This is a genomic window from Duganella sp. Root198D2 (genome assembly GCF_001428585.1).
Lineage (GTDB): Bacteria > Pseudomonadota > Gammaproteobacteria > Burkholderiales > Burkholderiaceae_D > Rugamonas.
On the sequence record NZ_LMIC01000034.1, the window covers coordinates 168,938 to 282,702 of the forward strand.

General features: G+C 63.2%; 104 protein-coding genes and 1 pseudogene (2 of these 105 running past the window's edge). 52 read left to right on the plus strand and 53 right to left on the minus strand.

Translation table 11 applies throughout. The features are described 5' to 3' along the window. The 3 genes from ASE26_RS20895 to ASE26_RS20905 all read left to right on the plus strand — a co-directional run. Window positions 1-16 carry the 3' end of a hypothetical protein gene (locus ASE26_RS20895; protein WP_055925772.1) on the plus strand. It extends 344 nt beyond the left edge of the window, so only the last 16 of its 360 coding nucleotides appear in the window; its start codon lies off the left edge, out of view; the stop codon is at window positions 14-16. Window positions 17-64: 48 nt separating this feature from the next. Then, the gene (locus ASE26_RS20900) at window positions 65-805 is read left to right on the plus strand and encodes an ABC transporter substrate-binding protein (protein ID WP_055925775.1); all 741 of its coding nucleotides are present in this window, start codon (window positions 65-67) and stop codon (window positions 803-805) included. Window positions 806-879: 74 nt separating this feature from the next. Continuing rightward, window positions 880-1,377, plus strand: coding sequence for a hypothetical protein (locus ASE26_RS20905; RefSeq protein ID WP_055925779.1), 498 nt, complete (start codon window positions 880-882; stop codon window positions 1,375-1,377). Between the two features lie 10 nt (window positions 1,378-1,387). Here the strand turns inward: ASE26_RS20905 and ASE26_RS20910 are convergent, their stop codons facing one another. Beyond that, a complete protein-coding gene (locus ASE26_RS20910; protein ID WP_055925782.1) occupies window positions 1,388-1,648 on the minus strand; it encodes a hypothetical protein in 261 nt (86 codons plus the stop codon). Window positions 1,649-1,906: 258 nt separating this feature from the next. Here ASE26_RS20910 and ASE26_RS20915 point away from each other — a divergent pair, with 258 nt between their 5' ends. Both ASE26_RS20915 and ASE26_RS20920 read left to right on the plus strand, forming a co-directional pair. Further along, window positions 1,907-2,986 carry a hypothetical protein gene (locus ASE26_RS20915; protein WP_055925785.1) on the plus strand — a complete coding sequence of 360 codons (1,080 nt, stop codon included), beginning with the start codon at window positions 1,907-1,909 and terminating at the stop codon, window positions 2,984-2,986. Between the two features lie 18 nt (window positions 2,987-3,004). Then, complete coding sequence (locus ASE26_RS20920) at window positions 3,005-3,484, plus strand: hypothetical protein (RefSeq protein WP_055925788.1); 480 nt, start codon at window positions 3,005-3,007, stop codon at window positions 3,482-3,484. A gap of 14 nt (window positions 3,485-3,498) precedes the next feature. On the opposite strand, the gene ASE26_RS20925 is transcribed toward ASE26_RS20920, so the two are convergent. From ASE26_RS20925 to ASE26_RS20980, 12 genes are all read right to left on the minus strand, one after another. Further along, window positions 3,499-5,622, minus strand: a complete 2,124-nt coding sequence (locus tag ASE26_RS20925; RefSeq protein WP_057246867.1) for a TonB-dependent receptor — start codon at window positions 5,620-5,622, stop codon at window positions 3,499-3,501. A 103-nt stretch (window positions 5,623-5,725) separates the two neighbouring features. After that, window positions 5,726-6,328 carry an RraA family protein gene (locus ASE26_RS20930; protein WP_057246868.1) on the minus strand — a complete coding sequence of 201 codons (603 nt, stop codon included), beginning with the start codon at window positions 6,326-6,328 and terminating at the stop codon, window positions 5,726-5,728. Between the two features lie 3 nt (window positions 6,329-6,331). Next, window positions 6,332-8,230: an IucA/IucC family protein gene (locus ASE26_RS20935; RefSeq protein WP_057246869.1), complete on the minus strand. Its 1,899-nt coding sequence runs from the start codon at window positions 8,228-8,230 to the stop codon at window positions 6,332-6,334. Window positions 8,231-8,234: 4 nt separating this feature from the next. Continuing rightward, window positions 8,235-9,026 (minus strand): HpcH/HpaI aldolase/citrate lyase family protein, encoded by a 792-nt coding sequence (locus tag ASE26_RS20940; protein WP_055925799.1) that lies wholly within the window; start codon window positions 9,024-9,026, stop codon window positions 8,235-8,237. After that, complete coding sequence (locus ASE26_RS20945; protein ID WP_055925802.1) at window positions 9,023-10,864, minus strand: IucA/IucC family siderophore biosynthesis protein; 1,842 nt, start codon at window positions 10,862-10,864, stop codon at window positions 9,023-9,025. The genes ASE26_RS20940 and ASE26_RS20945 overlap by 4 nt, the downstream gene beginning before the upstream one ends. A 28-nt stretch (window positions 10,865-10,892) precedes the next feature. Next, window positions 10,893-12,302, minus strand: a complete 1,410-nt coding sequence (locus ASE26_RS20950) for a DHA2 family efflux MFS transporter permease subunit (protein ID WP_057246870.1) — start codon at window positions 12,300-12,302, stop codon at window positions 10,893-10,895. Then, window positions 12,299-13,681 carry a diaminobutyrate--2-oxoglutarate transaminase gene (locus ASE26_RS20955; protein WP_057246871.1) on the minus strand — a complete coding sequence of 461 codons (1,383 nt, stop codon included), beginning with the start codon at window positions 13,679-13,681 and terminating at the stop codon, window positions 12,299-12,301. The genes ASE26_RS20950 and ASE26_RS20955 overlap by 4 nt, the downstream gene beginning before the upstream one ends. Further along, window positions 13,659-14,921 (minus strand): type III PLP-dependent enzyme, encoded by a 1,263-nt coding sequence (locus ASE26_RS20960; protein ID WP_057246872.1) that lies wholly within the window; start codon window positions 14,919-14,921, stop codon window positions 13,659-13,661. Before ASE26_RS20960 ends, ASE26_RS20955 begins: the two co-directional genes overlap by 23 nt. After that, window positions 14,918-16,687 carry an IucA/IucC family siderophore biosynthesis protein gene (locus tag ASE26_RS20965; protein ID WP_057246873.1) on the minus strand — a complete coding sequence of 590 codons (1,770 nt, stop codon included), beginning with the start codon at window positions 16,685-16,687 and terminating at the stop codon, window positions 14,918-14,920. Before ASE26_RS20965 ends, ASE26_RS20960 begins: the two co-directional genes overlap by 4 nt. Beyond that, complete coding sequence (locus tag ASE26_RS20970; protein WP_057246874.1) at window positions 16,684-17,637, minus strand: hypothetical protein; 954 nt, start codon at window positions 17,635-17,637, stop codon at window positions 16,684-16,686. The genes ASE26_RS20965 and ASE26_RS20970 overlap by 4 nt, the downstream gene beginning before the upstream one ends. A gap of 110 nt (window positions 17,638-17,747) precedes the next feature. Next, window positions 17,748-17,957: a DUF4880 domain-containing protein gene (locus ASE26_RS20975; protein ID WP_055925820.1), complete on the minus strand. Its 210-nt coding sequence runs from the start codon at window positions 17,955-17,957 to the stop codon at window positions 17,748-17,750. A gap of 67 nt (window positions 17,958-18,024) precedes the next feature. Then, window positions 18,025-18,540 carry an RNA polymerase factor sigma-70 gene (locus ASE26_RS20980; protein WP_055925823.1) on the minus strand — a complete coding sequence of 172 codons (516 nt, stop codon included), beginning with the start codon at window positions 18,538-18,540 and terminating at the stop codon, window positions 18,025-18,027. Window positions 18,541-18,781: 241 nt separating this feature from the next. Between ASE26_RS20980 and ASE26_RS20985 the strand changes: the two genes are divergently transcribed. Genes ASE26_RS20985 through ASE26_RS21000 form a run of 4 tightly spaced genes read left to right on the plus strand, consistent with a single transcriptional unit; the run spans window position 18,782 to window position 26,479 of the window. Next, window positions 18,782-20,449, plus strand: coding sequence for a sodium/solute symporter (locus ASE26_RS20985; protein WP_055925825.1), 1,668 nt, complete (start codon window positions 18,782-18,784; stop codon window positions 20,447-20,449). Window positions 20,450-20,493: 44 nt separating this feature from the next. After that, window positions 20,494-23,079, plus strand: a complete 2,586-nt coding sequence (locus ASE26_RS20990) for a TonB-dependent receptor (RefSeq protein ID WP_057246875.1) — start codon at window positions 20,494-20,496, stop codon at window positions 23,077-23,079. Between the two features lie 13 nt (window positions 23,080-23,092). Next, a complete protein-coding gene (locus ASE26_RS20995; protein WP_156409978.1) occupies window positions 23,093-25,540 on the plus strand; it encodes a beta-galactosidase in 2,448 nt (815 codons plus the stop codon). A gap of 12 nt (window positions 25,541-25,552) precedes the next feature. Next, on the plus strand, window positions 25,553-26,479 hold the full coding sequence (locus ASE26_RS21000) for a Gfo/Idh/MocA family protein (protein ID WP_055925834.1): 927 nt from the start codon (window positions 25,553-25,555) through the stop codon (window positions 26,477-26,479). 5 nt (window positions 26,480-26,484) lie between these two features. Here ASE26_RS21000 and ASE26_RS21005 read toward each other — a convergent pair whose 3' ends face one another. Further along, on the minus strand, window positions 26,485-27,102 hold the full coding sequence (locus tag ASE26_RS21005; protein ID WP_057246877.1) for a cysteine hydrolase family protein: 618 nt from the start codon (window positions 27,100-27,102) through the stop codon (window positions 26,485-26,487). Window positions 27,103-27,200: 98 nt separating this feature from the next. On the opposite strand from ASE26_RS21005, the gene ASE26_RS21010 reads away from it, so the two are divergent. Then, entirely contained in the window at window positions 27,201-28,142 is a 942-nt protein-coding gene (locus tag ASE26_RS21010) for a GlxA family transcriptional regulator (RefSeq protein ID WP_055925840.1), read from the plus strand. Here the strand turns inward: ASE26_RS21010 and ASE26_RS21015 are convergent. From ASE26_RS21015 to ccmA, 14 genes are all read right to left on the minus strand, one after another. After that, complete coding sequence (locus ASE26_RS21015; protein WP_057246878.1) at window positions 28,128-28,709, minus strand: cytochrome c3 family protein; 582 nt, start codon at window positions 28,707-28,709, stop codon at window positions 28,128-28,130. The two genes, ASE26_RS21010 and ASE26_RS21015, sit on opposite strands and share 15 nt — an antisense overlap. Window positions 28,710-28,718: 9 nt before the next feature. Further along, a complete protein-coding gene (locus tag ASE26_RS21020; RefSeq protein WP_055925846.1) occupies window positions 28,719-29,201 on the minus strand; it encodes a nitrate reductase cytochrome c-type subunit in 483 nt (160 codons plus the stop codon). A 5-nt stretch (window positions 29,202-29,206) separates the two neighbouring features. Beyond that, window positions 29,207-31,702: a periplasmic nitrate reductase subunit alpha gene (gene napA, locus ASE26_RS21025; protein ID WP_055925849.1), complete on the minus strand. Its 2,496-nt coding sequence runs from the start codon at window positions 31,700-31,702 to the stop codon at window positions 29,207-29,209. Then, window positions 31,699-31,968: a chaperone NapD gene (locus ASE26_RS21030; RefSeq protein WP_162246531.1), complete on the minus strand. Its 270-nt coding sequence runs from the start codon at window positions 31,966-31,968 to the stop codon at window positions 31,699-31,701. The genes napA and ASE26_RS21030 overlap by 4 nt, the downstream gene beginning before the upstream one ends. 2 nt (window positions 31,969-31,970) lie before the next feature. Further along, window positions 31,971-32,132 (minus strand): periplasmic nitrate reductase, NapE protein, encoded by a 162-nt coding sequence (locus ASE26_RS30170; RefSeq protein ID WP_082507122.1) that lies wholly within the window; start codon window positions 32,130-32,132, stop codon window positions 31,971-31,973. A 71-nt stretch (window positions 32,133-32,203) separates the two neighbouring features. Beyond that, complete coding sequence (locus ASE26_RS21035) at window positions 32,204-33,313, minus strand: hypothetical protein (RefSeq protein ID WP_055925856.1); 1,110 nt, start codon at window positions 33,311-33,313, stop codon at window positions 32,204-32,206. After that, window positions 33,310-33,633, minus strand: a complete 324-nt coding sequence (locus tag ASE26_RS21040) for a cytochrome c-type biogenesis protein (RefSeq protein WP_057246879.1) — start codon at window positions 33,631-33,633, stop codon at window positions 33,310-33,312. The genes ASE26_RS21035 and ASE26_RS21040 overlap by 4 nt, the downstream gene beginning before the upstream one ends. Then, window positions 33,626-34,153 (minus strand): DsbE family thiol:disulfide interchange protein, encoded by a 528-nt coding sequence (locus ASE26_RS21045; protein WP_057246880.1) that lies wholly within the window; start codon window positions 34,151-34,153, stop codon window positions 33,626-33,628. Before ASE26_RS21045 ends, ASE26_RS21040 begins: the two co-directional genes overlap by 8 nt. Beyond that, a complete protein-coding gene (locus ASE26_RS21050; RefSeq protein ID WP_057246881.1) occupies window positions 34,150-36,129 on the minus strand; it encodes a heme lyase CcmF/NrfE family subunit in 1,980 nt (659 codons plus the stop codon). The genes ASE26_RS21045 and ASE26_RS21050 overlap by 4 nt, the downstream gene beginning before the upstream one ends. After that, window positions 36,126-36,575, minus strand: coding sequence for a cytochrome c maturation protein CcmE (ccmE, locus tag ASE26_RS21055; protein ID WP_057246882.1), 450 nt, complete (start codon window positions 36,573-36,575; stop codon window positions 36,126-36,128). Before ccmE ends, ASE26_RS21050 begins: the two co-directional genes overlap by 4 nt. Next, on the minus strand, window positions 36,572-36,745 hold the full coding sequence (gene ccmD, locus ASE26_RS30175) for a heme exporter protein CcmD (RefSeq protein ID WP_082591436.1): 174 nt from the start codon (window positions 36,743-36,745) through the stop codon (window positions 36,572-36,574). The genes ccmE and ccmD overlap by 4 nt, the downstream gene beginning before the upstream one ends. Continuing rightward, window positions 36,742-37,512, minus strand: coding sequence for a heme ABC transporter permease CcmC (gene ccmC / locus ASE26_RS21060; protein ID WP_055925871.1), 771 nt, complete (start codon window positions 37,510-37,512; stop codon window positions 36,742-36,744). Before ccmC ends, ccmD begins: the two co-directional genes overlap by 4 nt. A gap of 15 nt (window positions 37,513-37,527) precedes the next feature. After that, window positions 37,528-38,196 (minus strand): heme exporter protein CcmB, encoded by a 669-nt coding sequence (ccmB, locus tag ASE26_RS21065; RefSeq protein ID WP_057246883.1) that lies wholly within the window; start codon window positions 38,194-38,196, stop codon window positions 37,528-37,530. Next, window positions 38,190-38,810, minus strand: coding sequence for a cytochrome c biogenesis heme-transporting ATPase CcmA (ccmA, locus tag ASE26_RS21070; RefSeq protein ID WP_055925877.1), 621 nt, complete (start codon window positions 38,808-38,810; stop codon window positions 38,190-38,192). The genes ccmB and ccmA overlap by 7 nt, the downstream gene beginning before the upstream one ends. A gap of 83 nt (window positions 38,811-38,893) precedes the next feature. Here ccmA and ASE26_RS21075 point away from each other — a divergent pair, with 83 nt between their 5' ends. Beyond that, window positions 38,894-41,152, plus strand: a complete 2,259-nt coding sequence (locus tag ASE26_RS21075) for a DUF5916 domain-containing protein (protein WP_057246884.1) — start codon at window positions 38,894-38,896, stop codon at window positions 41,150-41,152. Between the two features lie 193 nt (window positions 41,153-41,345). On the opposite strand, the gene ASE26_RS21080 is transcribed toward ASE26_RS21075, so the two are convergent. Then, window positions 41,346-43,508 carry a TonB-dependent receptor gene (locus tag ASE26_RS21080; RefSeq protein ID WP_229207054.1) on the minus strand — a complete coding sequence of 721 codons (2,163 nt, stop codon included), beginning with the start codon at window positions 43,506-43,508 and terminating at the stop codon, window positions 41,346-41,348. Window positions 43,509-43,600: 92 nt separating this feature from the next. Between ASE26_RS21080 and ASE26_RS21085 the strand changes: the two genes are divergently transcribed. The 5 genes from ASE26_RS21085 (at window position 43,601) to ASE26_RS21105 (ending at window position 49,086) form a co-directional block, all read left to right on the plus strand. Next, on the plus strand, window positions 43,601-44,857 hold the full coding sequence (locus ASE26_RS21085) for a PepSY domain-containing protein (RefSeq protein WP_082591437.1): 1,257 nt from the start codon (window positions 43,601-43,603) through the stop codon (window positions 44,855-44,857). 17 nt (window positions 44,858-44,874) lie between these two features. Further along, a complete protein-coding gene (locus ASE26_RS21090) occupies window positions 44,875-45,882 on the plus strand; it encodes a sensor domain-containing diguanylate cyclase (RefSeq protein ID WP_200960829.1) in 1,008 nt (335 codons plus the stop codon). A gap of 75 nt (window positions 45,883-45,957) precedes the next feature. Then, window positions 45,958-46,716 (plus strand): TorF family putative porin, encoded by a 759-nt coding sequence (locus ASE26_RS21095; RefSeq protein ID WP_055925886.1) that lies wholly within the window; start codon window positions 45,958-45,960, stop codon window positions 46,714-46,716. Between the two features lie 10 nt (window positions 46,717-46,726). Next, window positions 46,727-48,715: a methyl-accepting chemotaxis protein gene (locus tag ASE26_RS21100; protein ID WP_082591438.1), complete on the plus strand. Its 1,989-nt coding sequence runs from the start codon at window positions 46,727-46,729 to the stop codon at window positions 48,713-48,715. After that, window positions 48,712-49,086 (plus strand): four-helix bundle copper-binding protein, encoded by a 375-nt coding sequence (locus tag ASE26_RS21105; RefSeq protein WP_055925889.1) that lies wholly within the window; start codon window positions 48,712-48,714, stop codon window positions 49,084-49,086. The genes ASE26_RS21100 and ASE26_RS21105 overlap by 4 nt, the downstream gene beginning before the upstream one ends. Here the strand turns inward: ASE26_RS21105 and ASE26_RS21110 are convergent, their stop codons facing one another. Beyond that, window positions 49,087-50,766 carry a sensor domain-containing diguanylate cyclase gene (locus tag ASE26_RS21110; protein WP_229207055.1) on the minus strand — a complete coding sequence of 560 codons (1,680 nt, stop codon included), beginning with the start codon at window positions 50,764-50,766 and terminating at the stop codon, window positions 49,087-49,089. It lies immediately after the preceding gene. 277 nt (window positions 50,767-51,043) lie between these two features. Between ASE26_RS21110 and ASE26_RS21115 the strand changes: the two genes are divergently transcribed. Further along, window positions 51,044-53,350: an FdhF/YdeP family oxidoreductase gene (locus tag ASE26_RS21115; protein WP_057246885.1), complete on the plus strand. Its 2,307-nt coding sequence runs from the start codon at window positions 51,044-51,046 to the stop codon at window positions 53,348-53,350. Here the strand turns inward: ASE26_RS21115 and ASE26_RS21120 are convergent. The 3 genes and pseudogenes from ASE26_RS21120 to ASE26_RS32140 all read right to left on the minus strand — a co-directional run. Beyond that, window positions 53,334-54,950, minus strand: a complete 1,617-nt coding sequence (locus tag ASE26_RS21120) for a sensor histidine kinase (protein WP_055925896.1) — start codon at window positions 54,948-54,950, stop codon at window positions 53,334-53,336. The two genes, ASE26_RS21115 and ASE26_RS21120, sit on opposite strands and share 17 nt — an antisense overlap. Continuing rightward, window positions 54,947-55,438, minus strand: a complete 492-nt coding sequence (locus ASE26_RS30180) for an ABC transporter substrate-binding protein (protein WP_229208193.1) — start codon at window positions 55,436-55,438, stop codon at window positions 54,947-54,949. The genes ASE26_RS21120 and ASE26_RS30180 overlap by 4 nt, the downstream gene beginning before the upstream one ends. 32 nt (window positions 55,439-55,470) lie before the next feature. Then, a pseudogene (locus ASE26_RS32140) lies at window positions 55,471-55,695 on the minus strand (hypothetical protein); the annotation flags it as partial. A gap of 192 nt (window positions 55,696-55,887) precedes the next feature. Here ASE26_RS32140 and ASE26_RS21130 point away from each other — a divergent pair. The 10 genes from ASE26_RS21130 to ASE26_RS21175 all read left to right on the plus strand — a co-directional run bounded on the left by ASE26_RS21130 (window position 55,888) and on the right by ASE26_RS21175 (window position 71,190). Continuing rightward, a complete protein-coding gene (locus tag ASE26_RS21130) occupies window positions 55,888-56,154 on the plus strand; it encodes a hypothetical protein (protein WP_057246887.1) in 267 nt (88 codons plus the stop codon). A gap of 14 nt (window positions 56,155-56,168) precedes the next feature. Continuing rightward, window positions 56,169-56,675: a phage tail protein gene (locus ASE26_RS21135; RefSeq protein ID WP_055925905.1), complete on the plus strand. Its 507-nt coding sequence runs from the start codon at window positions 56,169-56,171 to the stop codon at window positions 56,673-56,675. A 13-nt stretch (window positions 56,676-56,688) separates the two neighbouring features. Further along, window positions 56,689-57,216 carry a phage tail protein gene (locus tag ASE26_RS21140; RefSeq protein ID WP_055925909.1) on the plus strand — a complete coding sequence of 176 codons (528 nt, stop codon included), beginning with the start codon at window positions 56,689-56,691 and terminating at the stop codon, window positions 57,214-57,216. Window positions 57,217-57,226: 10 nt separating this feature from the next. Further along, window positions 57,227-57,754 (plus strand): phage tail protein, encoded by a 528-nt coding sequence (locus ASE26_RS21145; RefSeq protein WP_057246888.1) that lies wholly within the window; start codon window positions 57,227-57,229, stop codon window positions 57,752-57,754. Continuing rightward, window positions 57,754-58,221 (plus strand): GNAT family N-acetyltransferase, encoded by a 468-nt coding sequence (locus ASE26_RS21150; protein ID WP_057246889.1) that lies wholly within the window; start codon window positions 57,754-57,756, stop codon window positions 58,219-58,221. Before ASE26_RS21145 ends, ASE26_RS21150 begins: the two co-directional genes overlap by 1 nt. Continuing rightward, window positions 58,214-58,624, plus strand: a complete 411-nt coding sequence (locus ASE26_RS21155) for a hypothetical protein (RefSeq protein WP_057246890.1) — start codon at window positions 58,214-58,216, stop codon at window positions 58,622-58,624. Before ASE26_RS21150 ends, ASE26_RS21155 begins: the two co-directional genes overlap by 8 nt. A gap of 9 nt (window positions 58,625-58,633) precedes the next feature. Further along, window positions 58,634-66,391: a YDG domain-containing protein gene (locus ASE26_RS21160; RefSeq protein ID WP_057246891.1), complete on the plus strand. Its 7,758-nt coding sequence runs from the start codon at window positions 58,634-58,636 to the stop codon at window positions 66,389-66,391. A gap of 20 nt (window positions 66,392-66,411) precedes the next feature. Then, the gene (locus tag ASE26_RS21165; protein ID WP_055925927.1) at window positions 66,412-68,118 is read left to right on the plus strand and encodes a ShlB/FhaC/HecB family hemolysin secretion/activation protein; all 1,707 of its coding nucleotides are present in this window, start codon (window positions 66,412-66,414) and stop codon (window positions 68,116-68,118) included. Window positions 68,119-68,238: 120 nt separating this feature from the next. Continuing rightward, entirely contained in the window at window positions 68,239-70,428 is a 2,190-nt protein-coding gene (locus tag ASE26_RS21170; protein ID WP_156397866.1) for an NHL repeat-containing protein, read from the plus strand. Between the two features lie 27 nt (window positions 70,429-70,455). Further along, the gene (locus tag ASE26_RS21175) at window positions 70,456-71,190 is read left to right on the plus strand and encodes an ABC transporter substrate-binding protein (RefSeq protein WP_055925933.1); all 735 of its coding nucleotides are present in this window, start codon (window positions 70,456-70,458) and stop codon (window positions 71,188-71,190) included. Here the strand turns inward: ASE26_RS21175 and ASE26_RS21180 are convergent, their stop codons facing one another. Next, a complete protein-coding gene (locus ASE26_RS21180) occupies window positions 71,191-71,490 on the minus strand; it encodes a putative quinol monooxygenase (protein WP_057246892.1) in 300 nt (99 codons plus the stop codon). A gap of 107 nt (window positions 71,491-71,597) precedes the next feature. Between ASE26_RS21180 and ASE26_RS21185 the strand changes: the two genes are divergently transcribed. Next, window positions 71,598-72,554: a GlxA family transcriptional regulator gene (locus ASE26_RS21185; protein WP_057246893.1), complete on the plus strand. Its 957-nt coding sequence runs from the start codon at window positions 71,598-71,600 to the stop codon at window positions 72,552-72,554. Between the two features lie 6 nt (window positions 72,555-72,560). Here ASE26_RS21185 and ASE26_RS21190 read toward each other — a convergent pair whose 3' ends face one another. Beyond that, window positions 72,561-74,972, minus strand: a complete 2,412-nt coding sequence (locus ASE26_RS21190) for a CehA/McbA family metallohydrolase (RefSeq protein WP_057246894.1) — start codon at window positions 74,970-74,972, stop codon at window positions 72,561-72,563. Between the two features lie 211 nt (window positions 74,973-75,183). After that, window positions 75,184-75,627, minus strand: a complete 444-nt coding sequence (locus ASE26_RS21195) for a universal stress protein (protein ID WP_055925944.1) — start codon at window positions 75,625-75,627, stop codon at window positions 75,184-75,186. Between the two features lie 98 nt (window positions 75,628-75,725). On the opposite strand from ASE26_RS21195, the gene ASE26_RS21200 reads away from it, so the two are divergent. The 3 genes from ASE26_RS21200 (at window position 75,726) to ASE26_RS21215 (ending at window position 79,390) form a co-directional block, all read left to right on the plus strand. Next, window positions 75,726-76,349 (plus strand): glutathione S-transferase family protein, encoded by a 624-nt coding sequence (locus tag ASE26_RS21200; RefSeq protein WP_055925947.1) that lies wholly within the window; start codon window positions 75,726-75,728, stop codon window positions 76,347-76,349. A 301-nt stretch (window positions 76,350-76,650) separates the two neighbouring features. Continuing rightward, window positions 76,651-77,634, plus strand: coding sequence for a PHB depolymerase family esterase (locus ASE26_RS21210; RefSeq protein WP_055925954.1), 984 nt, complete (start codon window positions 76,651-76,653; stop codon window positions 77,632-77,634). A 160-nt stretch (window positions 77,635-77,794) separates the two neighbouring features. Then, entirely contained in the window at window positions 77,795-79,390 is a 1,596-nt protein-coding gene (locus ASE26_RS21215; protein WP_057246895.1) for a hypothetical protein, read from the plus strand. Between the two features lie 108 nt (window positions 79,391-79,498). On the opposite strand, the gene ASE26_RS21220 is transcribed toward ASE26_RS21215, so the two are convergent. Beyond that, window positions 79,499-80,254, minus strand: a complete 756-nt coding sequence (locus ASE26_RS21220; protein ID WP_156397867.1) for an AraC family transcriptional regulator — start codon at window positions 80,252-80,254, stop codon at window positions 79,499-79,501. 101 nt (window positions 80,255-80,355) lie between these two features. Here ASE26_RS21220 and ASE26_RS21225 point away from each other — a divergent pair, with 101 nt between their 5' ends. Genes ASE26_RS21225 through ASE26_RS21250 form a run of 6 tightly spaced genes read left to right on the plus strand, consistent with a single transcriptional unit; the run spans window position 80,356 to window position 85,606 of the window. Next, window positions 80,356-81,300, plus strand: coding sequence for a 4-hydroxyproline epimerase (locus ASE26_RS21225; protein ID WP_304438651.1), 945 nt, complete (start codon window positions 80,356-80,358; stop codon window positions 81,298-81,300). A gap of 2 nt (window positions 81,301-81,302) precedes the next feature. After that, window positions 81,303-82,424, plus strand: a complete 1,122-nt coding sequence (locus ASE26_RS21230) for an FAD-binding oxidoreductase (RefSeq protein ID WP_057246896.1) — start codon at window positions 81,303-81,305, stop codon at window positions 82,422-82,424. Beyond that, window positions 82,417-82,659 carry a 2Fe-2S iron-sulfur cluster-binding protein gene (locus ASE26_RS21235; RefSeq protein ID WP_055925966.1) on the plus strand — a complete coding sequence of 81 codons (243 nt, stop codon included), beginning with the start codon at window positions 82,417-82,419 and terminating at the stop codon, window positions 82,657-82,659. Before ASE26_RS21230 ends, ASE26_RS21235 begins: the two co-directional genes overlap by 8 nt. Then, the gene (locus ASE26_RS21240) at window positions 82,656-83,927 is read left to right on the plus strand and encodes an FAD/NAD(P)-binding oxidoreductase (RefSeq protein WP_055925969.1); all 1,272 of its coding nucleotides are present in this window, start codon (window positions 82,656-82,658) and stop codon (window positions 83,925-83,927) included. The genes ASE26_RS21235 and ASE26_RS21240 overlap by 4 nt, the downstream gene beginning before the upstream one ends. A 1-nt stretch (window position 83,928) precedes the next feature. Then, window positions 83,929-84,840, plus strand: a complete 912-nt coding sequence (locus tag ASE26_RS21245; protein WP_055925972.1) for a dihydrodipicolinate synthase family protein — start codon at window positions 83,929-83,931, stop codon at window positions 84,838-84,840. A 22-nt stretch (window positions 84,841-84,862) separates the two neighbouring features. Next, complete coding sequence (locus ASE26_RS21250) at window positions 84,863-85,606, plus strand: YoaK family protein (protein ID WP_055925975.1); 744 nt, start codon at window positions 84,863-84,865, stop codon at window positions 85,604-85,606. On the opposite strand, the gene ASE26_RS21255 is transcribed toward ASE26_RS21250, so the two are convergent. The 4 genes from ASE26_RS21255 to ASE26_RS21270 form a co-directional block, all read right to left on the minus strand. Continuing rightward, entirely contained in the window at window positions 85,603-86,007 is a 405-nt protein-coding gene (locus ASE26_RS21255) for a universal stress protein (protein ID WP_055925977.1), read from the minus strand. The two genes, ASE26_RS21250 and ASE26_RS21255, sit on opposite strands and share 4 nt — an antisense overlap. 60 nt (window positions 86,008-86,067) lie before the next feature. Further along, the gene (locus ASE26_RS21260) at window positions 86,068-86,484 is read right to left on the minus strand and encodes a DoxX family protein (protein ID WP_055925980.1); all 417 of its coding nucleotides are present in this window, start codon (window positions 86,482-86,484) and stop codon (window positions 86,068-86,070) included. 99 nt (window positions 86,485-86,583) lie between these two features. Next, window positions 86,584-87,039, minus strand: a complete 456-nt coding sequence (locus ASE26_RS21265) for a hemerythrin domain-containing protein (protein WP_162246532.1) — start codon at window positions 87,037-87,039, stop codon at window positions 86,584-86,586. Window positions 87,040-87,435: 396 nt separating this feature from the next. Next, window positions 87,436-88,005 (minus strand): hypothetical protein, encoded by a 570-nt coding sequence (locus tag ASE26_RS21270; protein WP_162246533.1) that lies wholly within the window; start codon window positions 88,003-88,005, stop codon window positions 87,436-87,438. Between the two features lie 54 nt (window positions 88,006-88,059). On the opposite strand from ASE26_RS21270, the gene ASE26_RS21275 reads away from it, so the two are divergent. Beyond that, window positions 88,060-88,800: an SDR family oxidoreductase gene (locus ASE26_RS21275; protein WP_055925989.1), complete on the plus strand. Its 741-nt coding sequence runs from the start codon at window positions 88,060-88,062 to the stop codon at window positions 88,798-88,800. Window positions 88,801-88,806: 6 nt separating this feature from the next. On the opposite strand, the gene ASE26_RS21280 is transcribed toward ASE26_RS21275, so the two are convergent. Then, window positions 88,807-90,576 (minus strand): Type 1 glutamine amidotransferase-like domain-containing protein, encoded by a 1,770-nt coding sequence (locus tag ASE26_RS21280; protein WP_057246897.1) that lies wholly within the window; start codon window positions 90,574-90,576, stop codon window positions 88,807-88,809. 111 nt (window positions 90,577-90,687) lie between these two features. Then, window positions 90,688-91,107 (minus strand): NUDIX hydrolase, encoded by a 420-nt coding sequence (locus ASE26_RS21285; RefSeq protein WP_055925995.1) that lies wholly within the window; start codon window positions 91,105-91,107, stop codon window positions 90,688-90,690. A 231-nt stretch (window positions 91,108-91,338) separates the two neighbouring features. On the opposite strand from ASE26_RS21285, the gene ASE26_RS21290 reads away from it, so the two are divergent. From ASE26_RS21290 to ASE26_RS21305, 4 genes are read left to right on the plus strand one after another with little or no spacing between them, the layout of a single operon-like run. Beyond that, complete coding sequence (locus tag ASE26_RS21290; RefSeq protein ID WP_229207056.1) at window positions 91,339-92,586, plus strand: hypothetical protein; 1,248 nt, start codon at window positions 91,339-91,341, stop codon at window positions 92,584-92,586. Between the two features lie 13 nt (window positions 92,587-92,599). Next, the gene (locus ASE26_RS21295) at window positions 92,600-93,022 is read left to right on the plus strand and encodes a hypothetical protein (RefSeq protein ID WP_055925998.1); all 423 of its coding nucleotides are present in this window, start codon (window positions 92,600-92,602) and stop codon (window positions 93,020-93,022) included. 2 nt (window positions 93,023-93,024) lie between these two features. Next, window positions 93,025-95,670, plus strand: coding sequence for an EAL domain-containing protein (locus ASE26_RS21300; RefSeq protein WP_057246898.1), 2,646 nt, complete (start codon window positions 93,025-93,027; stop codon window positions 95,668-95,670). An 18-nt stretch (window positions 95,671-95,688) separates the two neighbouring features. Continuing rightward, window positions 95,689-96,324, plus strand: coding sequence for an FABP family protein (locus ASE26_RS21305; protein ID WP_055926003.1), 636 nt, complete (start codon window positions 95,689-95,691; stop codon window positions 96,322-96,324). Here ASE26_RS21305 and ASE26_RS21310 read toward each other — a convergent pair whose 3' ends face one another. Genes ASE26_RS21310 through ASE26_RS21335 form a run of 6 tightly spaced genes read right to left on the minus strand, consistent with a single transcriptional unit; the run spans window position 96,325 to window position 101,616 of the window. Further along, the gene (locus ASE26_RS21310; RefSeq protein ID WP_055926006.1) at window positions 96,325-96,918 is read right to left on the minus strand and encodes a hypothetical protein; all 594 of its coding nucleotides are present in this window, start codon (window positions 96,916-96,918) and stop codon (window positions 96,325-96,327) included. Next, window positions 96,915-97,580 carry an SCO family protein gene (locus ASE26_RS21315; protein ID WP_156409979.1) on the minus strand — a complete coding sequence of 222 codons (666 nt, stop codon included), beginning with the start codon at window positions 97,578-97,580 and terminating at the stop codon, window positions 96,915-96,917. The genes ASE26_RS21310 and ASE26_RS21315 overlap by 4 nt, the downstream gene beginning before the upstream one ends. Continuing rightward, window positions 97,537-98,145, minus strand: a complete 609-nt coding sequence (locus ASE26_RS21320) for a cytochrome c (RefSeq protein WP_055926012.1) — start codon at window positions 98,143-98,145, stop codon at window positions 97,537-97,539. Before ASE26_RS21320 ends, ASE26_RS21315 begins: the two co-directional genes overlap by 44 nt. After that, window positions 98,132-98,749: a cbb3-type cytochrome c oxidase subunit II gene (locus ASE26_RS21325; RefSeq protein WP_057246900.1), complete on the minus strand. Its 618-nt coding sequence runs from the start codon at window positions 98,747-98,749 to the stop codon at window positions 98,132-98,134. Before ASE26_RS21325 ends, ASE26_RS21320 begins: the two co-directional genes overlap by 14 nt. Window position 98,750: 1 nt before the next feature. Then, window positions 98,751-100,427 carry a cbb3-type cytochrome c oxidase subunit I gene (locus ASE26_RS21330; RefSeq protein ID WP_057246901.1) on the minus strand — a complete coding sequence of 559 codons (1,677 nt, stop codon included), beginning with the start codon at window positions 100,425-100,427 and terminating at the stop codon, window positions 98,751-98,753. A 1-nt stretch (window position 100,428) separates the two neighbouring features. After that, window positions 100,429-101,616 (minus strand): NnrS family protein, encoded by a 1,188-nt coding sequence (locus ASE26_RS21335; protein ID WP_057246902.1) that lies wholly within the window; start codon window positions 101,614-101,616, stop codon window positions 100,429-100,431. A 93-nt stretch (window positions 101,617-101,709) separates the two neighbouring features. Between ASE26_RS21335 and ASE26_RS21340 the strand changes: the two genes are divergently transcribed. Both ASE26_RS21340 and hmpA read left to right on the plus strand, forming a co-directional pair. Beyond that, window positions 101,710-102,174, plus strand: a complete 465-nt coding sequence (locus ASE26_RS21340; protein ID WP_055926024.1) for an Rrf2 family transcriptional regulator — start codon at window positions 101,710-101,712, stop codon at window positions 102,172-102,174. Window positions 102,175-102,249: 75 nt separating this feature from the next. Then, entirely contained in the window at window positions 102,250-103,431 is a 1,182-nt protein-coding gene (gene hmpA, locus ASE26_RS21345) for an NO-inducible flavohemoprotein (RefSeq protein WP_057246903.1), read from the plus strand. Here hmpA and ASE26_RS21350 read toward each other — a convergent pair. Both ASE26_RS21350 and ASE26_RS21355 read right to left on the minus strand, forming a co-directional pair. Further along, entirely contained in the window at window positions 103,428-104,264 is an 837-nt protein-coding gene (locus ASE26_RS21350) for an HDOD domain-containing protein (RefSeq protein WP_057246904.1), read from the minus strand. The genes hmpA and ASE26_RS21350 overlap by 4 nt on opposite strands. Before the next feature lie 132 nt (window positions 104,265-104,396). Beyond that, window positions 104,397-105,686: a D-amino acid dehydrogenase gene (locus ASE26_RS21355; protein ID WP_055926032.1), complete on the minus strand. Its 1,290-nt coding sequence runs from the start codon at window positions 105,684-105,686 to the stop codon at window positions 104,397-104,399. A 99-nt stretch (window positions 105,687-105,785) separates the two neighbouring features. On the opposite strand from ASE26_RS21355, the gene ASE26_RS21360 reads away from it, so the two are divergent. From ASE26_RS21360 to ASE26_RS21385, 6 genes are all read left to right on the plus strand, one after another. Further along, complete coding sequence (locus ASE26_RS21360) at window positions 105,786-106,280, plus strand: Lrp/AsnC ligand binding domain-containing protein (protein ID WP_055926035.1); 495 nt, start codon at window positions 105,786-105,788, stop codon at window positions 106,278-106,280. Between the two features lie 70 nt (window positions 106,281-106,350). Next, on the plus strand, window positions 106,351-106,485 hold the full coding sequence (locus tag ASE26_RS31880; RefSeq protein ID WP_255357558.1) for a hypothetical protein: 135 nt from the start codon (window positions 106,351-106,353) through the stop codon (window positions 106,483-106,485). A gap of 54 nt (window positions 106,486-106,539) precedes the next feature. Then, on the plus strand, window positions 106,540-108,114 hold the full coding sequence (locus ASE26_RS21370) for a hypothetical protein (protein ID WP_229207057.1): 1,575 nt from the start codon (window positions 106,540-106,542) through the stop codon (window positions 108,112-108,114). Between the two features lie 110 nt (window positions 108,115-108,224). After that, window positions 108,225-108,671 carry a hypothetical protein gene (locus ASE26_RS21375; RefSeq protein ID WP_055926041.1) on the plus strand — a complete coding sequence of 149 codons (447 nt, stop codon included), beginning with the start codon at window positions 108,225-108,227 and terminating at the stop codon, window positions 108,669-108,671. Between the two features lie 54 nt (window positions 108,672-108,725). Beyond that, a complete protein-coding gene (locus tag ASE26_RS21380; protein ID WP_055926044.1) occupies window positions 108,726-110,024 on the plus strand; it encodes an NAD(P)/FAD-dependent oxidoreductase in 1,299 nt (432 codons plus the stop codon). Further along, window positions 110,021-110,428 (plus strand): DUF3592 domain-containing protein, encoded by a 408-nt coding sequence (locus ASE26_RS21385; protein WP_055926047.1) that lies wholly within the window; start codon window positions 110,021-110,023, stop codon window positions 110,426-110,428. The genes ASE26_RS21380 and ASE26_RS21385 overlap by 4 nt, the downstream gene beginning before the upstream one ends. 4 nt (window positions 110,429-110,432) lie before the next feature. On the opposite strand, the gene ASE26_RS21390 is transcribed toward ASE26_RS21385, so the two are convergent. Next, complete coding sequence (locus tag ASE26_RS21390; protein ID WP_055926050.1) at window positions 110,433-111,116, minus strand: sensor histidine kinase; 684 nt, start codon at window positions 111,114-111,116, stop codon at window positions 110,433-110,435. Between the two features lie 115 nt (window positions 111,117-111,231). Between ASE26_RS21390 and ASE26_RS21395 the strand changes: the two genes are divergently transcribed. Continuing rightward, entirely contained in the window at window positions 111,232-111,726 is a 495-nt protein-coding gene (locus tag ASE26_RS21395; protein WP_055926053.1) for a hemerythrin domain-containing protein, read from the plus strand. On the opposite strand, the gene ASE26_RS21400 is transcribed toward ASE26_RS21395, so the two are convergent. Next, complete coding sequence (locus tag ASE26_RS21400) at window positions 111,727-113,358, minus strand: response regulator (RefSeq protein ID WP_055926056.1); 1,632 nt, start codon at window positions 113,356-113,358, stop codon at window positions 111,727-111,729. It abuts the gene before it with no gap. Window positions 113,359-113,480: 122 nt separating this feature from the next. On the opposite strand from ASE26_RS21400, the gene ASE26_RS21405 reads away from it, so the two are divergent. Further along, window positions 113,481-113,765: the 5' portion of a hypothetical protein gene (locus ASE26_RS21405; RefSeq protein WP_055926059.1), read on the plus strand. Its footprint extends 132 nt past the window's final position; only the first 285 of its 417 coding nucleotides appear in the window; its start codon is at window positions 113,481-113,483; the stop codon falls past the right edge of the window.

Sequence of the window (113,765 nt, forward strand, 5' to 3'; positions counted from 1 at the left end):
GCTGGGCAAAGACTAGGGACGAGAATCCCCGGGGGCCTTCCCTTTTCTGCGCTATGCTGGAGCGATGAACTGGAAGGCACTCCTGTTTTGCATCCTGGCCGTACCGTGGGCGCGGGCGGAGACCATTACGCTCAGTAATGGCGAGTGGCTGCCTTACCTGTCCAAGACGTTGCCGCATTACGGCGCCGTATCGCGCATCGTGACGGAAGCCTTTGCGCTGGAAGGCATCACCGTTAATTATGTGTTCCGTCCCTGGCCACGCGCTTACGCCGAGGCGCAGCGGGGGTTGGTCAATGGCTCGCTGGTCTGGAGTGTGGGGCCGCCTTCGACTGAACGTGCACGGGAATTCCTGTCCAGCGATACCGTGCTCGAAGCCCAATCGGTGTTTTTCCACCGCAAAGGCTACAACTTCACCTGGACCAAGGATGCCGACCTGGCCGGCCTGCGTATCGGCGGCGTGGCCGGCTACGAATACCGCTTCGAAGAGGTTCCGGGCGTGCATCTCGATCGCGCACCGAACGAAGAGCTCAACCTGCGCAAGCTCGTGGCAGGGCGGGTCGACGTGGTTCCGGCCAGTCTCGATGTGGGCCGCTACATCCTGCGCACCAGGTTCAAACCGGAAGAAGCCGCCGGCATCGCAGTCGCCACAGGGCGCTACAACACCACCCAATACCGGCTGATCATGCGGCGTGCCGACGCCGCGAACGCTGGCTACATCGAACGTTTCAACCGCGGCCTGCGCAAGTTGAAGGAAAGCGGCAAGTACGACCAGTACATGGCCGACCTGGCCGCCGGGCGTTACTGATCCAGTGGTACTTGCCGGAAACAAATAACTGTATATAATTACAGTATTTTCAGCAAGCTAACATTGGAGCCGCGATGATCGATGATTTGATGGAAGAGGAAGTGCTGGTGCAGGAAGACCGCGTCTGGCAGGACAACGGCTGGACTGCACGCGTCATCAAGAACGAGGATGACGATGGCTGGGCGGTGGCGATGATCAAGGATGGCGAAGCGGAACCTGCCCTGGTCGGTCCCTGGACCATGGGCCGCGACAAGAAAAATCCCAAGCCGCTGGACGTGAATGCTTTCAATACGCTGGTCAAGACGGCCAGCGAAGTCATCCGCCGCCATGAGCAGCAATTGCATGCGCAACTGCACCGCAGCGTGCGCGTTCACACGGAAGGGGCGGCCTACATCACCGTCAACCTCGACATCACCCCGGACGAGGACGATCCCTACGCGACCCTGACCGCCTTTGATCCCTTCGGCGAAGAACAGGCGCAAGTGCGCGTGGCACCGAATTTCAAGTTGAGCGTCGCCAGCGCGACTGCGTGGATGGAAGCGGGATATCGCAAGCCGTCCAGTTCGCAATAAGGCCAAGCCGTCAGTACAGGCCAAACAATTTGCCACCGAGGCCAAGAACCATTGTTGTGTTGACGAGTGTAAGGCCGATCATCCAACGCTGGTTAATGCTGGCCTCGCGGCGTATCTCCTTGAATCCGTCGTCGAGCTCAGCCTGGAGCCGGTCTGCTCGTTCGAGGATCAATTTCCGCAGTTCAGATATGGCTGTGTATAAGCGATCAATTTCTTGTCGGTTGGTTTCCATCATTGCCTCAGTCCTTGCGATGCGTGTTTCCACTTCCATGTGTCCCTCCCGTCAGCGAGCTTCAACTTTGGCCCACGCTTGAGCGAAGGGATTTGAGGCTAGACAGCAGACCCTGAAAAAAGTTCATGTGCCGGGCGGCCCAGTTGTGACAATGGGGGAGCTTTTCGGGCTCGCTGGCTGCTAATCTAGTTTGCGCAAGCTCAATTGCTGACGATGCTGGCGACGATATAGTCGCTAGGCGCCATCGCGGCGTTTCCCCCCCGTTCCGTCAACTAGTTGCTTACCAGGAGGCTCAGCATGATCGCAAGCTCCAGCAGCAAGGTCGTCCCACTCGGTTCGTTCAAGGCGTCAAAGCGCAACAACTCGATCTCCGGCCTGTCGTCGGGGGCCTTCATGACTGTGCAGCTGCACCTGGCCCATTCGGCAAGTTTTGCCGGCGCCGGCATCATTGCGGGCGGGCCGTTCCGCTGTGCGGAAATTTTCCGGCCGGACGAGATGATGACGGCGGAAGATGCTTGCATCGAGAACTCGCTGTATATCTGCATGAATCCATTGATCCCGCAGGTGGCGCCGGACGCGCACAAGCTGGCCGGCATGGCCCAGGAAACCGCCAGGGCAGGGCAGATCGACGCGGTCGCCAACCTGGCCGATGACCGCCTCTACATCTTTACCGGCAGCGCGGACGACGTCGTGGATTCGGACGTGGTGGCGCGCACGCGCAAGTTCTATGAGCTGTTGGGCGTAAATCCGGCGAACATCCGCTATGTCGACGGTGTGCCTGCAGGGCATAGCATCATCACCGACAATCCTGAAGACTCGGAGCTGCGCACCAACCAGCCGCCGTACATCAACAACGGCGGCTTCATGCAATCGCACGATATCCTGCGCCACATCTACAACGACCTGCAGCCGGCGGCGGAAAGCCTGGCCGGGCAGCTGCTGCGCTTCGACCAGAGCGAGTTCTTTGCCGATGCGAAGGACCGGGCCAGCATGAGCCAGTTCGGCTACATCTACATCCCTTCGAACGTCGCGGCGGGACGAGTGAAGGAGCCGCGCGTGCACATCGCGCTGCACGGCTGCAAGCAGGGCTACAACTACACCGACTACGTCAATGGCCGCGCCGACATCGCCAACCAGCCGCCTTACGGCAACCGCTACTTCACCACCACCGGCTACAACCATATCGCCGAGAGCAACGACATCATCGTGCTCTATCCCCAGGCCGAGGGAACGGATAACGACACCGTCCAGAACCCGGATGGATGCTGGGACTGGTGGGGCTACACCAGCCTGGATCCGCAAGCCCCCGACTATTACTCGCGCGAAGCGGTGCAGATCAAGGCGATCCACGCCATGCTCGACCGGCTCTGCGCCTAAGCGCCATTGGAGGACGATATGAGCAAACTTCCCGTTTCCGTCGGATTGAAAACCATCGACAAGCCAGGCCTGCCAGCCTTGCGCGAATCGAAGGCGTTGGCGCCGCTGGCTGTCTCCATGAAGGCCAATTCGCTGGTGCAGCGGCAGGCCGCGCGCCTGCTGCAAAACAGTATGTTGTCGGCCGGACTCGCGAGCCGGTTTGGCGACCCGCAGGTCTGGAGCGAATGGCTGCAGTTGCAGGCGGCCATCATGCAGCGCCTGCACCAGCAAAACCTCGACTGGCGCCAGGGCTGCGCCATCCTGGCCGAGGACTATGCCCTGATCCGCCACGCCAACACCATGTCCAAGATGGCGGAAAAGCAGGGGAACTTCTTTTCGCAATGGACTTTGCTGTTGACCAACCAGGCAAGCAGCCTGCTTGAGCTCATGGAAAACATCCACGTCGATTACGGCTACTGGGCAAGCCAGAAGACGGCAATGCCGCGAACGATTGCGTAGGAAGGCGCTTGCGCTTAGAAGCCCAGCGAATAGCCTAGCGTTACGCTGCGTCCACGGCCTGCGAAGTAGCGGGCCGGTTCCACCAGGGCGCTTTGCGAGTAGTAGGTGATGTAGTCCTTGTCGAACAGGTTGGCGATGCCGACGCGCAGCGTACCTTTGCTTATCTTGTAGCTGAGGGAGGCGTCGGTCAGCGTGTAGCCGCTGAATTCCTTGGCCGGATCGTCGAAGCCCTGGTTGAAGGCGTGCTGCAGCTGTACGTAGGAAGACAGCTTGTCGCTCCAGTTCGCGCTCCAGCTTGCGATCAGGCGGTTCGGGGCGACATTCAGACCGTCGAGTTTCGCATCCAGGCTGCCGTCGCTGTTGCTGTCGTAGCGCCCCTTGGTGTAGGCATAGGCGATGCTGGCGCGGTGCGCCTTGCTGAAACGGTAGGTGGCGCTGGCGTCATAGCCTTCCAGGCGGGTCTTTTCACGCGCCATGTTGAACACGCCATTGACCGAGATCACGCGCGCGCCGAAATCGGAGTCGGAGCGGTAGTAAGCGGCGTCCAGCTCCCAGTCGCCCTTGCGCACGCGGGTGCCGAGCTCAATGCCTTCCGTGAGGATCGGTTCCAGGTTGCGCATATTGCCGATCTTCTGTCCCGGCGTATTGATCGAGCGCAGGGTGCGGCCGATGTCCGGCAGGCCGAAGCCTTCGGAATAGCTGGCGTACACGGTGACATCCTTGACTGGCGTGAGAACCAGGCCGGCATTGGCCAGCGTTTCGTTGAACTTGATCTTGCCGCCTTCGACGAAGGTATTTTTGTACGCGGCCAGCGTGCGATAGCTGTCCACTTTCAGGTCGGCGTTCTCGCGGCGCACGCCGGCGTGCAGCGTCAGAGTGTCGAAGATCCTGAATTCGCCCTGGGTGAACAGCGAGAAGTTGGTGTACTTCGACTCGGGCACAAAGGTGCGGCCGGTCAGGTACATATCCTGTTTGCCTTTGTCGGACAGCGTATCGATGCCCGCCGTCAGCTTCAGGCGGCCATCCAGCAGGCCGGCCTTGGTCAGCCCGACTTTGCTGCCGAACTTGGAAGCAACGGCGCGCGACTGGTCGTACAGGGTGCCGGACGGCGCGATCTTCACGTCCTGGAAGGTGGCCGATTTGTCGGCGCCGAACAAACCCACGAATTCCTGGTTGAAGACCATGGCGGACAGTTCCATCCCGGCCAGGTCGTAATGGTTGTAGCTGGCGCTGCTGGTCCACACGTCGTTCCAGGCCGGTGCGCCGGGTGGCGTGCCCTCGACTGAAGTGGATGGGATGCCGAGCTTGCGGTCTCCTGCCACCCCAAGGTAGTTGGCCTTGGACTTGACGCGGTAGCGGTTGACGGAGAATTGCAGCTTTTGCTGGTCGTCCGGACGGTAGCCGATCTTGACCAGCACGTCGTAGCTGCGCGAATCCATCAGGTCGCCCTGCGTCACGTCGACGCCGATGCTGCGTCCTTTGCCATCCAGGTACAGGCCCTGGTCTTCATAGGAAACCGCGAACAGGTAGTCCAGCTTGTCCAGGCGGCCGTCGATGCGGTAGCTGGACTTGTAGCTCAAGGTGTCGCCTTCGACGTGGGTAGTCGGCGCCGTGACCTGGACGTCGACAGTCTGGTTCATCGATCCTTTTTCCGGTCGGCGCGTGATGATGTTGATGGTGCCGCCGGTCGCGCCAAGGCCGTTGATGGCGTTCGGGCCCTGCACGATTTCAATGCGCTCCACCATGGAATAGTCGATGGTGTGGGCCTCGCGGCCGGTCGGGCGTACCGGGTTCGATTGCGGCACGCCGTCGATCAGGATCAGGGGCGTGCGGCCGCGCAGCGTTTCACCGGAGCCGTTCATCTTGCCGCGGCTGGGCGTATAGGAAGGGAGGATGCTGCTCAATACATCGGAGGAGTTGCCGGAAATGGCCAGTTGCCGTTCGATTTCCTTCCTGTCGATGACAACCACGGTCTGTGGTGCCTTGTCCGCTTCGATATTCGACCGCGAAGCGAGGATGACGACAGGTTCCAGGACAAGTCCCACTTCTTGCTGGGCGTGCGACTGTGCTGATACGCCAAGCAGGATGGCTGCCACCAGCGGGCGGTATTTAAACGGCAAAAGCTGATTCGACTGCACGGAAAGCTCCTCAGATGACAAGGGCTGGCTTGGCATGCAGCGAGTGCACGTGTGGCTGGCTAATTGAAAATAGTTCTCATTATCATCTGCAAGTCAGTCGAAGTCAACGCAATTGCTGACGCCTGGCCGCTTCGTCCCGCTGCTTGGCATGCGCTTGCTTGCCGATTTCCAGGGCCGACGCCGGGTCGAGGATGAACAGGCCATCGTCGTCGCCCACCACCAGGTCGCCGGGACGCACCTGGACGCCGGCGATGGTGACGGGGACATTGACCGCGCCCCCGCTGTCGAGCGCGCGCGTGGTCAGTGCGCTGACAGCGCGGGAAAATACCGGGAATCCCAGCGCCGACAAAGCCCGCACGTCGGTCACGCAGCCCGCGATCACCACGCCGGCCAGTTGCTTCTTCATGGCGGCCAGGGTGCGCAGTTCGCCCCAGCAGGCGCGGTGCTGGTCGCCAGCTGCCATCTCGATCACCAGAACGTCGCCGGGCTGGCTCGCGATCAGGGCAGGGCGGATGGCACTGCCGTCGACGGCGGGCAGCTTCACCGTGACGGCATTGCCGAGCAGCCGGATGGGGCGCGCCAGCGGTTGCAGGCCGTGCACATAGCCGGCCTCGTACAGATGGCCGATGGTGGATGCCTCGATCCCTTCATAGAGTTCGCGCAGCCCTGGCCACACGCCCTGTATCCTGGGCTGGATGTCGTGCATCGCCTAGACTGCCTGCAAGGAACGGAAGGGATTGCTGGTCATGCCCTTCCCGAACGGCATGCTGCCCGGGCCGGCCGCGCGTTCCATCATCGGGCGCACCAGCAGCTTCAGGGGCCAGGCCTGCGCCTCGAACAGGCGCTGGCGCAGCACGGCGCGCGCTTCGGCCGGGAAGTCGATGCGCCCGATGGCCTGCTGCAGCGCTTCGCCGAGGACGGTCCAGAGTTGCGCGGCCGGCACCTTGTAACGCAGCGCTGCGACCTCGATGATGGCGCGCAGGTTGACCTGGATCGCCAGCGTTTGCAGGTAGAACAGCAAGTCTTCCGGCGTGTCGTGGTACAGGGTATTGGCGTGGCCCGGCTTGAGGCTGTACACCGGATCGGCCAGCCCCTGGCGCTCAAGCCACGGCACGTGGATGCGCAGCGAATCATGGTCGCGCAGCAGCAGGCCTTGCATGCGGCCTGAGCGCCATACCAGCACGGCGTTCTGTCCATGCACTTCGGCCAGCATGCCGAGGCGGAACATGCGCAGGTTGATGTCGAAGAAGCTGTCGCACAGCTCGCGGAACAGTGCCAACACAGGACCGGCTTGCGGTGCGAGGCCGCGGTAGCGCAGCCATTCATCGAAGAAGTGCGTGGCCTCGGGCGGCAGCGGTACACCGAGGGCGGCCATCGGCACCAGGCGGCATTCTGGATCGTCCATCAGGGCAGGCGGATAGCTGCGCACCATGGCGGACAGGTGGCGCGGGCCTTCGTCGAACAGGGTGGCGTGCTGCGGCAGGTAAGACCACCACTTGGTTTCGTCGCAGATGAAGACACGCTGCGCCAGTTCGCTGTCCAGGGACATGGCCTGGCGCAGCAGGCTTTCACTGCGCTGGCCGTTGATCATCTTGATCGCCGGCAGGTAGCGCGAAGCGCCGAGGGAATATATCCCCAGCGGCAGCTTCAGGTAGTGATGGCTTGCCGATACCGGCGCCAGCGAGCGTACCGATGAAGTGGGCAGGAAGCCGCCGTTGCGGAATTCGAGCGGGATGCAGACGCCGTCGCGCAGTTCAGGCCCCAGCATCTGCGGCAGCATATGGCGCAATTGCCAGGGATGGACCGGCAGCGCTACATGGCTGGCGGCGATACCGCGCCGGCGCAGTTCCTCCTGCAGCGCCTCTTGCTGGCTTGCGCTGAGCAGGAAGTGTTCGGGCCTGGTGGCAAAGGCGTCTTCAATGCCGGTGCCGCAAGCGATGGCGGCGCGCTCGACAGCTACCCAGTTCAGCGGTACTTCTTTGCCGAATTCCGCCATATAGGCGTGGTAGTCCTCCTTCGTAAAACCCTTTTTGGGCTTGGCCACCGGATGGAAGGGGCGGTCGCGCAGGGAGGCGCACTGCTCCAGCACCTGGAAGGCCGCTGCGGGGCTCCTCTGGAGCAGATTGGAGGTATCCACCTTGTGTGCCAGCGACCATGCGGTCTGCTGCACCGATTCGCGTACCCATTCGAGGAACAGGGCGGCGCCTTCGGCATTTTGCGGAATGAAGTCGTCCGGGGCGTGGGCCAGCAGCAGCTCCATGAATCGTACCGGTCCCAGGCGGGCCACCTGGAAGCCCTCGCCGCCTGCGCCTGGGCTCAGCTCCTGCGCTTGCGCGCCGGGCAGGCATTGCAAGGGCTGCACGATGCCGCGCTCCACCGGCACCAGTACGCTGTGCGGCGGTTGTTCGGTGATGGTCCATTGCCAAAGCAGGCTGCCGGGCGGCATGTCCGGTAATGGCAAATGGCGGCCATAGCGCGTGCGCGCCTGTTCCTGCGACAGCAGGGACGGTTCGCTCACATCGAAAAATTGTTCTGCCAGCAGGCAGTCGACCAAGTCTTGCAGCACAATCTGCGCGGCCTGCGCCTGGAAAAGATCTTCGTTCTTCACGTGTTCATCCTTCGCTTTGAGTTTCGCTATGGGTCATTGAATTGAGTTTTGCCTGCAAGGCGCGGAATGCGATGCCGCGCTCGTCGCCCAGCACGAATGCCGTTACGCCGCGCTGGCGCCAGGCGGCGTATTCGCCATCGGCGCGCGGAATGGCGCAGTAGGGGATGCCGGCCCTGGCGCAGGCGTGCTGCACCTGGCGCAGCGCTTCCTGTACCGGCGGCGCCGAGACCTGCCATGGCAGTCCGCAGGACTGCGACAGGTCCGCTGCGCCTTCGAGCACGAGGTCGACGCCAGGAACGTCCAGGATGGCCTCGATGTTCCCGACGCCGGCCAGGCTTTCAATCATCGGTACCACCATGATTTCCTCATTGGCGCGCACCACGTACTCGGCCAGGCTATGCTTGCCGAACGCGCCGGGACGGCCTCCGTTCAGGCTACGCATGCCTTGCGGGTGGTATTTGCTGGCGGCGACGATGCGGCGCATCGCCTGCGCACTCTCCACGCAAGGCGCGACGATGCCCTGGGCGCCGCCGTCCAGCGCGCGCAGGATCTCCTTGGCATCGCTGCCGTCGCCGCGGGCGACGCGCACCAGCGGCGTAATGCCGACGGCCTCCGCGGTGCGCAGCATGTGCTCCAGCGTCTCCGGGTTCAGCAGCACATGTTCGGTGTCGATGATCACGAAGTCGAAGCCGGCCGCCGCGGCCAGCTCCACCGATGCCGGCGCCGGGATGGAGCAGAACAGGCCGAACACCTGTTCGCCGCCCCGAAGCTTGCGTTTGAGCCGGTTCGGCTTCATGCGGTGTTCCGGAACTGGTGCAGCGGGTTTGGTACTTGGCGGAAGCGCGGCTCGCTGTCGCCCAGCAGGCGGCGCTTGGTCAGTTCTTCCACCTGGAAGGTCGGCGCGAAAACGTCGAATGCCTTGAAGCGCTGCGCATGCTGCGGGTGGCGCTGCTGGTAGTCGTGCACCAGGCTTGCGGTCATGCTCCAGAACTCCTGCTCCGGCAGGCCATAGTGGCGCGCCAGGAAGATCGCGGTTTCGGCCATGCAGATGAAGAAGAACGCATCGCAGGTGAAGTCGCGTACTGCGTCCAGGTCGTCTGTCAGGATGAAGGAGTTGCGGTTGATGCGGGCATGGCTTGCCGGCACCGGCACCAGCTCGGGCGCCAGTGCCGGCTGGGCCAGGTGCCGCGGCGAATAGCGCACGCCGTCGTGGAAGTCTTTCAGTGCGATGCGTGCCGGCATGCCGGCGCGATGGATCAGCATGATGTTCTGGGCATGCGATTCCATGCCGATGCCGTGGGCGAACAGCATGTGGATGATGGGCGTGACCGAGGCTTGCAGCAGCTGCCCGGTCCATTCACGCACGCCGTGGCGCTGGATCCATGGATCGACCAGCGGGCGGCCGCTTTCGTCCACGTGGCACAGGCCGTTGAACGGCACTGCGGCTTCGCCCTCGCGCAGGTAGCCGTGCAGGCTTTCGCGCCAGATTGCGCCCATGGTGCCGTAGGCCTTGCCCTTGCGGTGTTCCGGCAGCTGGTCGTAATTGAAGCTGACGCCGAGTATTTCACCGAGGATCACGAAGTCCAGCTCCCTGGCATAGGTGTCAGCTGCAATCAGGCGGTGCAGCCAGTCGGCGATGATCGGACCGTTCATCAGCGTGTGCGCGGCCAGGATGCGGCTGGTCGAGGTGTTGGTGATGCTGAGAGAAAGTTTGACGTAGGCCTTGCCCGGGGCGCTGTAGTTGGCCAGGGTGCGGATCGATTGCTGCGCACGATAGCTGTCCTGGCCTTGGCCCAGGACGACGATGTCGCCCTCTGCCAGTTCGGGGTGGAACAGCATGGCTACGCGCTGTTGCCACTGCCATGGATGGACCGGCAGCAGCAGGTAGTCCTCGATGGATTTTCCCTGTTGCGCCAGCATGCCGGCGAAGCGCTCGTAGTCGCCGGCGCCCAGTTCCTGCTTGAGCAGGGTCTCGTAGCCAGTGTGCGCCGAATGGTTGACGCGGCCCAGGCGGCGGTGCACTGCCAGCCACTGCAACTGGATCAGCTGCTTGAACTCAGGGCCGTAGCGGCGGTTTTCGTCCAGCGAAAAGCCGATGCGCGATTTGTAGCTGGGGTGGTAAAGGTGGGCGTCCATGATGTCGCCTTCCAGTTCGTCGTAGTCGCGCAGGGCCGCGGGTGGGCGGGCGGGATGCGCCTGGTCCTGTGCCTGCAAGTCCTTCAGCAAGGTTTGCTCCAGCTCGTCCATGAAGGCCGTCATGCGCTCCGATGGCGGCAACTGGCCAAGGATCTCGCTGCAAACGTCGGCCAGGGTTGCCGTGCGCTCTCCTTCGTTGCGTGCGGCACGGATGACGGGACCGCCATCCAGCTTGACCAGGCCGAAGCTGGTTTTCATCTCGCCTGGGCAGCGATATTGCACTGCCTTGCCGTCGGCATTGCGGCCTTCCAGCAGGAACTCGGCGCGCGCATAGGCGCATTCCAGCACGCCTTCATAGATCAGGGCTTGCAGCAGCTGGCGTACCACGCGCTGCTCGACCTGGCGATAGCGCGGTGATTGCAGGGCTGAGATCCATTCCGGGCCAATGCCGTTGGCGTCAGCCATTGCGCCGATCTGGCGGGCTTCCAGGATATTCATAAGCTTCCTTGTTCGTTGGTTCGATTGATTAAATGGAGCCTGCCGCCGCAGGCACCGTACGCGCCGCGCTGCCCGGCTTGGGGAAGAGCAGGGCTAGCGGTGCGGTCGCCAGCAGCAGCAGGCCGATTGCGATAAAGATTTCCTTAAGCGCGGTGCCGTCGCCCAAATGGGCGCGCCGCAGTTCGAAGTACAGCGATACCGCCACCACGGCCAGCGAGGCGATGATGCGCCGCAGGATGTTGTTCATGGCCGCGCCTTCGGTGACCAGGTGTTCCGGGATCGCGTTCAGGCCGGCGGTGGAAACGGGCATGTAGGACAAACCCAGGCCGACGCCGCGTGCAGCCATCAAGGCTACGACCAGCCAGAGCGAGGCTTGCGCTCCCGCCAGGCCGAGCCCCATGGTCGCCAGCGCACTGCACACCAGGCCAGCCGCCACGCCAACGCGCGGGCCGTGCTTGTCCAGCAGGCGCCCGCCAAGCGTGGAACACAGGCCGGCCGTCACTGCGGTGGCAAACAAGGCGAGACCGCTCCAGCCGGGGCCGTGGCCCAGCACCGTCTGCACCAGCAGCGGCAGCAGCACTACGCTGCCGAACATGCCGACCGATTGCACCGCGACCACCACCACGCTCAGGCTGTAGCTTGGTTCAGCAAAGATGCGCAGGTTCAGCAAAGGGGCAGGCTGGCGCAGTTCTATCCTGACGAAGCACGCCAGGCAAAGCAGGGCCGCCGCGACCAGGGCGATGTTGAAGGGATCGCTGATGCCTGCGATGCCTTTCACCCGGCTCAGGGCGGCCAGCAGGATGCCCACGCCCAGCGTCGCCAGCAGGAAGCCCTGCCAGTCGAACTTCTGCGGCGTACGCGCTGCCGGCGAAGGCAGCCAATGCCAGCCTATGATCCAGCCTGCCAGGCCGACCGGGATGTTGAAGGCAAACAGCATATGCCAGCTGCTGAATTGCACCAGCAGCCCGCCTAGCAGCGGGCCCACGGCCGGAGCCAGCATGACAGCCATGCCCCACCAGCCGCTGATGCGGCCGCGTTCTTCCTTCGGGTAGACCTCGAACACGAGCGCCAGCGACAAGGGGATCATCAGGCCGCCGGCTACGCCCTGGATGCAGCGCGCCGCGACCACCCATGCCATTGAAGGCGCGATGGCGCCGAGACTGGAGCCGGCCAGGAACAGCGCCAGGCCGGTGAGGTAGACGCGCTTCTTGCCGAAACGGTTGCCCAGCCATGCCGTCGCCGGCATGGTCATGCCCATGCAGATCATGAACGCGGTGATGACCCAGCTTGCCGCTACGGCGTCGATGCCGAACACCGTGATGAACTGCGGGATGGCCGGGTTCAGCGCAGTATTGTTCAGGCTGACCGCTACAGTGCCCAGGAGCGCGGTGGCGGCCACCAGCCGGCGCGTGGCAGTTTCCGACGACCAGATGCTCATGCCGCGGCGTTGATTGTTACCGGTGCGAAGGCAGCCTCGCGTACAGCCTCTGCAAAGATGCCGGCGACGATGTCGACCTGCGCTTCGGTGATGATCAGCGGCGGCAGGAAACGCACCACGGCGCCATGGCGGCCGCCCAGTTCCAGGATCAGGCCTTGCTGGAAGCACTTGCGCTGGATTGCGCTGGCCAGTGCCGGGTCGGCCAACGGCTGCCCCAGTGCATCGGTGCGGCCTTGGCCGTCAACGATCTCGACGCCGATCATCAGGCCGCGTCCGCGTACCTCGCCGATCTGCGGCACGCCGCGCTGCAACTCCTGCAGCCTGGCCGTCAGCTGGAGGCCGCGCTGGGCTGCGTGCTCCACCAGGTTTTCGCGGCGGATGTGCTGCAGGCTGGCCAGGCCGGTGGCCATGGCAAGCTGGTTGCCGCGGAAGGTTCCGATGTGGGCGCCGGGTTTCCAGCAGTCGAACTGCTTGCGGTAGACCAGTACCGACAAAGGCAGGCTGCCGCCGATGGCCTTGGACAGCACCAGGATGTCGGGCACGATGCCGGCATGTTCGAAGGCGAACAGCTTGCCGGTGCGCCCGAAGCCGGTCTGCACCTCGTCGATGATCAGCAGGATGCCGTGTTCTTCGGTGATGCGGCGCATTTCGCGCAGCCATTCGAGCGGTGCGGGAATAGCGCCGCCTTCGCCTTGCACCACCTCCAGGATCATCGCCGCCGGCGGGCGTACGCCGCTTTCCGGATCGCCCAGCAGGTTGCGGATGTAGCGTGCGCTGAGCTTCTGTCCCTGCTCGCCGCCGACGCCGAAGGGGCAGCGGTAAGAGTAAGGATACGGCAGGAACTGCACCTCGGGCATCAGGCCCGGGATATCGCCTTTCTGGTGCAGCGTGCCGCTCAGGCTCATGGTGGCATGCGTCGAGCCATGGTAGCCGCCGTGGAAGGACAGTACGCCGCTGCGGCCGGTGGCAATCTTGGCCAGCTTGAGCGCAGCTTCGATGGCATCGGCGCCGGTCGGTGCGCAAAAGTGCACGCGTGCTTCCTGAGCGAATTCCTGCGGCAGGCTGGAGAACAGTTCGTCGACGAAGGCTTCCTTCAGCGGCGTGGTGATGTCCAGCGTATGCAGCGGCAGTTTCTGCTCGAGGGTGGCCTTGATGGCGTCCACCACGGCCGGATGGTTGTGGCCCAGGGCCAGGGTGCCGGCACCTGCCAGGCAGTCGTAATAGGTCTTGCCGTCCATGTCAGTCACGTGGATGCCTTCGGCGCGCTGGATGGCCAGGGGCAGGCGGCGCGGGTAGGAGCGGGCGTTCGATTCGCGTGCGGCCTGGCTATCGAGCAAAGACCGGTTTCCTGCGCGTTCAGGAACAAGCGTGTGCAGCATCTGTTTCACTCCATTGTGGTGTTGTTTCGATTTCGGCCTGGTCCAGGAAAACCTGGGCCGGGCGCGGATGGCAAAGAAAATCGGCGTGCGAAATATTGAAGCCGTAGGCGCCCGCCAGCGGCAGCACCAGCAGGTCGCCAATGGCCAGGCCTGGCAGGCGGGCGTCGCGCGCCAGGACGTCTTTCGGCGTGCAAAGCTGGCCCACGATGGTCCATGCATCGCCGGCTGCCGGCGTTGCTGTTGCTGCAGCCGCTGCCGCTGCCGCGGGCAGGCGCAGGACCGGGTGGTCATGCGCTTGCGCCGCGGGCAGCCGGAACTGGTGCGTGCCGCCACGGCAAACGGCAAAGCCTTTGCCGTGGCTATGTTTCAGGTCCAGCACCTGCATCAGGTAATAGCCGCAGAAGGCGCTGACGAAGCGGCCCGGTTCGAAGCGCAGGCGCGGCGCCTGAGGATCGGCTGCCAGGCGCTGGGCCAGGCGGTGGCACAGGTGCGGCCAGTCGAACTGCGCCGGCTGCAGGTAGTTCACACCCATGCCGCCGCCGGCATTCAGGCAGCGCACCGTGTCGCCATTGCTGGCCAATGCCTTCCATTGGGGCCACTTGTCGAGGTACCAGTCAAGCAGCTGGATATGGCGCGCCACATCCAGCTGGTGCGACATGGCGTGCACGTGGAAGCCGTTCAGTTCCAGGTGGGCGCATTGCTCCACCAGCGCCACGGCTGCCGGCAACTCGCTTTCATCGATGCCGAACGGTGTCGGCGCGCCGGCCATGGACAGCTTGGTGGCCAGTTGCGGCGGCAGCGAAGGGTTGATGCGCACCAGGACCGGCTGGCGGCGGCCCATGCGGGCGGCCACCGCGTTGAGGCGGCGGATTTCATCCAGGCTCTCGACGTGGATCATTTCCACGCCGTTCAGCATCGCTTGCTCGAGGTCCGAGTCCAGCTTGCCGGGGCCGGAGAAGATGAAGTTATGCGTGCCGCTGCATTGGCGCACGCGTGCAATCTCGCCGCCGGATGAAATTTCGAAACCGTCCACAAACGGCTCCAGGGCTTGCAGGATCGGCCCCTCGCTGTTTGCCTTGATGGCGTAATACAGTTCCACGCCAGCCGGCAGGCAGGACTTCATCCACTGCACATGGCGGCGCAGGGCGGGCAGGTCGTAAATGAATGCACTGACCGGATCGGCCGCGGCCGCGGCCATGGCGCGCGCCTTCGCCACCACTGATTGAGGCAAAGCGGTCATTGCTGCACCTCCCACGGCGCCTGCAAAGGCACATAGCCGGCGAACTTGTCGGCGGCTGCGGCAAGCCTGATGCGGAAATTCGTCTTGCACGGGATGGCGGCGCCAGCGAGCAGCTCATCGAGCTCCGGGGCAGGCGCTTGCAGCGCGGCGCGGATGCTTTCGAGCTCTTCGCGCACCAGCTGCCACATGGCCGGAGCCAGCGCAGGCTGGGCGTAGCTCAGCGCCAGGACCGCTTCCGACAGATTATTGACGAACAGGCAGTAGGCGATGCGCTTCCAGCCTTGCGCGCGCGGGTACTCCAGCGACTGGCGCACACGCGGGTGCATCCCTTCAGGCACGGCCTGCATGCCTTGTTCGGCTGTGAGCTTGACCCCTTCGTAGTCCCGCAGCAGCAGCTTCACCGGCTGTCCGCAGCGATGCACCAGCACCGTGTTCTGCAGGTGCGGCTCGAAGATCACGTTATGATGGAAGAACATGTTCATCACGGGCCGCAGCAGCAGCGCGGCATAGCTTGCGAACCAGCGCAGGAGCTGCTCGCCACTTGGGGCCTGGCCCAGTTGCTGTTCCATGAAAACCAGCACGTTCGAGCGCAGCGCCAGGTCGCGCCCGAACACGGTGCCGGCCAGCAGGCAATTCAGTTCGCCTTCTTCCAGGCAGAAGTTGCGGCGCAGGATGGCGCCGGTCTGTTCGCGGAACCAGATATTGTCTTCGCCGGGCAGGCCGGGCGGAGACCAGCTTAGCGCGGCAGGTTCGGGCACCGTGTCCAGGCCGCCGGTAGTGGCGGCATGCTCCGAGGCCAGGCGTTTCAGCAGGCGGTCAATCAGCAGGGCGCTTTCCAGTTCGTACCAGGCGTTCTTGCGCACGCAATTGGTGATGCGCACGTTCAGCGAACCCTTGATGAAGTAGCCGTGCCCGGGCACATACATGGTGCGCACCGAGGCGGTTGGATGCGACAGGAAACCGCTGCGCCCCAGGTCGCGGATAGTGCCCATTGCCAGCAGCCGCTGCACGCGCTGGTCGGCGCGGAACAGCTCGGCCTGGATCGGGTGCATGCTGATGATGGCGTGCCCTGGACGCGCGTCGGCCTGGTCGGCAAAGGCAGCCAGCGCCTGCTGTTGCGACATGCCGTTGGCGGCGATCCACAGTCCATCGAGCGGCACTTCGACCAGCTGCAGGCGCACCGCGGCACGGAACTCCGGCGACACTTCCTCCTGCCGCAGCGACGCCGGCCATAGCCTGGCCTTGGGCGCGACTTGTGCAGGATGGCCGTACCACAGGCATTGTTCGCTGGCGATGTAGTCGGACAGCGGCGCAATCTCCTGGCCTTCAAAGTGTGCGGTGACGGCGCGTTTCAGGTCGCGGCTGGCGACGATCTGCGCCATCAGCTCCGGGTTGGCCTGCTGCGTGATCGCGCTGCAGCTTTCCAGCATGGACTCGGCCAGCATGGCCGGCGTCAACTGCTGCCAGCGCGACCCGGGACGCTTGCCGAACACACCGGATACGCAGGCCTGGCTGCCCAGCGTATCCTTGCGGTCGGCCAGCACAATATACTGCGCGCCATCCGGCATGCGGATCATCAGCGGCACCACCTGCGCCGACTGCAGGCGGCGATATAGCTGGAAGGGCAGGCCAAGCGGCTGTTCGCGCCAGTCTTCCACCAGCAGCGACATCGGCAGGGCGAATTCCTTGAGCAGGCAATTCAGCAGCGCATGCGTGGCCGCCTGGTCGGCGATCACGCGCGAAGCGGGCAAGGTGCGCACACTCATGCTGCGGCTTCCAGTGCTGCCGCCTGTCGGGCATCGATATGCAGCAGGTGCAAGGTCTTGACCGGCGCGCCGATGCTGGCCCTCACCACCTCGACGAACAGCTTGCCGTCAAGCTGGTCGTCCAGCGCGAGTTCGGATTCGTCGTCATGCAGGCCGTTGTGGATTTCGCGGATGCGCACGCCGGCGCTGGACACGCCATATTCGATGTGATGGCGGCCGCTGCCCAGATTGTTCGCCAGTAGCTGCAGCAGCAGTTCGTCGCAACGGGGAGGGCGCTGCATGAACGATCGCACGCGCTTGGTGCGCACGCCGTCGCGGTCGAATTCGATGCGGCTGCCTCCCAGGACGGTGAAACCCTCGGCCGTTGCGAGTGCATCCAGCGCATAGACTTCTTCGTCTTCGCGGTATTTTTCCACTAGCGCGTAGCCGTGGCGCAGCTGCACCAGTTGCTGCTGCAGTTCGGCGGCATTGCGGACCAGCGCGCCGCCTGTCCCGGCGCCGCCTTCGAGCGCCTGTACGGTAGCGGGGAACCAGTCGGCGCCCAGCGCATTGGCCGGTTCGGTGCAATCGATGATACGGCGCTGCTGGCGCGGCGAGTGCACCGCGTCCAGCCGCTGGTCGTGGCGCAGGGCGCTGCGCCAGGCCGGGCCGGGAAGGCCCAGGTAGGCCGCGCAGATTGCGGCCGAAGCATGCAGCACGGAGTCTGCGGCAACGACCCCGGAGAACCGCTTGCCATGGACGGCGACAAAGCGCGCCACCGCCAGGGGATTGAAGACGTCGCACTCGGCCAGTTCGGCTTCGCCATACAGCGGCGAGTCTTTGGCACGGACGATATGCTCCCTGACGCAGTCGGTCAGGATGGTGGCCTTCAGCTGGAGTTCAGCTACGGCGGCCAGGAATCCCTGCTCCAGAACGCGGTTCGGGGCATGGGCGAGTATCAGTAGTTCCATCAAGCTGCTTCCTCTCGTCGGTAGAAATGGCACCATTCAGCTTGACTGAATGATTCTCATTTACGATGACGAAGCAGGCTTGGGAATGTTTAGGGGATTTTCAGGTTTTTTTATTTGCCCCGGTCAGCGGCCGGCGGCATGAGGCCGGTCAGCAACCAGACGCGCGACGCTTCTTCATATGCTTTGCGGTGGACGGGGTCCTGCTCCAGCCAGGCAGCCAGGGCGGGCGCGGTCGCGGCGTCGAGTGGCTGCGCGTGTGCACGGAGCACCCAGTCCAGCGCAGCCTGCCAGACCGGATCGTTGTCGCGGGAATTTGCCATGGAAACAAACAATGCCGATGAGTATAGGCTGGCATTGTATATGACAGATGGGTTGCGCCTGGCTTTATCAGCCGGGTTGATGGAGGGCGTTGGCGCAGGCGGTCATCGCGTCACGGATCATGAAGTTGACCAGGGTGACGGAAACGCCAAACTGGTCGGCAATCTCGCGCTGTGTGTGGCCGCCTAGCCTGTGCAGTTCGAAGGCCTGGCGCGTGCGGGCGGGCAGGGCGGCCAGGGTGTCGGCCACAATGCGCAGGTCCTGCCGGCTGACAGTCAGCGATTCCGGGGTGCCGATGGAAGCGGGAACTTGCAGGCCGTCTTCTTCATCGACGAATACCTTCGCTTCCAGTGCTGCGCGGCGCTGTGCATCGATCGCCAGGTTGCGCACCACCTGGAACAGGTAGGCCAGCGGCTGGCGGGCCTCGAAGGCATGGCCAGCTTCGGACAGTTTCAGGTAGGTGTCCTGTACTACGTCCTGGGCCCGTTCGACATTGCCAAGCACCTTGTAGGCGGCGCGTTGCAGCGCCGGGCGGTGCGCAGCGAACATCGCGCTCCAGTCAACAGGACCATCGATAGACTCCATAACCCCTCAACTTGTCGATTAAACACGGGAGAGGCGAATTCTATGGAGTTTGTCGGCCAAAATCAACAAGAATGATTCTCATTCGCAATTGTGTGGCGGCATGGGGGGGTGAAAGAGCTATTCCATAAAATCATAGCTTAATGGTTATTCCTCATATCTACGGAATAGCCAATTCGTTAATCTACACCTATTAATGATAAGCAAATGTTTCATTGCATTTGCAAACAGAGACGCACACCCTATGAAAATCACCCCGCTCGACTCGATCGTCTTCCTCATCTACTTCGCCGTGGTCGCGGCATATGGCATCTGGGTCTATCGCCGCAAGAACAGCAGTTCCGGCTCGGCCTCGCGCGACTACTTCCTGGCGGAAGGATCGCTGACCTGGTGGGCCATCGGCGCTTCGCTGATTGCTTCCAATATCTCCGCCGAGCAGTTCATCGGCATGAGCGGCTCCGGCTTCAAGATCGGCATGGCGATCGCGGTGTATGAGCTGATGGCGGCGGCAACGCTGGTCATCGTGGCCATCTACTTCATGCCGGTCTACCTGAAAAACCGCATCTACACCATGCCGCAGTTCCTCGAGCAGCGTTATGGCAAGGGCGTGGCGATGACCATGGCGCTGTTCTGGCTTGGCCTGTACATCGTGGTCAACCTGACCTCCATCCTCTATCTCGGTGCGATTGCGATCAGCAGCATTTCCGGCTTGAGCGTGGGCGCCTGCATGCTGTTCCTGGCGGTGTTCGCGACGGTCATTACGCTGGGCGGCATGAAGGTGATCGGCTATACCGACGTGATCCAGGTGGTGTGCCTGGTGATCGGCGGCCTGGTGACGACCTGGATCGCGCTGGACCTGGTGGCCGGCCTGGGCGGCGGCAAGGGCGCGCTGCACGGTACCACCGAGCTGTTCGCCCGTGCCCGCGGCCATTTCGACATGGTGCTGACGCGCGACCATCCGAGCTATATGGACTTGCCCGGCCTGAGCATCCTGCTGGGCGGCATCTGGATCGCCAACCTGAATTACTGGGGCTGCAACCAGTACATCACGCAGCGCGCGCTGGGCGCGGACCTGCCGACCGCGCGCAAAGGCCTGCTGTTCGCAGCATTCCTGAAATTGCTGATGCCCGTGATCGTGGTGCTGCCCGGTATTGCGGCTTTTGCGCTGGACCAGGCGGGTGCGCTGGGCGGCGCCTTGCGCCAGGGCGGCGAGCTGAATCCGGACCGCGCCTATCCGACCCTGCTGGCATTGCTGCCGGACGGCTTGCGCGGCGTGGCATTCGCGGCATTGACTGCGGCCGTGGTGGCTTCGCTGGCTGGCAAGGCAAACAGTATCGCCACCATTTTTACCCTGGATATCTATCGTAAGAAATTTGCACCCGCAGCGAGCGAAGAGCGCATGGTGTGGGTCGGCCGCCTTACCGTGGTGGCGTCGATGGCAATTGCGGTGCTGATCGCACCGATGCTGGGCATCGACAAGAAGGGCGGTTTCCAGTACATCCAGGAATACACCGGCTTTGTTTCGCCAGGCATCCTGGCCATGTTCCTGCTTGGGTTCTTCTGGAAGAAGGCGACCAATGCAGCCGCCATGTTCGCGACCGTAGGCGGGCTGGTGTTCTCCATCATCCTCAAGTTCCTGCCGGCGATGATGGACTTGCACTTCCTGGCGCCGATCGGCTTCGCGGCCGATAACGGCAGCGGTGTCTACGAGATCCCGTTCATTGACCGCATGTTCCTGGTGTTCTGGGCCGTGGTGGCGGGCATGGTGCTGATCAGCCTTATGGGACGGCGCGACGGCGAAGCAAAAGCCATGGTGGTCGACCGCCAGTTGTTCCGCGTCGACCGCGGCTTCGCCATCGGATCGGCCGTGGTGTGCGTGCTGCTGGCCGTTATCTATGGAGCACTCTGGTAATACAACGAATCACATATAAAAACTACGGAGAAAATAAAAGAATCATGAAGCAGAAGAAAATCAGTTTGCTGGTGAAGTCGCTGTTCCTGCTGCCGGCAATTCCGGCCGCTTTCGCGCAGCAGGCCGAAGAGCCCTCGGTCCAGAAGGTTACAGTTTCCGGCATCCGCGCTTCGGTGCGCAGTGCCCTGAGCGTCAAGGAAAATTCGAACAGCATGGTGGAAGTGGTCGCTTCCGAAGATATCGGCAAGCTGCCGGATACCACCATTGCCGAATCGCTGGCCCGCCTGCCAGGCCTGGCAGCCGGGCTGGATCGCGGCAACGCCAGCCAGATCGTGGCGCGCGGCATGGGCGAGCGGTTCATCGGAGCCACCTTGAATGGGCGCGAGCTGGCTTCGTCCGAGCCGAACCGCGCTGTGCGCTTCGAGCAGTTCCCGTCCGAATCGCTGTCCGGCGCCATCGTCTACAAGACCCAGAATGCCGACCTGGTGGAAGGCGGCGTCGCCTCCAGCATCGACCTGCAAACCGTGTCGCCGCTCAAATATAGCGGCCGCCAGGCTTCACTGAAGGCGGACGCACTGTACTACCCGGAAGCGCGCGACCTCGATACCAAGGCGGTTCGCCCGCGCCTGGGCGGCATCTACATCGACCAGTACGCCGACAAGAATGTCGGCGTGGCGCTGGCCTTCAGCTACCAGAAGCAGCCTTCGGTCGAGAAGCGCAAGAACCACTGGGGCTTCAATGAGGATCACTCGGCCGACATCAATGGCGACGGCAAAGTGGACAAGACGCCATGGGGCTTTGAGACTGAACTGAAACGCGGCACCAATGAGCGCGGCAGCGTGCTGGGCAAGGTGGAATGGAAGGCCAGTCCGGATGCGCTGGTGACCGCCGACGTGTACTACGCCAAGAACAGGATCCGCGAACCGGCCATGTCGCACTGGACCGGCGACCTGGGTAACTGGGATGGCTGGCAGAGCGCCAGTTATTCGAACCTCGATATCCGCAACGGCTATGTGGTTGGCGCCACCGTGAACAACGTGGGCCTGACCACCAACAGCACGCTGTGGACGCAGGACATGGACAACCTGGCCGCGGGCTTGAACGGCAAGTTCAATGTCGGGGAATGGAAAGTGGATGCCGATATCGCTACGTCCTCGGCCGGCCGCGACAGCCAATGGCGCGACGTGCGCCAGTTTTCCCTGAATCCCGGCACCATCAAATGGGCTTTCACGGGCGACGAAAGCCAGGACTTCAGCTTCAGCCACGATTCGGGCAACCCGGCTGCCTTCGGTAACCCGACCCTGTACGTCGATACCGACGGCCACGTTGAAGACCGCCTGACCTCCGCGCAACTGAGCGCCTGGCGCCCGCTCGATGCCGGCGTGGTAAGCCGCATCAAGTTCGGCGCACGCTTCGCCGACCGCGAGAAAAAATACCACCAGACCACCTGGAACCTGCCTTCCAATAGCGCCATCCCGGACTCGGCCTACGAAACGGTGAACGTATCCGGCTTTGCACCTTTCATCGTGCTGAAGGACTTCACGGGCGCCGCCACCAGCCTGTGGGGCGCCAACGCCTTCAGCCCGGCTGGCCGCACCCCGACCGCAAACGACTTGCTGGCCGGCTGGAAAGTCAAGGAAAAGAACAGCAGCGTCTATGCCCAGGCCGACCTGGAGGGCGAATTGTTCGGCAAGACCTTCCGCGGCAATGCCGGCGTGCGCGTGGCGCACACCAGGCAGACCGGCACCGGCATGGAGTCGATCAACGGCGCCGCGCCAACCGCGGCGGAAGGCGGCGCATCGTACACCCGCGTGCTGCCTAGCGTGAACCTGATCTTCAACCTGGACCAGGCGCAAAAGCAGCAGCTGCGTTTCAGCGTGGCGCGCGCCATGTCGCGTGCGCCGATGGATGAAATGCGCGCATCGCGCCAACTGGCGGTCGACACCAATCCAGGATCGCAGCAGCCGATTACCGGCAGCGCCGGCAATCCGGGCCTGCTGCCGATGATGTCGAACCAGGTCGACCTGTCGTGGCAGTATTACTTCGAGAAAGGCTCGCTGCTGTCGGCTGGCGTGTTCTACAAGAAGGTGTCGGACTACATCGGTATCACCACCGACGACACCACGGTCAACGGCCGTGCTGCAACCCTGACCCGTTCCGTGAACGGCAAGGGCGGCAATGTGCGCGGGCTGGAGCTGGTGGCACAGCATGCCTTCACCAGCCTGCCGGCGCCGTTCGACGGCCTGGGCGTGGCTGCGAACTTCTCGTACAACGACAGCGACATCAAGGAATACACCAACGATTACCCGATGGTGGGCCTGATGAAGCGTAACGGCGGCCTGACCCTGTGGTACGAAAAGGCCGGTTACGAAGCACGCCTGTCGGCCAACTACCATAGCGCCTTCGTACGCATGCCGCGCTGGACCGCCGGCTACATGATCGAGAATCCAGCCGAGACCTATGTCTCCGCCAACTTCTCGAAGTGGCTGACCCCGCAGTTGCAACTGCGCCTGGGCCTGGACAACATCACCAACCAGAAAGTGGTGGAAACCCAGTCCAATAATCCCTACATGCAGAACGTGATGGAATATGGCCGCCGCTACAACCTGGGCCTGAGCTACAAGTTCTGATTGAGGCATGCCGATGATCCGCAACACACTTTGCCTGGCCGCGATGGCTTTCGTTCACGCTGCCCAGGCCGGGCAGGTGCTGGCAGTCGACGCCAGCGCTCCCGCACCGGCGCCTTTGTCCGGCCATATCAAGATGGGCACTGCCGCCGCACCCGGCGGCCATGTGCTAGGCATTAACAACCAGTACCTGACGCGTGACGGCCAGCCCTGGCTGCCGGTGATGGGCGAATTCCATTATTCGCGCAGCCCGGCGGCTAGCTGGGAGTCCGAGCTGGCCAAGATGAAGTCGGCCGGCATCAACGTGGTGGCCAGCTACATCATCTGGAACCATCACGAGGAGAAGCAAGGGAAGTTCGACTGGAGCGGCAACCGCGACCTGCGGCGCTTTATCCGGTTGGCCAACAAGGCCGGGCTGGAGGTATGGATACGCGTCGGCCCCTGGTCGCACGCGGAAGTGCGTTACGGCGGCATTCCCGACTGGGTGGTGGACGCCATGCCGACCCGCCAGGACGACTCGCAATACCTGAAATACGTGGACCGCTTCTACCGCGAAATCGGGAAGCAGGTGGACGGCTTGCTGTGGAAACAGGGCGGTCCAGTCATCGGCGCGCAGATTGAAAACGAATACAACCTGGCCGGCCCGGGCCGGGGCGCGCAGCACATCTCCACCCTTAAAGGCATGGCGCTGAAGGCCGGCATCGATGTGCCGTTCTACACCGTGACCGGCTGGGACCAGACCCTGTACCCGTCCGGCGAAGTGGTGCCGGTGTTCGGCGGCTACCAGGACGAACCCTGGGCCACCAGCACCACCGAGCTGCCGCCGAAAGAAACCTACGCCTTCCGCTTCGACACGCGCGTCAGCGGTGACCTTGGTGCGCAAACCCGTGCCACGCAGCAGGGCACGGCGGAAACCGATATGGAGCGCACGCCCTTCCTCGGCGCGGAATACGGCGCCGGCCTGCCGGCCATGTATCGCCGCCGGACCCTGGTGTCGCCGGACGATATCGCTTCCACCCTGCCGGTGCAAATGGGCTCCGGCGTCAACCTGATGGGTTACTACATGTTCCATGGCGGCCGCAATCCGGTCGGCCTGACGACCATGGAAGAGAGTACCCGTACCGGCGGCTATAACGATACCCCGGCCATCAACTACGACTTCAATGCGCCGCTGGGGCCCGACGGGCAGCAGCGCGAAGTGCTGGCTTACCTGCGGCCGTTCCATTATTTCATGAACGACTTCGGCGCGCGGCTGGCGCCAATGACCGTGCGCAAACCGGCCGTGGTGCCGGCTGGTCCGGCCGACCTGTCGAGGCCGCGCTGGTCGGTGCGCAGCAAGGGCGAGCAGGCCTTCCTGTTCTATAACGGCCATATCCGCCAGTATGCGCTGCCGGAACTGAAGCAAGTACAGTTCGACGTAAAACTGGCCGGACAGTCGGTGAAACTGCCGCGCCAGCCGGTGGACGTGGCTGCCGGCAGCTACTTCTTCTGGCCAATCAATTTCGACCTGGATGGCTACCGACTGCGCTACGCTACCGTGCAACCGGTGGCGCGCCTGGAACGCGGCAAGGCGGGCAGCGTGTACGTCTTTGCGGCGCAGGATGGTATTACGCCTGAATTCGCGCTGGAGGGCGCGGCGCGCGGTTGCGTCAAGGCGGCGCGCGGACGGGTGGCCGATGCTGCGGCGGGGGTGCTGGTGGAGGGCGTCCAGCCAGGGCTCGATGCTGCCCTCACGCTGGACTGTGCCGGTAAGCGTCCAGTGACGGTGCTGGTCTTGTCGCAACAGCAGGCGCGCCAACTGGCGATCGGGCAGCTGCAGGGCGAGCGCCGCCTGGTCATCAGCGAGAGCCAGGCGCACTTCGCCGGCGGCCGGCTGGTATTGCGTTCCGCGGGCAGCCCTGCCTTCCGCGCCGCCGTTTTCCCGGCCTTGCCGCTGCCGCTCAAGGGCAGCACGGAGCTCAAGGTGCACGGCAAGGAGGGCCTGTTCCAGGTGGTCGAGGCAACGCTGCCGGCCCAGGCGCTGGCAGTATCGGCACGCGAGCTGCGCGCCGCACAACCGGTTCCGCCGATTAAAATTGGCGGCAACGCCAAGGCAGCAGTCCAGCCGGACGCGGAAGTCTTCGGCAATTCCGCCGCGTGGGAGCTGTCGCTCGGCTCGACCCGTCCGAAAGGGGTGGACGCGGCGCTGCTGGAGATCGATTTCACCGGCGACCTGGCACGCCTGTTCGACGGTACGCGCATGGTGGACGACTGGTATTACAACGGCCAGCGCTGGCAATTCGGCCTGAACAACCTGGCGGCGCGTGAGCAAAGTGCGCTGACGCTGACCGTGCTGCCGCTGCGCGCCGATGCGCCGATCTACCTGCCAAAGGAACACCGTCCGGCATTCAATGGCCAGGCGCAGGTGGCGCAGCTGCACGGGGTAAAAGTAACGCCGGTGTATCGTGTCGATATTGGCCGCTGAATGGAGTTTGGCATGGCATTGAAAATTGGATTGGTTGGCCTGGGCAAAATCGCGGTTGACCAGCATATTCCTGCGATTCGCGGCATCAAGGGGCTGCAGCTGGTAGCGGGTTGCTCGCCCGCCAGTGCGCCGGAAGGCGTGGTGCATTACCAGGACATGGGAAGCATGCTTGCGGCCCATCCGGAAATCGAGGCGGTGGCGATCTGCACCCCTCCGCAAGTGCGCCACCAGCTTGCCCGTGAGGCGATTGCAGCCGGCAAGCACGTGTTCCTGGAAAAGCCGCCGGCAGCAACGCTGGGCGAAGCCGCGTCCATCGCCGCCATGGCAGCCCGGCATGGCGTGACGGCGCTGGCAGGCTGGCACTCGCGCTTCGCCCCCGGTGTGGAAAGTGCACGCAACTGGATGCTGGCGCGTCCCATCAAGTCGATCCGGATCTGCTGGAAGGAGAACGTGCGGCAATGGCATCCCGGCCAGAAGTGGATCTTTGAAGCCGGTGGCATGGGGGTGTTCGATCCCGGCATCAACGCCTTGTCGATCCTGACCGGGCTCCTGGGCGGGCATGCACTGGTGCGCAAGGCGGCCTTGCACGTGCCATCCAACTGCAGCGCCCCAATCCAGGCCGAACTGGAGATGGTGAGTGGGCGCGGCGTCCCGATCGACGCGGAGTTCGACTTCCTGCAAGCGGGCCAGCAAACCTGGAGCATTTTCGTGGAATCGCTTGCCGGCGACAGCATGGCGCTGCACCTGGGCGGCCGCATCATGGAGGTGAACGGGAAGGTCGTGCTCGACGAGCCGGAGCGGGAATATCCGGCCATGTACGAGCACTTCCTGCGCCTGGTTGCTGTCGGCCATTCCGACGTCGACATCACCCCATTGCAGGCAGTGGCCGACGCCTTCCTGGTCGGCAAGATCACAAGCGCCGAGCCGTACTTCGAGTAAGGAACTCAGGCGAGCTGCCTGGCGCGTGCATTGGACAGGTAGATATTGTCCTTGGCCAGTGCCTGATTGGCGCCGACAGCGTCGGCCCATTCGCGCGTGGTCGTCACGGCTGCGAAATTGGAATGGAACACGACGCTGAAGATGCGGTGGATTTCTTCCGCCGTCGCGCGGCCGGCCGCATTCTCATAAGGCAGCGAACCGCTAGCGTCGGCCAGGTATTCCACCGCCAGCCCCATATGTGCCGCTTCGATGATGGTCGAAGCATTGCAGTTGTGGGTCATGTAGCCGGCAATCGTCAGCGTGTCGACCTGCTTGTCGGCGAGCCATTGCGCCAGGCCGGTGCCGGCGAAGCTGCTGGCCAGTTTCTTGTTGATGACAAGGTCGGCGCCCAGTGCCGCGACTTGCGGGTGTAGTTGCCAGCCATCCGAGCCCACCGCGAAAACAGGCGCACCGGCAGGCGTGTCGTGCTGCACCACCACCACCGGTATGCCGCTTTCGCGGGCCACTTTCATGGACTGGACAATATTGGGCAGCGATTGCTCGACCGGCGGGTATTCGATCGGCAGCTTGCCGGAGAAGTATTCGTTTTGTACATCGATCACGATCAGGGCGCGGCGTGGCATGGTATTTCCTCCATCAGGGTTGTTGATGGAAGAGATTCTGCGCCCGGCGCCATGTTTGCAACAGTGGCCCAAGAGACAACCTGCGATATAATCGGGTCATGCGTAAAAAAGTGGCCATTATTGCCTTCGATGGCATAACCCCGTTCCATCTTTCCGTGCCTTGCCTGGTTTTCGGCGGAGCGCACGCCGAGCATTTGTACGATGTCACGGTCTGCGCCGCCGAAAAGGGCCCCTTGCGCACGACCGCCGGCTTCGACATAGCAACGAGAAAAAGCCTGCGTGCGCTGGACGGCGCGGACATCGTCATCATGCCTACCTGGCACGACGACTGCCGCCCATCGCCGCCGTCGCTGTTGCAGGCGCTGCGGAAGGCCCACGCCCGCGGTTCGACCATCGTCGGCTTGTGCCTGGGCGCTTTCCCGGTGGCGGAAGCCGGCCTGCTTGATGGCCGCACGGTCACCACGCATTGGGCGTTTGCCGGCCAACTGGCCGAACGCTGTCCGCAGGTGAAGGTTGATGAGGAAGTTCTATACGTGGATGAGGGCGACGTATTGACGTCGGCCGGCGCGGCAGCGAGCCTGGATTGCTCGCTTTACCTGCTGCGCAAACTGCAGGGTGCCGACTATGCGAACATGGTGGCGCGCCGCCTGCTGGTGGCGCCGCACCGCGAAGGAGGGCAGGCGCAGTTCATCAACCGCCCGCTGCCGGTCACCGCCAGCGACGGCCGGCTGGCTCAGGTGCTGGACTGGGTGCAGCACCGGCTGGCGCAAGAGCATAGCCTGGATGCACTGGCGCAGCGCGCGGCCATGAGCCGCCGCAATTTTACCCGCCACTTCCGGCAGGCCACCGGCACCTCGTTCAAGCAATGGCTGCTGAACCAGCGCCTGGCCCACGCCCAGCGCATGCTGGAAACGAGCGATGCATCGATCGAAGCGGTGGCGCAGGCGGCAGGGTTCGGCAGCGCGCTATCGTTAAGGCAGCACTTCCGCGCCGCCTTCCATAGCTCGCCGTCGGCTTATCGCAAGCTATTTGACGCCTGACATATCCGGCAGGGTATGCGCGATGCCCTTGTGGCAGTCAATGCAGGTCTTTTCGCCGCTGGCCAGCTGGGTCGAGTGGGCATCCACCGCGCGCTTGCTCTGGCGCGTGAAGTCCATCGAATCGAACTGGTGGCAATTGCGGCATTCGAGCGAGTTGTTGGCCTTCATGCGCCGCCATTCATTGCCGGCCAGTTGGAGGCGGTGCCCTTCGAACTTCTCGCGGGTGTCGATAGTGCCGAACACCTTGCCCCAAACCTCCTTCGAAGCCTGCATCTTGCGGGCGATCTTGCTGGTCCACTCGTGAGGCACGTGGCAGTCGGAGCACTTGGCACGCACGCCGGTGCGGTTGGAGAAGTGGATGGTGCGCTGCAGCTCCGGATAGACGTTGTCGCGCATCTCGTGGCAGCCGGTGCAGAATTTCTCCGTGTTGGTGGCTTCCATGGCGGTGTTGAAGCCGCCCCAGAACACCACCCCCGCCACGAAGGAGCCGATCACCAGGAAGCCCAGGCTAAGGTGCAGGCTTGGGCGGCGCAGGACGTTCCAGTAGTTTTTGATCAGCCTGAACATGGAGCCTCCTTATTTGTGCTTGGCCGGTGCGGCAGGCGCGGCCTGGTTCAGCATCGTGTCGACGTCCTTGAACTGGTTCGGCACCAGCGGCTCGAGGTTCGTTTGCGGAACGTGGCATTGCAGGCAGAAGTAGCGGCGCGGCGACAGCTCGGCGAGGAAGTTGCCGTCACGGTTCTGAAAGTGCGTCACGCTGATCATCGGCGCCTGGCTTTCCTGGGTGCGGGTACGGGCGTGGCACATCATGCAGCGGTTGGCGCTCTTGTCGGTCTGGTAGCCCTCGATCTTGTGCGGGATGACGGGCGGCTGCATCGAGTAATTGCGTACGCGCTTGATGTCGCTGTTATCCGGATTCACCATCGGCGCCGGCTTGGTGGTTTCAGCCAGCGGCGTCGGGCCGCGCATATTGTCGAGGGCACGCGGCGCCGGCACCTGGGCCAGGACCGACAGCGGCAGCAGGAGGGCGAGGAGGAATGCAAATTTTTTCATGGCCATGGCTCCTAGACTTTGCGGATGCTGACTGCACACTTCTTGTAGTCAGTCTGCAAAGAGATTGGGCAGGTAGCGTCCAGCGTTACCTTGTTCACAAGCTGGCTGGCGTCGAAGAACGGGATGAACACCAGTCCGCGCGGCGGCCGGTTGCGGCCGCGCGTTTCTACGCGGGTCTGGATCATGCCGCGCCGCGACTTGACCTCGATCAGGTCGCCGCGCCGCGCGCCAAGTTCCTTGGCATCCTCCGGGTGCATGAAGCAGACCGCATTCGGCACGGCGCGGTACAGCTCCGGCACGCGGCGCGTCATGGTGCCGGTGTGCCAGTGCTCCAGCATGCGGCCGGTGGAGAGCCAGAACGGGTATTCCTTGTCCGGCGACTCGGCCGGCTTCTCGTAAGGCAGCGCGAAGATCACCGCCTTGCCGTCCGGATGGCCGTAGAAACGCACATCCTCGCCTTTCTTGACGTAAGGGTCCAGGCCTTCGCGGTAGCGCCAGCGCGTCTCCTTGCCGTCGACCACAGGCCAGCGCAGGCCGCGCGCCTGGTGGTAGGAATCGAACGGCGCCAGGTCATGGCCGTGGCCGCGGCCAAAGCTTGCGTATTCCTCGAACAGGCCTTTCTGCGGATAGAAACCGAAGGCCTTCGCTTCGTCGTTCTGGTAGCCCGTTTCGATCTGCGTGACCGGGAACTTGTCGACCTGGCCGTTACGGTACAGGACGTCGAACAGCGTCTTGCCCTTGTATGCCGGCATGGCAGCCAGCAGCGGCGCCGGCCACACTTCTTCCATCTTGAAGCGCTTCGAGAATTCCATCAACTGCCACAGGTCGGAACGTGCCTCGCCCGGGGCGCTCACCAATTGGTGCCAGAACTGGGTGCGGCGCTCCGCATTGCCGTAGGCGCCTTCTTTTTCCACCCACATGGCCGTTGGCAGGATCACGTCGGCCGCCGTGGTGCTGGCAGTCGGGTAGGGATCGGAAACCACGACAAAAGCATCCGGGTTGCGCCAGCCAGGCAGGATTTCGCCCATCACGTTCGGGCCGGCCTGCATATTGTTGTTGCACATGACCCAATAGGCATTCAGCTTGCCGTCCTTGAGCATGCGGCTTTGCAGGACCGCGTGGAAGCCCGGTTTGTCAGGGATGGTCCCCGGCGGCAGCTTCCAGATTTTTTCAGCAATCTCGCGGTGCTTGGGATTAGCCACCAGCATATCGGCCGGCAGGCGGTGCGAGAAGGTGCCCACCTCGCGTGCCGTGCCGCAGGCGGAAGGCTGGCCGGTCAGCGAGAACGGGCTGTTACCCGGCGAGGAGATCTTGCCCGTCAACAGGTGGATGTTGTACAGCAGGTTGCTGCACCAGGTGCCGCGCGTATGCTGGTTGAAGCCCATGGTGAAGAAGGAAGTCACCTTGGTCTTGGGATCGGCATACAGTTCGGCCAGGCGTTCCAGGCGGTCGCGCGAAACGCCGCTCAGTTTCGATACCGATTCCACGTCATAGGCGCTGACAAATTTTGCGAATTCCTCGAGCGAGCTCGGTTTGCCGCCGCCGACGTCGCCGGCATTGGCGGCCGCCTTTTGCAGCGGATGCTCAGGGCGCAGGCCGTAGCCGATGTCCTTGTTGCCCATCACGAAGCGGGTGTGCTTGTTGACGAAGTCCTTGTTGACGCGGTTGTTCTTGATGATGTAGTTGGCGATGTAGTTCAGGATCGCCAGGTCGGTCTGCGGCGTGAAGATGATGGGCTGGTCGGCCAGCTCGAAGCTGCGGTGCTCATAAGTCGACAGCACGGCGACTTTCACGTGCGGGTTGGACAGGCGGCGGTCGGTAATGCGGGTCCAAAGTATCGGGTGCATTTCCGCCATATTGGAGCCCCACAGGACGAAGGCGTCAGCCACTTCGATGTCGTCGTAGCAGCCCATCGGCTCGTCCATGCCGAAGGTGCGCATGAATCCCGCCACGGCGGACGCCATGCAGTGGCGCGCGTTTGGATCGAGGTTATTGGTGCGGAAACCGGCCTTCATCAGCTTGGAGGCGGCGTAGCCTTCCCAGATGGTCCATTGGCCGGAGCCGAACATGCCGACCGCGGTCGGGCCTTTTTCGTTCAGCACCTTCTTGAACTGCCTGGCCATTTCATCGAAGGCGGCATTCCACGTCACAGGCTGGAATTCGCCGTCCTTGGCGTATTTGCCGTTCTTCATGCGCATCAGCGGCTGCGTCAGGCGGTCGGCGCCGTACATGATCTTCGACAGGAAGTAGCCTTTGACGCAGTTGACGCCGCGATTGACTTCGGCGTTGATGTCGCCATGCGTAGCCACCACACGTCCGTCCTTGACGCCGACGTTGACCCCGCAGCCGACGCCGCAGAAGCGGCAGGGCGCCTTGCTCCATTTGAGCTGGGTCCTGGTAGCGTCGGTGACGACATTGGAGGCGGCGGCAGGCAGCTGGATGCCGGCGGTGGCGGCTGCCGTCATTGCGGCAGTCTGTGTGATGAAATCACGGCGAGTTTGTTTCATTGTAGTTCCTCGTCCATTGAGTTGGCGGGTTCGGCATGCTGGTAAACCAGGGTGACGTTGAGGACGCCGGGCAGGGCCCGGATGGCGTCCATCGCATCGAGCGTTCGGGGTGCGCTTTCCGCTTCGAGCGTGACGATCAATCGACCGTCAGCTTCAGCGGCGTGCACGATGCAGCGGGGCAGGATGGCTAGCTGGGCACGCACTTCCGCAACCTGGGCGGGAGTAGCGTGGACAATGATGCCGGCGATGTGGATTTCGGCGGCCATGATCATGCACCTGGCAGGCGGCCGGTGAGCATCTGGAACATCCAGATGATGAATCCATAGCCGCCTACTGTTGCTACCGCGAGGATCGGGGCAAGGACCACCGTCATGAACAGGAAGACCTTCAATTCTTGCGCCTTGGTGGCTGCGGGTTCTTTGTTTTCCATTTGTTCACCATTTTATGTAGAAAGGTGCATCGTTAAATTAGCGCAGATCAAGTGCTTTGTTTTATGCAAAACTATTTAGCTGCCGGGCGCGGGATGGCGAGTTCGATTACCACTCCATGTGCGCCGGCGGCAACCGGTCCGGCCTGGCCTTCCAGCGCCCCCGCTTGCGGCGTGGCGCTGCCGCTGGTCGATATCCGTGCTCCCACGATCAGTGGCCCTGCGTCGGCAAGGTGCTTGCCGGATGCCAGCGCGTTGCTGTCGTCAAGGGCGAACTGCAGCGGAAAACCGCTTGCCGGGCGCTTGATTGCCGCCAGCGGCATCGGCGATCCCACGGCGGCGCGGGCGTAAATAAAGAGCGTCTGGCCGGCCGAGGGTATCGCGCTGCCGGGCGCAAGCCGGATGGTGCCGGACAGGCGCGACGACGCCGTGCTGCCGGCCGGTGTGCTCGCTGCAGGCGCTGCCGCGTGCAGGCCCTGGCGCACGCGCGCTTCGGCGATGCCGGCTTGCGTCGAGCGGGCGAATTCCGAATCCTCGGGAACCAGCGGCAAGACGGCTTGCCATTGTTTCTCCGCGCGCGCGAAGTCGCCACGGGCGAAGGCCGCGCTGCCGGAGAGGGCGAGCGCTTTCGCTTGTTGCGGGTCGATGGCGAGCGAGCGTTCGACCAGGCGTTCCGGCTCGCCGGCCAATGCCCCGCCTTGCGCGGTGGCCAGCGCATCTGCATAGTCGGCCAATACGCCGGCGTCCTGCGGCAGCAGCGCGGCCAGGTGAGCGTAGGATTTGGCTGCATCTGCGTAGCGGTTCATCGCGCCGTAGGAGCGCGCCAGCATGTGCCAGCCGTCGATATCGTCGGGCTGTGTGCGAAGCCGCTCCGCCAGGCGCTCCACCATGGCAGGGATGTCTTCTTCCGACGGGCCATGGTCGGTTGGCGTAGCGGCAGCTGACAGCAGCTCCGGTGGCATGGCCAGCGCGTCCGGCCGGCCAACCTGCATATAAATGGCGACCGCCGCAGCCGGCAGCAGCACGGTGAGCAGCAAGGCAAGGCGTGTTTGCGGCCGCCGCACAATCGGCTCGCCCGATGCCGGCGCAGGATCGGCGACCACGGTGCTGTGCAGTAGCGGTGGTACGACGCAGCCGAGCGCAATGGCGGACATGACGGCGATGATGGCGATGAAGATGCTCATTGCTTGCCCTTCCAGAAGCTGCGCACCGCCACGACACCTGCCGCGAGCAGCAGCAGGGGGCCGAACCAGAGCAGGGCGGTGCTGGTGTTCAGGGGCGGTTCATAAAGGACAAAGTCGCCATAGCGCTGCACCATGAAGTCCACCACTTGCCGCTCGCTGTGGCCCTGGGCCAGTTGCTGGTGGATCTGGTCGCGCAGGTCGAGCGCCAGCGGAGCGTGCGAGTCCGCCAGGCTCTGGTTCTGGCATACCAGGCAGCGTAGCTCGCCGGCCAGCGTCATGGTGCGCGCGTCCAGCGAAGCGGCGCTTGTGGTGTCAGCCATTGGCCAGCTCCTTCACCATGCGGGCCACGCGTTCGCGCGCATCGGGCGCGGACAGCGGGCCGATATGCTTCATGCGGATAATGCCGCGACGGTCGATGACAAAGGTCTCCGGCACGCCGTAGACGCCGAAATCGATGCCGATGCGGCCGTCATGGTCGAACGCAATCTGGCGATATGGATTGCCGTTGTTTCGCAGCCAGCGCAGGGCGTCGTCGCGCTGGTCCTTGTAATTGAGGCCGATTACCGGAGCGTCGACGGCGCGCGACAGGTCCATCAGGTCCTTGTGCTCGATGCGGCAGCCCTCGCACCAGGAGGCCCAGACATTCAGCACCCATACCCGTCCCTGCATTTTGGCAGGCGAGACGGTGGCGGCAGGGTTATCCAGCAATTGCGCCGAGAATTGCGGTACGGGTTTGCCGATCAAGGGCGACGGCAGCTCGCGCGGGTTGCGCTGCAAGCCAATGCCGAGGAAGGCAAGAAGTACCGCGAACAGTCCGGCGGGAAGGATGAAACGTTTCATTGAGGCTCCTGCAGCAAGGGCATTGCCACCAGGGGCGGCACCGGCGCCGGCGACGAGGCGGGATGGCGAGCCTGGCGTGCGGCGCGATAGCGGCGATCGGACGCCGCCAGCAGGCCGCCGACGGCAAACAGCACGCATCCGCCCCAGATCCAGCCGACGAAGGGCTTGAGCTGGATGCGCAGCAGCCAGCGCCCGTCGCCAGCCGAATCGCCCAGCGATACGTACAGGTCGCGCATCAGGCTGCGTTCGATGGCAGCTTCGGTCATGGTGTCCTGTGCCACCGTATAACGGCGCTGCTCGGGATAAAGAAGCGCCACCGTCCGTCCCTCGCGCGCAACGGCCACGCTGGCGCGCAGGGCGGTATAGTTCGGCCCGCGCGTGTCTTCCAGCTTGTGCAAGGTGAAGCTGTACTCACCGAGCGACGCTTGCTGGCCGGGTGCCAGTACCACGTCCTGCACCAGTTCATGCCCCTTGACCATGGTGACGCCGATCACGAACACCGCCAGGCCGGCATGCGCCGCGAGCATGCCCCACCAGGAACGGGGCTGGCGCGCCAGGTTGCCGCGTTGCTGCAGCAATTGCCAGCCGGTGCCGAGAAGAATCCACGCGGCGAGCAGCAGGCCGAGCGAAGACATCACGGAACCGCGCGCCATCAGCGCGGCGCCGAAGCCAACGCCGAGCGCAATGGCGGCCGGCCAGCGCAGGCGGCGCGCCAACTGCGCCAGCGTCCCGTTGCGCCAGCGCGCGAACGGGCCTGCTGCGACCAGCAGAAGCACCGGCAGCATCATGGGTACCAAGACTTTTTCAAAATAGGGCGGGCCAACGGAGATCTTGCCGGCGCCGAGCGCGTCCAGCACCAGCGGGTACAACGTTCCAAGCAGCACCGTGCCCGTCGCCGCCAGCATCACCACGTTCTGCAGCAGCAGCAGCGATTCGCGCGACAGCGGCGAAAACACGGTGCGCTGGCGCAGCCGCGGCGCCCGCCATGCGTACAGCAGCAGCGAGCCGCCGACCACCACGGCCAGGTAGGCCAGGATAAAGGCGCCGCGGCGCGGATCGGTGGCGAAGGCGTGCACTGACGTCAGTACGCCGGAGCGCACCAGGAAGGTTCCCAGCAGCGACAGCGAAAACGCCAGGATGGCCAGCAGTGCGGTCCAGCTGCGGAAGGTACCGCGCTTTTCCGTCACGATCAGCGAGTGCAGCAGCGCCGTGCCGACCAGCCAGGGCATGAAGGAAGCGTTTTCCACCGCATCCCAGAACCACCAGCCGCCCCAGCCCAATTCATAATAGGCCCAGAAGCTGCCCATGGCGATGCCCAGGGTGAGAAAACTCCACGCCGCCAATGCCCAGGGCCGGGACCAGCGCGCCCACGATGTATCGAGCCGGCCGCCCAGCAAGGCGGCGACGGCAAAGGCAAAGGTCACCGAGAAGCCGACGTAACCCATATACAGCAGGGGCGGGTGCGCGATCATGCCGGCGTCCTGCAGCAGGGGATTCAGGTCGTTGCCATCCGGCGCCGCCGGCAGCATGCGCAGGAACGGATTGGAGGTCAGGATCAGGAACAGCAGGAAGCCTACGGCCACCAGGCCAAGCACGCCGACCAGGCGCGCCTGCACCTCGCGCGGCAGCTGCTGCGACAGGAAGGCTGCGGCAACAGTCCATGCCGACAGCAGCCATGTCCACAGCAGCAGGGAACCTTCATGCCCGCCCCAGGCCGCGCTCAACCGGTATTGCCACGGCAGCAGCGTGTTCGAATGCTGGGCCACATAGCGCAGCGAAAAGTCGTTGGCGTACAAGGCGTAGAACAGGCAGCCGAAAGCCAGCGAACTGAAAATGAACTGCCCCGCTGCGGCCGGCCGCGCCAGCGCCATCCAGCGCACGTCGCCACACTGCGCTCCCGCCAGCGGCAGGAAACCCTGCACAGCCGCCAGCAGCAATGCCAGCACCAGCGCGAAATTGCCTGCTTCGGCGATCATGGCAAGCCTTTCAGGGACGCCGGTGCACGGCCTTGTTCCAGCGCGTGCGCTGCTTCCTTCGGCATATAGTTTTCATCATGCTTGGCCAGCACTTCCTGCGCCAGGAACAGCGCGCCCTGGCCCAGGCGTCCTTGTGCCACGGCGCCTTTACCTTCCTTGAACAGGTCGGGCAGCGTGCCCTGGTAATGCACCGGTACCTTCTGCACATTGTCGGTAATGACGAAGCTGACGGTCAGGCCGTCGTCCAGGCGCCGCACGCTGCCTTGTTCCACCAGGCCGCCGATGCGGAAAATGCCGCTGCGCGGGGCGGCACCGGCCGCCACTTGCGAGGGCGTGAAAAAGAACACCAGGTTATCGCGGAAGGCGGACAGCACCAGCGTCGCTGCGATACCGCATGCGGCCAGGCTGGCGCCGATCAGGGCGAGGCGTTGGCGACGCGGCTTCATGCTGTACCTTCTTCGTTAGTGCTGGCGACGGCGGCCTGCGCCTCGCGCTCGCGTCGTGCCAGCGCCCATACCTCCAGCATCATCAGTCCAGATACCACGCCAAACGAGCCCCATACATAGGAGCCGTAGCCGCCCATGGCAATGAAGTCCTGCAAGCTATGCCAATTCATTTCGTCCTCCGGCGCAGCCAGGCAGCGCTGCCGTGCCGTTCCAGCACGATGCAGCGGGCGCGGCGCAGCGCGACTGCAATCCCATAACACCAGAATGCCGCCACCATCAACAGCATTGCGGCCAGCATGGCAGGCGCCATGGTTGGAGCGTTGCCAAGCGTGACGGACGGCCCCTGGTGCAGGGTGTTCCACCAATAAACCGAAAAATAGATGATCGGGATGTTCACGGCACCGACCAGGGCCAGTACCGCAGCAGCGCGATCGGCGCGGCGCGGGTCGGCGATCGATGCGTGCAGTCCCATATAACCAAGATAGAGGAACAGCAGGATCAGCTCCGACGTCAGGCGCGCATCCCATACCCACCAGGCACCCCAGGTCGGTTTGCCCCACAGGGCGCCAGTCCATAGCGCGAGGAAAGTGAACAGCGCTCCGGTCGGGGCCAATGCGCTGGCCATGATCGACGAGACACCGGTGTGGTAGGCCAGTCCGAACCCGGCCCATCCCGCCATCGCCATATAGATCAGCATCGACATCCACGCCGCGGGCACGTGGACAAAGATGATGCGGTAAGCGTCGCCTTGCTGGAAATCGGTCGGGGCGACCAGCAGGCCGATAAGCAGGCCTGCCAACCCTGTCAGGACGCCGAGCGCCGTAAACCACGGGATCAGGCGGCCAGCCAGGTAATGGAAATTGCGGGGGGAGGCGAAAGTGAATACCGTGAGGCGGCGCTTAGCGCCGTTTGCGGTGGAATAATACGGTTGATTCATATGCTGAACTCCGTCCTACTCGTGTGCGATCCGCAGCGCTGCGGCAGTAGCCCATGGCGCAGCAGCCAGCGACCCGGCCAGCAGGGCGCCCAACAACATCAGGTGGGGCGCACTGCCGGTACCGTCACCGGCGGCTACAACTGCGGAACTACCAAGAATTAATAAGGGAATATACAGAGGCATCAATATCAGCGCAACAAGGACACTGCCGCCACGCGCGCCCAGCGCCAGGCCGGCGCCAATGCTGCCCAGGAGGCTCAGGACCGGCGTGCCAAGCAGCAGCCCAAACCACAGCACGCCCATTGCCTCGGCTTCGAGCCCGTACTGCAAGGCCACCAGCGGCGCCAGTACCAGCAGCGGCAGGCCGGAGGTCAGCCAGTGCGCCAGCACCTTGGCCAGCACCAGGATTTCCAGCGGTAGCGGCGACAGCAGCAATTGTTCGAGCGAGCCGTCTGCATGGTCGTCGGCGAACAGGCGTTGCAGGCCAAGCAGGGAGGCCAGCAAGGCGGCTACCCATACGATGCCGGGCGCCACGCTGCGCAATAGTTTGGAATCCGGGCCGATCGCCAGCGGGAACAGCGTTGTCGTGACAAGGAAAAAGCCCAGCGGCATCAGCGCATCGCTGCGCCGCCGCAGGGCGAGCAGCAGGTCGCGCTGCATCAACTGGCGGGCCGCTTTCAGCATGCTGCGTCCAGCTGCAGCCGGCGTGCGCCAGGCAGGGCCGGGTCCTGGTGGGTGGTCAGTACCAGCATGCCGCCGCGCGCGCAATGCGCCTGCAGGATCCCGCCGACTTGTGCGGCGGAGTCCTGGTCCAGGGCCGCCAGCGGTTCGTCGAGGATCCACAAGGGGCGGGCAGGCGAGAGCAGCAGGCGGGCCAGGGCCACGCGCTTGCGCTGGCCTTGCGACAGCAGGCGCACCGGGCGCTGGGCTTCCGCCTTCAACCCAATGGCATCGAGCGCCCGCAATGCATCGACGCGGCTGCATCGTTCACCGGGCAGGCCGCCCAGCGCCAGGTTTTCCCATGCCAGCAGGTCGGGCTTCAATCCGTCCGCATGGCCGATGTGGAGCAATTGGGAATGATAATGCGCGCGCGTGGCGAGGATAGGCTGGCCCTCCCAATGCACTGCGCCACGGTCGGGCAGGGCGAGTCCGCACAGGGAGCGCAGGAGGGTGGTCTTGCCGCTGCCATTGCGGCCCTGCACCCAGAGCGCCTCGCCGGCTTGCAGCGAAAAGCTGACGCCCGCAAACAAGGTGCTGCGGCCGCGGCGGCATGTGAGCTGTTGACAGGTCAATCCCATGAATCCCTCATTGAAGTGGCGATCATGCTATCACCCGTATGTTCGCTTGCCAGGGCCGAATTGACAAATCTATAATCTAGATCATGTTTCCCCGAAATTTTGTACGCTTCCTGGTTTTTTCCCAGTTTGCTGTATCCATCCCATTGTTTGCCGCCGAGAGCGAAGAGCCAAAACGCCGCAGTATCGCGGTGCACGTGGCGCCGCAGGCGCTTTCCCTGCAGCTCGATGGCCGCCTCGACGACGCGGCCTGGCAGCTTGCGCCGGTCAACTCGCGCTTCTATCAATACCAGCCGGAAGATGGGCGCGAGGCGCCGGGACACCTGCGCACGACGTTGCGCGTCCTGGTAGACAAGGACGCGCTGGTGTTCGGCATCCGGGCCTGGAACGGCGACCCGAAGACCCTGAACGGCACGCTGGCGCGGCGCGACAAGGTCGACCGCGACCAGGATTTCATCGGCATCTGGATTGACCCGACCGGCCATGGCCGCTCGGCGCAATTCGTGCGCGTCAACGTCGCCGGCGTCATGAGCGACGGCATCTACCGCGCCGACGAAGACGAGGAAGACCTTGGTCCCGACTACCCGGTGGAGAGCGCAGTCCACCTGCTGCCCGATGGCTATACGATGGAAGTGCGCTGGCCGCTATCGAGCCTGCGCTTCCCGTACGGCGAAGGCAAACCGTGGCGCCTGATGCTGGAGCGCAGCGTGCCGCATGAAGACAATATGCTGCTGCTTAGTGCACCGCTGAAGAAAGAGTCGCTGCATTTCATCGCCGAGATGGAGGAAATCGACGGCATGGCACAGGTGCTGCCGACGGTGCAGGACAAGGCATTCTGGGAATTCCGCCCCGAGCTCACGCAGCGATTCAAACGCGACTACGGCAAGAGCAGCAGCCGGACCAGTCCTGGCATGGACATCAGCGCCCGTCCGCGCGCCGACTGGGTTTTCAACGCCACGCTGAATCCCGACTTCTCGCAGGTGGAGATCGACGCCCCGACCAGCAACGGCACCAACCGCATTGCATTGAGCCTGCCGGAAAAACGCGGCTTCTTTCTTGAAAGTGCCGACGTGCTGGGAATGCGCCTGCCGGCGTTCTACTCGCGCACGGTGGCCGATCCGCGCTGGGGCATGCGCGCCACATGGCGCGGCGCCGACGCAGATGCCACGGCATTGGCGCTGGACGACCGCGCCGGCGGCGTAGTGATGCGCGGCAGCCCCTACGCAACGCAGGAACACGCCAGTGCCGGCGACAGCAAAGTGACGTTGCTGCGCGCCCGCAGCCATGGCGAGGAAGCCGTAGCCGGCGTCTTCCTGTCCGACCGCGATTACGGCGCCGGTGCGCGCAACAGCGTGTTTGGCACCGACGGCCAATGGCGTACTTCGGCCAATGGCGACGGCCATCTGCAGCTCGCGTGGACGGCCATGGCGTCGCGCACCACCGCCCAGTTCGACGGCGAGGGGCAAGCCTTGGCCAGCGATGCGCGCAACAGCGGCTATGGTTACGGCAGGTTGAATTACAGTTCCGACGATTGGTCGAATGTCGCGCAGCTCGAAGTCATCGGCAGCAACTTCGCCAACGATAACGGATTCGTGCCGCAGGCCGGCATTATCAAGGGCGATGTCGAACTGAATCGCCGCACGGGAGCGCGCGACCTGGCGCTGTTTGAAGCCTACGAGACGGAGCTGCACCTGGGGTTGCATGAAATCCGCACCCTGTCGCACGAAACCGTCCAGCGCTGGGTACGTCCCGGCATCTGGTTCTATGCCGGCCACCAGACCCGCTACTGGGCCGAACTTGGCTTCGACCGCCAGCGCGGACGCACCGGCGCAAAGCTGCACCAGACGCCAGCGGCACACATGGGCATTGAAAGCACGCCATCTTCATGGTTCGTCAAGCTGAAAGGCGAACTGACGCTGGGCCGCCAGCTCGATGTGGAAGCGGACCAGGTGGGGCAGGGCGGCAACCTGGAACTGGAAGCGAACCTGCGCTTTCCGCTGCCGGCCGGCTGGAGCCTGGAATCGGACCACCGCTGGAACCGTTCCTGGGTCAAGCACCGCAGGCTACAGGATTTCAGCGATACAGGATGGCGCTGGGTCGGCACCCTGCATGCCACGCAGCGCGACGCCTTGCGCATGATCGTGCAGAACACCGCCTCGGGGCGCCAGGACCTGGCGCCGCAATTGCTGGAGCCATGGAGCGAGCGATACCGCCACCGCTCGCTGCTCTACAAGCGCACCACCCGGCACGACCGCATCGTTTCCATCGGCGCCACGACAGACGCCAACGGCGCCCTGCCAGGATCCAGCAAAGGCCTGACCCTGAAAGTTCAGTGGGGAATCTAAATTCGGTGCCAGGTCTGTCAATCGGACACCGGTGACGCACCTTTGCGCCAGATCAAGACGCAGTGATAATTGAGGCGCGCGCAAATGACGTGTGTGGCATTTGCGCGCGTATTGAGATAGATCAAAGGTCAGGTCCCGCTGTCCAAATGACAGACCTGGTACCGACTTTGGCACCGACTTTTGGCACCGATTTCTAGAAGCTGCGGGTCAGGCTGACCGACAGGGTGCGGCCGCGGCCGGCATACTGTCCGGACGGGTCTTTATAGTCAATCTTTTGCCCGGCAGTAGCCGGGTAATTGGTGTTGACCGACTGCGGGTAGTAGCCGACGTACTGGCGGTCCGCCAAGTTCTCGATGCCGATACCCAGCTTGCCCCATGGGGAATCGTAGCTGGCCGCCAGGTCGATCAGGGCGTAGCCGTTGAAGTGTTCTTCCAGCTGGGTCGTATTCACTTTGCGGCCGATATTGATGTCGCGGTCGAATAGCGTGCTTGCCTGCAGGCGCAGGTTCGCTTTCGGCATGAATTGCCAATTGGTGCCGGCGACCAGCTTGTCCGGGCCTTGCGAGCGTGCACCCAGTTGCACGTCCATCGGGGCGCCGGCGGTGGTGGCGGTCTTGCCCATCGTGCGGGCATAGGATCCGAAGGCCGACAACTGCTTCGACGCGCGCAGCTCGCCGGATACTTCCCAGCCGCGCACGGTGGTTGGTACCCGGTCCAACTGGCCGATGCCGGCGGAATTCACACGCAGCGCCGTGCCAAGCTTGGAGCGCGAATCGTAGACCGAGGCGCCGAGGCTGCCCATGGCGCCGCGCCAGTTCACGCCGATCTCGTTATTGCGCGTGATGACCGGTTCCATGTCAAACAGCTTGTCGACCGATTGACCCGGCTTGTTGACTGCGCGAAGTACCAGGCCTACGTCCGGCAGGCCGAAACCCTCGGCGCTGGAGACGAAGGCGGACCAGTTCTGGCTGAATCGCCACACTGCGCCAATGTTCTTCACGTTCTTGGTGAAGGAGCGCTCGCCGCCTTGCACCAGGCGGTTGCCGTAGGCGGCCAGGGTGGTGTAGGTGTCGACATTCAGCTTGGCGTCTTCGTGGCGGATGCCGCCGCGCACGGTCAGCTGGCCGATTTCATATTCAAGCTGGGTGAACGGGGCCAGCGACGTGAAGTCGAGGGTCGGCACCCAGGTGCGCCCGGTGGCTGCCAGCCATTGCTTGGTGCGGTCGCGCAGGTAGTCCAGGCCGGCGGTGAATTCGAGGCCTTTGAGCAGGGTGTCGGGGCGTACATAGGTCAGCTTGGCGCCGTATTTGTCGGCCACCACTTCGGACTGGTCGTACAGCTTGGTCACAGGCAGGATCCTTACGTCCTGGAAGGTGGAGGTATTGGTGGCGCCGTACAGCGATGCGAAGTCCTGCTTGAACAACTGCGCATTGAAACTTCCGCCCAGCAGGGCATTATGGCGGTATTCCAGGCTGGTGGTTTCGACTTTATTGCGCGGCGGTGCACCTTCCGGCCGGCCTGGCCTGGAGCTGGTCGGGGTGCCGGTCGCGTAGACGGCATCGACCGGCGCGTAATCGCCGTCGCCTTCCATGCGGAAGCGGTTGACGGTCAGTTGCAGGCGCTGGTCGCCGAAGTTCTTGCCGATCTTGAAGAACAGGTCGGTGCCCTCGGAATCCATGGTGTCGCCTTGCACCGCTTCGATGCCGAGCGGGCGGCCCTTGCCGTCGTAACCGAGGCCGCGTTGCTGGACGCTGCCGAATGCCAGCAGGTCGAAGTCGCCGGATTTGTGCTGCAGGGTGTAGCCGGTTTTCCAGTCCAGGCTGTCGTGCCGCAGTTGGGAGGACATGCGCACATTGACCGACTGGGTCGTGCCTTCCGCTTTCGGCGACTTGGTAATGTAGTTGACGATGCCGCCGGTGGCGCCCATGCCCTGCATGGCGGAAGCGCCGTTGATCACTTCCACCCGTTCGATGATGGCGGTATCGGCCACATAGCCTTCACGCATGCCGCCGCGCAGCGGGTTGGTTTGCGGCACGCCGTCCAGCAGGATCAGGGCGTTGCGGCCGCGCAGCGATTCGCCGGTGGAACTCATTTTCTGGCGGCTTGGTGCGTAGCCCGGAATGTAGGCGGCCAGTGCGGCGGAAGGGTCGTCGGCCACCAGGTACTGGGCTTCGAGTTCGCGTTGCGAAATCACGGTCACCGCGCCTGGGATCTTGTCGACGCTCTTGCTGTTGCGGGTTGCCGTTACGACCACTTCCTTTATCGGCTCCTCGGCGCTTTGTGCCATTGCTGCACTCCCGGACAGGGCGAGGCAGGCCAGTGCGACGGCACGGGTGAGGGGATTCAGCGCGGTCATAAAGTGACTCCTAAACAGAAAGATACAAAAGAAGGCAGCAATGATAATCATTCTCATTTATAATTTCAAACACTTTATTGCTGACACAAAAAATGCTGACCGGTTTGCTGCGTGCGCGGCTGCGCGATATTCACCTGTATGTGTCCCTGGTGTTCGGGGCGATCTTCGTCATGGCCGGCCTGACAGGAGTGCTCATTGCGTGGACCCATGAGCTGGATGGGGCGCTGAATCCGCGCCTGCTGCATTCGCGCAGCGCGGGCGACAAGGCCGATGCCGCGCCAACACCGGCCCAGGCGCAGGCTGCCTACGAGCGCCTGGCCGCCGAGCCCGGCTATGGCAAGCCGAGCATGCTGATGCTGCCGTTCGAGTCAGATGGTGTCTATGTGGCCTGGTACCGCAAGCCGAACAGGGACAAGGGCAGCTTCGACAACGAGGTTTCGCGCCAGGTCATGCTGGACCGCTATACGCTGGAAATCCTGGGCGAGCGCAATTACGGCGAAATCGGCTTGTCGCGCGAGCTGTTGATGCCGACCTTGTTCCAGTTGCACCGCTACCTGCTGGCCGGCGACGTCGGCAAGACCGTGATCGGCATCAGCGGCCTGCTGCTGACGGTCACGTCGCTGATGGGCTTTGCGCTGTGGTGGCCGAAGCATACGCTGGCCAGCTTGCGCAAGTCGCTGAGCGTGCGCGGCGCGCTGGCTTCGCGCCAGTTCAATTATAGCTTCCACCGTTCGGCGGGCTTTTTCATGACGCCGGTGCTGGCGGTGCTGGGCTTTTCCGGCCTGGCGATGAACCTGCCGGACTGGGTGCGGCCGGTGGTGGGCGCTGTGGCGACACTCGAGCCTAACGCCAAGATGGCCAACGGCCCGGCCGAAGGCCGCAAGCCGATCAGCGTGGCCACGGCGCTGGAAGCCGCGCAGCAGCGCGTGCCCCAGGGGCGCCTGACGCGCGTGTCGTTCGGCTCGGCGAAAACACCGTTCGAAATCCGCATGCGCCAGCCGGGCGAGGTGCGCGAGGGCGACGGCAACACCCGCGTCAGCGTGGATGCCTTCAGCGGCAACGTCCTGCGCCTGCGTGATCCGCTAAATGCGGCGGCGGGCGACACCTTCCTCAACTGGCAGTTTCCGCTGCATTCAGGCGAGGCATTCGGGCTGGTGGGTCGGGTGCTGGTGTCGTTCAGCGGGCTGGCGCCGTTGGCCTTCATGATTACCGGCCTGGTGTTATGGCTGGGCCGGCGCGCCATGCGCCGCAAAGCCCATGCCATTGCTGAGACAGCTAGCATAAAAGAAGCTAAAAAAATTGCCAAGCGGGCACAGATGCGCCACACTGAAAGCTGTGAAAATGTGTGAGATTTCGTGGCCGCGGCATGATGAGTGCACTGAACCTGAATCCGGCAATATTGCTGGAGATCATCAATCTTCAAACTGATATTGCCCGCCAGGGCCTGGACCTTGGCGGCGTGATGCAGCTGGTCTGCCAGCGCGCCGGCGCCCTGTGCGGCGCCACGGCCGCTGTGGTGGAACTGGCCGAAGGCAATGAAATGGTGTACCGCGCCGCCGCCGGTGTGGCCGAAGGCGCGCTCGGGCTGCGCCTGAAACGCGATGGCAGCCTGTCCGGCCTGTGCGTGGCGCAGGACAAGATCCTGCAATGCGACGATGCCGAAACCGATCCCCGCGTCGACCGTGCCGCTTGCCGCAAGGTCGGCCTGCGTTCGATGCTGGTGGTGCCCTTGCGCCATGAGGGCGAGACGGTCGGCGTGCTGAAAGTCGGCGCACCGCACGTTAACGCTTTTGACGCCTACCAGGCGCAGATCCTGGGCCTGTTGTCGGAACTGATTGGCGCCGCCATCTACCATGCGGTGCAGTTCGAATCGAGCGACCTGTATTACCGCGCCACGCACGACGCGCTGACCAGCCTGGCCAACCGGGCTTTGTTCTATGACCGTTTGCGCCAGCAACTGGCGCAGGCCAGCCGCGCCTGCAGCAGCGTGGCGGTGGTGAACATCGACATGGACGGACTGAAGGCGATCAACGATAACCTGGGCCACCGTGCCGGCGACGCCGCCATTTGCCAGGTAGCCGAGCGCATCTCGCGCGAGCTGCGGCAGGAAGACCTGGCGGCCCGCCTTGGCGGCGACGAGTTCGGCATCATCCTGTGCGGCGTGCGCGACCGCGACGGCGTCGGCAACAAGTGCCACAACATCACCAATGCCATCGGTGCGCCGTTCGAGTTCGAAGGCCGCGCGCTGCGCTTGGGCGCCAGCGTCGGCTACGCCATCAGCCCGGAAGACGGGCAGGACATGGACAAACTGATCGAGCTGGCCGACCAGGCCATGTATCGCGAAAAGCACGCACGCAAAGCTGTTGCAGCATAGAATCGTTTGGAGCTGCCCCGGATAGGCTGATAGTATTGTTTGCATCTCCCCGAACAATAAGAAAGCGAGGGTGTGATGAAACGCAGCTTATGGTTGGCGGCCTTGTTGCCGCACGCAGTCATGGCGCAGGAGGCGGCAGCGCCGTCCCTTACCACCACCGTTACCCTGGCCAGCCAATATGTCTCGCGCGGCATCCGGCAAACCTGGGACAAGCCGGCGCTGCAGCTAGGCGTCGATTACGTCCATCCCAGCGGCCTGGTTGCCGGCACCTGGGCTTCGAACGTCAGCGACAAGTTCGTTGAAGATGCCACGGTCGAATGGGACCTGTACGCCGGCTACTCGGCCAGCAAGGGCGATATCGGCTACAGCCTGATCCTCTACGAATACCTGTATCCCGGCGCCAGGGTCAGCGCCACCGATACCACGTTCAACTACACCGAGTTGTCGCTCGGCCTGACCTACAAATCGGCCTACCTTAAATACAACTACACGGTGAGCCCGCATTTCTTCGGCATCACGCACGGGCGCGGCACGCGCTACCTGGACATCGGCCTGAACCAGGACCTGGGCAATGGCTACACGCTCAACCTGCATGCCGGCGATGCGCGCGCGGGCGGCGCCGGCAACGAGATCTGGGACTGGCGCGACGCCAAGGCCGGCGTGACCAAGGCACTGCAGGGCGGCTGGTCGGTTGCTGCAGCCGTTACGCGTGGCTGGGGCGCCACCAATGTGTATCGCGATTACACCAACGGCGTACCGGATGCCAGCGGCCAACTGGCCTTCTCAAACACGGAAAAAGCCACCTTTGTCCTGACCGTCGCCAAGACCTTCTGAGGAGCGTCGCATGTTGTCGAACCTCTCGCTGAATGCCAAGATCAATCTCACGGCCACGGCGCTGGTGGTGCTCAGCCTGGCCATTACCGCCGCCGTGACCGGCTTCGAGGCCAGCCGTACTGCCGAACGCGATGCGATGGACCTGGCGCGGACCCAGGCTGCAGCGGCGGCGTCGGCACTGCAATCACGCATCGGGCGCAACCTGGCCACCGTGATCCAGCTTGGCGCCACCCAGCGCGCCACACGCGGCGCCAACCTGCCCCTGTCGCGCGAGCAGACCGGTGAAATCACCAAGACCGTGGTGCTTGGTTCGGAAGACTTGATTGGCGGCGCCGTCACCTGGGAGCCGAATGCGCTGGATAGCAAGGATGCCGAATACGCCGACAAGAAGCCCGAGTTCGATGCCAGCGGGCGCTATATGCCTTATTACACCAAGGCGCAGGGCGGCGGCACCAATGTGGAACCGATTGTGTTCGATCCCAAGCCCGGCGCCAACGACTGGTACGACATTCCCAAGCGTACCGGCAAGGTGTTCTTCACCGAACCCTATTCCTATCCGGTGAATGGCAAGGACGTGCTGATGGCCTCGCTGGTGGCGCCGATCATGATCGGCGGCGAGTTCCGCGGCACCGCCAGCGCCGACTTCATGCTGACGCGGCTGGGCGAAATCCTCAAGGGATTGAAGTCCATTGAAGGCGGCCGGCTGTCGCTGGTGTCCAACGGCGGGCTGTATGCGAGCAGTCCGAATGAAGCCTTGATCGGCAAGCCTGCCACCGATATCCCGAAGGAGGGCCTGGAAGCCATCCGCTCTGGCAAACCCTACGAATACACGGACAAGGCCGATATGGTGCACCTGCTGCAGCCGCTGGCGCTGCATCCCGATATCGCGCCGTGGGCGGTGAAAATGAGCTTCCCGCACGCGGTGGCAACGGCGCCGGCGCGCCAGCTGATGAAATACACCCTGCTGGTATCGCTGGTGTGCGCGGTGGCGATGGGCTTTATCCTGGTGACGGTGCTGTTCCGCCTGATGCGTCCGGTACGTGAACTGGCCAATGCGATGACCGGCCTGGCCAGCGGCGACGCCGACCTGGGTGCGCGGCTGGCAGTGCACGGCAAGGATGAACTGGCGGTGATCGGCAGCGGCTTCAATAGCTTCGTGGCGAAAATCCACTCGGTGCTGGCGCGGGTGCGCGAATCGTCCGAGAACGTGGCAACCGCCAGCACGGAAATCCGGCAGGGCAATTCCGACCTGTCCTCACGTACCGAGGAGCAGGCCAGCGCGCTGGAGGAGACAGCCGCCACGATGGAGCAGCTGACCAGCACCGTGCGGCAGAATGCCGACAATGCGCGCCAGGCCAACCAGCTGGCGGCGCAGGCGTCGGAGGTGGCGGCGCGCGGCGGGCAGGTGGTGTCGCAGGTGGTCGATACCATGGCCTCGATCAACAACTCCTCGCGCAAGGTGGTGGACATCATTTCCGTGATCGACGGTATCGCTTTCCAGACCAATATCCTGGCTCTGAATGCGGCGGTGGAAGCGGCGCGCGCCGGTGAGCAAGGGCGCGGTTTCGCGGTGGTGGCAAGCGAAGTGCGCAACCTCGCGCAGCGCAGCGCGGCAGCGGCAAAAGAAATCAAGGAACTGATCGGCAGCTCGGTCGGTGAAGTGGAAGCGGGCAGTGCGCTGGTGGCGCAGGCCGGCACCACAATGGACGAAGTGGTCGCCAGCGTGCGCCGCGTGAGCGATATCGTCAACGAGATCAGCGCGGCCAGCGGGGAACAGAGCAACGGCATCGGCCAGGTCAACCAGGCGATCAGCCAGATGGATGGGGTAACGCAGCAAAATGCCGCGCTGGTCGAGCAGGCCGCCGCAGCGGCGGAAAGCCTGCAGCAACAGGCGGCAACGCTGGTGGCGCTGGTCGGCGAGTTCCGCATGGAGCAAGTTGTGCGCGCTCCAGGCAGGGCGAGTGCTAGTCTGGCCCTTTCCGACAGGAGGCCATCATGACTCAGCAACAGTACCAAAGCTGCATTGACGCTTGCAATGATTGCGCTGCCGCCTGCGACCACTGCGCCGCCAGCTGCCTGCAGGAGCAGGATGTGACCAGCCTGGCGCATTGCATCGCCAGCGATATCGATTGCGCCCAGGTGTGCCGCGTCTGCGTCGGCCTGATGCAGCGCGGCAGCAAGCTGGCATCAAGCCTGTGCGAGGCTTGTGCCGAGATTTGCGATGCCTGCGCCGATGAGTGCGAGCAGCACACGCATGAACATTGCAAGGATTGCGCCATCGCTTGCCGCCGCTGCGCCAGCGAATGCCGCAGCATGTCGGGCATGGCGCAATCGCAAGTACGGCCGGCGGCGATTCCGCCGCGCCATTGATCAGAAGCGGCTGGAAGGCCAGTTCTTCCTTTCGCCCTTGTCGGCTTTCACGGGCGCCGTAAACTCGCGTACCGCCAGCATGCGTTCGGCGCCGACCGTATTGACGGCAAAGCCGTTGCGGCCGGCGGCCTTGACGCAGTAAAGTGCCTGGTCGGCAGCCAGCATCACCTTGTCGACATCGGCCGGCAGTTCAGTGGTCAGGGCGATACCGATACTGGCCGTGACGTTCAGCGGGCGCCCGTTCACTTCGAACGGGGCCTGCATCGCCGCCACGATCTTTTCACCCAGCAGGTTGACGTTGTGGCCGGCGTCCAGGTGTTCGAACACGATCACGAATTCGTCGCCGGCGATGCGCGCCACGGTATCCGTGCTGCGCACGGCATTGCGCAGGCGGTCGGCAAACTGCACCAGCACGGCGTCGCCGGCCTGGTGCCCGAAATTGTCGTTGATCCCTTTGAAGTAATCGATGTCCAGCACGGCCAGGCCGATCTGCTGGCCGGCGCGGATGGCGCGCTTCAGGGCCTGCGGGAAGAACTCGTCGAACATGCGGCGGTTGTGGGCGCCGGTCAGCGGGTCGGTGGTCGCCAGGCGCTGCAGGTTGCGCTCGGCCATCTGCTGCTGGCGCGCGACCTGGTAGAAGGCGCGGCTCAGGTGGCCGAATTCATCCGGCTTTTCGGAATTGAATTGCTCGATATCGATATTGCCACGGCCGAAAGCGCGCACCTGGCCATGCAGTTGGTACAGTGGCGCGAGCAAGGCGCGCAGCAACAGCCAGATCGCCAGGCCGGCCACCAGGGCCGCGACCGAAGCGGCAGCCAGGGCGCGCCAGCGCAGGCTGGCCATGGAGGCGAAGGCGTCGCGGATGGGGAAGGACACCGCGATGGTCCAGTCGGCTCGTTGCAGGCGCTTATGCGCCAGCAGCACAGGCTTGCCTTCGTCGACCGCATCGTCGCGCCAGCCATCGCCATTGGCCAGTACGGACTGGCCCAGGGTGCCCGGGCCGGCGGCCTGGGTCAGCACGCGATTCTGGTCGGGATGGTAGAGGGTGGTGCCGTCGGCGGTCAGGATGAACAGGTAGCCTTCCGCCTTGCCGCGCAGGGCGTTCAACTGGCCGGCAAAGGCAGGGCGCTGCAAGTCGATGGTACCAACCAGGATATAGTCGATATTGCCGTCGCGGCGAAATACCGGCTGGGTAATTGCCAGCACCGGGCGCCCGGACAGCACGCTGCGGAACGGCTCCGAGACAATGCCCTCCTGGGCGGAGATGGTGTCGCGGAAGTACTGGCGGTTCTTGCTGTTCAGCTTGCCGATCATGCGGCGGTCCTGCAAATTGGCGACCAGTTTGCCGTCGGCGTCATAAGCAGTGAGGTTGAAAAATTCATCGCGCAGTGCGCCGCGCAGTTCGAGCTGGGCCTGGATTTTGGTCGGCGCAATTGGCTCAGCCTGCATGCTTTCAGCCAGCACGCGCAAGACTTGCTGTTTGGAAGTGATGTCGCGGTCAAGGTAAGCCGCCGCGCTGGACAACATGGACATTTCTTGCGCGGCAATCACCTTGCGCATTTCCTGCTCGGCCACCAGCAGGGAAACGCCCGCGATCAATGCCGCGGCGAACATGACCATCAGCACCAGCAGGGCTGTGATCTTGAACTTGAACGTCTGGAGTCTAGGAATTTGGCGCACAACCATCTCCTGAAAGGGGAGAATGCAGGCGAGGGTTTGGCCGGAGGGAAACGTTGCGCGGGTGTAAGGCGCAAACGAAGTATAAATCAAATAGCGCTATCCCAGCTATTTTGAGCGCTTGACCCGTTGTCACGAGGCAACTCAACAGTAGCAGCCTGAAAGTCGGGGTCAGCTCCGGCAATCGGACATTTTGCTACGCAAAATGTCCGATTGCCGGAGCTGACCCCGACTTTCATATGTTAACATCGCCGGCTTGACAGAATGGCCGGAGATTCCTGTGCAGCATCCGATTCGCTTTTATGACAAACCTGCTGGCGGGCTTGGCTCGCTGAATGGCACCGCTAAAGCACTGCGCAGCAATAGCGCGTTGCCGGCGTTGAGGGTTTTGCCACAGCTGAACCAGCCGGGCGGGGTGGATTGCCCGGGTTGTGCTTATCCCGATTCGCCTAAGGATAAGGCTGTCGATTTCTGCGAGCAGGGCGCTTGGGCGATTGCGCATGAGTCGACGGCGCGCCGCGCTACGCCGGAGTTCTTCGCGGCCAATCCGCTGGCGGCGCTGCGTACCCGCGCCGAGTGGGAGCTGGAAGGCTTCGGCCGCCTGACGGCGCCGATGCTCTACGACGGTGCCAGCGATACCTATCGCGAGATCGAGTGGCAAGCGGCCTTCAAACTGGCGGCCGGCGCGCTGCGTGCTTTGGATGCTCCTGGCCGCGCGGTGTTCTATGCCTCCGGCCGCAGCAGCAACGAGGCGGCTTTCCCCTACCAGCTGTTTGCGCGCGCCTTCGGCACCAACAATATGCCGGATTCGTCGAACTATTGCCACGAGTCGTCCGGCATGGCGCTGGGAACTACGCTGGGCGTGGGCAAGTCGACCGTGACGCGCGAGGATTTCGAACACGCGGAGGCCATCTTCGTATTCGGCCAGAACCCTGCCACCAACCATCCGCGCATGCTGGGCGACCTGCGCGAGGCGTCGCTGCGCGGCTGCCGCATTGCCGCCTTTAACCCGATGCTGGAGCCGGGCTTGCGCGGTTTCGCCGATCCGCAATCGCTGGTCGAGACCCTGACCGGCCGCGGTACGCGCATCGCGAGCGAGTATTTCCAGGTGCGCGTGGGCGGCGACTTGGCCGCTATCACCGGCATGTGCAAGGCGGTGCTGGAAGCGGAGGAGGCGGGCGGCAAGGTGCTGGACCGCGACTTCATCGCGCGCCATACCACCGGCTTCGAGGATTTCGCTGCTGCCGTGCAAACGCAGTCGTGGCAGCAGGTCGAGCAGGATAGCGGCCTGTCGCGCGAGCAGATTGAAAAAGCGGCGGCGATCTATATCGCTTCCAGGGCCACCATTGCTACCTGGTGCATGGGCCTGACCCAGCACGAGTACGCGATCGAGACCATCCAGATGCTGGTCAACCTGATGCTCTTGCGCGGCAATGTCGGCAAACCGGGCGCGGGATTGATGCCGGTGCGCGGCCACTCGAACGTGCAGGGCGACCGCACGGTGGGCGTGACCAACCGGCCGAAGAAGGAGTGGCTGGAAGGACTGGAGCGCGTGTTCGGCTTCACGCCGCCGGCGCAGAACGGGCTCGATGCGGTGGCGGCCATCAACGGCATCATGGATGGTTCGGTGCATGCCTTCCTTGGGCTGGGCGGCAATTTTGCGGTGGCCGGGCCGGATACCCCGCGCGTCCTGCAGGCGATGCAAGGCCTGCAGCTGACGGTGCACATTGCAACCAAACTGAATCGCACCCACCTGCATCCAGGCCGGGTCGGCCTGCTGCTGCCTTGCCTGAGCCGTACCGAGCGCGATGAGCAGGAGGGCGGCCGCCAGTTCGTCAGCGTGGAAGATACGGCCAGCATGGTGCATGCTTCGGCGGGGCGCAGCGATCCGGCCAGCGCCAAGCTGCGCTCGGAGCCGCATATCGTGACCGAACTGGCGCGCCACACGCTGGGCGGTGCTGCGGCGATACCCGGCATCGACTGGCAAGCCATGGGACGCGACTACAGCGTTACGCGCGCGCTGATCGAGCAGGTCGCCAGTACTGCCGTGGCGGGATTCGAGAAATACAACGACCGCATCGCGCAGCCGCGCGGCTTCCACCTGCCGAACAGCGCGCGCAACCGGGACTGGAAGACTGCCAGCGGCAAGGCGCAATTCAGCGCCATCGCGCTGCCGCAGGACACCATCATGGGCCGCGCCCGCGCTGCCTTCGGCGACGATGTCCTGTGCCTGGCCACCGTGCGTGCGCACCGCCAGTACAACACCACCGTTTACCGCGACACCACGGGCGAGGTGGACCGCTATCGCGGCGTGCACCACACGCGCAAGGTGCTGTTCATTTCTGCGGGAACCATGGCGCGCCTCGGCCTGCGCGGCGGGCAACTGGTCGACGTGCATGCGGCCGCACCGGACGGCATTGCGCGCAAATGCGCCGGCTACCAGTTGGTGCAGTACGACGTGCCGGATGGCGATGTGTTCGGCTATTTTCCGGAACTGACGCCGCTGATCTCGCCGGCGCTGGTGGCGCGCGGTTCGGCCACGCCCGCCTTCAAGGAAGTGCCGGTGCTGCTCAAGCCCGCGGAATAATCGGTTCTTCGTGGTGCATCGGCGCATCCAGCGGGATGGTGATGCGGAATGTGGTGCCCACGCCCGGCATGCTGTCGACGTGGATCTTGCCGCCCAGGATGGTGGTGACGATGTTGTGCACGATGTTCAGCCCCAGTCCTGAACTGCCTTCGCTCATGCGGGTGGTAAAGAAGGGGTCGAAGATGCGATTGAGGTGGCTGGTGGCGATGCCGGCGCCGTCGTCGCTGATGATGATGTCGGCATGGTCGCCGCTTGGAACCGGCACCGTGATCGACAGCCGGCCGTGGTCGCGCTGGTGGAAGCCGTGCATGATGGCATTGTTGACCAGGGCAGCCAGCACCTGGCCCAGCGGGCCGGGGTAGCTGTCCATTGCCACCAGCGAAGCCACATCCACCGCAAATTCGTAGGGCGTTTTGCGCAGTACCGGCGACAGGGTGTTCATGTTTTCCTGGATCACGGCGCCCAGGTCGAATTTGCGGCGCTGCGAGCTGGCGCGGTCCACCGCGACCTGCTTGAAGCTCGATACCAGGTTGGCAGCGCGTTCGATATTGCGCGTCAGGAGCACGCCGATGCCGTCGGCTTCCTCGAGAAACTGCTGCATGTCTGAGCGGCGCAGGCCTCCTTCGAAACGCTGGCCCAGCGCGTGGATCTTGTCGTGCATGGTGCTGGCGGCCACCATGCTGTTGCCTATCGGCGTATTCAGTTCATGGGCGATGCCGGCCACCATCGATCCGAGCGCCGCCAGGCGTTCGCTGCGCGCCAGTTCATCCTGCGCATGCCGGGCGGCCTCGGTGCGTTCGGCCACGCGCCGTTCCAACGACTCGTTGAGGACGGCCAGCTCCTCGTACAGCACGGCTCTTTCCGACAGGCCGGCCAGGATGTTCTCCCGCATTTCGTTGATCTTGTTGGCCAGCAGGTCGAGCTCCGTATTGCCGCCATGTTTCAGTTGCAGCGGCGTGCTGCCAAGGTTATCGATGTTCATGTGGCCCACGTAGTCGCTCAGTTGCTGCAGCGGCTTGCCCAGCCAGTGCCGCACTACCAGCACGAAGATGAACCACAGCGCCATGGTCTTGATCACGGAGTTCACCAGGATCAGGAAGAAACCATATTCGACCTGGCTCAGGATGATGCGCCGGTTGGAGTAGACGGTCCATTTGCCGATTTCCTGCGGCGTGCCGTTTTCCAGCTTGTACGAAATCGGGAATTCGCGGCTGAAGATCTGGCCGAACAGGCCATCGTCGCGCTGCGGCGACGCCAGGCGGCCGTCGGGCTGGGCCTGCATATGCTTGCCGCTTTCGTCGAGCACGGTGCCGACCGCGCGTACCAGTTTGCCCTGGTCGTCGACCACCTTGATGCCGACCACGATCGGCAGTTCCTTCATGCCGGCCAGGATGCCGCGCATGATGTCGTCGTTGAAGCGCCACATGGCGTCGGCGATGCCGGGCCCGAAGGTGTGCTGCATCGCCTCGATCTCGCTCTCGACGCGGCTGCGCGTGTGTTTGTACTCCGCGGTGAGCTGGATAACGGTCACCACTACCGTCACGATGAAGTAGCAGCCAAAGATAATGCGCAGCAGGCGCGCGGCGATCGAGCGGGTCATTTGAACCAGCGCTCCTCGATTTGCTTGTAACGGGGCGAATTGCGCAGCTTGTCGTAGCCCTCGTTAAAGCGTGCCAGCATTTCCCTGCTGTCCGGCGCGCTCTTGCTGAAGGCGATGAACAGGTCGGGCGTAGCGACGGTCCCCACCAGGGTGAAGCGGCCGGCGAATTCATCGGCCTTGCTGCGGAACAGGGCCTGCGCAATGCGTTGTTCGGCCGCCATGTACTCAATGCGGCCGGCCATCAGCATGCGGAATCCATACTCGTTCTTGTCCACCACGTGGCGCCGGATGCGGGTATTGACGTCGAATTCCTCGCCGTATTCGTAGTCGCGCTGGACGCCGACCGTGTGTCCTTCCAGGTCTTTGGCGCGCAGTCCTCGCTGGCGGAGCCGGCGCGCGCGTAGACATTCATGCGGGTGGAAAAAAGGGGCAGCCGGGGCCACAGGTACAGGGGCTTGACCAGGCTGTTCGGGACTGCGTCGAAGCATGCCGTCAGTTGGCCGGTACGCGTTTCAGCCATGCAGCGCGAATAGGGCAAGGCCCGGAATTCAGCTTTGACGCCGGCCAGGGCAAAGGCTTCGCGCACCACGTCGACGGCAAATCCTTGCGGATGCTGCTGCAGGGCCGAGGAGTAGGGCGCCCAATCGTCTTCCGCGCCGATGACAACCGCAGAAGCGGCGCACGCCTGCCGTGCATAAATTGCAAGTATGACGCTGCAACAGGTGACCAGGAAGGCACGGTTCATGACGATTCACGCCGTAGGGGAGACGGGCTGCATCCCGGCAAGTATAAACTTTGCCATCACTTGCGTTTAACTATTTGAAACGCTTGTTGTACCGGAACCATAAGGATTTATTGCAAAACTGTAATACAGGTTAAGGAAATTTCATCGTACAATGTGAAGTTTTTTCAATATTAGAAAGTAAGCAGGATTGCCGTGTCGACAGTTGTAAACTACTTCCAGGCCCGCCTCGGGGCCGAGTTCTCCATTGCTGGTTTCTCCCTCTCCCTGACGCTGTCCGAAGTCGCGCCAACGGCCAATCCGCAGGCTTTTTCGCTGACTTTCCAAGGCCCGGCCGAGCCCCAACTGACGCAACAGACCGTGGTGCTGGAGCGCGCGGGCGACGATGCCCTGGCCATATTCATGGTGCCGGCGAGCCGCAATAGTTCCGGTGTGCAATATCACGCCGTATTTAACAATTAACCCCAGGAGTTTTGATGGCAGATCCATACCTGAGCGAAATCAAGCTCGCCGCCTTCACGTTTGCGCCCAAAGGCTGGGCATTATGCGATGGACAGTTGTTGCAGATTAATCAAAACCAGGCTTTGTTCTCCCTGCTGGGTACCACCTACGGCGGCGACGGCAGGACCACCTTTGCACTGCCGGACCTGCGCGGCCGCATGCCGGTGCATGAGGGGGACGGCATCGTCCGCGGCCAGGCCGGCGGCGAGTTTGAACACACCTTGACCCTGGCCGAGCTGCCAACCCACAACCACCGCTTGAACGGCAGCACGGCCATGGCCAGCAGCAGCGACCCGAATGGCGCGCTGCTGGCGCGCAAAGGCCGCCTGAGCGCCGATATCTTCAACGGCAGCTCCGATGTCAGCCTGGTGCCGGCGACAGTAGCGGGCAGCGGCGGATCGCAGCAGCACCAGAATACGCAACCCTATCTGGCGCTGAATTTCATCATCGCGCTGCAGGGCATTTTCCCCTCATCCAATTAAGCGGAGGCAGACCATGTCTACACCTTATGTCGGCGAAATTCGCCTTTTTGCCGGCACTTTCGCGCCGGTCGGCTGGTCCTTCTGCGACGGCCAGCTGATGCCGATTTCCGAATACGAGACGCTGTTCCAGCTGATCGGCACCACCTATGGCGGCGACGGCCAGAGCACCTTTGCCCTGCCTGACATGCGCGGCCGGGTGCCGGTGCACCAAGGCACCCAGGCTGGCCGCACCCTGAAGCTTGGGGAGGCGGGAGGTGCCGAAGCAGTGACGCTGACGGTGCAGCAGATCCCGAGCCATGCGCACACCATCGGCGCCAGTACGGCGCGCGGCAGCGGCGCCTTCACCAATTTCACCGGCTTCCCGGCCGCGACGGTAAATCCCGGTTCGGCCATTTACGGACGCTCCGACAACGGCGTGCAGGCCATGGCCGCCAATGCCATCGCCACTACGGGCAGTTCGCAGCCGCACGACAATATGGCGCCATTCCTCGGCGTTAATTTCATTATCTCGATGTTCGGGATTGTCCCGAGCCAGACCTGAGGAGATTCCGATGAGTTCAATATTTGTAGCGGAAATCCGCATGTTCCCGAGCTTTGTCGTACCGACGGGCTGGGCCAGGTGCGACGGCCAGATCCTGTCCATCTCGCAGAACACGGCACTGTTCTCCCTGTTGGGCACGACCTACGGCGGCGACGGCAAGAGCACCTTCGCCTTGCCCGATTTGAACGGCCGCACACCGCTGCAGCCAGGCGAGGGGCCAGGCCTGTCGCTGCGCAACCTTGGCGAAAGCGGTGGCAGCAGCAACGTCACTTTGCTGGAAACTGAAGTGCCGGCCCATAGCCATGCCCTGCAGGCGACCACCGTACCGGCCGACCAGCTGAGCCCCGGGCCTTCGAGCGGCTTTGCCAGATCGGCGGTGACGAACCAGGTGTACAGCAAGACTACCAGTGGCGTGCAGCCGATGCGTTCCGACCTGCTGAGCACGGCCGGCAGCAGCCAGCCGCACAACAATCGGCAGCCCTACCTGGGACTGATGTTCTGCATCTCGCTGCAGGGCGTGTTTCCGCAGCGCCCCTGATGAACGCGGCATTGCGCAGCGAGACCGGCAACGACCGTGAATTCCTGCGCCGCCTGTTCGGCGAAGTGCGCGCACGCGAACTGCCAGGCCTGGCGCAGCCGATGTTGCGGCAGTTGCTCGACATGCAGTTCGCGGCGCAGCAGCAGTCTTACCGGCAGGCGTATCCCGGCGCTCGCTTCGACATCATTGAAGTCGAAGGCGCGCCGGCTGGGCGGCTGGTGCTGGCGCAATCCAGCGAAGCTTTGCTGCTGGTCGATATTGCGCTGCTGCCTGCTTGCTGCGGGCAGGGCATCGGCAGCGCGCTGCTGCGCGGCCTGCAGCGGCAAGCCGCCGCTGGCGGCCTGCCGCTGCGCTTACATGTAGCACTGAATAATCCGGCCGAGGCGCTGTATAGGCGCCTCGGCTTCAAAGAAACCGGGATGTCCGGCATGCACCGGACCATGGAATGGGAGAACGACAATGACTGATCGAGTGACTTCGCGACGCACCCTGCTGAAGGCGGGTGGCGGTTCGCTGCTGGTGGCCGGCCTGGGCCTGGGGGCGCCTGCCGTACGCGCCGCGGAAAGCGGTTTTGCCTGGAGCCGCGCTGCGGCGGAGGCCCTGGTGGGCCGGCAGTTCTGGCTGAACCACCCGGAACACCGCGCGCTGCAAATCACCGTGGAAGCGGTTGAAACGTCCAGGATCGCGCCGGAAGGCGCAGAAGCCAGGCAATTTTCGGTGGTGTTTTCCGCCGCCGCCCTGCCAGCCATCAAGGCCGGCAGCTACGAAATCGAAAATGAGGCGACGGGCCGCCAGTTGGTGTTCCTGCAGCCAGCCGCGCGCCAGGGCGCCCGCATGACGCTGCGCGCCGACTTCAACCTGCACGCCTAAGGAAACACAATGCACAAACACGCCTCCGCCAACCGTTTTTACCGCCTTGTCTGGAGCACGGTACACCGCTGCTGGGTCGCCGTCGCCGAGGGCTCGCGCAGCCATGGCAAGGGCGGCGCCCGCCGCCGCGCCGCTGCCGTGCTGGCGGGCGGCCTGGCCATGGCGGGAGCGGCGTCTGCCGGTGCGCCGCCAGTCAACGCGCTGCCGAGCGGCATGCAGCTGGTGGCCGGCCAGGCCGGCGTGAATGTGCAGGGCAGCAGCATGACCGTCAGCCAGGCTACGCAGCAGGCGATCATGAACTGGCAGGATTTCCATATCGGGGCCGGCGCGCAGGTGCGCTTCAAGCAGCCGAATGCCTCGGCCGTGGCATTGAACCGTGTGGTCGGCGGCGAAGCCAGTGCGATCTATGGCAAGCTGTCCTCCAACGGCAAGGTGTTCCTGGTCAATCCGCAGGGCGTGCTGTTCGGCGCCGGGGCGCAGGTCGACGTCGGCGGCCTGGTGGCCACCAGCCTTGGCATCTCGGACCAGTCCTTCCTGTCCGGCAGCTACCACTTCAGCGGCAGCGGCAGCGCCGCCGTGCGTAACGAAGGCAGCATCAACGCCAATGGCGGCGTCGTCGCGCTGCTGGCGCCGGTAGTATCGAACAGCGGCAGCATCAAGGCCAAGCGCGGCAGCGTGGCCCTGGCGGCTGCCACTGCGGTCGGCCTGGACTTCCGCGGCGACGGCTTGATTACAGTACGCGTGGAGCAGGGCGCACTCGATGCGCTGGCCGAGAACAAGGGCCTGTTGCAGGCCGACGGCGGCCAGGTGCTGCTGACGGCCAAAGCCGCCGATGCGCTGGCACGTTCCACCGTCAACAACGGTGGCGTGGTGCAGGCGCGCGGGCTGCTGGCTGATGGCGGCTCGATCCGCCTGGTCGGCGACGGCCAGGTGCAGGCCGGCCGGCTTGACGCCTCCTCCGGCAGGGGCAAGGGCGGCAACGTCCAGGTTGAAGGCGGCTTCGTTGCGCTCAACGGCGCGGTAAGCGCCGACGGCGCGCTTGGCGGCAGCGTGGAAGTCAAATCCGCGCACGACCTGTCGGCGGCGTCGGCATTGTCCGCTGCGGGCAGGAAGGGGCAGGGCGGCAGCATCAAGCTGTCTTCCGGCGCCAGCCTGGTGGAAAATAATGCGGCATCGACCAATGCCAGCGGCGCGTCCGACGGCGGCACGGTGTCGCTGCAAGCCGGCGGCAGCGTGCTGTCTTCCGGCCGCCATGATGTGCATGGCGCTGCAGGAAAGGGCGGCCGCGTGGACATCAGCGGCGCCGACGTGCGCCTGATGGGCGCCAAGGTGGATGCCTCCGGCGCTACCCAGGGCGGCCTGGTGCGCGTGGGCGGTGCATTCCAGGGCGGCGCCCAGCGCGATGACGCGCCGGATGCAGGGCACTTCACGGCGCGCTGGGGTGCAACGGCGGGCATTGCCAACGCCGACGCCACCTTCATCAACGACAGCACGGTACTGGACGTCTCCGCGCGCGGCAGGAGGGGCCAGGGCGGTACCGCCGTTATCTGGTCGCAAAAGCAGACCACCATGCTGGGCGCTGTTAAAGCCACCGGCCGGGCGCGCGGCGGTGCGGTGGAGATCTCCTCGCACGAGGACCTGCGCCATGTGGGACTGGAGCGGCTTGATATCGGCAAGGGCGGCAGCCTGCTGCTCGATCCGAAAAATATCGTCATCGGCAGTTTCGCCAACCAGTGGACCTTTGATGCGATGATCGGCAAGGGCTTCACCGGCGGCAAGAACCAGGACGTCGCTGGCTTGAATGCAGGCGACAGTTTCGGCTCCAGCGTGGCGCTCACTTCCGACGGCAAGGGCTTGGCGGTTGGGGCTCCTTTCGACGTGGGCATCGGCGGTGCCGCGGACGTGAGCTACGGCGCGGTGCGCCTCTTTACCTTCACTGACAACCAGTTCAACGGCGGCGCGCTGGCCGGCACCATCGGTTACGGCTACACCGGCGGCAACAACTACGATATGTCGGGCGTGCTGGCCGGGATGGATACCTTTGGTACCTCGGTCGCACTTAGCCGGACCGGCAATGTCCTGGCAGTAGGCGCCTTGGGCAGCGACCTGACGGGCAAGGTATACGCCTTTGGCTTTGGCGCAGGCTTTACGGCGCCGGTACTGAATCAGACCATTACCGCTTCCAACTTCGGTGCCAATGCCTTCGGTGTGTCGGTCGCATTGAATGGCGACGGCGACAAGCTGGCGGTTGGCGCCCTGTACAACAGGAAGGTCGAACTGTACAAGAAATCGGCGGGCAGCTTTACCATTTATAACGAGGTGGCGGGTGGCACATCGTACGATGTACAGTTTGGCACCTCCGTGGCGTTGAACGATGCCGGCACCCAGCTGGCTGTGGGAGCGCCCGGCGAAAACGGCAACAGGGGTATGGTGTACCTGTACACCACGCCGTTCGGCGCGCGGGCGAATGCCGGCACGATCGGCCAAGGGGGCAGCAAGCTCGATATCGCCCTGGCCGAAGGCGAGATGTTCGGCGCTGCGCTTGCCATGAATGATGCCGGCACCCGCCTTGCCGTCGGTTCGCCAATCAACGGCGGGCTTGGCAATACGCTCACCGGTCCGGGCGCAGTGCGCGTCATCGACTATACCGGCGATTTCCAGTCGGCGGCCGTGACCGCAGTGATCGGACGCGATTACCTGCAAGGCACCAACGCCAGCCTTGACATCGACGATGTCGGCAATTTCGGCTTTGCCGTCGCCATGAACGGCGCCGGCGACGCACTGGCAATCGCACAACCATTTACCAGTTCGGCAGACGGCAGCGACCTGTCCACCGGTGCGGTGGGCCTGTTCCGGCTGCTTCCGGCGCCGACCGCTGCTTCCCTTACTTTCAACCAAGCCTACCCCAAGGCCGGCGTCAACGCCGCGGTGGATGCGCAAAAACTCGCGGCAGCCCTGGCCAGCGGCACCAGTATCACACTACAGGCGAACAACGACATCACCTGGGAGGCCGGCAACGCCATCAGTGCAGCCGGTCCGGGATCCTTGAGCCTGCAGGCGGGCCGCAGCATCGATTTGAAATCGAACATCAGCATGGACGGTACGCTTAACGTGACCGCCAATGCCGGCACCCTGGCCGGCGTGCAGAGCCTGTACCGCAGTGTCGGCGATGCGGGGATCTCGGTCGCCAGCGGTACGACCATCAAGGCCGGCAATGTCAACATGCTGATTGCCGAAGGCACGGGGCAAGCCAACTTCATTAGCGGGGACATCACCATAGCCGGTGCTGTGAGCGGCAACAGGGTGTCGATTGTCAACCGTGGCCTTAGCCCCGGCAGCGATATCGTCATCAACGCGGGCGGCAGCGTGGCAGGTTCGGCCGGCAGTGGCGTGACCGTCACGGTTGCTGCCGCGGGCGCCAATGGCGGTACCTTCAAGAACAACGCCGGCGCCAATGCACTGCAAGGCGGCAGCGGCGGCTACTACCACGTGTATTCCGATACGACGGTGAATACGGTGGAGAACATGACCGGCTACAGCAAGCACTACAACCAGTCTTATACCGGCGTAGCGCCAGGCTACACGAGCGGTAACGGCAACTGGTTCATGTACAGGGAGTCGCCAACCCTGGTCGTTACTCCCCAATCGGCGAGCCGGGTGTATGACGGCAGCGCGACGTTGCCGGCTTTCACCAATAACGTGAGCGGCTATATCGATGGCGATACCTACGACATAACGGGTTCGGCCGGAGCCTCCGGCTTTACCAGGGACGCCGGTACCTATGCCCTGACCAGCGGCACCCTGCAAAGCACACGAGGCTACAACATCACGTTCGTCGGCGGCGGCATGCTGACGGTGACACCCAAGCAGCTGAATGTCACTGCCACCGGCATCAGTAAAGTGTACGACGGCCTGGACACGGCCGCCGTGACGCTGGGGGATGACCGTGTCATCGGCGACCAGCTCAGCGCAAGCTTCACAACAAGCAGGTTCACGGACAAGAATGCAGGCAACGGCAAGGGTGTCACTGTGTCCGGTCTTTCGCTGTCCGGAACCGATGCCGGCAACTATGCGTTGGGCTCGACCAGCGCGGCTGCCAGTGCGAATATCACGCCGCGCACCCTGAATGTGAGCGCGAACGCCGCCAACAAGGTGTATGACAGGTCCGTCAATGCCAGCGCCTCGTTCACCGACGACCGGTTGGGCAGCGACACGCTGGCGGTGAACTATGCCAGCGCCGAGTTCACCGACAAGAACGTCGGCACCGGCAAGGGCGTGCAGGTGAGCGGCCTATCGCTGTCCGGCAACGATGCAGGTAATTATGTGCTGGGTGCGGGCTCCGCCTCGGCCACGGCCAACATCACGGCGCGCCAGCTGGTGGTTGGCGTCACTGCGTCCGACAAGGTGTATGACGGCGCCCTGTTGGCCACCGCAGACTTTACCGACGACCGCCTGAACGGCGACGTGCTGGCGGTTTCGGGCAGCGCCGCCTTCTCCGACAAGAATGCCGGCACCGCCAAATCCGTGACGGCCAGCGGCCTGGCGCTGTCCGGTGCCGATGCGGGCAACTACGCGCTGGCATCGCCCACGGCCAGCACCACGGCGTCGATCACGGCGCGCGCGCTGACCGTGACCGCGAGCGGCAACAACAAGGTGTACGACCGCTCGCAAGCGGCGACGGTGAGTTTTGACGACGACCGTGTGGCGGGCGACGTGCTGTCGGTCGGCGGCAATGCGACCTTCACCGACAAGAACGCCGGTACTGCCAAGGATGTCAACGTGACCGGTATTGCTATTTCCGGCACCGATTCCGGCAATTACGTGCTGTCGTCGACCCAGGCCGCGACCAAGGCGGATATCGCAAAGCGTACGCTGACGGTCAGCATGACCGGCGGGAACAAGACTTATGACGGCACGACCGGTGCGACAGTCGGCCTGGCAAGCGACGCCTTGGGCGGCGACAGCCTGTCGCTTGGCAGCGCAAGCGCCAGCTTCACCAGCAAGGATGCAGGTACCGGCAAGACGGTGAACGTCAGCGGCATTTCCATCGTTGGCGGCACAGATGCGGACAACTATGTGCTGGCTTCCGGCACCGTCAGCGGAACGGCCGATATTGGGGCGCGCGCGCTGGTGGTGACGGCCACCGGCATCAACCGCGTCTATGACGGCAGCCGCGCAGCCGGTGTAACCTTGGGCGACGACCGCGTCGATGGCGATGTGCTGTCGGTCAGCGGCAACGCTGCATTCGCCGACAAGAACGTGGGCATTGCCAAGGATATCAGCGTGACCGGGGTGTTGCTGTCCGGCTCCGATGCCGGCAACTATGTGCTGTCGGCCAGCCCGGTCACCGCCAAGGCCGATATCAGCGTGCGCACCCTGAATGCCACCGCGACCGGTTCCAACAAGGTATACGACCGGGGCACCGCGGCAACGGTGACGCTGGACGATGATCGTGTCGCAGGCGATGTGCTGTCGCTGGCGTATGGCGCGGCAAACTTCACCGACAAGAAAGCCGGCGACGGCAAGACGATCAATGTCAGCGGCATTTCCGCGGCTGGAACGGATTCGGGCAATTATGTGCTGGCGTCGACCAGTGCAAGCGCCAGCGGCAACATCACGCAGCGCACGCTGGTTGTCGGCGCCCAGGCTTCCAACAAGGTGTATGACGGCGCCTTGTCCGCCAGCGCGAGCTATAACGACGACCGCCTGGCAGGCGACCAGTTGGCGGTGAACGGCAATGCCAGCTTTACCGACAAGAACGTCGGCAACGGCAAGTCCGTGACTGCCAGCGGGCTGGCATTGTCCGGCGCCGATGCCGGCAATTATGTCCTGGCTTCGAACAGCGTTGGCACCACGGCCGATATCACGCCGCGCGTGCTGAATGTCAGTGTGCAAGGCAATAAGGTGTATGACGGAGGTACTGCGGTTTCGGCAAGCTTCAACGATGACCGCGTGGCGGGCGACGTGCTGTCCGTCAGCGGCACCGGCAGCTTCAACAACAGGAATGCCGGCAATGGCAAGGTGCTGACGGCAACCGGCCTGGCCCTGTCCGGCGGCGACGCGGGTAATTACCAGCTGTCGTCGACGACGGTGGCGGGTTCCGGCGCCATTGCGGCGCGCGCCCTGACTGCCACCGTCGCCGCCGTCGACAGGGTTTATGACGGCACGAACAGCACTTCGGTCGTGCTGCTTGGCGACGACCGTGTGGCGGGCGACCAGCTCTTGCTTACCGGCGGCACCGGCAGCTTCGCCGACAAGAATGCCGGCAACAACAAGGCAGTCTCCCTGTCCGGCCTCACTGTAGGCGGCGCGGATGCCGGCAATTACGACGTTTCCTTCGTTGCCAACTCGACGGCCAGCATCACCCAGCGCGCATTGCAGGTAAGCGCAGGCGGCGTGGACAAGGTGTATGACGGATTGCTGGCTGCCGGCGTGGCGTACGGCGACAACCGCCTTGCCGGCGACCAGCTGGAGGTGGGCGGCAATGCCAGTTTCGCCGACAAGAACGTCGGCAATGGCAAGGCCGTTTCCGTTTCCGGCATTTTCCTGAGCGGCGCCGATGCAGGCAATTACGCCGTGAGCAACGGCACTGCAAGCACCACGGCATCCATCACACCGAAGGCGCTGGCGGCTGGCGCGAACGGGGTGGTGGGCAAAGTGTATGACGGGGGCACGTCGGCGCAGGTGGCGGCGGGCCAGGTCGCCTTGACCGGTTTCGTCGCTGGCGAAGGTGCATCCGTCGGTGCGTTGCAAGGCCGGTACAACAGCGCCGAAGTCGTGGGTGCTGGCAGTGTCAAGGCGACGCTGGACGTCGCTGCAGTGAATGCCGATGCCGGCACCGCGCTGTCGAACTATGTACTGCCGGCCGATGTTGCGCTGGCCGGCAGCATCAGTGCGCGCCAGCTGGCGATCGACGGCGTCAGCGTCGCGAGCAAGACCTACGACGGCAATACCAAGGCCAGCCTGTCGAATACCGGCAGCCTGTCCGGCCTGGTCTTTGGCGAAAGCCTGGTGCTGCAAGGCCCTGCCAGCGTGCAGTTCGATAACCGCAACGCGGGCAGCGGCAAGCAGGTCGTGGCCAGCGGCTACAGCCTGGCCGACGGCAGCGGCCTGGCGTCGAACTATGTACTGGCCGGCAACAGCGTCACCGCCAGCGGTACCATCAACCAGGCGAAGCTGGTCGTGAAGGCTGGCGACCAGTCGCGTGCCTATGGTGCCAGCAACCCGCCACTGAGCTGGAATGCCAGCGGCTTTGTCGGCGGCGATACTTCGGCGCTGCTGAACGATGTGCATACGTTCACCACTGCTGCCCGCGACGCGGCTCCCGGCAGCTATGCCATCGTCATCGACGGCAGCCAATTGGCCAACTACGCGATCGATTACGTCAACGGCGTGATGACCGTGGCGCGCGCGCCGCGGCAGTTCGAAAACGTCATCGGCAACGCTGTGAATCCGGCGTTGCCGGGACAGCAGGACGCGATTGGGCGGGGTACGAACGTGTGGCTGCAACTGGCCAGCGACGGCGGTCGCCTGGTCGGCGTGCCTGCGGATGTTGCCGCGGTCAACGGCGGTGCCGGTCCGGCCACCTTGAACGGGTGGGGATGGCTGATCGACCTGGTGCAGCGCGCCAAGTCGCCGAGCACAGGCAACGCGGCTGACACCACGCCGCAGCAACGCATCGGTGAAACGCGCGAATACACCATTGGCGGCGGCAGCCGCGTGAAAGTACGCGACGGCGGCGTGAACGGCGCCGTCGCACCTAACTGATAAGAAGCAGGGAAAAAGAAGTGCAGAAACATACCAAAAACAGCCTGGCGCTTGCCATCCTGGGCGGACCGGCGTTCGCGCTGGCGCAGGCCTTGCCGGACGCCGGCCGCATCCTCGAACAGAACCGCCCGCCGGCTCTTGTGCGCCAGCCGGCAGCGACCGGGAAAGTGCTGCCTGACGCGGGCCCCGTGCCCGGCCTGGCGCTGGAAGGCGCCCAGAAGGTGATGGTGCGCCGCTTCACGCTGCAAGGCGTGGGCGTATTCGATACATCCGAATTGCAGGTCGTCCTGGCGCCATTTTCCGGCCGTGAGCTGACGTTTGCGGAACTGCAGCAGGCCTGCAATGCGGTGACGAACTACTACCGTGCCCGCGGCTATTTCGTGGCAAGCGCAGTATTGCCGGCGCAGGAAATCGGCGACGGCGAGGTGACGATCCAGGTGCTGGAAGGACGCATCTCCCAGTTGCGGATGGTACCGGATGGCGAGGTGCGCCTGCGTCCCGAGATCGCGCGGCGCTACCTCGATGCACTGGTGCGGCAGGGGCAACCGGTGCAGGAGGACCGCCTGGAGCGCGCGCTGTTGTTGACGCAGGATTTGCCTGGGATGGGTGCGCGCGCAGAATTGAGCCAGGGGCAGGGCATCGGCGAGTCCGAACTGGCGGTGCAAGTAAGCGAGAGCCGCATGGCCAGCGGTTCGCTGAGCCTGGACAATTCCAGCAACCGCTATACAGGCGCCACCCGCTTGTCGGGCAATCTTGTACTGAACGACCTGGGCGGCTACGGCGGCCAGTTGTCGCTGCTCGCATCCAGCGCCGGCGACGGCTTCACTTATGGCCGTGCGGGCTATGTTGCGCCGATGGGATTCAAGGGCCTGAAGGCCGGCGCCGCGTTCTCGCGCCTGCGCTACAAGCTGGGCGAGGAATTCAAGTCGCTGGACGCGCACGGCACGGCGTCGGTGTCGCAAATGATCGTCACGTATCCGCTGCTGCGCACGCGCAGCACCAACATCCAGCTGCGCACCGGCTACGACGATAAGCGCTACGAAAACTTTGCCAACGGCGCCCAGACCAGCGACAAGCATGTCAAGGTATTGCCAATGGCGGTGAGTTTCAGCCGCCAGGAACAGGACGCGATGACCCAGGCCAGCCTGGAGTTGAGCCTCGGCCACCTGGACCTCGGCGGCAACCCGGCGTCGGCGGCTGCGGATGCTGCCGGCGCGCGCAGCGACGGCCGCTTCTCCCACCTGGCCTACACGCTGGGGCGTTTCCAGCGCCTGGCCGGTAACCTTGGATTGCTGCTCAATGCCAGCGGCCAGTTCGCGTCGCGCAACCTGGAGTCCGGCGAAAAATTCTCGCTTGGCGGCGCGGGGCGCGTGCGCGCCTATCCGGCCGGCGAGGCCAGCGGCGACGAGGGGCATGTACTGAGTACCGAACTGCACTACGAATTGCAGGACCTGCGCACCGACTTGTCGGCGTTCGTGGACGTGGGCCGCGTGCGCCTGAATAAGGGCTTGTACGCGGGCGCCCTGGCCGAAAACGGCCCAGGCAACAGCTATACCCTGAAAGGTGCGGGCCTGGGCGCGGCGTGGCGCGGCGCAAGCGGCGCCATGCTGCAGGTGCAGGTGGCGCGCAAGCTCGGCGACAATCCGGCACCGGGGGCCAGGGGTGAAGATGGGGATGGCAAGACCTCCAAAGTACGCGCCTGGTTCACGGCAAGCGTGCCGTTCTGAGGCTGCCACCTAGCCAATTGATAGCTCGCCGCCCCTGCCGTTAAGGGCTTTCCTGCCTATGTTGCTGAATTTTCGGGCAACCGGGATACTGGAATGCTCCATTAACGGGCAGGGATGGCCATGAGCAAATTTCATCATATTACGCACTACGGCGAACTCGTCATGCCGGGCACGACGGCACGCGGCGAACTGCCTGACGACTTCACCATGAACTCCCCGGTCGGCATTGCGCGCGACCATTACGATCATGTCTGGGTGTGCGACACCGGCAACAGCCGCCTGCTGGTATTCACGGCCGACCTGAACACGCTGCTGCACGTGATCGATACGCCGGGCGAGGGAACCGAACAGGCGCGCCGCCTGCTGATGCCATTCCACCTCTGCCCGCATCCGGAACAGGACCTGATGTACTGCACCGACATGGGCAATGGCCGCATCGTGGTGTTCGAGTACGACGAGCACTCGGTCGACTTCCAGTTCGCTTTTGGCGACGCGGCCGATGGCATCAACGGTAAAGGGTTCGTGCCACTGAGCGACCCGAATGGCATCACCATCGTGAAGGAAGCCAGCGGCGAGCACTTTGTCTACGTGTGCGATGAATTCTTCCATACCGAAGGCGATGACCGCAGCCGCTGCGTGAAGTTCACGCCCGACGGCAAGTTCGTGCTGCAGTTCCGTACCATCGACGATGCCAACAGCGTACATGACCTGCTGTGGCCGCAGGGCCTGGCGTCGGACTCGCACGGCAACCTGTACCTGGCCAATACCGGCCGCTACGAAGTGCTGAAGATCGATACCGCCTGGCCGATCAAGAACGAACGCGTGCAGTGCCCGGGCGAGACTTCGCTGCTGCACAGCTTCGGCAATCCGGCCGGCATCGGCAAGTTCAATGTCATGCGCTCCGTGTGCGTGATCAATGACCGCATCTTCGTGCCAGGACAGGTGGAGGATTCGATCACGGTCTACGATACCGACGGCAAGCTGTTGACGGTGGTGGAGGGCATGCTGCCGCTGTGGAACCACAAGCCGCAAGCCATACATTCGATTTCCGACCTGGTGTACGGGTCGCTGGAAGATGCCGTCTTCGTCGGCCCTTACCAGATCTGTGCCGCAGCCGACGCCAACGTCTATTACGTGACCGAGCCGTTCGCATCCACGGTGCTGAAGATGCGCATTGCACCGGACCGCGACGGTGGCGACCAGGATGCGATCCTGCTCGATGCCGTCGGCCACCGGCGCGACAACCAGGCGGCAAAGGCTGTTACCTCGCAGTTCAACTGCATGACGTCGGTGATCGGCGTCGACCCCAAGCGCGAAGGCAGCGGAACCTTGCCGCAGTCGAACTGGATCGATAGCTGGGCCAGCGCCACGGCCAATATCTACAAGTACTGGTACGACCAGCTGAAGCACCACGCGCGCCTGGATCCTTTGGCGGGGGCTGCCACTTCGTCCTATAACATCGATTCCGGCAACTGGTGCATGAAGACCTTTAACACCTCGGCCGATCCGATCGCGCAGTTGCAGGACATGATGCGCGGTTTCTTCATGCCCGGCGGGCTGGCGATGGCGGTGTACTATCCGTCGCAGCCGCTGCTTGGCCAAATCTGTCCCGGCACACCGCTGGTGTTTGTCACCAACTTCAACGCCTGCACGGTGTCGATGTTCCAGTTCGGGCCGAACGGACACCTGTTGAACTATGGCCTGCCATTCGCGCGCGAAGGCCTGGGCGGCAACGGCACGCTGAAGGCGCCGCAAGGGCTGGAAGTGAACAGCCACGGCGAAATCTACATCGCCGACTCGCTGAACAACCGTATCTCGATGTGGCAGTTGCAGCCTACCGGCCTGGTGTCCTTCGTCAGGAATTTCCAATGGATGGAGAACGGTCAACCGTTGGCCAGCTTTGCACCTTGCGACGTGACGATCGATGCCCAGGACCGCGTCTTCGTGTGCGACCAGTTCAACAACTGCATCCGGGTCTTCGACCGCGAGGGCAACAGCCTGTGGAGCTACGGCCGTGCGGGCTATTGCGACGACCTGGAAAAGGATGCCGACAAGTTCTACCTGCCGGCCAGCCTGTGCGTAGACCAGGAGGGTCACCTGATTGTCAACGATTTGGTAAACCGAGCGCTGAAGATCTTCCGCATCGGCGAGGACACGCTAGAATACGTAACGGGAGAGCTTGTATTTAAAAAGTATCCCGAAGTTGGCGGCGTCTGGATGCCGTTCTTCATCTACGCGCGCGACCGGCGCGTGTACGTGCCCGACACCACTTTCAACGTCGTCAACATTTACGCCTACCAGCTTGAATGACAGGGGTGCGTCATGTGGAGAGGTTTGTTGGCCGGATTGCTGGTGACAGGCGCCGTGCAGGCGGCCGACAAAAAAACCTTCTCCGTAGGCGTTGAGGATTACAGGAACTGGCTGCCGTACTCCGAAGTGAGGAACGGGGTGTACGCTGGCCTGGGCAGGGACATCCTTGATGCTTTTGCCCGCCAGATGGGCTACACCTTCACGTACGAATCCTATCCCCTGAAGCGGCGCGATCGCCTGTTTGTCGACGGGCAGGTCGACCTGTCATTTCCGGACAACCCGAACTGGGTGGTGGAGATGAAGAAGGAACTGAAAATCAGCTACGCCCCGGTACTGGAATTTACCGACGGTGTGCTGGTCCGGCCGGAGAACATGGGCAAAGGCGTGGGGCGCCTGAAAACCCTCGGCATCCCGCTTGGCTTCACGCCTTACCCGTACCAGCAACTGATGTCGGCCGGTTCCCTGCGCATCGAGGAGACGGCCGACTACGATGCCCTGTACGAAAAGCTGATCATGCGGCGCGTCGACGGCGCCTACATGAACACGCGTATCGCCCGCCATTACTGGACCCAGATCCGCAAGCTGCCGCAGGTGCCGGTAACGTACGACCCGGACCTGCCGCATGCATCCGGCCAGTGGTACCTGTCCTCGCACAAATACCCGAAGTTGGTGGAGGAGTTCCGCCGTTTCATGCAGAGCAATAAGGCGGAAGTGGAGGAGTTGAAGAAGAAGTACAATTTCGTCTCCTCCGACGACCAGTGATTACGCGGCTTTCAGGCCCAGCACCTCGATCGGCTCGATGCTTGGCGGCGCGGCGAACAGTTCAGGCGCCTGGGCCATCAAGGCTTGCGCAATCGGGCCGTTCAAGTGGCCCTGGCGCGCCTCCTCGGTTTCGAAAGCGTCGAACGCGCCGAACACACGTTCCGACAGGCGCAGGGCGAACCAGTATTTGGTGCCCGGTTCCTGCTTGGCCAGCGCCAGGCCGGTGTGGAGGAAGTCGGCAACGGCGGCTTCCTTGCCCGGTTTGGCTTCGAAACGGGCGAACAGTGCGTACTTGATCATGGCTATCTCCTTGTTGGATTGATCGCGAAACTGCGATGGAGGTACTTTACCGGCGGCGGGCCTGCGGTTAAATTGGCGAGATTGACATCTTTGGTATCGATCGCGCCATGAACATTACCGTGCTTGCCCTCGACAGCGTGTTCGACACCGGCCTGTCGGCCGTGCTGGACGCCTTCACTACAGCCAATGAACTGGCGCCCATGCTGGCGGCGCCGCAGCCGGTCTTCAACGTCACGCTGGCCGGGCTGCGCCCCACAGTGCGCAGTGCGCAGGGAATGCAGGTGCCGGTCGCGCCTTTGGCTTCGGCGCCCGCTGCCGACCTTCTTATCCTGCCAGCCATTGGCCACAAGATGCCGGTGCCTCTGGAGGCAGCGCTGGCCTCGGCCGAAGTGGCGGATGCTGGCGATGCGCTGCGCGAACTGGCCGGACAGGGCGTGCGCATTGCGGCCGCCTGTATCGGCACCTTCGTGCTGGCCGAAAGCGGTTTGCTGGATGGCGAGGAGGCGACGACGACCTGGTGGCTGACGCCCATGTTCCGCCAGCGCTATCCCTTGGTGCGGCTGGATGCGCAGCGCATGGTGTTGGCCTCGGGCCAGTTCATCACGGCGGGTGCGGCGCTCAGTCACCTCGATATGTCGCTGTCGCTGATCCGGCAAGCCAGCCCTGAACTGGCGGCGATGGTGGCGCGCTACCTGGTGGTGGATGCGCGGCCGGCGCAATCGGCGTATGTGATTTCAGACCACCTGGCCCATGCCGATCCACTGGTGGCGGCTTTCGACCGCTGGGTGAGGCAGCACCTGGCCGAAGGCTTCAACCTGAAGGCCGCTGCTGCGGCACTGGCCACCAGCAAGCGTACGCTGGCGCGGCGCCTGCAGGAGGTGCTGGGCAAGACGCCCGTGAATTATGTGCAGGATTTGCGCATTGAACGCGCGGTCCACCTGCTCAAGACCAGCGATCAGAACGTCGACCGCATTGCCGAGCAGGTGGGTTATCGCGACGGCGTGACATTGCGCACGCTGTTGCGGCGCAAGCTTGGCAAGGGCTTGCGCGAGATACGCAACTGAGCAAAATTACTGCACGTTCAGCGTAATGTCATCCACGATGAAGGAGGTGGCGACGGCGGAGCCTTCCACGCCTTCGAAGTAGACGCGCACGGTCTGGCCTTTGTATGCGCTCATATCGAAGGTGCGCTGCACATAGCTGGAACCCTTGTTCAGGTTCGAGTAGGTGGCCAGCGTTGCCAGCACGGCGCCGCTGCTGCTGCGCACCTGGACCTTCAGCGTGTCGTAAGCCTGGGTCGTGGTGGTTTCGTCGGAAGTAATCTTCAGCCAGAAGCCCAAGGTGGCGCTGGTGGCGGTCGACGGGATGCTCACTTGCTGGTAGATGGTGTCGGTATGCGCGCTGCCGTAGCCGTTCATCCATGCCTTCCAGGTGCCGCCGTGGGCCAATACGGACGAGTCGCTGGTGATCACGCCGCTGGATGCGCTCCAGCTGGTGCTGCCGGATTCAAAGCCGCTGTTCAGCATCAGCTGCTGCGAGGTGGTCGTGTTATTCACGCTGAAGTTGACGCCGGAGGACAGCGCGCTGTTGCCGGCGGCGTCGAAGGCCTTTGCAGTCAGCACGTGGCTGCCGTTGCTCACGCCGGTGGAGTTGAAGGCATAGGACCATGGCGCGGCGGTGTCGCTGCCTTTCAGTGCGCCGTCCACGTAGAACTCGACCTTGGTCACGCCCACATTGTCGGTAGCGTTGGCGTTGAGGGTGATGGTGCCGCTGCTGCCGGTGCTCGAAGCGCTCACAGTTGGCGCCACGGTGTCGCCACCGGTGGAACCCTGCTGCGTCACCCAGACCGGCGCCGACCACAGGATATTGCCGTCGTCCTGGGTGACCTTGGCGTAGTAGAAGTGCGCACCGTCGGCCGGTGTGATGGTGGTGTTGGCGCTGGCGGCGAGCAGGGTCACGGTACCGTTGCGGCCCGGGACGCCTTCATAGAATTCCGAGGTCGACACGGTCTTGCCGGAGCTGCTGGTGAAGTTGGCCACCAGGTTCAGCGTGCCGCTGTTTGTGAAGCGCTCGCCCATGATATGGCCGTTGGCGGTCAGCACCAGTTGCGAAGTCTTGTCCATGGTCGCGAAGACGCGGCGGGCGCGGACCGCGTCCATGAAGCTGGCCGTGGACAGCGCGGTGCCGTTCGGGATCAGTACGCCGGTACGGTTGGTGTAGGAGGCCCCCCAGTTGGCGCAGTGGTTGTCCTGGTCGGTGGTGAAGGCGACGTGGAAGCCGGCTTCCAGCGCCTTCTTGCAAGCGCCTTCGTAATTGCTGCGGCCCGTTTCGGTTTCGGTGGTGTTGACGGAGAAGGCGGAGGTGTTCATCACTTCGCACAGCGCCATGGCTTCGTCACCGTCTGCCGTATAGCCCAGGGCCACGCCGTTGACCAGGAACTGGCCGCTGGTCGACGGGTGGTTGAACTGGCCCAGCCAGCCGCGCTGGCGCATCAGGGTGTACAGGTTGGCGTAGTCGTTCTTCGCGGTATAGGTGTCGGCAAGCAGCTGGCCCGAACTGTTGCTCTCCCAACCCAGCAACTCGTTGGAGTTGAGGATGTTCATGTGGCCGCCGTTGTTGATGACGCCCCATTCCATGCCGTAGATTGCCAGGAAGTTCGGGTTGGCGGCATTGAAGCTGGCCGCTTCCGACAAGCCGGACTGATACAGCGCTTTGGCGGTGGCCGGGGTGGCGGAGGTGTTGGTGGAGTCCGAACCGTCATACATGTGGTTATGTTCGGACGCCATCAGGAAGTCCAGCCCCCTGTTCTTGGCGTAGTTGAACGCGTCGGTCGGGCCGTAAGCAGCCGACTGCGGGTTTTGCGCGCCGGTGCATGCCCCCAGGTCGCCGCCGCCGTCGCTGTGGTTGGTCTGGCTGTGCATATTGCCGAAGTAGACCGTGTAGGGCAGCGAGGATGGTGCTGGTGCGACGGCCATCAGCGATGGCGCCGCAGCGGCTTTGGCCTGCGCCTGCTGGCCGATGGCGATCTCCCATTCCTGGTCGTGGATTTCGCCTTCGTGGCTGGCGATGCGGCGCGGTACCGCGTCGGCGCCTGAAGCCAGGCCACGCTGTGCGTCGTCGGAAATGGCGCGCAGGCGTGCCTTGTAAATACCGTTCGGCAGGGCGTTACGACGATTGCGGCCGGCCCATTCAACGTTGACGGTGACAGGCTTGTCTTGCAGGCGCTCGACGCCGGTCCAGCGTTCAACTACGCTGCCGTTCGGCGCAACAACTTCCAGCACCCAGCTCACGGACTGGGCGTTTTTGGCGTAAGGGTAGCTGAATTCGAGCTTGAAGCTGCGCGCCTCATTGGTGCCGGCGACAGCGCGGTAAGGCGCATGCAGCGTGGCTTCGAATTCGTGGTGGTCGGCGGTGGAGGCCTGGGCGGTGCCGATGGCTGCCAGTGCGGCGGCCATCGCTAGCTTGCGAAATGCGAAAGTCATGGTTTTCCCCGTGCTGTGATAATGCGCGAGAATGCGGCAGCACGGGAGCGGCGACAAATACGGAAAAGCTTTGCGATTAAGACGCAGGCCTTATATACCGGTTTGAATTGTCTTGGATTGAACAGATTTGTCGATTTGTCCAATTTTGAAAGAGTTATGTGACGAGGGCGTCATAAATCTCTTGGCAACTTGTGGTGTATTTGCGTCATGTTTACTGGGGCCGGAACACCAATACCGGCACCGGAGTGTTGAGCAGCACGCGATGGGTCTCGCTCCCAAGCAGCATTCCCTTCACGCCTTTGTAGCCATGTGTCGCCATCGCGATCATGTCGCAGCCGTAATCGATGGCGGTGGCAACGATGGTTTCGTAAGGCTGGTCGGAACGGCGCTGCACCACGTCGCAAGGCACGTTGTAATCGCTGGCCACCTTGGCCACTTCATCGAGCACCGACGCCGAATGGACTTCGCTGTCCTTCAGGTAGACGCCGCGCGTGTCCTCCAGCATGTCCGGGTGGTAGGTGAAGATGTGGAATTCCGGGATCACGTGCAGCGCCGTGACGCGCGCCCCGGCTTCCTGCGCGAACTTGATGGCCGAATGTAGGGCCGCGCCGGATGCTGGCGAGCCGTCGGTAGGGAAGAGGATGTGCTTGAACATGGCTTGCTCCAGGGGGGATTGATGCTTCCAGTCTGGTCGCCGCAGCGATTAGCAGCCATGACCTGCGTCAATTTTTGGCCGATGCTAGAATCGTCGACATGCTGAAACTACTCGGAAAACCCACCTCCATCAATGTCCGCAAAGTATTGTGGACGCTGTCCGAAACCGGTCTGTCTTATGAGCGCGAAGACTGGGGCGACGGCTACCGCCCAACCAATGTGCCGGAGTTCCTGGCATTGAACCCAAACGCGATGGTGCCCGTGCTGGTCGACGGCGACTTCGTGTTGTGGGAGTCGAACAGTATTTGCCGCTACCTGTGCGGCAAAGCAGGGCGCCAGGACTTGCTGCCTGCCGACCCGCAAACCCGCGCCCGTGTAGAGCAATGGATGGATTGGCAGGCGACTGAATTGAATCCGTCCTGGCGCTACGCCTTCATGGCACTGGTGCGCAAAAGCCCAGCCTTTACCGATCCCGCACAAATCGCCGCCAGCGCCGCGGCCTGGAACCGCAACGTCGGCATCCTTGACCGTCACTTGGCAACTGGCGGCCCGTTCGCGGCCGGCGGTCAGTTCACGTTAGCTGATATTGTCCTCGGCTTGTCGTTGAACCGCTGGCTGATGACACCAATTGAGCGTCCAGAATTCCCCGCTATCGCAGCCTACATCGAGCGTCTTGTCGAACGCCCGGCATACCGCGAGTTCGGCTGCAACGGCACTCCGTAATGGGCTTTGAAATCTCGTTCGTAGATCGCGCACAAAACGAGTTCCTCGAACGGGTCTTGCTGGCTGGCGATTACAGGGCGGCGGTGGTCGGTCGGATGGGAATCACGGATGGCATCCGGAATCATATTCGCTTGACGGCTTTGCCCTGCTGGTCGGTTCCGCCTCTGAACTCCTTGCTCTTGATCTTAACGGCGAGTGGGATCCCCCAGGTGGATGGCGACCATTTGAGTTGTCATCGCGCACGGGCGAACTAATACGGACATATATGTCGAAAAGATTTCCCCATCACTGAACCCAATATATGCACATTCGCAGAAAATTTGCCGCATTTTGCGCTGGTTTGTTCGGCTTGCAATCGGCATACGCCGCCACCATTACTAGTCACCATCTTGATCGCTCGGAAGGGATTCGCCATTTCTACGTCATGCAACCGGAAGGCTTGTCTTCGACGTTGAGGCCTGTTGTTATCCTCCTGCATGGCCACGGCGCCAGCGCGGCGTGGATGCTTGGTCAAGACTCCTTTGGCGGCTATCGTTCGCTAGACTGGGCAAAGCTGGCCGCCAGCAAGAAGGTAATGCTGATCGCCCCCGACGGCATTAAAGCGAGTGACGGCAAGCGAGCCTGGAATGACTGCCGCAGCGACGCCACCACGAACGCGTCAGCGGATGACGTTGGTTTTCTGTCTGCCCTAATCGACCGCGCCATTTCCGAATTTGGCGCGGATCCGAGCCGCATCTATATTTTTGGCACGTCCAATGGCGGAGGAATGGCCTACAGAGCAGGGATTGAACTGGGCCCTCGATTGGCGGCCATCGGCGTGCAAAGCAGCCTTATGGCAGCACGCAGCCATTGCAAACCACCGACACATCCGCTGCCGGTGTTTTTTACCCACGGAACTGCCGACAAAATTGCACCGTATGATGGCGGTGCAGTAACTGCCTTCGGACTCACGGGCCGCGGCAGCGGTCTCTCGGTTGATGAATCTGTGGCCATTTGGCGGGCGCTCGGTGGTCTGGCCGACACTCCGGTGACCTACCGCTTTCCGCATCTGCAGGCTAACGATCCAACAAGCGCTACCCGTTTGACTTGGGGTGACGATCCCGCACAGCTGCAAGTCGAACTTCTGCGCATTGATGGTGGTGGACATACCGGCTCGTCACGTACGGAAAACCTTACCTGGATTCTGCGCAAACTAATGGGAGAAATGAATCACGACGAAGACACGCCCGAGGCCGTATGGCGCTTCTTCGACCAAAAGCGTGCTCGGGCCGTGAAATCTTTGTAATTGAGTCGTTGCCAAGGCATCCCTTCGCAAACCGACGGGGAAAAAATGGGATACTGCTCAGCACTAACTGATGCCGGCAGGGTTGATAGACCGGCAATTTCGTAATGGTAATATATAAGTCTAAACATCTATTACGCTTTGCGCGGCACTTGCCAATTTAATGATTACAGACCAAACCCACGCCCATCCCGTCGACAACGCCTTTGGCGCTTTTGTTACGCGAATCAATGATCACTTCAGTGCGCTGACCGGGCCGATCTTCGAGACCAATGCCGCTGGAATGTTCGACGCATACCTCGATGCCTGCGAAGATCCGGCCGAGCGCCAGAAGCGAACCTGCAGCTGCTGCAGGCAGTTTATCGAGCGCTTCGGAGGTTTGGTGACGGTGGGCGACGACGGCCAACTGGTGCCTGCATTGTGGGATATTGAGGACGCGCCTGATCCATACCGTGGAGCGCTCGGCGCGCTGCAGCGCAAGGTGCGGCGGGCGAGCATCACCAAGCCGTTCCTGTCGAGTGAAGCGGTGTTCGGCAAGCCGGAAAAAGGCGGTTGGCACCATTTCGCTGTGAAGTCGGGAAAAATCTTTGCGGGCAATGGGCTCGATAACGCATTCCAGGCTGCCTGTGCCAGGCGGGAAGCGTTCGATTCGGTGCTTCGTGCGTTGGACGAATACACGCCTTCCACCTGCGCCACGGCATTGCGCCTGCTGAAAGACGATTCGCTGGCCAATTCAGAAGCCGCTTTGGGCCAGGCGCAATTCCTGGTCGACCTGCACGCAGCGCGTGACGCGGTCGACGGCCAGCAGGCTAAGGACAATATCGTCTACCGCATGGTGGCTACCGCGCCGACAGGTTTTTGCCATCCACGTTCGAGCATGATCGCGACGCTGTTGGACGATATTGCGGCCGGCAAGTCGTTCGAGGAAGCGGCCGCCAGCTGGGCCGCCAAGATGCATCCGCTGCGCTATCTGCGGCCCCAGGCGGCTCCGACCGAAGGTGCCATCAAGGCTGCCGAAGCGGCTTTCGAAAAGCTGGGTGCTGGAACGGCGCTCCAACGTCGTTATGGGACGATGGCGGATATCCTGGAAACGATCTGGCAGCCTGGTATCCAAGAGAAGCAGGAAGCGAAAGGCGGCCTGTTCTCCAGCATTATTCCCAAGGGAGTAGGCGCGCATGCAGCATCCATGATGGCGCCGGCGACGGTCATGACACTCGAAAAATTCCGTCGTACCGTGTTGCCGACCGCGGACAAGATCGAGATGGCGGCGCCGGCTGGGCGTACCTCATTCGTTGCTCTGACATCGGCGGTGCATGCCGATGCCCGCCCGATCCTGCAGTGGGACCATGATCAGAAGCGTAACCCGGTTGCCTGGTACATCTACCACGGCGGATCATCGGCCAGCGATTTCAATTTGTCCGGCAGCTTTTACGACGTAACGGCGATCACGGCGCCGCCGCACGCATGGTTGGGGCAGGTTCACCCCCAACATGGCGACGGCATTGTGTTATTGCTCAAGAACGCGCGCGACTTGAACAAGTGCGGAGGGCATTCGGCAATATTCCCGTCTTGCCTGAAAGGCGAGTTCCACGGCTTCAGGTCGACCATCGAGGCATACAGTAAGACGAATAGCCTGGGTGGTTTTGGCGAAGACAATGTGGCTGGCTTGCTATTGTCGAAGGGCGATCAGTACCAGGTAACGCTGCGGGTCACGTCAGGCGACCAGGTCAGCGAATACCGGTTAGACCGCTGGGATTAAGCTTCACGGCATCGGTAACGAAAACAGTCTGAAGATTGGATCTCGGAACGGTGAATGAGTTCACTTTAGACGTTCGGGCCAAAAACGTGGAGAGTTGGACTTCTCTCCCTAGCCTTCGCGGAGCAGCAAGCGGTACTCGCTTGGTGTCACACCGACGGTGGCGCGGAACTGGCGGGTGAATGCGCTGTGGTCGGCGTAGCCGCAGGCTTGGGCGATTTCTGACACGCTGGACTCGCCGGCCAGCATGCGCGAGGCGGCCTCCAGGCGCGTCTTGATGATCATCTGGCGCGGTGTGAGGTGGAAGATGCGTTCGAAGTAGCGTTCGATCTGCGCTACCGACATATTGGCCGTGCGAGCCAACTGCGGCAGCGTCAGCGTTTCACCATATTTGTCATGGATTAACCTGACCGCATCGGCGACCTTATGGTAGGCGGGGTTTTTATGATCGGCCATCGCCAGGTCGCGCGATACGCCGGCCAGGCCGACGATAGAGCCGTGCGCGTCGCGCAAGGGCCGCTTTTGCGTCAGGCACCAGCCGGGATCGCGGTTGGGATAGAGGTGTAGCTCCAGCTGGTCTTCGATCTGCACGCCTTCGTCCAGCACTGACTGGTCTTGCGCCTGGAAGCGCTGGCCCAGCGGCGCTGCGAACACCTCGTTGGCGGTCTTGCCCAGCAGCCCTGTCTTGTCTTTCATCCCGCAGCGTCGGGCCAGTGTCTGGTTCACCACCACATAACGCCCGGCGCGGTCCTTGACGAAGAACACCACGTCCGGCAGGGCGTCGAACAACGGCTCGGAAAAGAAGACATCGCCGATCCTGGCGCCCAGGTCGCTGCGCGCCGAACTGTGCAAAATATTCACTGACATGGTGTTCTCCCGCTGATTTTGTTCATTTTTACACGATTGTGCGGATTTCGTCATCTTCGGCGGTCGGGCGATGCAAGACGGCGGCCCCGGGAAGGCATAAGATGGCAAGCATGAAAACCATAGCCATTATCGATTCCCACACCGGCGGCGAACCGACCCGCCTGGTGATTGACGGCGGCCCTGACCTGGGCACCGGTCCCCTCAGCGAACGCCTGGTGCGCTTCCGTAATGAACATGACGGCTTCCGTTCCGGCGTAGTGTGCGAACCACGCGGTTCGGACGTGCTGGTGGGTGCGCTGCTGTGCGAACCGCATGCGCCGGATTGTGCAGCAGGCGTCATTTTCTTCAATAACGTCGGCTACCTTGGCATGTGCGGTCACGGTACCATCGGGCTGGTGGCATCGCTGGCTTTCATGGGCCGCTTGAGCGCGGGCGTGCACCGCATCGATACGCCGGTGGGCGTAGTCGAAGCCCAGTTGCATGAAGATGGCAGCGTGACCGTGAATAATGTGCCATCGTGGCGCAAGGCGAGCCATGTGCCGGTCGACGTGCCTGGATATGGCGTAGTGCGCGGTGATATCGCCTGGGGCGGCAACTGGTTTTTCCTGGTGGCCGATCATGGACAGCAGCTCGAACTCGGCAATGTGCGCGAGCTGTCGACTTACACCACCGCGATCAAGGATGCGCTGGAAGCGCAAGGCATCACCGGCGACAAAGGCGCACTGATCGACCATATCGAACTGTTTGCCGATTCCAGCAGCGGCTTGGGCGACAGCCAGAACTTCGTGCTGTGCCCGGGCAACGCTTACGACCGTTCGCCTTGCGGCACCGGCACCAGCGCGAAACTGGCCTGCCTGGCTGCGGACGGCAAGCTTGCCGAAGGCGAAGTCTGGCGCCAGGAGAGCATCGTCGGCAGCGTGTTCGAAGGTTCGTATCGCCGCGATGGCGACCGCGTGCTGCCTAGCATTCGCGGCAAGGCCTGGGTGAATGCGAAGTCGACCCTGGTGCTGGACCCGAGCGATCCATTTGTCTGGGGTATTCGTTGAGCATGAAACCGGACGTCCTGATTGTCGGCGCTGGGATTATCGGCGCGGCTTGCGCTGATGCCCTGTCGGCGCAGGGCTTGCGTGTGACGCTGGTCGAGCGCGATGTGGTGGGTAGCGGCGCTACTGCCGCCGGAATGGGCCACCTGGTGGCCATGGACGATAACGCGGCCGAACTGGCCCTGAGCTCCCATTCGCTCGAGCTGTGGAGCGAGCTGGTGGAAGGCCAGGCGCAGCGTCACGAATACAGCCGTTGCGGCACCATCTGGGTCGCCGCGGACGACGAAGAACTGGAAGCAGCGCGTGCCAAGGCTGCCACCATGAGGGCCCATGGACTGGAGTGCGATGTGGTTGGCGCGCAGGAGCTGTACCGGCTCGAACCGAATTTGCGGCCGCACCTGGCCGGTGGCTTGCTGGTGCAGGACGACGGGCTGGTGTATCCCCCCAAGAGCGCGCGCATCCTGCTGTCGCGCGCGGTGGCGCGCGGCGCATCGCTAGTGACGGGTGAAGTCGTAGCGCTTGAAGATGGTGGCGTCGTGCTGGCCGATGGCTCGCGCCTGTCGGCAGGGCAGGTAGTACTTGCGGCGGGCACGCGCTGCCTGGCGCTGGCGCCGGAGCTGCCGCTGCGCCCCAAGAAGGGGCACGTCATGATTACCGACCGCTATCCAGGATTTATCCACCATCAGCTGGTGGAACTCGGGTACATCAAGAGTGCCCACGCATCGGAGGGGGAATCGGTGGCGTTCAACCTGCAGCCACGGCCTACCGGGCAGGTATTGATTGGCTCCTCGCGGCAGTTCGATACCGTCGACCTGGCAGCGGAGCCGTCGATGATGGCGCGCATGCTGGCCAGGGCCGTTGAGTACACGCCAGCGCTGGCTGGCCTGAACGTACTGCGTTGCTGGACGGGCTTGCGCGCGGCAACGCCGGATGGTTTGCCGCTGATCGGCCCTGACCCGACGCGCCGCAACCTTTGGCTGGCGACGGGGCACGAAGGACTTGGCATTACAACTTCGCTCGCTACTGCGGAATTGCTGGCGGCGCAGATGTCCGGCAGGCAGGCCGGGATTGATACGCGCCCGTACTTGCCGAGCCGCTTTAATGCGCAGGGGAGGGCGTATGGCTGATTCGATCACTCTGGCTATTGACGGCCATGGCATGACCGTTGCCGCCGGCACCACCGTCGCTGCGGCCATTGCAGGCGTGACGCGCCGCTCGGTCAGCGGTCAGTTGCGTGCACCCTTGTGCGGCATGGGCGTGTGCCAGGAATGCCGGGTGACGATCGACGGCCGGGCGCATGTGCTGTCCTGCCAAACGCTTTGCCGCCCGGGTATGGACGTGCAGACGGGAGCTGCTGCATGACGCAATTCTTTGACATCCTGATCGTCGGCGCCGGTCCGGCCGGCCTGGCTGCGGCGCACGCTGCGGCCAGTAACGGCAACGCCCGCCGCATCGCTATCGTCGACGACAACCCGCTGGCCGGCGGCCAGATCTGGCGCGGCGGGCCGGCGAAGCAGCAGGACCAGCGGGCACGCCAGCTCTGGCAGGCGCTGGAAGCGGCCAGCAATGTGACCATATTTCCCGGTACCCGCGTGCTGATGCAAACCCAGCCCGGCGAATTGCTGGTGCAGGACGCCGAACAGGCCCGCGGCATCCGCTACAACCAATTAATCCTGGCCACCGGTGCACGCGAATTGCTGCTGCCGTTCCCCGGCTGGACGTTGCCGGGCGTGACTGGCGCAGGCGGCTTGCAGGCGCTGGCAAAAGGCGGCTATCCCGTGCAAGGCAAACGCGTGGTCGTTGCCGGCAGCGGCCCGCTGCTGCTGGCCGTCGCGGCAACCCTGAAAGACAGTGGTGCGATCGTCAGCGCCATCGTCGAGCAGGCGGGCATGCCCGTGTTGGCACGCTTTGCCGCCGGCCTGGCGCTGACGCCATCGAAGGCAGTGCAAGCGGCCAAGCTTGGCGTCGCCCTGCGCGGAATTCCCTACCTCGCCAACAGTTATGTAACGACCGCCCGTGGCGACGTGCAACTCACATCCGTGCAGGTACAGCGCAAGGGCGGGAAGGTCGATATCGATTGCGACTACCTCGCCTGTGGCTACGGCCTGCTGCCAAACACCGAACTGGCGCGTGCGCTTGGCTGCGACATCGAGCAGGGTGCGGTGAAGACCGACCTTTGGCAGCGCACCTCCGTGCCGAATGTCCTTTGCGCAGGCGAGGGCACCGGCGTCGGCGGCGTCGACCTGGCCCTGGTTGAAGGCAGGATCGCCGGCCTGGCGGCTTGCGGCGAAGGTATGTCGCAGGAGCTGTTCACCGAGCGCGCCAAATGGCAAGGCTTTGGCGCCCGGCTCGCCCGCGCCTTCTCCCTGCGCCAGGATCTGCGCAAGCTGGCGCAAGCCGACACCATCGTTTGCCGCTGCGAAGACGTCTGCCACGACGAACTTCGCGAGCACGCGAGCTGGCGCAGTGCCAAGCTGCACACCCGCTGCGGCATGGGGCCCTGCCAGGGCCGCATCTGCGGCAACGCAACTGATTTCCTGTACGGATGGCGTCCGGACGCCGTGCGTACACCGATCTCGCCGGCACGTGCCGGCAGCATTATCACCCTCGAACCTCACAAGGAGACTTGAAATGGCAGCAATCAAATGGGAAGGCGTATTCCCTGCAGTAACCACCAAATTCCACGCGAATGAGGAGCTGGACCACGCAGAAATGGAGAAGCACTTCTCCTTCATGATCGACAGCGGCTGCCACGGCCTGGTGACCTGCGGTTCCCTGGGCGAAGCAAGCACCCTGTCCTTTGAAGAGAAGCTGGCCGTCGCCAAGACCGCCGTCAAGGTAGCGAACGGCCGCGTGCCGGTGCTGGCCAACGTCAGCGAAACCCGCACCGCCAATGCCGAGCGCTATGTGCAGGAAGCGCGCGACCTGGGCGTGGACGGCTTCATGGTAATGCCTTCCGTGCTGTACGCAGCCGACGCTTTCGAAGCCAAGGCCAACCTGCGCGTGATCGCCAAGGCCGCCAAGCTGCCGATCATGGTGTACAACAACCCTGTGACCTACAAGGTCGACCTGACCCCGGCCGACTTCAAGGAATTGTCGGATTGCGAAGAACTGGAATCGATCAAGGAATCGACCGACAATATCCGTCGCGTGACCGACCTGCGTAACGTCGTGGGCGACCGCTACGCCATCTTCATGGGGGTGGACGACCTGGCCTTCGAAGGCCTGGCACTCGGCGCCGACGGCCTGCTGGCCGGCCTGGTGGTCGCATTCCCGAAAGAGACCGTGGCCCTGTACAACCTGGTGAAAGCCGGCCGCCTGGCCGAAGCCCTGAAACTGTACCAGTGGTTCATGCCGCTGCTGCACCTCGACGTTTCGACCAAGCTGGTGCAGAATCTGAAACTGGTGGAAGCACTGGTCGGTGTCGGCAATGAAAACGTTCGCCGCCCACGCCAGCCACTGCGCGGCGCTGACCGCGAGTTCGTGGTGCAGGTGGTGCAGCAGGCACTGGCAACCCGTCCCGACGTCAGCGCTTACCTCTGAGGTCAAGCCATGCCGGGGACGAATGCCGATCAATTATGTAAGAAGCCTGACAGGGCGGCAGCGCGCCGCCCAGGCTAATCGCCACCTCGGCATCGCCCTGGCCTTCGTGGCCGGGGCAGCCAACGCCGGCGGCTTCCTCGCCGTCAAGCAGTACACCTCGCACATGACAGGCATCCTGTCATCGGCTGCCGACGACATGGCACTGGGCGCCATTGATGCTGCCCTGGACTGTGCCGGCGCCTTGCTGGCATTTGTCGCCGGCGCAGCCTGTTGCGCCATCCTGGTCAATTTTGCCCGCCGCCGCCAGCTTCACAGCGAGTTCGCCCTGCCGCTGCTGGTGGAAGCAATCCTGCTACTGGCGTTTGGGGTGATGGGGGCGCGCTTGCAGGCGATCGACGTGATCGTTTTGCCGGCCACGGTGATGCTGCTGTGCTTCATGATGGGCTTGCAGAATGCCGTGATCACCAAACTGTCCAACTCCGAAATTCGGACCACCCATATGACCGGCATTGTGACCGATCTGGGCATCGAGGCCGGGAAGGCGCTTTACTGGAATCGCGACGACCAGGCTGTGCCGCGCGTGGGCGCCGACTGGCGGCGGGTGAAGATCCTCGCTTCGCTGGTGTCTTCCTTTTTCATTGGCGCGCTGGCCGGGGCGTTCGGCTTCAAGGCCGTGGGCTTCGGCGCGGTGCTGCCGCTGGCCTTCGTGCTGCTGGCCATGGCGGCAGTGCCGATCTACGACGACCTGGTTGCGGTCCGACGCTAGCCTTCGCGGAACACCAGTACCGGGATCTTGCTGTGCGTGAGCACTTTTTGCGTCTGGCTGCCCAGCATCAGGCTGGCCAGGCCGCTGCGCCCGCGCGATGCCATGGCAATCAGGTCGCAGTTGCGCTGCAGGGCGGTGGAAACGATGGCCGAATGCGGCTGCTCGGCGTGCACTTCGAGCGTGGTGCAATCCACGTTCAAAGTATGGGCCTGGCGCGCGATATCGGCCAGGATCGTGTTCTCGGTCGGCGCGGCGGCTACGCTGGCCAGTGCCGGTTCTTCCGGAAGCACGTGAACCGCCGTGACGCGCGCGCCGCTTTCGCGGGCCATGCGCAGGGCGGCATTCACTGCCAGTTGCGAAGCGGCGGAGCCGTCGCTTGGAATCAGTATGTGGCGAAACATCTCTTGAACTCTCCTTCAGGTGCCGCAGTCTAAAGTGTTCCGCCACATCCCTGCAACTTCTCAGGCGGTGCGCAGTGTACCTGGGGTGCGGCGGGCATCGATGCTCAGGCTACCGGCGCCGAAGGCAGCAATCTGCAGCAGGCCTCCAGCCATCGCCAGGTTCTTCATCAGGTGGATCATCTGGTTCTGGTCAGCGATTGCGCTGTGGAAGATCAGGCCAGTCACGATCGAGAATGCGGCCAGCGCCAGTGCCACAGGGCGGGTGTACAAGCCGGCAATCAGCAACAGGCCGCCGACTAGTTCGATGCCGATGGCGCCAGCCAGCGCGAGTTCAGGGAACGGCAGGCCCATGGCATTGATGTAGCCGAGGGTGGCGCCCGGATTGGCGATCTTTCCTATGCCGCTCATGACGAAGATGGCAGCCATCAGGATACGGCCGGCGAGTGGCAGGATGGAGGTGTTGGTCTGGTTGTTCATGGTGTGGCTCCTTCAGGGAATGTGTTGTTGATGGAGTCATCTTATGTCGCGCAGACATATTCCGGAAGCCAATATATTTAGATGAGATGTATCGTTAATTCAGATTGATTGTTCTTGCAGCAATTGCGCCAACTGTTGCCTTAGTTTGGCATTGGAGGGCTGGCTATGCGGATGGCCGGCGTTTTCCACGGCGACCGCCAGTGGCAGGTCCATGGCGCCCAGGTGGCCGAGGAACCAGCGCGGCAGGCGTTCGAGCAGGGTGCGGGCACCGGTCGGGTCGGCTTGTGCAACGGGCAGCGCGTGCTGCAAGGCAGCCAGCGCCCGGCGGTGGGCGGCGCGGTGTTCGTGCTCGGCGGGGTAGTAAAGCTGGTCCATCAAGGCTTCCTCTTCGGCGAAGTCGAGGGACAGGGCGCTCAGCAGCTCGGCGATGCGGCTGGGTAGCGAACTATTTTCAGAGTCGATGGTTGCGTGAATCGCTTGCAGCAGGGCGCGGTGGGAAGCATCCATCTCGGCCACGCCAGTTTCCAGCAGCGGGCTCCATTCGAGGCGTTGCATGGCGGTCTCCTTGTCTATTTCGCCAGTTTCGCCCGGCGGAGACAGGGATTCCATGACACAGATCAATCGGCACCTCGTTCACTTTCCCCACCAGGAAGTCGTTCTCCCTGTTTTCTTGTTGATGGAAACGTACAGTTCCGAGCCGGGCCTGGGTGGTTCAATGGCGTCTTCGACGACGAAGATCCACTCTTGCTTGTTTTGGCGTATGAGATCAACAGAAACCCTTGTCGCTGTGCTCCGAGCGCTTCCGGTATTCGCTGATCGCGACATTCTCAGCTTCGGGCACAGTCAGTTTGGCTTCCTGCACCCGTGGAGGACTTGCTGCCGACGATGCAATACATGAACTCGCAAGCAGAAGCCCGGCCAGCTGCCGCATGAATATAGTTCCAGTTTCGATCATGTCCCCCGTGCTTTTAGCAGTGATTGATAGCGCGCAATGAGTTCGGCGCTAACTTCTCCGAGCGGAACTTTGGAAAGGAAGTCGCTTTCCAACGCAACATCGAAGGCCCCTGGTGGCAGCTGATAACCGACAAGCATCTCCAGCGCCTGCTCAACGGCTTGATAGTTCGCCATTTTGAGGCAGATGCGGATTTTCACGCCCAGTACCTGGCGGACCAGGTCACTTGAATCCATTGCCACTACCAGCGCCTTCTCGATATGGTTAAAAGCCTTCTCGAGATTTTCATCGTAGTAATGGAAGTGTTCGGCCAGACCGAGCCATCCCTCAACACGTGACTCGTCTATGGCGATTTGCGCGCGCCGCGCCGCCTCGGCCTTGACCAGATCATTTTGGAATGCATACAGTGAGGCGAAGTCGCCCTGAACCCCGAAAATCTCGTCTCGAGTGGTAGCGAGAAGGCGAAGCTCCTGTAAGTCCCGTTCGACTTCCTGGAATCGCTCCCCAATAAGGGCAGTCATCCATTTCTGCCGTAATGCGCAAGCTTTTTCTTCAAAGTCGGATGTCATTGTTCTAGTGCGCTAATTACAATACGGCAGAATATTAGCTCTCTCCCTAAGAACATGGAAAAAATACTGATCGTAACAGGCGCCAGCCGCGGCATTGGCGCTGCCATTGCGCGCCGGGCGGCGGTGGATGGCTGGGTGGTGGCCGTCAATTACCAGCGCGATGCTGCTGCGGCGGCGCGGGTAGTGGCGGCCATTGAGGCGGCCGGTGGCCGCGCGCTGGCGGTGCAGGCGGATGTGGCGCGCGATGAGGATATCGAGCGGCTTTTTGCCACCGTTGAACGTGAACTGGGACCGGTCTCGGGGCTGGTGAATAATGCCGGCATCACCGGCGGGCTGGGCACGTTTGCGGATGCCAATCCGGCGACTGTGGAGCAGGTGTTCCGCACCAATGTACTGGGCCTGATGCAGGCCAGTCGCCGTGCGCTGGCCACTTTCCGCCAGCATGGGCAGGGCGGGGTGATCGTCAATATCAGTTCGACCGCGGCCACCGCAGGCAGTCCGAACGAGTACGTAACCTACGCAGCCAGCAAAGCGGCAGTCGATACCTTCACCATGGGCCTCGGCAAAGAGCTTGCGCCCGAGGGCATCCGCGTGTGCGGCGTGGCGCCGGGGACCACGCACACTGATATCCACGCTACCTCCGGCGACGCGGGACGTCCGGCGCGGGTGGCAAGCCGCATCCCGATGGGGCGCGTGGGCGAGCCGGAGGAAATCGCGGAAGTGGCGGTGTGGCTGTTGTCGCCTGCGGCGCGCTACGTCACGGGCACGACCATCCGCGTTTCGGGTGGCGCCTGAGTTTTGCTAGTACCAGTCGGCAGGCAATAGCTGGCCAGTGGTGACATCCAGGTGTTTGTACGGCGGTACGCCGGTCCAGTCGGTCAGGTTAAAGACGGTATTCGAGTCGTTCAGTTTTCTTACTTCGACGGTGGAGACGGTCAGCGGTGTCTTTGGCTTGCACACGCTTGGCGGCACTGAGGGACGGACGAAATAGACTGCGCTTTCAGTCGTTGTCGAAGCGTTGCTGACTCGCGTCGCAGTGACAGGATTGCCGTCGCCATTTCCCTGGACTAATAATGCGGTCTCGACGCTGATGCCGATGCCACGGGCGGTCTTCATCCCGCTGGCGGAAGCTGGCAGTACGCCACCGCTGCATCCCAAGGTTCCGCCAGGGATGCTTGTTGGCGCGACGATTCTGGAAATGAAGGAGATGAAGCGACCCATGCGATCGCGGCTGTCGAAGTGAGAGTCAAAAATCAAACTCTCCAATGCCGGCGGTGCGAGAAACCCGCCTTGCAGGCTCAAAGGAGACGGGTCGAACGTGATGTCCTTATAGTAAGGATCAAGCATCGCTTCTTCCGACGTCGCAGATTTATACAGCGCGGAATAGTCGAATTGACCAAGTACCGCCAAGCCGGCGCTTGTACCACCGATGGGAACGTTCTTCTTCATCAGTGCTATTAAAGTCTGCTCGAGCGCAGTACCTTTCCAGAAGCGGATGTAGTGGCTCTGGTCGCCGCCTGCGATAAAGACGACGTTGGCCTTGGCGACAATGGCATTGACAGCTTCGTTATTGGCGGCCTTGACACTCGGAATCACCAGCGTTTCCACTGATGTCAGGCCCAAAGCGGCACCGCCCACCCACATCTCAGCGATGTTGCCGGAAGTCGACAGGGCTTCATCACTGTAATAGACGTATGGGTTGTAGCCATCTGAGCCGGTTGCCCGGATGACGACGAATCGTCCTCCGCTGCCGGGTTCAATCCCGGCCCGCTTGATCAGCCAACGAAAGGCCGGGTCTACGTCGGGCCCGCCCCCCATCAATACGAAGGACGGCGTTGGGCGGGACGACGGCGCAGTTACCGGGGCATTGACGTTTCCTGTAGCGAAATAGGAATAGAGCGGGATCGGTTTCGCCGGTTCAAATACGGGCTCCGCAAAAGCCGAACTGGATGAAAGGAGCGACATTAAAGCCAGCACGATTCCGCTTGTCGCTTTTGGGCTGACTGCGCGCCGCCGCGTGGCACCGATAGAGAGTATGAGCAAACCGCCGAGCATCAAGGCGCTGGTTGGCGGCTCAGGCACCGCCGTAACGCCGAAGGTCAGCGTGCCGAAATTCCAGATACCTTCAGGCTCGTCAAATCCAAGATCCTTGAAGCCATCGTGAAACTCAAGGCGCAGGATGCCATCGAGAGCAAGTTGAAAAATCAAGCCCAGGTTGCCCAGGCCCTGGAATCCAGCGTAGTCCATCGTGCCGTCAAAATCGTCGCCGCTGCCAGGGGTAAAAGTAACCCCGTTGCCGGCTGAGTCGCTGAACGTGAGCTGCATTTCGGAGAGGTAGCTTCCAGCAAAACTTGTGAGGTTAATGTCCCACTTGACGCTCGTAATTGACGCACCGGGCCCAACATAAAGATCCCGAACGATATTGCTGGCTGCACCTCTCTCATCATTATCCAGGACACCTGCAACGTTCACTGGCAGGCTCAACGGCTTTGCGTGTGCCAAGCCAAGACCCATTGTTGTAGAAACCACAATCAAAACCAGCAAGCGTTGCAAGCACTTTACGTTCATCATGATTTCTTCCCTGGATGGATAGACCTCGATGAGGCAACGTTACCATATATTAAATTTTTGATGTCAAATTAATAAAAATCTATCGGGGCGGGGCGGATCTATCGGGATGTTTTACCAGTCAATCGATAGCAACCGCGACGCCATGCGCGGCCAGCACAAGGAGCTCAGTTCATCGCGCGAAGCCCAGCGGAAGCCGTCGGCTTCCGGTGTTGGTTCGCCGGTACGCTGGTGGGGGAAGAAGCTGGTGCAGCGCAGGTGATCGAGGCTGCATAACTGGTCGCCGACCTCCACCTTAAACAGGTGCAGGCGCTTGTCTGGGCGGTAATCGAATTCTCCCAGGTCTTCAAACAGGCCGGCATCGAAGTCCAGTCCCGCCTCTTCGAACAGTTCGCGCCGCGCCGATTGTAATGGCGTTTCGCCGCGGTCTTGCAGTCCTTTGGGAATGTCCCAGCTGGCGGTGCCGGTGACATGGCAAAGCAATACTTGGCGGGCTGAATTGAGCACCAGGGTGCCACATGAAATTTGCTGCATGTCCTTGTTTCCTTTGCTTTTTCACCACATTTTACTATTCCGTAACCGCTAGTAAAGGTACTCTAGGGAAACTTCTCGACAGTCACAAAGCACTGTTATAAAGTGTGAGAATTCAGAAGGCGTGCCCCCAACGCCCGGTCTCATTACCCAACCCCAAAACAATCGCGCACGCATGCCGACAAGGCAGGCGGCGTTGTTTTATTGCCGACGTTTCTTGCCAAGAGGGCCATTATGCCAAAGCTGCACCAGTCGCCTGTCCTGATCGCTGTCGCCGGAGTACTGCTCGCGCAGTCCGCCGCGCATGCCGGCCATACGGAGGGACAGGACGGCAGCTGGACTTTTGGCGGCTTCGGCACCCTGAGCGCGGTCCATTCGAGCGAAAAGCAGGCCGACTATGCGGCCAATCCGTTGAATCCCGGCGAGGCCGGCGCGACGCGCGACTGGAGCTATGCGGTGGATAGCCGCCTTGGCACGCAGCTTACGTACAACGGCGGCCACTGGTCGGCTGTACTGCAGGTAGTGGCCGAGCGTAACCTCACGCATTCGTGGACGCCAAAGGTCGAGTGGGCGAATGTGCAATACCAGGTATCGCCGGAACTGAGCCTGCGCGTCGGCCGTATTGCGCTGCCGCTGTTCCTGTCGGGCGATTACCGCAAGGCCAGCTACGCGCTGACTTCCGTACGCACGCCGGTCGAACTGTACGCCGCGCTCCCGATCAGCAATAGCGATGGCATCGACGCCAGCTACCGTTGGACGTTCGGCAATGTGAAGAACACGACACAAGTGCTGTTCGGCGGTACCAGCGTGCCCTTGTCGGACGACACCCGCGTCAAGGCGCACAGGCTGGCCGGTATTTCCAACACCAGCACCGCCGGTGCGCTGACGGTGCGCGCCACCGCCATCCAGGGCGAACTGGAAACGCCGCTGCTGCAGGAACTGTTCTCCGCCATCCGCCAGTTTGGACCGCAAGGCGAAGTGCTGGCACGCCGCTACGAACCGGACCGCAAACGTACCACGGTACTGAGCATTGGCGCCTCCTATGATCCCGGCAACTGGTTTGTGATGGGCGAAATAGGGCGCATCAACGCCCGCTCCATGCTGGGCGATAAAACCGCAGGCTATGCCAGCGGAGGTTACCGCCTGGGCAGCTTCACGCCTTTCGCCACTGTCAGCAAGGTGGTTGCGAACACGCCGAACCGCGTCGCGGGCCTGGACCTGTCGATGCTGCCCCCGCCATATGCTGCGCCTGGCCAGCGCCTGAATATGGAACTGAATGGCTTGCTTAGCATGATTGCGGAACAGGACAGCACCAGCCTTGGCCTGCGCTGGGACGCCACCGGCAACACTGCCCTCAAGCTGCAATTTGACCATGTGCGCCCGCGCAGCGGCACCAGCGGCACGCTGTCGAACATCCAGCCGGGCTACCGTTATGGCCGCAGCTTCGGCGTGGTCAGCGCCTCGCTGGACTTCGTGTTCTGACAGGGAGTTCGCCATGATCAGGAAACTCCTTTGCTGCGTGCTACTGGTGCTGCTTGCCGGCGCCGCCGCCGCCGCCGAACTGGTGGTGGTGGTGTCGGCGCGCAGCCCGATTACGACCCTGCGCGTGGAGCAGGTGGCCGATATCTTCCTTTCCGAGGCAACGCGCTTTCCCGATGGCGGCGAAGTGGTAGCACTCGACCAGCCGATCGGCTCCCCGCTGCGCGACGACTTTTACCTGAAGGTTGCCAACCGCAGCCCGGCGCTGATGAAGGCTTACTGGACCAAGAAGATCTTCACCGGCCGCGGCCAGCCGCCACGCGAATTGCCCAACAGCCAGGCGGTGCGCAAACTGGTGGCGGATAATCCAACCCTGATCGGCTACATCGACCGCAACTCGCTCGATGCCAGCGTTCGTCCTGTCCTGGTGTTGCATTGAATATGAAACGCTGGTTGCGCATGTGCCTTGAGACGCAAGTCTCGCTGCCCCTGTTCACTATCGTCCTGTTGGCCGTGGTATGGGGCACCACGCTGCACTTCATCGACAGCGAAGCCGCGGCTTCGCGCGAACTGGCCGCCGAATCGGCCAGTGAACTGATCGCTACTTACGAAGCGCAGGTGGCGCGCAGCATCAACGGCATCGAACAGACCTTGCAGCTTTTGAAATACAGTGCCGAGAGCCAGGGCGCGAACGGTGCCTTGCCGGAACTGCAGGCGCACGGCCTGCTGCCGTCCGGCCTGGTATTCGTTGTAAGCATTGTCGATGCCGAGGGGAATACCGTTGCCAGCAACCCGGCCGCGCGGCCAATCAATGTCGCCCGGCAGGAGTACTTCAGCTTCCACCAGCAGCACCGCAGTAACTACACCTTTATTTCGCACGCGATGCGCGATGAGGCGAACCAGGATTGGCACCTGCATTTCACGCGCCGCCTTGACGACAAGCTCGGCGAATTTGCCGGCGTGGTGATCGTGGGGGTCGATCCGGCCTATTTCACCAGCGGCTATGAACGAAGCCGCCTGGGCGAGCAGGGCATGCTCGGCCTGGTTGGCGACGACGGCGTGGTGCGTGCACGGCGCGTCGGCGACAAACAGTCTTTCGGACAGCAACTGGACTTGTCGGCGCTGCAGGCACGCCGCGGCGTGCCGGTCGCCAGCAAGATCGATGGCATCAAGCGCTATACGGCGGTGCGCCAACTGGCCGGCCTGCGCCTTAGCGCCATGGTGGGCTTGGCAGAACAGGAGCAAATGGCCGGCTTCGTGGCCCAGCGCCGTCAGCTGCTGTGGGAGGCGGGCGTTGCCAGCGCGGTGCTGATCATCCTGGCGGCACTGGTCTGGGCCTGCGTATGGCAGGGTGCCAAGGCGCGCCGCCGCATCCGCCGCGCGCAGGAAACCTATGCCGCTGCTTCCGAATCGAATATGGACGCTTTCTTCGTGCTGCGAGCCATCCGCAACAAGGACGGCGTGGTGGTCGACTTCAAGTTCGCCGCAGTCAATTCGCGCGCCGAGCAACTGACCGGCCGCAGCCGCAGCGAACTGCGCGCGCAAACGCTGTGCGGCTGGATGCCCGCAGCGCGCCACAACGGCATGTTCGAGCGGCTGGCGCAGGTGACGCGCGATGGCGGCGTGCACCAGGAAGAGGGGCCGAACATGGTGCCGCAGTTGCAGGCCGAGTGGCTGCACTGGCAGGTGGTGGGCGTGGAAGGCGGCGTGGTCGCGATCGTGCGCGATATCACGGAGCGCAAGCGCGCCGAAGAGCGCATCTACCACATGGCCCACCACGACACCCTGACCGGCCTGCCGAACCGCAGCCTTGTGTGCGACCGCCTGCAACAAGCGATCGCACACGCCGAGCGCAACAACGAGTCGGTGCTGGTGGCCTTTATCGACCTCGATAGCTTCAAACTGGTCAACGACACCCTTGGCCACAATGCCGGCGATGAGCTGCTGAAGGAAGTGGCTGGCCGCATGGTAGGCTGCGTGCGGCGTGAAGACACCGTGGGCCGTTTCGGCGGCGACGAGTTCGTGCTGGTGCTGCCGCACGTGAACGACAACCCCCAGGTGCTGGTGCCGCTGCTGAACAAGATCCTGGAATCGGTGGTGCAGCCGATCATGCTGGAAGGGCAGAAGATGCAGGTCAGCTGCTCGATCGGCGTGGCCGTTTACCCGCGCGACGGCCAGGCTGCCGACACCCTGATGATGCATGCCGACGCCGCCATGTACCGCGCCAAGGACAGCGGCAAGAATAACTGCCAGTTCTACACCCATGAGATGAACGCCGGCCTGGAAGAAAAGCTGGTGCTGACGGAAGGCTTGCGCAAGGCGCTTGAAGAGCAGCAGCTGTCGCTGGCCTACCAGCCCAAGGTGAACCTGGAATCGGGACGCATGTTCGGCGTCGAAGCCTTGCTGCGCTGGCAGCACCCGCAGCGCGGCGCCGTGTCGCCCGCCCAGTTCATCCCCTTGGCGGAAGAGCACGGCCTGATCATCCCGATCGGCGAATGGGCCCTGCGCGAGGCTTGCCGCCAGGCCCGCGCCTGGCAAGACGCCGGCTTGCCGCCGCTGGTGGTTTCGGTCAATGTGTCGGCGCGCCAGTTCGACGACCCGCGCCTGGTCGAGCGTGTGGCGGCGGCCCTGGAATGGAGTGGCCTGGACTCGCGCTGGCTGGAGCTGGAAGTCACCGAGAGCATGATCATGCGCGACACCGCGCAGTCGGTAGCCAAGATGCGCCAGCTGGAAGCGATGGGCATCGCGCTCGCGATCGACGATTTCGGCACCGGCTATTCCAGCCTGGCTGCTTTGAAGTCGTTCCCGATCAGCCGCCTGAAGATCGACCAGAGCTTCGTGCGCGACCTGGTGGCCAACCCGGACGACCAGGCCATCACCTGCGCCATCATCTCGCTGTCGCACCAGCTCGACATGCGCGTGATCGCGGAGGGCGTGGAGACGGAGCAGCAGCGCAGCTTCCTGAAACAGCATGGCTGCGACGAGATGCAGGGCTACCTGTTCAGCCGTCCGGTGCCGCCGCAGGAAATCGCTGCGATGATGCTCGGCGAAGAAAGCGGTGCCGAGGTTACAATGCTTGCTCCCTGATTAATGAGCAAGCATTCAATGAGCGAATACAGCAACGACATCTATACCGAACCTTCCAACGTCGACATGGACACGCTGGCCAACCTTGGCCCGCTGAGCGCCATGGCCGGCATCTGGGAAGGGCAGCGCGGCCTCGATATCAAGCCGAAGGCGGATGGCCCGCGCAAGCAGGCTTACGTCGAACGCATCGAACTGCAGCCGATCGACCCTGTCACCAACGGCCCGCAACTGTTCTACGGCCTGCGCTACGTCCTGATCATCAACAAGCCTGACAACGTCAAGACCTACCACGAGCAGGTCGGCTACTGGCTGTGGGAACCAGCCACCAATACCGTGATCCAGACCCTGGCGATCCCGCGCGGCCAGATCGCCATGGCATCCGGTACCGCAGCGCCGGATGCCAGGACGTTCGAGCTGGTGGCGCAGCGCGAGCAGAATTCCTACGGCATCTGCTCCAATCCTTTCCTGGAGTTCGGTTTCAAGACCACCGAGTACCGCATCAAGGTCACCATCAACGACGATGGCACCTGGGGCTACGAGGAAGATACCGTGATGCTCCTGCGCGGCAAGGAGTCGGAGCCATTCCACCACGTCGACCGCAACCTGCTGCACAAGGTGGCGGAACCGACCCCGAATCCGCTGGCACGCAAATAATCAGGTGCGTTCCGCGGCCTGGTTTGACAAGGCAGGCAGCTGCCACACGCACCAGGCGGCGGCGATGCCGATCGAGGCCACTACCAGGCCGACGCCGGTGACCACCTGGTCGTTCAGGCTGTAGGCGTTGCACAGGCGCTGTGCCATGTCCTGGTACAGCATGCCGGCGATAGCCATCATGGCGCAGAAGTTTCCGAGGAAGAAAAGCTGGATGACCGGCGCCGCCCGCGACAGTGCGCCCGGCAGCAGGAAACCGAGCATGAACAGGCTGGCGAACTTGCCGGCTTCGGCCAGCGGCATCGTCAGCGGCTGCTCAAGCGCGCGCGGCACCATCCAGTAGGCGCTGGCCAGCAGCAGCCACACCAGGCCGGCCAGCCCGTATGCATCCCATTGCGCCGCGGCGCGCGCGAATCGCTCCGACCTGCCCGCAAGCGCGCGCCCGGCCAATGCGCCGCCGACGGCGATCATTGGCAGCTGGACCACCATATGCAGGGCCATCGAAGCTTCGAGCGGCGCGCGCAGCAGCAGCGCCGCCGCCGCCAGCGCCATCCCTGCCAGGGTATGCCTGCCCGTGCTGTGCGCAGCCGCGTTCATCGTGCCAACTCCAGCGCCGCAGCCAACGCGATTTCGGGCTGCTCGTAGTCGATCACCTGCGCCAGCCGTCCATCGGGCCTGACGATGTGGAAGGCTGCGTTGTGCTGGAATTCTCCCAGCTCCGCTGGAAGGACGATGATCCCGACTTGCTCCAGCAGGTCCAGCCGCTGGCCGGCATCCGGCACCGATGCGAACTGCCAAACCGCCGCCTCGGCCCGCATGCGCGATGCATAATGTGCCAGGTCGTCCAATGAGTCGCGCGGGTCGAAGGAGATCGTCAACAATCGCAGCTTGTGCTGCAGTCCGCGCGCCAGGATTTCGCGCTGCATCTGCTGCAGCTCGGTGCCCTGGACTGAACAAACTGCGCTGCAGCGGGCGTAGAAGAATGTCACGATCGCCGGCCGCCGGTCGTTGGCCAGCAAGGCCGGCAGCGGCACCGCTGCGCCGCCCGGCAGGGCAAGATCGACGCGGGGCAGGGCCAGCGGCGCCTCAGCGATGGCCAGGCGCCGCCCTTCTTCGGTGGATATCACCCGGAAGCCCATGGTGGCCTGCCACAGCGCCGCGCCCGCGATAGCGGCCATGCATGCGACCAGCGCCAAGGTGCGCGCCAGATCTCCTTCAATTGGCAGGTGTGGCGAGTTTGGCGAGATCGTCGTCTCCATTGAAAGGGTCCTTGCGCGCGGCAGTCGCATCACGCGCCGCCTTGACCGAATCGGGCGCCACCTTGGCCGCGCTATTGCCGAAGCTGCCGCGGATATGGCTCAACACCGCCGCAATCTCCGTATCGCTCAACTTATCCTTAAACGCCGGCATCTGTCCGTTATATGCCGAACCTTTCACGGTCAGCTTGCCGCTCACCCCATGCAGCAGGATGGATGCGGCAACGTTCTCCGCGCCCGTCACCCATTCCGAACCGGCCAGCGGTGGAAAGACGCCCGGCAGTCCGGCGCCCGTCGCCTGGTGGCAAGCCACGCACTGCGCCGCATACACCTGGGCGCCATCGACGGCGCCGCCGGCGCCGGCCGCGCCGCCAGCCCTGGCCTGCAGCGTCGAAATGGTGCGCCGGTCGCCAAGCGCAGGGTCGTCGTCGCGCACGGTGAGGATATAACTGATTGCCCAGGCCAGCGCCACGCCGACGCCAAGCAGGACATACCAGGGAATCGGCCGGTCTTTCTCGGTCGGATCCGGATTTTCGCGCTGCTGCGCACCAAAATCATTTTGCGGCATTGGGCGCTCCTTCCTTCTTCGCTTGCGGCGCGGGCAGCACGGGATAGGTATGGTCCAGCGACTGCAGGTAAGCCACCAGGTCCAGCACTTCCGGCTTGGCCACCACTACCTTGCCCAAGGGCTTGAACCCAGGCGGCAGGTTCACCACGCGGTCGCCCGGTTCGGCCGCATCCTTGTAGTCGAACAGGTAAGGGTAGGAGGGCATGATCGAGCCCGGCACGTAGGCGCGCGGCTGGAACATGTGCCCGAGGTGCCAGTCCGCGCTCGGCTGGCGCGCGCCGATATTGAACAGGTCCGGCCCGGTGCGCATGGTGCCCAGCAAGTGCGGCGTATCGTAGTGATAATCCGCCGCCACCGAGGCACGTCCCCAGCCGCGCTGGTCATCCGGCGCCTGCGCCTTGTCGCGCGGCTGCTGCGAGTGGCAGTACACGCAGCCATTCCTGATATACACCTCGCGCCCGCGCAATTGCTGCGCAGTGTAGGGTTTCGAGCCGGCCGGCGCTTCACTGGCGCTCAACTGCACATGCGGCACGATCACCAGTGCGGAGGTGGCAAGAGCCAGCGTGACCATGGCGCCGCCCAGGAGTTTGAGTTCGTCCTGCATGTCAGGCTCCCGCGAGGTTGCTGGCTGGTGCGGATGAATCGCCGCGCGTGTGCAGCAGCGCCGCCCCGACGCGGCGCGGACCATAGCGCAGGGCCATGGCGGCGAAATGCCAGGCGAAGACCAGGTGGCCGATGGTCATGACCGCGCCGCCCACCGTACGGCTCTTCAGCCAGGGAATCGTCACGTTGACCGAATCCATGAACGGCCGCCCGGCATCGAGCATTGCCAGCCCTTGCAGCCAGCCCCCAATCGACAGGCCGACGAAATAGATGCCGAAGCCGACTACCACCAGCCAGAAATGCGCAGCAATCAGCTTGGGGTAGGGCCACTCCCACGCCATCACGCGCGGCATGACGAAGTAGATCGCCCCGAACATGACCATCGAGAAGAAGCCATACAGCCCGAGGTGGGCGTGCGCCACCGTGAAGTGCGTGAAGTGCGCCACCGTGTTCACGCTGCGCAGTGCTTCGATCGAACCCTGGATCGAGCTGAGGGTGTACATCATGCCGCCGAGGACGATGAAGCGCAGCGTCGGGGAATACACCAGCTTCGAGAAATGCCCGCGCATGGTCATGTGCTGGTTGATCGAGAAGGAAATCACCGGAATCACCATCATCACGCTCTGCACGATGGACAGCGTGATCAGCCAGCCCGGAACAGGACCGCCGATCAGGTGATGGCCGCCAACCTGGCCGTAGAAGAAGGCCAGCGTCCAGAAGCCCAGCAGCGACAGGTTATACGATTGCACCGGCCGCCCGATGATCTTGGGCAGGAAGTAATACACCGATGCCACCGCCATCGGCGTGTAGAACAGTCCCAGCACGTTATGGCCGAACCACCAGTTCATCGCCGCCTGCTGCACGCCAAAGTGCACCGCCGGCAGGTTCCCGACCAGGAACAGGATGGGGAACCAGAACAGGGCCGCGCCCATGTACCAGATCGACACGTACAGGTGGTGCACCTTGCGGCTTTGCAGGGTGTACACCAGCGGCAGCCCCACCAGGGCGCCGCCGGCCACCAGCAGCAGGTCGACCTGCCAGGGAATCTCCAGCCATTCCAGGCCGTCGCTGAGGCCCGCCGCAATGCAGCCCAGGCCTGCGATCAGACCCGCATTCCACAGCATGGCCCCGAAAATGGCAAAACGCCCGCCGACCAGGTGGGTCTTCAGCAGGCGTGGAAGGAGCCAGATTGCGATCCCCAGGGCCGCCATCGGCGCCCAGCCATAAGCGACTGCATTGAGGTGGATGGTGCGGATGCGGCCGAACGTCAGCCAGGGATACTGCACCAGCCAGTCCGGCTCATGCAGCTTGATGGAGCTGGTAAGTCCTGCCGCCGTGGCCACCAGCAGCCACACCACGGAGCAGGCCAGAAAAACAAAAGTGACAAAAGCACTGGACCGATCCGCCTCCACACGTTCCGCCAGCTCCTGTTCCATCGCAGCCTGCTCGGCGGCGCTGGGCGTTCGCCGGTCCTGCCCCTGCACCGGCAGCGCCAGTCCGGCGCGTTGCTGCGGGCTGGCCGCCGGCTCTTCGCCCTGGCCGATCTCGCCCGGCGAGAAGATCACATTGGCTGCTGCCGACGTGGCATTGAACAAGCGGTGCCGCAGCGACCAGATGAACACCAGCAGACCGGTGACCGAGAGAATGAAGGAAGACAGGAGTATGGTGACGGTGTCCAATTTAACCTTCCCGCCCGTCAATGCGGGCCCGGATTAAGTAAGGCGCATACACGATCAGGTAGATAAGGAAGGCGACCGACCAGGCCAGTGCCGAGCCCAGTAGCAGGAAGTCACGAATTCCAGCGGGAACTATATTGGCACACAAACGGGCCACAGCGCCAGCTTGCAGCAAGAGATACATTGCGCTTTCAGCCCGGCCGGCGCGCAGCATGCGGCCAGTGTGGCCAAGCGCAGTGCGGGTGATCATGCCGAGGATCAGGCCGGACATGCCGCCCACAGCCAGCGCGTGGAAGGCGCTGCTGGAAGAGCCGATGCCCAGCGCCGCAAAACCCAGCAGCAGCAGGCCGGCTACGATCCAGGCGTAGGCCAGGTGCAGGATCCACAGCAAAGGCACGCGAAGGGCGGCAAGCGGCGCCCAGCCAACCAGGCGGATGGCATTGACCGCCGCTGCTGCAAAGGCCACGGCAGCCAGCACGAAACCCGGCCAGCCGGTCACCCATGCCAGCGCCGCTGCCAGCAGCAGGGCAATGCTGGCTTTTTCACGCCAGGACACGGTAAGCGGCTGGCTGCCCGGCGCGCCGTTACGGGTGAACATCGGGATCACGCGGCCGCCGATCACCGCTTCCAGCACGGTGATCACCAGGATCGCACCATGCACGGGAGTCAGCGGCGACAAGGCGATCCAGCCGTTGGCCGCCGCGTGGAACAGCAGGTTGGCTACCGACAGCAAAGCCAGGATGCCGCAGACGGGGTAGTTGCGCTTGCTCTGCGCCTGGTAAAGCACGCGGCCGAATGCCACGGCGCACAGCGGCAGGAACAGCCCATCGATCACCAGGGCCGGAACGCCCGGCGCCAGCAGCATGGCGACGCGGCCGGCAATCCACAGCAGGGCCAGCGCAGCAAGCTGCCCGCCGGCCGGCGTTTGCAGGTTGGTCCAGTTGCGGCCCGCCGTAAACAGGAAACCGACGATCACCGCGCCGCCAAAGCCGAACACCATTTCATGCATATGCCACAGCATATTGGCCGCCGGCAGGGCGGGCAGCATGCCCTTGTAGGCGGCCAGCCACAGCGGCACCGACAGCACCGCCAGCGCCGCCGCCAGCAGGTAGAAAGGGCGGAAACCCAGCCGCAGCAAGGGATGCGGTTGCCAGGCTGGCGTGGGTTCAGTGGGAATATGGATGCTGCGCATGGCGGGCCTCATGTTCTTAAGATGTATAATGAATGCTACATTACGGCTACGGCCAAAGCAATATTTCTAATGCATCTTTATACGACGTAGATCATGAGACTGACATCCTTCACCGACTACACCCTGCGTTCGCTGATGCACCTGGGCATGAACCGCGACAAGCTGGTCACGATCCAGGAGATCGCCGACCTGCATGACATCTCGAAGAACCACCTGACCAAAGTGATCCACCAGTTGGGCGCCAGCGGCCTGGTGGAAACCGTGCGGGGGCGGCATGGCGGCCTGCGCCTGAACCGTGAGCCGGAAGACATCAATATTGGCGAAGTGGTACGCGACAGCGAGTCCGATTTCCATATCGCCGAATGCTTCGAAGCCGAACCTGGCCACTGTGCGTTCCTGCGCGATTGCGCCCTCAAACGCAAGCTGGGCGAAGCGACGGAAGCCTTCCTGCATGTACTCGACGGCATGACCCTGGCCGATATCCTGCCGGGTCCGCATGGCAGCAAAAACGGCAAAGGCGGGGTGCAAACGGTGATTCTGCAGAAAATGCGCATTTGATCTGCATCTTTATTGACGCAGTTTAAGGTAAACATGTATTATGGGTGCATGTTTAGCCGAGAAGGAGCCATACCCATGCTGTCCGCAGAACACCGTGCCATTGTCACCGCCACCGTCCCGATCCTGGAACAAGGCGGCGAAGCCCTGACCCGCCACTTCTACCAGACCCTGTTCACCGACTTCCCGCAGGTGAAACCGTTCTTCAACCAGGCCCACCAGCACAGCGGCGAGCAGCAGCGCGCCCTGGCCAACGGTATCCTGATGTATGCCAAGCATATCGAGCGCCTGGAAGCGCTGGGCCCGCTGGTCAACACCATCGTCACCAAGCACGTCGCGCTGCAGATCCTGCCGGAACACTATCCGATGGTCGGCGCCAGCCTGCTGAAAGCGATTCGCGAAGTGCTCGGCGCGGAAACCGCCACCGACGCGGTGCTGGAAGCGTGGGGCGCAGCCTATGGCCAGCTGGCCGAGATCCTGATCGGCGCCGAAGGCAAGACCTATCAAGCCGCAGCGGCCGCGCCGGGCGGCTGGATGGGGGCGCGCCAGTTCGTCGTGGCCGCCAAGCGTGTCGAGAGCGACGAGGTCACCAGCTTTGTCTTCCGTCCGGTCGACGGCCAGCCGGTGCTCGGCTTCACGCCGGGCCAATATATCGGCATCCGCGTGGTAGTGGACGGCCAGGAGCAGCGCCGCCAGTACTCGCTGTCGGCAGCCCCCAACGGCCAGACCTACCAGATCAGCGTCAAGCGCGAAGAGGGCGGCAAGGTATCGGGCTTCCTGCACGCGAACCTGGACGAAGGCGATACGGTCGACCTGTTCCCGCCGACCGGCGCCTTCACGCTGGCGCAAGGCAGCCGCCCGATCGTACTGATCTCCGGCGGGGTCGGCATCACGCCGACCCTGGCCATGCTGGACCAGGCGCTGGAAACCGGCCGCGAGATCCGCTTCATCCACGCCGCCCGCCATGGCGGTGTGCACGCCTTCCGCGACCATGTCGACGGCCTGGCCGAACGCCACCCGCAACTGAAGCGCCATTACATCTACGCTGAAGACCGTGCGGGCGATGTGCAAGCCGACGCGGTCGGCCTGCTGGGCAACAAGGAACTGGGAGAATGGCTGCCGCAGTCGCGCGACGTCGACGCCTACTTCCTGGGGCCGGTGCCGTTCATGCAGGCCGTGAAACGCAGCCTGCGCGAACTGGGCGTGCCGGAAGCGCAGACCTACTTCGAGTTCTTCGGCCCGGCCAAAGCCCTCGATTAAACCAGCAGTGCAGCAGCCATGGCGGAAGCATCGGCTTCCGCTTCTTCCAGCATCTGCTCGCGCTTCGCGGCGTCGATGAACAGGTCCATCACGGAATCTTCGTGCGGCGGTTCTTGCTCGTCCGGCGCCAGCGGCGAGGCGACCGGCGCGAAATGGTTCGCCAGCAGCAGGGTGTCGAGCAGGGTTTCAGGCGGGATTTGCAGCATGCCGCTACGCAGGCTTTCAATCGCTTCCGCCACTTCGGCAGGAATGCCCAGCTTCTTCAGCACCTCACGCGTGATGATTTCCTCGCTCGCGGTTTGCCAGTTTTCAGGGTCGGGTTCCAGCAAGCCTGGGAATTCATCGGCGCGCGACAGCAAGTAAAAGCTGCCCACTTCATGCACGATGGCTGCGAACAGGGCGGTATCCGGATTCACGCCGGTGACTTCCCGCGCGATGATGCGCGCCAGGCAGGCGACGTGGATGGTGTGCTGCCACAGTTGCTCGGCTTTCGCGCGCAGCCCGGGGTCGGTGATCTTGCTGCCGAAGGCGCGCACCACCATGGCCGCGGCCAGCGCGTACAGGTTGTGGTAGCCGACGCGCATGATGGCGTTGCGCACGTTGGTGATGTCCGGCCCGCCAGTGCGGTTGAACATGGCGGAGTTGGACAGCGAGACGGTGCGCGCAGCCAGTTGCGGCTCGGCCAGCACCAGCTTGATGGCGTCGTCCATCGGGCAGTCCGGATCGTCCAGTGCCAGCTGGACTCGCAGGGCGGCATTAACGCTGGTAGGAAACACGAGGTCTCCGCGGATCGCCAGCGCGGCGACGTGTCCGAATGCTTCCAGTTTATTCATGCCGAAAATTATAAGGCCCCGGACGCAATACTGCCAAATGAGCAGCAATGATGAAAGTCGGGGTCAGGTCTGGCAATCGGACAAATTGCGGAGCAATTTGTCCGATTGCCAGACCTGACCCCGACTTTTAACTTAGGCGCCGGCCAGTTGCGGTTGGCGGGCTGGGCGCTCTGGGCTGTAACGTGCTACCGACAAGTCATCGGCGAAGATGGCCGGGCGCTTGGCGGACATGATGTCGGCCAGCAGTTGCGCCGAACCGCAGCTCATGGTCCAGCCCAGCGTGCCGTGGCCGGTGTTGGTGAACAGGTTGCGGATGCCGGTGCGGCCTACGACTGGCGTGCCATCCGGGGTCATCGGGCGCAGGCCGGTCCAGAAGGTGGCTTCGGCGGTGTTGCCGGCGCCTGGGAACAGGTCGTTCACCACCATTTCCAGCGTTTCGCGGCGACGCGGGTTGAGCCTGGTGTTGTAGCCGGCGATTTCTGCCATGCCGCCGACGCGGATGCGGTCGTCGAAGCGGGTCACTGCGATCTTGTAAGTCTCGTCCAGGATGGTCGAGGTCGGGGCCTTGCCTCCGTCCATGATCGGCACAGTGATCGAATAGCCTTTCAGCGGGTAGACCGGGATTTCGAACAGCTCTTTCAGGAACGGGGTCGAATAGGCGCCCAGCGCCACCACGAAAGAGTCGCCTTCCACCAGCTCGGCGCCGCATTGCACGCCTTTGACCTTGTCGCCTTCGGTCACCAGCTTGTCGATCGAGACGCCGTAACGGAACTTGACGCCCAGTTCTTTCGCCATTGCTTCCAGGCGCGTGGTGAACATCTGGCAGTCGCCGGTTTCATCGTTCGGCAGGCGCAGGCCGCCCACCAGCTTGTGCTGCGATGCGGCCAAGCCTGGCTCGGCCTTCATCAGGTCGGCGCCAGTCAGCAGCTCGTAGGGCACGCCGGTTTCTTTGAGGACTTCGATATCCTTGGCCGCCCCATCCAGCTGGGCCTGGGTGCGGAACAACTGGGTGGTGCCTTGCTGGCGGCCTTCGTATTCGATGCCGGTGGCGGCGCGCAGCACTTTAAAGCAGTCGCGGCTGTATTCGGCCAGGCGTACCATGCGTTCCTTGTTGGTCGCATAGGACTCGGCATTGCAGTTGCGCAGCATCTGCCACATCCACTTCAGCTGGAAGGTGGTGCCGTCGGGCGTGATGGAGAGCGGCGCGTGGCGCTGCAGCATCCATTTCATGGCTTTCAGCGGAATGCCCGGGGCTGCCCATGGCGAAGCGTAGCCCGGCGAAATCTGGCCGGCGTTGGCGAAGCTGGTTTCCAGGGCAGGGCCCGGCTGGCGGTCCAGTACGGTGACATCGTGGCCGGCCTGGGCCAGGTAATAGGCACTGGTGACGCCAATAACGCCGCTGCCAAGGATAACTACGCGCATGAATTGCCTCCGGAATATTTGTGACGGATTATTTTGCTATGATAAGTAAGATTTCCTAGTATTTGTTACTATATGGAGAGCGTAAAACAGCAAAAAATCATGCGAATCCAAAAAGAATCAGCCCGGGGACTGGATAAGATTGACCGGAAAATACTGCGCATCCTGCAGGAGGACGCGCGTATCGCGATGAAGGACTTGAGCGAGCAGGTCGGGCTGTCGATTACGCCGACCATCGAGCGCGTCAAGCGCATGGAGCGCGATGGGGTGATTGCCGGCTATCACGCGCGGCTCAATCCGCGCGCCCTGGGCGCCAGCTTGCTGGTGTTCGTGGAGATCACGTTGAACCAGAAATCGGCCAGCCATTTCGAACAGTTCCGCCGCGAAGTGCTGCGCATTCCGGAGGTGCAGGAGTGCCACCTGGTATCGGGAGATTTCGACTACCTGATCAAGGCCCGCATCCATGAGATGGCGGAGTACCGCAAGCTGCTGGGCGATATGCTGTTGAACCTTCCGGGGGCTGCGCAATCGAAGTCATATGTCGTCATGGAGGAAATCAAGGAAACCTTGATTTTGCCCACGGAGCCTGCACCATAGCCGCGCGACAATGACGCCTTGCGGCCAAGGAGCGTACCATGTCTTCGAACAAACCCGATCCGGTGGTCATATGTCCGGCCTCATCGAACTGAAGCAGGAACTCTTGCTCGAGACTGCAAAGGTTCGCGCGCAGATCCAGTGCTGGATGCTGGCGCAGACACTGACTCTTATCGGCGCCATGGCTGCACTCAAACTGTTTGGGTGATGAGCTCGCATGGTCTAGAATGCCATTAACCTGGACCGAGCGAACGGAGAATTTGTGCAAAGCACTTATGGAGCCGCGAGCGTCACCACACCAGCCGCCTCCGCGCCGGCTGCACCCGAGCATGCTGTCTTTTTGCGTGGCCTCGACGAACACCTTTCTTCCGACCAAAGTTTTACCTCCAACCTGGCCCGCACGGTCGGCGCCATCGCCAGTACCGACGGCGCGCTGACCCTGGCCCAGTTTGCCGCCGTGACGGACCTGGCCGGCGATGGCCGCGCCTCCGCCGTCTTCACCGCCATCGTGCTGAACGCCATCGAATGCAGCATCAACGTCGATTGGGCGCTGCAAGCCCTGGCCCGTTCCAGCCCCACCGTCGCCGAGCCGGCGCGGCATAAGGCCTTTAACCTGATGAAGCCGCTGCTGGCGCTGCAAGGCACTGCCGCCCGGCCCCTGGCGCACAAGATTGCCAAAGCGCTGCACATCAAGCTGACCCCGGAACAGCTGTTTGGCCTGCCGCCGGAAGAAGAGCGCCGCCTGCTCAGCAACCTGGGCAACCAGGCGCGCAAATTGGTCAAGGGCAGGGGGCTGGCCGACGCCGTCGCCGATTTCGGCCGCGCGATGGGCCACTCCGAGCTGTTGAACCATGCGCGCGGCTACAACGGCGGCCTGATGAGCCAAGACGAATTGCATACCGGCGTCGAGCGCGCCGTGGCCACCATCTGCCATGGTATTGACAGTTACCGCGAACACGAGAGTTCTCCGCTGGCCTGCGAGGCCAGCGCGGCAGGGCTGCTGGCGACGGCCCAGCAGCTGCGCCAGCAAGTGCAGCAGCGCCTGGCACTGGTCGATGCCCGCATCGCCTATGAACGCCGGATGCTGAACCAGGATATCGACGATGCCGTGCATGATGCCGGCAACGCCATCGAACTGGCCTTGGCCTGCCATCCGGAAGCCAATGAACGCGCCAGCGGCGAGCAATTCGGCAAGGAAATGGAATCCCGCCTGGACCGCGTGGTGCGGCGCAAGGAAGAAGCGCTGGACTTGCTGCAGCACGACCTGTCCCTGTTCCAGTCCGATATCCGGCTGACCCAGAGCACCGTCTTTGAACGCCAGCACCACGCCGCGCTGGCGCACCTGATGCCGCGCATGCGCGTCGGCACCCGCCTGGCGCAGACGGTCGACACTGCGGCCAATTTCACCCTGATGGGCAGTGCCGTTGCCGCTGCCGGCACCGGCACTGCCGCCTATCTGTTTGGGGTTGCCGTGGTGCTGCCGGTGGTGGCGCCTGCTGCCCCCTTCGTGGGCGGCGCCGTGTTGCTGGCCGGCGCCTTCAAGTGGTTTGCCGATGCCGGCCGCCGCAAGCGTTCGGAAATCCAGGACCGGCGCCGCGCTTTCGAGGAGGAATTGCGCAAACGCCTGCAAGACGTACAGGCCGCCTTCGGCCGCCAGTTGGATCGCATCGCCTCCAGTTTCCACGAATCGGCAACCCAATTACTGACGCCGCTGATGCTCGAGGCGGAAGCTGCCGGCCGCGTGCAGGCGGTGCGCAAACGTATTGCCGACAAAGTTATCGGGCAGGCCCAGCACGCCATCTCCCAGCTGCGCAGGGCAATGACAGTGCATGCCTGATTTGTTGCTGTATAGCAACCAACTACGTTACCGTACGAAAGTTACTCCCTTGCTTTGGTACAATAACTGGCAAGCAACGCACTTTTTCAACAACTTATATAATCACGACCATGAAGACCCAGCTCTTAGCCGCCGCCATGCTGGCACTCAGCACTTCAGCCATCGCCCAGGACGTGGGCGTTTCCGTCACCGTCGGCCAGCCAGGCTTTTTCGGCCGCATTGACATTGGCAATATGGCACCGCCGCCTGTGCTGTACCCGCAGCCGGTGATCATCCAGCGCCCGGCACGCATCATCGCCGAACCGCTGTACCTGCGCGTTCCGCCGGGCCATGCGAAAGACTGGGGCAAACATTGCGGCAAATACAATGCTTGCGGCCGCAATGTCTACTTCGTGCGCGATGAGTGGTACACCAACGAATACGCACCACGCTATCGCGACGACCACCGTGGCGGTCAGCGTGACCGTGACTACGACCGCGATGAGCGCGGCGATCGCGATGAAGACCACGGCCATGGCCACGGCAAGGGCCATGGCAAAGGCCACGGCAAGCATTAATCCGGTAGCGTAAACGGGCCCGGCCCGCTCGCTGCCGACATTTAGGAGAACTGTTTGCAGAGCAAATATGTGATCGTAGGTGGAGGGGCGGGCGGCCTTGAGCTGGCCTGCAAGCTGGGCCGCAAACTCGGCCCGCAACAGGTAATGCTGGTCGATAGCCGGCTTTACCACATCTGGAAGCCTTCGCTGCACGAGGTGGCGGCCGGCACCCTGGACATCCACCAGGAAGGCCTGTCCTACCAGATGCTGGCGCACGACAATGGCTTCACCTATGTCTACGGCGCCATGACGGCGCTGGACAGCTCCAGTCAGCAAATCACCGTGGCGGCAATTACCAGCGAAGGCGGCGAAGCTGTCCTGCCCGAGCGCAGCATCGGCTACGAATCGCTGGTGATGGCTGTCGGCAGCACTTCCAATTATTTCGGCGTGCCAGGCGCAGCCGAGAACACGATTTCCCTCAACGCGACCGAAGATGCGGAACGCTTCCGCCTGACTTTGCTCAAGCTGCTGACGCGCGCCGCGCTGCAAAAAGGCGCGCAGCAGGGCGCTTCCGGCGTCGATGTCGTGATCATCGGCGGCGGCGCTACCGGCGTCGAACTGGCGGCCGAATTGCGCGAAGCCAGCGGGGTCTACACGTCTTACGGCTTCGGCCACCTCGACCCGGTGCGCGACGTGCGCATTACACTGCTGGAAGGCGCGCCGCGCATCCTGGCGCCGCTGCCTGAGCGCGTATCGAATGCGGCACTGAAGCTGCTCAATGAGCGCGGTATCAAGGTCGTGACCGATTGCCGCGTGACTGCGATTGCGCAAGACCATGTGTCCGTCGGCGAGCAGGATTATCCGTCGGATATCGTGGTATGGGCGGCCGGCATCAAGGCGCCGGCTTTCCTGGCCTCGCTTGGCTTGCCGACTGCCAAAGGCGGCCAGATCGAAGTGACCGGCGAGCTGCAGGTCAGGGGCGTGCCGGGCGTCTATGCCTTGGGCGATTGCGCGCAGTGCATGGGCGCCGATGGCAAGCCGGTTCCGCCGCGCGCTCAGGCCGCGCACCAGCAGGCGGATTACCTGCTGCAGGCTTTCATGCGCCGGGCGAAGGGTCAGGCGCCGCAAGGCAGGCCTTATGAGTACCGCGATTACGGCTCGCTGGTGTCGTTCGGCCAGTCGACCTCGGTCGGCAGCCTGATGGGTTCGCTGCGTGGCTTCAGCTGGTTCGTCGAAGGCTTCTTTGCGCGCATGATGTATGTCAGCCTGCACCTGCTGCACCACCAGGCCGTGCTGGGCACCATCCGCACCGGTGTGCTGGCGGTGGCGCGCTTCCTCGTCAAACGCGCCACGCCGCTGGTCAAGCTGCATTGAGGGCGCTGCTGGCCGCTGCGGCCGCCGCTGCCTTGCTTGGCGGCTGCTATAACCGCGCCACCGAGCTGGCCGAGCTGTCGCGCCACCATGCTACTGCGGCCGGCCACGTCGCCGTGCTCGAATGCCATAACGACGGCCAGTGGTGGTACGAGTTCGAACTGGAAGGCAAGCGCCGCCGCGGCCCGGTGCGTGAGCCTGCCGGCTGCGCCCAGCGCAAACTCGGCGATAGCGTCACGGTGTACTACAACCCCTCAGCGCCCGAGGTGCATCGCGCCGTCGCGCCTGCAGCGGCGTATCAGCAGGAACATGGCTTCCACGTGCCGCTGTGGCTCTGGTTCGGAATTGGTGCGCTGGCGCTGCCGCTGTCGGCCTGGGTGGCCTTGAAGCGTAGCAGCAAGCGCTAAGGATTCAGCTTATCGGCGGCTTGGGCAGGGTGACGCTCAGGACAGCGCCTTGCTTGCCATTGGCGGCCAGCGACAACCAGCCGCCGAGGAAAATGGCGCGCTCGCGTATCATGCGCAAGCCGTGGTGCTGGTGCCAGTCGCCATCCGCAACGGCGGTCTGGCCCAGGCCGACGCCGTCATCCTTTACTGTCAGGACGATGCTGTCGTCCATATCGTCGACGATCACGTCGACCTTGCTGGCGCGTGCATGCGTGGCCACGTTGCGCAAGCCTTCTTCCGCGGCGCGCAGCAGCACCACGCGGTGCGCGCGCGGGCAGGCCGGTTCGTCTTCCGGCAGGCTGCACTGGGCTTTCATCAGCTGTTCCGCGCCGAACTGGGCCACCAGTTCACCCAGCGCCACACGCAAGCCGAGGAATTCCAGCTTGTCGTTCCACAGCTTGTGCTGCATGCCGCGGTTGGTTTCGATGATGTTGTGCAGCAGGTTTTTCATCTGCGCGGCGCGGTCGAGCAAGGCGGGCTCCGGCGGCAGCTTGGAGGTGAGCAGGCCGAGATGCATGGTCAGGGCCGTCAGCGAGGAACCGAGGCTGTCGTGCATCTGGCGCGACAGGGCGCGCCGTTCATCGTCCCAGCAATTGTTGACGTAACCCAGCAGCTCCCGCAGTTCGGCGGCGTCCGTGTTAGCAGACATATGTTTGGCAGTCCATGTTTATTGCCTTGATCATACATGAGGATGGTCGTGGGGTGGCGCACATACAGCCAGCAGTGCGCCTGTCAATCTGGCAGCTCACCAGAGGAGACGCAAAATGAAAGACGCTATTGCTTTGTTGAAACAAGACCATGCCAACGTCAAAGCCATGTTCAAGGAGTTCGAGGGCCTGGGCGACCGCGCCTTTACCAGCAAAAAGAAGCTGGCCGACAGGATTTGCCTCGAACTGACCAAGCACGCCACGGCGGAAGAAGAAATCTTTTATCCGGCGGTGCGGGCGGCATCGAAAGAAGCTGACGACCTGGTCGATGAGGCGACGGTCGAACACTCCAGCGCCAAGGACCTGATCGCCCAGATCGGCGAAATGGACCCGCACGACGAGCTGTTCGACGCCAAGGTCAAGGTGCTGGGCGAATACATCAATCACCACGTCAAGGAAGAAGAGGGTGAGATGTTCCCGCTGGCGAAGAAGGCCGGACTCGACCTGCAAACCATGGCGCGCGAGATCGAAGCGCGCAAGGACGAAATCGAGTTCGTGCCGCCGCGCATGCCGCAGGCGAGCGCCGGCCAGGCCGGACGCATGCGGGTCTGATCAGGAGCGCATGGTGGCCGGCGTGCGCGCCAGGCATTGGTCGATGGCGCGCAGCAGCTGGTCGACGTCGACCGGCTTCACCAGGTGCATGTCGAAGCCGGCATCCATCACGCGCCGCTGGTCGTCTGCCAGGCCGTAGCCGGTCAGGGCGATCAGCTTGATGTGGTGGGTCTCCGGGTTGGCCCGCATGCGGCGTGCCACTTCATAGCCGTCGATGCCCGGCAGGCCGATGTCGACCAGGGCAATGTCGGGCCGGTCGGCAGCAGCCTTGGCCAGGCCCTGGAAGCCGTCGGCCGAATGCTGCACCGGGTAGCCGTAGCAGCCCAGCATCATGGCCATCATTTCGCGGCCGTCGTCGTTATCCTCCACCAGCAGCACGGCTGGCTTCGGCTGTTCGCTTGTTTCCATGGGTATCGCCTTCGGTTCAATCACATGCTCGATGCAGGGCAAGTGCAGGGTGAAGGTGCTGCCTTCGCCTGGGCCATCGCTTTCAGCATACACATTGCCGCCATGGAGTTCCACCAAGCGGCGCACCAGCGACAGCCCGATGCCGAGGCCGCCTTGCGCGCGGTCCAGCGTGCTGGCGCCTTGTACGAAAACGTCGAACACTTGCGGCAGCAGGTCGGCCGAAATGCCGACGCCGCTGTCGTGCACGCTGATCGTTACTTCGCCATCGTCCACATCGCTCAGCAGCTCGATGCGTCCGCCGGCCGCTGTGTATTTCAATGCGTTGTCCAGCAGGTTGCTGATGACCTGTTCCAGGCGGGTGGCGTCGCCATTGACCCAGCACGGGGCGATCTCGACTGACAGGTGGTAGTCTTCCAGCCGGCCGGTGGCGCGGAACGTTTCCAGCGTGGTCTTGAGCAGGGCCGACATATCGAGCGGCAGCCGGTTGAGCAAGATCTTTCCTGACATGGCGCGGCTCAGGTCAAGCAAGTCGTCCACGATACGGCCCAGGTGCCGGCTCTGGCGCTGGATGATTTTTTTTGCATGGCTCACGCTGTCGGCGTTCACGCCCGGCAAACCGATCAGCGAGGCGGCACTGCTGATGGCCGACAAGGGGTTGCGCAACTCGTGGCCCAGCATGGCCAGGAATTCATCCTTGGCGTGGCTGGCGCGCTCGGCGGTCTTGCGTTCTTCGATCTCGCGCAACAGGCGCTGGTTGCTGGCGATCAGGTCGGTGGTGCGCTGGCTCAGCTGGCGCGCCTGGCGCCGTAACTCTTCGTTTTTGGTGGCGAGTGACACGAAGACGCTGATCTTCGCGTGCAGCACTTGCGGAATCACCGGCGTGAACAGGAAATCGACCGCGCCTTTCTGGTAAGCCTTGAGGCGGTCCAGTTCATCCGCCACGAAGGCGGTGATGAAGATGATGGGAATGTCCGATGAGCGCGGGCGCTGGTGGATAGCTTCCGCCGTTTCAAAGCCGTCCATGCCCGGCATATTGACATCGAGCAGGAGCACGGCGAAGTCGTGCGTGAGCACTTCGCGCAAGGCTTCCTCGCCAGAGCGCGCGGCGACGACTTCATAATTCTCCTGCGCTGCCCACTGCTCGAGCAGGTTCGTCAGTGCGAAGAGGCTGTTGGCGTCGTCATTGACGACGAGGATCTTAGGCTTGTCCACCAGTCTGATCATAGCTGCGCCTATTTACTGTGTCAAAGAACCCATGCCAATCGAACACGCGTTGTGTACGCACGCGCACAGTCAGCCGGCAGCCCTGCTGCCATAGTGAAAACTCGTCCAATGGAGGAGTGACCATGAATATCGACACCATCGTTGACAAAGAGTATGTGGGCAAGAGTTTCCGCGAATTGGCCGATGCACCAGTAAGCGCCTTGCGCGGCTTGAGCCAGAAGGATGCCAAGGCCCTGCAAGCTGCGTTCGGCGTGAGCACGGTGCGCGAATTCGCGCAGCTCAATTTCGTGCGCTGGGCTTGCGCCATTTCAATCCTGGCCGACGAAGAGCAGCTTGCGCCAGCTGAAAAAGCCAAGGAAGAATTGCTGGATGATGCGGTTGAAATGACGTTCCCCGCCAGCGATCCG

Excerpts from the sequence above, each read along its gene's own strand:
- ASE26_RS20910 (WP_055925782.1), bottom strand. The coding sequence starts at position 1,648 with ATGGAAGTGGAAACACGCATCGCAAGGACTGAGGCAATGATGGAAACC.
- ASE26_RS21105 (WP_055925889.1), top strand. The coding sequence starts at position 48,712 with ATGACTCAGCAACAGTACCAAAGCTGCATTGACGCTTGCAATGATTGC.
- napA (WP_055925849.1), bottom strand. The coding sequence starts at position 31,702 with ATGAAACAAACTCGCCGTGATTTCATCACACAGACTGCCGCAATGACG.
- ASE26_RS21030 (WP_162246531.1), bottom strand. The coding sequence starts at position 31,968 with ATGGCCGCCGAAATCCACATCGCCGGCATCATTGTCCACGCTACTCCC.
- ASE26_RS21120 (WP_055925896.1), bottom strand. The coding sequence starts at position 54,950 with ATGACCCGCTCGATCGCCGCGCGCCTGCTGCGCATTATCTTTGGCTGC.
- ASE26_RS21085 (WP_082591437.1), top strand. The coding sequence starts at position 43,601 with ATGCTGACCGGTTTGCTGCGTGCGCGGCTGCGCGATATTCACCTGTAT.
- ASE26_RS21040 (WP_057246879.1), bottom strand. The coding sequence starts at position 33,633 with ATGGCTGACACCACAAGCGCCGCTTCGCTGGACGCGCGCACCATGACG.
- ASE26_RS21390 (WP_055926050.1), bottom strand. The coding sequence starts at position 111,116 with ATGTCTGCTAACACGGACGCCGCCGAACTGCGGGAGCTGCTGGGTTAC.
- ASE26_RS20900 (WP_055925775.1), top strand. The coding sequence starts at position 65 with ATGAACTGGAAGGCACTCCTGTTTTGCATCCTGGCCGTACCGTGGGCG.
- ASE26_RS21265 (WP_162246532.1), bottom strand. The coding sequence starts at position 87,039 with ATGCAACGCCTCGAATGGAGCCCGCTGCTGGAAACTGGCGTGGCCGAG.
- ASE26_RS20950 (WP_057246870.1), bottom strand. The coding sequence starts at position 12,302 with ATGAGCATCTGGTCGTCGGAAACTGCCACGCGCCGGCTGGTGGCCGCC.
- ASE26_RS21215 (WP_057246895.1), top strand. The coding sequence starts at position 77,795 with ATGATTACAGACCAAACCCACGCCCATCCCGTCGACAACGCCTTTGGC.
- ASE26_RS20975 (WP_055925820.1), bottom strand. The coding sequence starts at position 17,957 with ATGGCAAATTCCCGCGACAACGATCCGGTCTGGCAGGCTGCGCTGGAC.
- ASE26_RS21325 (WP_057246900.1), bottom strand. The coding sequence starts at position 98,749 with ATGCAGGACGAACTCAAACTCCTGGGCGGCGCCATGGTCACGCTGGCT.
- ASE26_RS21220 (WP_156397867.1), bottom strand. The coding sequence starts at position 80,254 with ATGTCAGTGAATATTTTGCACAGTTCGGCGCGCAGCGACCTGGGCGCC.
- ASE26_RS21340 (WP_055926024.1), top strand. The coding sequence starts at position 101,710 with ATGAGACTGACATCCTTCACCGACTACACCCTGCGTTCGCTGATGCAC.
- ASE26_RS21395 (WP_055926053.1), top strand. The coding sequence starts at position 111,232 with ATGAAAGACGCTATTGCTTTGTTGAAACAAGACCATGCCAACGTCAAA.
- ASE26_RS21135 (WP_055925905.1), top strand. The coding sequence starts at position 56,169 with ATGGCAGATCCATACCTGAGCGAAATCAAGCTCGCCGCCTTCACGTTT.
- ASE26_RS21005 (WP_057246877.1), bottom strand. The coding sequence starts at position 27,102 with ATGCCACGCCGCGCCCTGATCGTGATCGATGTACAAAACGAATACTTC.
- ASE26_RS20985 (WP_055925825.1), top strand. The coding sequence starts at position 18,782 with ATGAAAATCACCCCGCTCGACTCGATCGTCTTCCTCATCTACTTCGCC.
- ASE26_RS21015 (WP_057246878.1), bottom strand. The coding sequence starts at position 28,709 with ATGTTCAGGCTGATCAAAAACTACTGGAACGTCCTGCGCCGCCCAAGC.
- ASE26_RS21095 (WP_055925886.1), top strand. The coding sequence starts at position 45,958 with ATGAAACGCAGCTTATGGTTGGCGGCCTTGTTGCCGCACGCAGTCATG.
- ASE26_RS21285 (WP_055925995.1), bottom strand. The coding sequence starts at position 91,107 with ATGCAGCAAATTTCATGTGGCACCCTGGTGCTCAATTCAGCCCGCCAA.
- ASE26_RS20990 (WP_057246875.1), top strand. The coding sequence starts at position 20,494 with ATGAAGCAGAAGAAAATCAGTTTGCTGGTGAAGTCGCTGTTCCTGCTG.
- ASE26_RS20960 (WP_057246872.1), bottom strand. The coding sequence starts at position 14,921 with ATGACCGCTTTGCCTCAATCAGTGGTGGCGAAGGCGCGCGCCATGGCC.
- ASE26_RS21140 (WP_055925909.1), top strand. The coding sequence starts at position 56,689 with ATGTCTACACCTTATGTCGGCGAAATTCGCCTTTTTGCCGGCACTTTC.
- ASE26_RS21100 (WP_082591438.1), top strand. The coding sequence starts at position 46,727 with ATGTTGTCGAACCTCTCGCTGAATGCCAAGATCAATCTCACGGCCACG.
- ASE26_RS21155 (WP_057246890.1), top strand. The coding sequence starts at position 58,214 with ATGACTGATCGAGTGACTTCGCGACGCACCCTGCTGAAGGCGGGTGGC.
- ASE26_RS20940 (WP_055925799.1), bottom strand. The coding sequence starts at position 9,026 with ATGAAGCCGAACCGGCTCAAACGCAAGCTTCGGGGCGGCGAACAGGTG.
- ASE26_RS21210 (WP_055925954.1), top strand. The coding sequence starts at position 76,651 with ATGCACATTCGCAGAAAATTTGCCGCATTTTGCGCTGGTTTGTTCGGC.
- ASE26_RS21305 (WP_055926003.1), top strand. The coding sequence starts at position 95,689 with ATGAGCGAATACAGCAACGACATCTATACCGAACCTTCCAACGTCGAC.
- ASE26_RS21230 (WP_057246896.1), top strand. The coding sequence starts at position 81,303 with ATGAAACCGGACGTCCTGATTGTCGGCGCTGGGATTATCGGCGCGGCT.
- ASE26_RS20930 (WP_057246868.1), bottom strand. The coding sequence starts at position 6,328 with ATGCACGACATCCAGCCCAGGATACAGGGCGTGTGGCCAGGGCTGCGC.
- ASE26_RS21255 (WP_055925977.1), bottom strand. The coding sequence starts at position 86,007 with ATGTTTCGCCACATACTGATTCCAAGCGACGGCTCCGCCGCTTCGCAA.
- ASE26_RS21275 (WP_055925989.1), top strand. The coding sequence starts at position 88,060 with ATGGAAAAAATACTGATCGTAACAGGCGCCAGCCGCGGCATTGGCGCT.
- ASE26_RS21225 (WP_304438651.1), top strand. The coding sequence starts at position 80,356 with ATGGCAAGCATGAAAACCATAGCCATTATCGATTCCCACACCGGCGGC.
- ASE26_RS21035 (WP_055925856.1), bottom strand. The coding sequence starts at position 33,313 with ATGAGCATCTTCATCGCCATCATCGCCGTCATGTCCGCCATTGCGCTC.
- ASE26_RS21145 (WP_057246888.1), top strand. The coding sequence starts at position 57,227 with ATGAGTTCAATATTTGTAGCGGAAATCCGCATGTTCCCGAGCTTTGTC.
- ASE26_RS21250 (WP_055925975.1), top strand. The coding sequence starts at position 84,863 with ATGCCGATCAATTATGTAAGAAGCCTGACAGGGCGGCAGCGCGCCGCC.
- ASE26_RS21320 (WP_055926012.1), bottom strand. The coding sequence starts at position 98,145 with ATGCCGCAAAATGATTTTGGTGCGCAGCAGCGCGAAAATCCGGATCCG.
- ASE26_RS21185 (WP_057246893.1), top strand. The coding sequence starts at position 71,598 with ATGAACATTACCGTGCTTGCCCTCGACAGCGTGTTCGACACCGGCCTG.
- ASE26_RS21310 (WP_055926006.1), bottom strand. The coding sequence starts at position 96,918 with ATGAACGCGGCTGCGCACAGCACGGGCAGGCATACCCTGGCAGGGATG.
- ASE26_RS21050 (WP_057246881.1), bottom strand. The coding sequence starts at position 36,129 with ATGATCGCCGAAGCAGGCAATTTCGCGCTGGTGCTGGCATTGCTGCTG.
- ASE26_RS20965 (WP_057246873.1), bottom strand. The coding sequence starts at position 16,687 with ATGAGTGTGCGCACCTTGCCCGCTTCGCGCGTGATCGCCGACCAGGCG.
- ASE26_RS21150 (WP_057246889.1), top strand. The coding sequence starts at position 57,754 with ATGAACGCGGCATTGCGCAGCGAGACCGGCAACGACCGTGAATTCCTG.
- ASE26_RS21010 (WP_055925840.1), top strand. The coding sequence starts at position 27,201 with ATGCGTAAAAAAGTGGCCATTATTGCCTTCGATGGCATAACCCCGTTC.
- ccmE (WP_057246882.1), bottom strand. The coding sequence starts at position 36,575 with ATGAAGCCGCGTCGCCAACGCCTCGCCCTGATCGGCGCCAGCCTGGCC.
- ASE26_RS21315 (WP_156409979.1), bottom strand. The coding sequence starts at position 97,580 with ATGGAGACGACGATCTCGCCAAACTCGCCACACCTGCCAATTGAAGGA.
- ASE26_RS21240 (WP_055925969.1), top strand. The coding sequence starts at position 82,656 with ATGACGCAATTCTTTGACATCCTGATCGTCGGCGCCGGTCCGGCCGGC.
- ASE26_RS21350 (WP_057246904.1), bottom strand. The coding sequence starts at position 104,264 with ATGAATAAACTGGAAGCATTCGGACACGTCGCCGCGCTGGCGATCCGC.
- ASE26_RS21300 (WP_057246898.1), top strand. The coding sequence starts at position 93,025 with ATGAAACGCTGGTTGCGCATGTGCCTTGAGACGCAAGTCTCGCTGCCC.
- ASE26_RS21190 (WP_057246894.1), bottom strand. The coding sequence starts at position 74,972 with ATGACTTTCGCATTTCGCAAGCTAGCGATGGCCGCCGCACTGGCAGCC.
- ASE26_RS20920 (WP_055925788.1), top strand. The coding sequence starts at position 3,005 with ATGAGCAAACTTCCCGTTTCCGTCGGATTGAAAACCATCGACAAGCCA.
- ASE26_RS21375 (WP_055926041.1), top strand. The coding sequence starts at position 108,225 with ATGAAGACCCAGCTCTTAGCCGCCGCCATGCTGGCACTCAGCACTTCA.
- ASE26_RS21235 (WP_055925966.1), top strand. The coding sequence starts at position 82,417 with ATGGCTGATTCGATCACTCTGGCTATTGACGGCCATGGCATGACCGTT.
- ASE26_RS21400 (WP_055926056.1), bottom strand. The coding sequence starts at position 113,358 with ATGATCAGACTGGTGGACAAGCCTAAGATCCTCGTCGTCAATGACGAC.
- ASE26_RS21160 (WP_057246891.1), top strand. The coding sequence starts at position 58,634 with ATGCACAAACACGCCTCCGCCAACCGTTTTTACCGCCTTGTCTGGAGC.
- ASE26_RS21080 (WP_229207054.1), bottom strand. The coding sequence starts at position 43,508 with ATGACCGCGCTGAATCCCCTCACCCGTGCCGTCGCACTGGCCTGCCTC.
- ASE26_RS21090 (WP_200960829.1), top strand. The coding sequence starts at position 44,875 with ATGATGAGTGCACTGAACCTGAATCCGGCAATATTGCTGGAGATCATC.
- ccmD (WP_082591436.1), bottom strand. The coding sequence starts at position 36,745 with ATGAATTGGCATAGCTTGCAGGACTTCATTGCCATGGGCGGCTACGGC.
- ASE26_RS21180 (WP_057246892.1), bottom strand. The coding sequence starts at position 71,490 with ATGATCAAGTACGCACTGTTCGCCCGTTTCGAAGCCAAACCGGGCAAG.
- ASE26_RS20970 (WP_057246874.1), bottom strand. The coding sequence starts at position 17,637 with ATGGAACTACTGATACTCGCCCATGCCCCGAACCGCGTTCTGGAGCAG.
- ASE26_RS21245 (WP_055925972.1), top strand. The coding sequence starts at position 83,929 with ATGGCAGCAATCAAATGGGAAGGCGTATTCCCTGCAGTAACCACCAAA.
- ccmB (WP_057246883.1), bottom strand. The coding sequence starts at position 38,196 with ATGCTGAAAGCGGCCCGCCAGTTGATGCAGCGCGACCTGCTGCTCGCC.
- ASE26_RS21335 (WP_057246902.1), bottom strand. The coding sequence starts at position 101,616 with ATGCGCAGCATCCATATTCCCACTGAACCCACGCCAGCCTGGCAACCG.
- ASE26_RS21195 (WP_055925944.1), bottom strand. The coding sequence starts at position 75,627 with ATGTTCAAGCACATCCTCTTCCCTACCGACGGCTCGCCAGCATCCGGC.
- ASE26_RS30180 (WP_229208193.1), bottom strand. The coding sequence starts at position 55,438 with ATGCTTCGACGCAGTCCCGAACAGCCTGGTCAAGCCCCTGTACCTGTG.
- ASE26_RS30170 (WP_082507122.1), bottom strand. The coding sequence starts at position 32,132 with ATGGAAAACAAAGAACCCGCAGCCACCAAGGCGCAAGAATTGAAGGTC.
- ASE26_RS21270 (WP_162246533.1), bottom strand. The coding sequence starts at position 88,005 with ATGACATCCGACTTTGAAGAAAAAGCTTGCGCATTACGGCAGAAATGG.
- ASE26_RS20915 (WP_055925785.1), top strand. The coding sequence starts at position 1,907 with ATGATCGCAAGCTCCAGCAGCAAGGTCGTCCCACTCGGTTCGTTCAAG.
- ccmC (WP_055925871.1), bottom strand. The coding sequence starts at position 37,512 with ATGAATCAACCGTATTATTCCACCGCAAACGGCGCTAAGCGCCGCCTC.
- ASE26_RS20995 (WP_156409978.1), top strand. The coding sequence starts at position 23,093 with ATGATCCGCAACACACTTTGCCTGGCCGCGATGGCTTTCGTTCACGCT.
- ASE26_RS21295 (WP_055925998.1), top strand. The coding sequence starts at position 92,600 with ATGATCAGGAAACTCCTTTGCTGCGTGCTACTGGTGCTGCTTGCCGGC.
- ASE26_RS21000 (WP_055925834.1), top strand. The coding sequence starts at position 25,553 with ATGGCATTGAAAATTGGATTGGTTGGCCTGGGCAAAATCGCGGTTGAC.
- ASE26_RS21280 (WP_057246897.1), bottom strand. The coding sequence starts at position 90,576 with ATGATGAACGTAAAGTGCTTGCAACGCTTGCTGGTTTTGATTGTGGTT.
- ASE26_RS21355 (WP_055926032.1), bottom strand. The coding sequence starts at position 105,686 with ATGCGCGTAGTTATCCTTGGCAGCGGCGTTATTGGCGTCACCAGTGCC.
- ASE26_RS21200 (WP_055925947.1), top strand. The coding sequence starts at position 75,726 with ATGCTGAAACTACTCGGAAAACCCACCTCCATCAATGTCCGCAAAGTA.
- ASE26_RS31880 (WP_255357558.1), top strand. The coding sequence starts at position 106,351 with ATGTCCGGCCTCATCGAACTGAAGCAGGAACTCTTGCTCGAGACTGCA.
- ASE26_RS20980 (WP_055925823.1), bottom strand. The coding sequence starts at position 18,540 with ATGGAGTCTATCGATGGTCCTGTTGACTGGAGCGCGATGTTCGCTGCG.
- ASE26_RS21360 (WP_055926035.1), top strand. The coding sequence starts at position 105,786 with ATGCGAATCCAAAAAGAATCAGCCCGGGGACTGGATAAGATTGACCGG.
- ASE26_RS21045 (WP_057246880.1), bottom strand. The coding sequence starts at position 34,153 with ATGAAACGTTTCATCCTTCCCGCCGGACTGTTCGCGGTACTTCTTGCC.
- ASE26_RS21075 (WP_057246884.1), top strand. The coding sequence starts at position 38,894 with ATGTTTCCCCGAAATTTTGTACGCTTCCTGGTTTTTTCCCAGTTTGCT.
- ASE26_RS20905 (WP_055925779.1), top strand. The coding sequence starts at position 880 with ATGATCGATGATTTGATGGAAGAGGAAGTGCTGGTGCAGGAAGACCGC.
- ASE26_RS21260 (WP_055925980.1), bottom strand. The coding sequence starts at position 86,484 with ATGAACAACCAGACCAACACCTCCATCCTGCCACTCGCCGGCCGTATC.
- ASE26_RS21020 (WP_055925846.1), bottom strand. The coding sequence starts at position 29,201 with ATGGCCATGAAAAAATTTGCATTCCTCCTCGCCCTCCTGCTGCCGCTG.
- ASE26_RS20955 (WP_057246871.1), bottom strand. The coding sequence starts at position 13,681 with ATGCTGCACACGCTTGTTCCTGAACGCGCAGGAAACCGGTCTTTGCTC.
- ASE26_RS21170 (WP_156397866.1), top strand. The coding sequence starts at position 68,239 with ATGAGCAAATTTCATCATATTACGCACTACGGCGAACTCGTCATGCCG.
- ccmA (WP_055925877.1), bottom strand. The coding sequence starts at position 38,810 with ATGGGATTGACCTGTCAACAGCTCACATGCCGCCGCGGCCGCAGCACC.
- hmpA (WP_057246903.1), top strand. The coding sequence starts at position 102,250 with ATGCTGTCCGCAGAACACCGTGCCATTGTCACCGCCACCGTCCCGATC.
- ASE26_RS21290 (WP_229207056.1), top strand. The coding sequence starts at position 91,339 with ATGCCAAAGCTGCACCAGTCGCCTGTCCTGATCGCTGTCGCCGGAGTA.
- ASE26_RS20945 (WP_055925802.1), bottom strand. The coding sequence starts at position 10,864 with ATGAATATCCTGGAAGCCCGCCAGATCGGCGCAATGGCTGACGCCAAC.